This window comes from Dyadobacter sp. AC419, from assembly GCF_979253085.1.
This window is the reverse complement of sequence record NZ_CEEDCD010000027.1, coordinates 517,479-622,405: the sequence shown is the minus strand read 5'-3', so window position 1 is coordinate 622,405 and position 104,927 is coordinate 517,479. Positions and strand designations below refer to the sequence as shown.

General features: G+C 44.2%; 95 protein-coding genes and 10 pseudogenes (1 of these 105 only partly in view). 53 read left to right on the top strand and 52 right to left on the bottom strand.

Features of this window, described 5'->3' with window-relative positions:
• Positions 1-967, bottom strand: a pseudogene (gene pheS, locus AC0IYG_RS27785) (phenylalanine--tRNA ligase subunit alpha); the annotation flags it as partial.
• Positions 968-1,382: 415 nt separating this feature from the next.
• Here pheS and AC0IYG_RS27780 point away from each other — a divergent pair.
• A complete protein-coding gene (locus tag AC0IYG_RS27780) occupies positions 1,383-1,751 on the top strand; it encodes a LytR/AlgR family response regulator transcription factor (RefSeq protein WP_471714338.1) in 369 nt (122 codons plus the stop codon).
• A gap of 262 nt (positions 1,752-2,013) precedes the next feature.
• Here AC0IYG_RS27780 and AC0IYG_RS27775 read toward each other — a convergent pair whose 3' ends face one another.
• Complete coding sequence (locus tag AC0IYG_RS27775) at positions 2,014-2,265, bottom strand: porin family protein (protein ID WP_471714350.1); 252 nt, start codon at positions 2,263-2,265, stop codon at positions 2,014-2,016.
• Positions 2,266-2,727: 462 nt separating this feature from the next.
• On the opposite strand from AC0IYG_RS27775, the gene AC0IYG_RS27770 reads away from it, so the two are divergent.
• From AC0IYG_RS27770 to AC0IYG_RS27755, 4 genes are all read left to right on the top strand, one after another.
• Positions 2,728-3,234: an ATPase domain-containing protein gene (locus AC0IYG_RS27770; protein WP_471714337.1), complete on the top strand. Its 507-nt coding sequence runs from the start codon at positions 2,728-2,730 to the stop codon at positions 3,232-3,234.
• Between the two features lie 20 nt (positions 3,235-3,254).
• A complete protein-coding gene (locus tag AC0IYG_RS27765; protein WP_471714336.1) occupies positions 3,255-3,443 on the top strand; it encodes a hypothetical protein in 189 nt (62 codons plus the stop codon).
• A gap of 79 nt (positions 3,444-3,522) precedes the next feature.
• On the top strand, positions 3,523-3,684 hold the full coding sequence (locus AC0IYG_RS27760; protein ID WP_471714335.1) for a hypothetical protein: 162 nt from the start codon (positions 3,523-3,525) through the stop codon (positions 3,682-3,684).
• Between the two features lie 50 nt (positions 3,685-3,734).
• The gene (locus AC0IYG_RS27755) at positions 3,735-4,109 is read left to right on the top strand and encodes a magnesium chelatase domain-containing protein (protein WP_471714334.1); all 375 of its coding nucleotides are present in this window, start codon (positions 3,735-3,737) and stop codon (positions 4,107-4,109) included.
• Here the strand turns inward: AC0IYG_RS27755 and AC0IYG_RS27750 are convergent.
• A pseudogene (locus AC0IYG_RS27750) lies at positions 4,110-5,031 on the bottom strand (DUF58 domain-containing protein). It abuts the gene before it with no gap.
• 7 nt (positions 5,032-5,038) lie between these two features.
• Positions 5,039-5,497: a septal ring lytic transglycosylase RlpA family protein gene (locus AC0IYG_RS27745; protein WP_471714333.1), complete on the bottom strand. Its 459-nt coding sequence runs from the start codon at positions 5,495-5,497 to the stop codon at positions 5,039-5,041.
• 237 nt (positions 5,498-5,734) lie between these two features.
• Here AC0IYG_RS27745 and AC0IYG_RS27740 point away from each other — a divergent pair, with 237 nt between their 5' ends.
• Positions 5,735-6,082 (top strand): DUF3276 family protein, encoded by a 348-nt coding sequence (locus AC0IYG_RS27740; RefSeq protein ID WP_082213641.1) that lies wholly within the window; start codon positions 5,735-5,737, stop codon positions 6,080-6,082.
• Between the two features lie 161 nt (positions 6,083-6,243).
• Positions 6,244-7,344 (top strand): annotated as a pseudogene (gene ychF / locus AC0IYG_RS27735) (redox-regulated ATPase YchF).
• 25 nt (positions 7,345-7,369) lie between these two features.
• Here ychF and AC0IYG_RS27730 read toward each other — a convergent pair.
• From AC0IYG_RS27730 to AC0IYG_RS27715, 4 genes are all read right to left on the bottom strand, one after another.
• Positions 7,370-7,558, bottom strand: a complete 189-nt coding sequence (locus tag AC0IYG_RS27730; RefSeq protein WP_471714332.1) for a hypothetical protein — start codon at positions 7,556-7,558, stop codon at positions 7,370-7,372.
• 8 nt (positions 7,559-7,566) lie between these two features.
• Complete coding sequence (locus tag AC0IYG_RS27725; RefSeq protein ID WP_471714331.1) at positions 7,567-7,728, bottom strand: hypothetical protein; 162 nt, start codon at positions 7,726-7,728, stop codon at positions 7,567-7,569.
• A 32-nt stretch (positions 7,729-7,760) separates the two neighbouring features.
• A complete protein-coding gene (locus tag AC0IYG_RS27720) occupies positions 7,761-8,006 on the bottom strand; it encodes a hypothetical protein (protein ID WP_471714330.1) in 246 nt (81 codons plus the stop codon).
• A gap of 174 nt (positions 8,007-8,180) precedes the next feature.
• On the bottom strand, positions 8,181-8,687 hold the full coding sequence (locus tag AC0IYG_RS27715; RefSeq protein WP_471714329.1) for a type IX secretion system plug protein: 507 nt from the start codon (positions 8,685-8,687) through the stop codon (positions 8,181-8,183).
• 146 nt (positions 8,688-8,833) lie between these two features.
• On the opposite strand from AC0IYG_RS27715, the gene AC0IYG_RS27710 reads away from it, so the two are divergent.
• Both AC0IYG_RS27710 and AC0IYG_RS27705 read left to right on the top strand, forming a co-directional pair.
• Positions 8,834-9,094 (top strand): Uma2 family endonuclease, encoded by a 261-nt coding sequence (locus AC0IYG_RS27710; protein ID WP_471714328.1) that lies wholly within the window; start codon positions 8,834-8,836, stop codon positions 9,092-9,094.
• 23 nt (positions 9,095-9,117) lie between these two features.
• Positions 9,118-9,339, top strand: a complete 222-nt coding sequence (locus AC0IYG_RS27705) for a Uma2 family endonuclease (RefSeq protein WP_471714327.1) — start codon at positions 9,118-9,120, stop codon at positions 9,337-9,339.
• 96 nt (positions 9,340-9,435) lie between these two features.
• On the opposite strand, the gene AC0IYG_RS27700 is transcribed toward AC0IYG_RS27705, so the two are convergent.
• The gene (locus AC0IYG_RS27700; protein WP_471714326.1) at positions 9,436-11,391 is read right to left on the bottom strand and encodes an ABC-F family ATP-binding cassette domain-containing protein; all 1,956 of its coding nucleotides are present in this window, start codon (positions 11,389-11,391) and stop codon (positions 9,436-9,438) included.
• Between the two features lie 109 nt (positions 11,392-11,500).
• Between AC0IYG_RS27700 and AC0IYG_RS27695 the strand changes: the two genes are divergently transcribed.
• The 5 genes from AC0IYG_RS27695 (at position 11,501) to AC0IYG_RS27675 (ending at position 19,415) form a co-directional block, all read left to right on the top strand.
• Positions 11,501-12,079 (top strand): precorrin-2 dehydrogenase/sirohydrochlorin ferrochelatase family protein, encoded by a 579-nt coding sequence (locus AC0IYG_RS27695; RefSeq protein ID WP_471714325.1) that lies wholly within the window; start codon positions 11,501-11,503, stop codon positions 12,077-12,079.
• A 196-nt stretch (positions 12,080-12,275) separates the two neighbouring features.
• On the top strand, positions 12,276-15,632 hold the full coding sequence (locus tag AC0IYG_RS27690) for a SusC/RagA family TonB-linked outer membrane protein (protein ID WP_471714324.1): 3,357 nt from the start codon (positions 12,276-12,278) through the stop codon (positions 15,630-15,632).
• A gap of 42 nt (positions 15,633-15,674) precedes the next feature.
• Positions 15,675-17,144, top strand: a complete 1,470-nt coding sequence (locus AC0IYG_RS27685; protein WP_471714323.1) for a RagB/SusD family nutrient uptake outer membrane protein — start codon at positions 15,675-15,677, stop codon at positions 17,142-17,144.
• A 19-nt stretch (positions 17,145-17,163) separates the two neighbouring features.
• Complete coding sequence (locus AC0IYG_RS27680; protein ID WP_471714322.1) at positions 17,164-18,090, top strand: zinc-binding metallopeptidase; 927 nt, start codon at positions 17,164-17,166, stop codon at positions 18,088-18,090.
• Positions 18,091-18,113: 23 nt separating this feature from the next.
• Entirely contained in the window at positions 18,114-19,415 is a 1,302-nt protein-coding gene (locus tag AC0IYG_RS27675; RefSeq protein ID WP_471714321.1) for a DUF4302 domain-containing protein, read from the top strand.
• Between the two features lie 79 nt (positions 19,416-19,494).
• Here AC0IYG_RS27675 and AC0IYG_RS27670 read toward each other — a convergent pair whose 3' ends face one another.
• The 9 genes from AC0IYG_RS27670 to AC0IYG_RS27630 form a co-directional block, all read right to left on the bottom strand.
• Positions 19,495-20,868: a RagB/SusD family nutrient uptake outer membrane protein gene (locus tag AC0IYG_RS27670; RefSeq protein WP_471714320.1), complete on the bottom strand. Its 1,374-nt coding sequence runs from the start codon at positions 20,866-20,868 to the stop codon at positions 19,495-19,497.
• Between the two features lie 30 nt (positions 20,869-20,898).
• Positions 20,899-21,918 (bottom strand): hypothetical protein, encoded by a 1,020-nt coding sequence (locus AC0IYG_RS27665; protein WP_471714319.1) that lies wholly within the window; start codon positions 21,916-21,918, stop codon positions 20,899-20,901.
• Positions 21,915-22,100: a hypothetical protein gene (locus tag AC0IYG_RS27660; RefSeq protein ID WP_471714318.1), complete on the bottom strand. Its 186-nt coding sequence runs from the start codon at positions 22,098-22,100 to the stop codon at positions 21,915-21,917. Before AC0IYG_RS27660 ends, AC0IYG_RS27665 begins: the two co-directional genes overlap by 4 nt.
• Positions 22,076-24,004 (bottom strand): SusC/RagA family TonB-linked outer membrane protein, encoded by a 1,929-nt coding sequence (locus AC0IYG_RS27655; protein WP_471714317.1) that lies wholly within the window; start codon positions 24,002-24,004, stop codon positions 22,076-22,078. The genes AC0IYG_RS27660 and AC0IYG_RS27655 overlap by 25 nt, the downstream gene beginning before the upstream one ends.
• A 216-nt stretch (positions 24,005-24,220) precedes the next feature.
• On the bottom strand, positions 24,221-24,865 hold the full coding sequence (locus AC0IYG_RS27650) for a glycosyltransferase (RefSeq protein ID WP_471714316.1): 645 nt from the start codon (positions 24,863-24,865) through the stop codon (positions 24,221-24,223).
• Positions 24,843-24,998, bottom strand: coding sequence for a glycosyltransferase (locus AC0IYG_RS27645; protein ID WP_471714315.1), 156 nt, complete (start codon positions 24,996-24,998; stop codon positions 24,843-24,845). The genes AC0IYG_RS27650 and AC0IYG_RS27645 overlap by 23 nt, the downstream gene beginning before the upstream one ends.
• On the bottom strand, positions 24,991-25,125 hold the full coding sequence (locus AC0IYG_RS27640) for a hypothetical protein (protein WP_471714314.1): 135 nt from the start codon (positions 25,123-25,125) through the stop codon (positions 24,991-24,993). The genes AC0IYG_RS27645 and AC0IYG_RS27640 overlap by 8 nt, the downstream gene beginning before the upstream one ends.
• Positions 25,126-25,198: 73 nt before the next feature.
• Complete coding sequence (locus AC0IYG_RS27635; protein WP_471714313.1) at positions 25,199-25,861, bottom strand: glycosyltransferase; 663 nt, start codon at positions 25,859-25,861, stop codon at positions 25,199-25,201.
• A gap of 228 nt (positions 25,862-26,089) precedes the next feature.
• A complete protein-coding gene (locus AC0IYG_RS27630; RefSeq protein ID WP_471714312.1) occupies positions 26,090-26,251 on the bottom strand; it encodes a hypothetical protein in 162 nt (53 codons plus the stop codon).
• A 128-nt stretch (positions 26,252-26,379) separates the two neighbouring features.
• On the opposite strand from AC0IYG_RS27630, the gene AC0IYG_RS27625 reads away from it, so the two are divergent.
• Together AC0IYG_RS27625 and AC0IYG_RS27620 are read left to right on the top strand one after the other, a co-directional pair.
• Entirely contained in the window at positions 26,380-26,715 is a 336-nt protein-coding gene (locus AC0IYG_RS27625) for a methyltransferase domain-containing protein (RefSeq protein WP_471714311.1), read from the top strand.
• Between the two features lie 11 nt (positions 26,716-26,726).
• Positions 26,727-26,990, top strand: coding sequence for a hypothetical protein (locus AC0IYG_RS27620; RefSeq protein ID WP_471714310.1), 264 nt, complete (start codon positions 26,727-26,729; stop codon positions 26,988-26,990).
• Between the two features lie 225 nt (positions 26,991-27,215).
• Here AC0IYG_RS27620 and AC0IYG_RS27615 read toward each other — a convergent pair whose 3' ends face one another.
• The 8 genes and pseudogenes from AC0IYG_RS27615 to AC0IYG_RS27580 form a co-directional block, all read right to left on the bottom strand.
• Positions 27,216-27,590, bottom strand: coding sequence for a hypothetical protein (locus AC0IYG_RS27615; protein WP_471714309.1), 375 nt, complete (start codon positions 27,588-27,590; stop codon positions 27,216-27,218).
• Positions 27,529-27,800: pseudogene (locus AC0IYG_RS27610) on the bottom strand (ORF6N domain-containing protein). Before AC0IYG_RS27610 ends, AC0IYG_RS27615 begins: the two are co-directional and overlap by 62 nt.
• Positions 27,801-27,957: 157 nt before the next feature.
• Positions 27,958-28,575, bottom strand: a complete 618-nt coding sequence (locus tag AC0IYG_RS27605; RefSeq protein WP_471714308.1) for an FkbM family methyltransferase — start codon at positions 28,573-28,575, stop codon at positions 27,958-27,960.
• A gap of 312 nt (positions 28,576-28,887) precedes the next feature.
• A complete protein-coding gene (locus AC0IYG_RS27600) occupies positions 28,888-29,148 on the bottom strand; it encodes a hypothetical protein (protein WP_471714307.1) in 261 nt (86 codons plus the stop codon).
• On the bottom strand, positions 29,145-29,408 hold the full coding sequence (locus AC0IYG_RS27595) for a hypothetical protein (RefSeq protein ID WP_471714306.1): 264 nt from the start codon (positions 29,406-29,408) through the stop codon (positions 29,145-29,147). Before AC0IYG_RS27595 ends, AC0IYG_RS27600 begins: the two co-directional genes overlap by 4 nt.
• 205 nt (positions 29,409-29,613) lie before the next feature.
• On the bottom strand, positions 29,614-30,306 hold the full coding sequence (locus tag AC0IYG_RS27590; protein ID WP_471714305.1) for a class I SAM-dependent methyltransferase: 693 nt from the start codon (positions 30,304-30,306) through the stop codon (positions 29,614-29,616).
• Between the two features lie 91 nt (positions 30,307-30,397).
• The gene (locus AC0IYG_RS27585; protein WP_471714304.1) at positions 30,398-31,063 is read right to left on the bottom strand and encodes a hypothetical protein; all 666 of its coding nucleotides are present in this window, start codon (positions 31,061-31,063) and stop codon (positions 30,398-30,400) included.
• Entirely contained in the window at positions 31,060-31,863 is an 804-nt protein-coding gene (locus tag AC0IYG_RS27580; protein ID WP_471714303.1) for an MATE family efflux transporter, read from the bottom strand. Before AC0IYG_RS27580 ends, AC0IYG_RS27585 begins: the two co-directional genes overlap by 4 nt.
• 164 nt (positions 31,864-32,027) lie before the next feature.
• Between AC0IYG_RS27580 and wecB the strand changes: the two are divergent.
• A pseudogene (gene wecB, locus AC0IYG_RS27575) lies at positions 32,028-33,155 on the top strand (non-hydrolyzing UDP-N-acetylglucosamine 2-epimerase).
• Positions 33,155-33,799: an FkbM family methyltransferase gene (locus tag AC0IYG_RS27570; RefSeq protein ID WP_471714302.1), complete on the top strand. Its 645-nt coding sequence runs from the start codon at positions 33,155-33,157 to the stop codon at positions 33,797-33,799. The pseudogene wecB and the gene AC0IYG_RS27570 overlap by 1 nt, the downstream one beginning before the upstream one ends.
• On the opposite strand, the gene AC0IYG_RS27565 is transcribed toward AC0IYG_RS27570, so the two are convergent.
• Positions 33,788-34,291 carry a hypothetical protein gene (locus tag AC0IYG_RS27565; RefSeq protein WP_471714301.1) on the bottom strand — a complete coding sequence of 168 codons (504 nt, stop codon included), beginning with the start codon at positions 34,289-34,291 and terminating at the stop codon, positions 33,788-33,790. The two genes, AC0IYG_RS27570 and AC0IYG_RS27565, sit on opposite strands and share 12 nt — an antisense overlap.
• A 708-nt stretch (positions 34,292-34,999) precedes the next feature.
• On the opposite strand from AC0IYG_RS27565, the gene AC0IYG_RS27560 reads away from it, so the two are divergent.
• The 3 genes from AC0IYG_RS27560 to AC0IYG_RS27550 all read left to right on the top strand — a co-directional run bounded on the left by AC0IYG_RS27560 (position 35,000) and on the right by AC0IYG_RS27550 (position 36,767).
• Positions 35,000-35,620 (top strand): response regulator transcription factor, encoded by a 621-nt coding sequence (locus AC0IYG_RS27560; protein WP_471714300.1) that lies wholly within the window; start codon positions 35,000-35,002, stop codon positions 35,618-35,620.
• Positions 35,621-35,672: 52 nt separating this feature from the next.
• A complete protein-coding gene (locus tag AC0IYG_RS27555) occupies positions 35,673-36,203 on the top strand; it encodes an RNA methyltransferase (protein WP_471714299.1) in 531 nt (176 codons plus the stop codon).
• Positions 36,204-36,341: 138 nt separating this feature from the next.
• The gene (locus tag AC0IYG_RS27550; RefSeq protein WP_471714298.1) at positions 36,342-36,767 is read left to right on the top strand and encodes a histone H1/H5 family protein, HCT subfamily; all 426 of its coding nucleotides are present in this window, start codon (positions 36,342-36,344) and stop codon (positions 36,765-36,767) included.
• Between the two features lie 68 nt (positions 36,768-36,835).
• Here the strand turns inward: AC0IYG_RS27550 and AC0IYG_RS27545 are convergent, their stop codons facing one another.
• Positions 36,836-37,177, bottom strand: coding sequence for a laccase domain-containing protein (locus AC0IYG_RS27545; RefSeq protein WP_471714297.1), 342 nt, complete (start codon positions 37,175-37,177; stop codon positions 36,836-36,838).
• A complete protein-coding gene (locus AC0IYG_RS27540; RefSeq protein ID WP_471714296.1) occupies positions 37,134-37,610 on the bottom strand; it encodes a purine nucleoside phosphorylase YfiH/LACC1 family protein in 477 nt (158 codons plus the stop codon). The genes AC0IYG_RS27545 and AC0IYG_RS27540 overlap by 44 nt, the downstream gene beginning before the upstream one ends.
• 204 nt (positions 37,611-37,814) lie before the next feature.
• Here AC0IYG_RS27540 and AC0IYG_RS27535 point away from each other — a divergent pair, with 204 nt between their 5' ends.
• The gene (locus AC0IYG_RS27535; protein ID WP_471714295.1) at positions 37,815-38,708 is read left to right on the top strand and encodes a glycosyltransferase family 2 protein; all 894 of its coding nucleotides are present in this window, start codon (positions 37,815-37,817) and stop codon (positions 38,706-38,708) included.
• Positions 38,709-38,830: 122 nt separating this feature from the next.
• Here AC0IYG_RS27535 and AC0IYG_RS27530 read toward each other — a convergent pair whose 3' ends face one another.
• Entirely contained in the window at positions 38,831-39,346 is a 516-nt protein-coding gene (locus tag AC0IYG_RS27530; protein ID WP_471714294.1) for a DinB family protein, read from the bottom strand.
• A gap of 210 nt (positions 39,347-39,556) precedes the next feature.
• On the opposite strand from AC0IYG_RS27530, the gene AC0IYG_RS27525 reads away from it, so the two are divergent.
• Positions 39,557-40,786, top strand: coding sequence for a metallophosphoesterase family protein (locus AC0IYG_RS27525; protein ID WP_471714293.1), 1,230 nt, complete (start codon positions 39,557-39,559; stop codon positions 40,784-40,786).
• Between the two features lie 32 nt (positions 40,787-40,818).
• Here AC0IYG_RS27525 and AC0IYG_RS27520 read toward each other — a convergent pair whose 3' ends face one another.
• Positions 40,819-41,007, bottom strand: coding sequence for a hypothetical protein (locus AC0IYG_RS27520; protein WP_471714292.1), 189 nt, complete (start codon positions 41,005-41,007; stop codon positions 40,819-40,821).
• 250 nt (positions 41,008-41,257) lie between these two features.
• On the opposite strand from AC0IYG_RS27520, the gene AC0IYG_RS27515 reads away from it, so the two are divergent.
• A complete protein-coding gene (locus AC0IYG_RS27515; protein WP_471714291.1) occupies positions 41,258-42,718 on the top strand; it encodes a gluconokinase in 1,461 nt (486 codons plus the stop codon).
• Between the two features lie 51 nt (positions 42,719-42,769).
• On the opposite strand, the gene AC0IYG_RS27510 is transcribed toward AC0IYG_RS27515, so the two are convergent.
• The 7 genes and pseudogenes from AC0IYG_RS27510 to AC0IYG_RS27480 form a co-directional block, all read right to left on the bottom strand.
• Positions 42,770-43,711: a TonB-dependent siderophore receptor gene (locus tag AC0IYG_RS27510; RefSeq protein WP_471714290.1), complete on the bottom strand. Its 942-nt coding sequence runs from the start codon at positions 43,709-43,711 to the stop codon at positions 42,770-42,772.
• Between the two features lie 43 nt (positions 43,712-43,754).
• On the bottom strand, positions 43,755-44,735 hold the full coding sequence (locus AC0IYG_RS27505; protein ID WP_471714289.1) for a TonB-dependent siderophore receptor: 981 nt from the start codon (positions 44,733-44,735) through the stop codon (positions 43,755-43,757).
• Entirely contained in the window at positions 44,704-45,117 is a 414-nt protein-coding gene (locus AC0IYG_RS27500; RefSeq protein WP_471714288.1) for a carboxypeptidase-like regulatory domain-containing protein, read from the bottom strand. The genes AC0IYG_RS27505 and AC0IYG_RS27500 overlap by 32 nt, the downstream gene beginning before the upstream one ends.
• A gap of 214 nt (positions 45,118-45,331) precedes the next feature.
• Complete coding sequence (locus AC0IYG_RS27495; protein WP_471714287.1) at positions 45,332-45,739, bottom strand: c-type cytochrome; 408 nt, start codon at positions 45,737-45,739, stop codon at positions 45,332-45,334.
• Between the two features lie 22 nt (positions 45,740-45,761).
• Entirely contained in the window at positions 45,762-46,928 is a 1,167-nt protein-coding gene (locus tag AC0IYG_RS27490; protein ID WP_471714286.1) for a PQQ-dependent sugar dehydrogenase, read from the bottom strand.
• 74 nt (positions 46,929-47,002) lie between these two features.
• Positions 47,003-47,998, bottom strand: a complete 996-nt coding sequence (locus AC0IYG_RS27485; protein ID WP_471714285.1) for an aldo/keto reductase — start codon at positions 47,996-47,998, stop codon at positions 47,003-47,005.
• 153 nt (positions 47,999-48,151) lie between these two features.
• Positions 48,152-50,433: pseudogene (locus AC0IYG_RS27480) on the bottom strand (GH92 family glycosyl hydrolase).
• Positions 50,434-50,686: 253 nt separating this feature from the next.
• On the opposite strand from AC0IYG_RS27480, the gene hslU reads away from it, so the two are divergent.
• Positions 50,687-52,081, top strand: coding sequence for an ATP-dependent protease ATPase subunit HslU (hslU, locus tag AC0IYG_RS27475; protein ID WP_471714284.1), 1,395 nt, complete (start codon positions 50,687-50,689; stop codon positions 52,079-52,081).
• Positions 52,082-52,160: 79 nt separating this feature from the next.
• Here hslU and AC0IYG_RS27470 read toward each other — a convergent pair whose 3' ends face one another.
• Genes AC0IYG_RS27470 through fmt form a run of 4 tightly spaced genes read right to left on the bottom strand, consistent with a single transcriptional unit; the run spans position 52,161 to position 54,453 of the window.
• The gene (locus tag AC0IYG_RS27470) at positions 52,161-52,772 is read right to left on the bottom strand and encodes an alpha/beta hydrolase (protein ID WP_471714283.1); all 612 of its coding nucleotides are present in this window, start codon (positions 52,770-52,772) and stop codon (positions 52,161-52,163) included.
• Entirely contained in the window at positions 52,702-52,950 is a 249-nt protein-coding gene (locus tag AC0IYG_RS27465; protein ID WP_471714282.1) for an alpha/beta hydrolase-fold protein, read from the bottom strand. The genes AC0IYG_RS27470 and AC0IYG_RS27465 overlap by 71 nt, the downstream gene beginning before the upstream one ends.
• Before the next feature lie 41 nt (positions 52,951-52,991).
• Complete coding sequence (locus AC0IYG_RS27460; RefSeq protein ID WP_471714281.1) at positions 52,992-53,489, bottom strand: dihydrofolate reductase; 498 nt, start codon at positions 53,487-53,489, stop codon at positions 52,992-52,994.
• A gap of 43 nt (positions 53,490-53,532) precedes the next feature.
• Positions 53,533-54,453 carry a methionyl-tRNA formyltransferase gene (fmt, locus tag AC0IYG_RS27455; protein ID WP_471714280.1) on the bottom strand — a complete coding sequence of 307 codons (921 nt, stop codon included), beginning with the start codon at positions 54,451-54,453 and terminating at the stop codon, positions 53,533-53,535.
• Positions 54,454-54,684: 231 nt separating this feature from the next.
• Here fmt and greA point away from each other — a divergent pair, with 231 nt between their 5' ends.
• The 5 genes and pseudogenes from greA to AC0IYG_RS27430 all read left to right on the top strand — a co-directional run bounded on the left by greA (position 54,685) and on the right by AC0IYG_RS27430 (position 59,184).
• On the top strand, positions 54,685-55,167 hold the full coding sequence (gene greA, locus AC0IYG_RS27450; protein ID WP_026630790.1) for a transcription elongation factor GreA: 483 nt from the start codon (positions 54,685-54,687) through the stop codon (positions 55,165-55,167).
• A gap of 20 nt (positions 55,168-55,187) precedes the next feature.
• Positions 55,188-55,601, top strand: coding sequence for a hypothetical protein (locus AC0IYG_RS27445; protein WP_471714279.1), 414 nt, complete (start codon positions 55,188-55,190; stop codon positions 55,599-55,601).
• Between the two features lie 47 nt (positions 55,602-55,648).
• Positions 55,649-56,720, top strand: a pseudogene (locus tag AC0IYG_RS27440) (M20/M25/M40 family metallo-hydrolase).
• 125 nt (positions 56,721-56,845) lie between these two features.
• Positions 56,846-57,910 carry a PA0069 family radical SAM protein gene (locus tag AC0IYG_RS27435; protein WP_471714278.1) on the top strand — a complete coding sequence of 355 codons (1,065 nt, stop codon included), beginning with the start codon at positions 56,846-56,848 and terminating at the stop codon, positions 57,908-57,910.
• Between the two features lie 5 nt (positions 57,911-57,915).
• Positions 57,916-59,184, top strand: a pseudogene (locus AC0IYG_RS27430) (exo-beta-N-acetylmuramidase NamZ family protein).
• 363 nt (positions 59,185-59,547) lie between these two features.
• Here AC0IYG_RS27430 and AC0IYG_RS27425 read toward each other — a convergent pair.
• From AC0IYG_RS27425 to AC0IYG_RS27415, 3 genes are all read right to left on the bottom strand, one after another.
• Positions 59,548-60,282 (bottom strand): LytR/AlgR family response regulator transcription factor, encoded by a 735-nt coding sequence (locus AC0IYG_RS27425; RefSeq protein WP_471714277.1) that lies wholly within the window; start codon positions 60,280-60,282, stop codon positions 59,548-59,550.
• 227 nt (positions 60,283-60,509) lie between these two features.
• Positions 60,510-61,859 carry an ethanolamine permease gene (eat, locus tag AC0IYG_RS27420; protein WP_471714276.1) on the bottom strand — a complete coding sequence of 450 codons (1,350 nt, stop codon included), beginning with the start codon at positions 61,857-61,859 and terminating at the stop codon, positions 60,510-60,512.
• A 106-nt stretch (positions 61,860-61,965) separates the two neighbouring features.
• Positions 61,966-62,751 (bottom strand): phosphatidylinositol-specific phospholipase C/glycerophosphodiester phosphodiesterase family protein, encoded by a 786-nt coding sequence (locus AC0IYG_RS27415; protein ID WP_471714275.1) that lies wholly within the window; start codon positions 62,749-62,751, stop codon positions 61,966-61,968.
• Between the two features lie 206 nt (positions 62,752-62,957).
• Here AC0IYG_RS27415 and AC0IYG_RS27410 point away from each other — a divergent pair, with 206 nt between their 5' ends.
• Positions 62,958-64,646, top strand: a complete 1,689-nt coding sequence (locus AC0IYG_RS27410) for an amino acid permease (protein WP_471714274.1) — start codon at positions 62,958-62,960, stop codon at positions 64,644-64,646.
• Here AC0IYG_RS27410 and AC0IYG_RS27405 read toward each other — a convergent pair.
• Positions 64,643-65,950: a sensor histidine kinase gene (locus AC0IYG_RS27405; protein ID WP_471714273.1), complete on the bottom strand. Its 1,308-nt coding sequence runs from the start codon at positions 65,948-65,950 to the stop codon at positions 64,643-64,645. The two genes, AC0IYG_RS27410 and AC0IYG_RS27405, sit on opposite strands and share 4 nt — an antisense overlap.
• Before the next feature lie 63 nt (positions 65,951-66,013).
• Positions 66,014-66,685 (bottom strand): hexitol phosphatase HxpB, encoded by a 672-nt coding sequence (gene hxpB / locus AC0IYG_RS27400; RefSeq protein ID WP_471714272.1) that lies wholly within the window; start codon positions 66,683-66,685, stop codon positions 66,014-66,016.
• Positions 66,686-66,765: 80 nt separating this feature from the next.
• On the opposite strand from hxpB, the gene thiD reads away from it, so the two are divergent.
• The 4 genes from thiD (at position 66,766) to AC0IYG_RS27380 (ending at position 71,228) form a co-directional block, all read left to right on the top strand.
• Positions 66,766-67,587 carry a bifunctional hydroxymethylpyrimidine kinase/phosphomethylpyrimidine kinase gene (gene thiD, locus AC0IYG_RS27395; RefSeq protein ID WP_471714271.1) on the top strand — a complete coding sequence of 274 codons (822 nt, stop codon included), beginning with the start codon at positions 66,766-66,768 and terminating at the stop codon, positions 67,585-67,587.
• A gap of 319 nt (positions 67,588-67,906) precedes the next feature.
• Positions 67,907-70,222, top strand: coding sequence for a TonB-dependent receptor (locus tag AC0IYG_RS27390; protein WP_471714270.1), 2,316 nt, complete (start codon positions 67,907-67,909; stop codon positions 70,220-70,222).
• 161 nt (positions 70,223-70,383) lie between these two features.
• On the top strand, positions 70,384-70,659 hold the full coding sequence (locus AC0IYG_RS27385) for a 2TM domain-containing protein (protein ID WP_471714269.1): 276 nt from the start codon (positions 70,384-70,386) through the stop codon (positions 70,657-70,659).
• Positions 70,660-70,727: 68 nt separating this feature from the next.
• On the top strand, positions 70,728-71,228 hold the full coding sequence (locus AC0IYG_RS27380) for a pyridoxamine 5'-phosphate oxidase family protein (RefSeq protein ID WP_471714268.1): 501 nt from the start codon (positions 70,728-70,730) through the stop codon (positions 71,226-71,228).
• 85 nt (positions 71,229-71,313) lie between these two features.
• On the opposite strand, the gene AC0IYG_RS27375 is transcribed toward AC0IYG_RS27380, so the two are convergent.
• The 3 genes from AC0IYG_RS27375 to AC0IYG_RS27365 form a co-directional block, all read right to left on the bottom strand.
• On the bottom strand, positions 71,314-71,853 hold the full coding sequence (locus AC0IYG_RS27375; protein WP_471714267.1) for a YciE/YciF ferroxidase family protein: 540 nt from the start codon (positions 71,851-71,853) through the stop codon (positions 71,314-71,316).
• A 215-nt stretch (positions 71,854-72,068) separates the two neighbouring features.
• On the bottom strand, positions 72,069-74,018 hold the full coding sequence (locus tag AC0IYG_RS27370; RefSeq protein WP_471714266.1) for a glycoside hydrolase family 127 protein: 1,950 nt from the start codon (positions 74,016-74,018) through the stop codon (positions 72,069-72,071).
• Between the two features lie 64 nt (positions 74,019-74,082).
• Positions 74,083-75,450 (bottom strand): sigma-54-dependent transcriptional regulator, encoded by a 1,368-nt coding sequence (locus AC0IYG_RS27365; RefSeq protein ID WP_471714265.1) that lies wholly within the window; start codon positions 75,448-75,450, stop codon positions 74,083-74,085.
• Between the two features lie 360 nt (positions 75,451-75,810).
• On the opposite strand from AC0IYG_RS27365, the pseudogene AC0IYG_RS27360 reads away from it, so the two are divergent.
• From AC0IYG_RS27360 to AC0IYG_RS27305, 12 genes and pseudogenes are all read left to right on the top strand, one after another.
• Positions 75,811-77,060: pseudogene (locus AC0IYG_RS27360) on the top strand (efflux RND transporter periplasmic adaptor subunit).
• Between the two features lie 55 nt (positions 77,061-77,115).
• Positions 77,116-77,793: an ABC transporter ATP-binding protein gene (locus AC0IYG_RS27355; RefSeq protein ID WP_026632278.1), complete on the top strand. Its 678-nt coding sequence runs from the start codon at positions 77,116-77,118 to the stop codon at positions 77,791-77,793.
• A gap of 40 nt (positions 77,794-77,833) precedes the next feature.
• A complete protein-coding gene (locus AC0IYG_RS27350) occupies positions 77,834-78,208 on the top strand; it encodes a hypothetical protein (RefSeq protein ID WP_471714264.1) in 375 nt (124 codons plus the stop codon).
• 10 nt (positions 78,209-78,218) lie between these two features.
• On the top strand, positions 78,219-80,648 hold the full coding sequence (locus AC0IYG_RS27345; RefSeq protein WP_471714263.1) for an ABC transporter permease: 2,430 nt from the start codon (positions 78,219-78,221) through the stop codon (positions 80,646-80,648).
• Positions 80,649-80,688: 40 nt separating this feature from the next.
• Entirely contained in the window at positions 80,689-83,073 is a 2,385-nt protein-coding gene (locus AC0IYG_RS27340; RefSeq protein WP_471714262.1) for an ABC transporter permease, read from the top strand.
• A 136-nt stretch (positions 83,074-83,209) separates the two neighbouring features.
• Positions 83,210-83,395 (top strand): annotated as a pseudogene (locus AC0IYG_RS27335) (DUF433 domain-containing protein); the annotation flags it as partial.
• Entirely contained in the window at positions 83,392-83,760 is a 369-nt protein-coding gene (locus tag AC0IYG_RS27330; protein WP_471714261.1) for a DUF5615 family PIN-like protein, read from the top strand. The pseudogene AC0IYG_RS27335 and the gene AC0IYG_RS27330, both read left to right, overlap by 4 nt.
• Before the next feature lie 231 nt (positions 83,761-83,991).
• Positions 83,992-86,448: an ABC transporter permease gene (locus AC0IYG_RS27325; RefSeq protein WP_471714260.1), complete on the top strand. Its 2,457-nt coding sequence runs from the start codon at positions 83,992-83,994 to the stop codon at positions 86,446-86,448.
• A 29-nt stretch (positions 86,449-86,477) separates the two neighbouring features.
• Complete coding sequence (locus AC0IYG_RS27320; RefSeq protein ID WP_471714259.1) at positions 86,478-88,898, top strand: ABC transporter permease; 2,421 nt, start codon at positions 86,478-86,480, stop codon at positions 88,896-88,898.
• A 34-nt stretch (positions 88,899-88,932) separates the two neighbouring features.
• On the top strand, positions 88,933-91,347 hold the full coding sequence (locus AC0IYG_RS27315; RefSeq protein ID WP_471714258.1) for an ABC transporter permease: 2,415 nt from the start codon (positions 88,933-88,935) through the stop codon (positions 91,345-91,347).
• A gap of 27 nt (positions 91,348-91,374) precedes the next feature.
• Entirely contained in the window at positions 91,375-93,753 is a 2,379-nt protein-coding gene (locus AC0IYG_RS27310; RefSeq protein WP_471714257.1) for an ABC transporter permease, read from the top strand.
• A gap of 145 nt (positions 93,754-93,898) precedes the next feature.
• Positions 93,899-94,273: a hypothetical protein gene (locus AC0IYG_RS27305; protein ID WP_471714256.1), complete on the top strand. Its 375-nt coding sequence runs from the start codon at positions 93,899-93,901 to the stop codon at positions 94,271-94,273.
• A 20-nt stretch (positions 94,274-94,293) separates the two neighbouring features.
• On the opposite strand, the gene AC0IYG_RS27300 is transcribed toward AC0IYG_RS27305, so the two are convergent.
• Both AC0IYG_RS27300 and AC0IYG_RS27295 read right to left on the bottom strand, forming a co-directional pair.
• Entirely contained in the window at positions 94,294-94,785 is a 492-nt protein-coding gene (locus AC0IYG_RS27300; protein WP_471714255.1) for a hypothetical protein, read from the bottom strand.
• Positions 94,786-94,792: 7 nt separating this feature from the next.
• Entirely contained in the window at positions 94,793-95,344 is a 552-nt protein-coding gene (locus tag AC0IYG_RS27295) for an RNA polymerase sigma factor (RefSeq protein ID WP_471714254.1), read from the bottom strand.
• A 158-nt stretch (positions 95,345-95,502) separates the two neighbouring features.
• On the opposite strand from AC0IYG_RS27295, the gene AC0IYG_RS27290 reads away from it, so the two are divergent.
• The 6 genes from AC0IYG_RS27290 to AC0IYG_RS27265 form a co-directional block, all read left to right on the top strand.
• Complete coding sequence (locus AC0IYG_RS27290) at positions 95,503-95,829, top strand: DUF6249 domain-containing protein (protein ID WP_471714253.1); 327 nt, start codon at positions 95,503-95,505, stop codon at positions 95,827-95,829.
• Positions 95,830-96,028: 199 nt separating this feature from the next.
• Positions 96,029-97,363, top strand: a complete 1,335-nt coding sequence (locus AC0IYG_RS27285) for a carboxypeptidase-like regulatory domain-containing protein (protein ID WP_471714252.1) — start codon at positions 96,029-96,031, stop codon at positions 97,361-97,363.
• Positions 97,281-98,459, top strand: a complete 1,179-nt coding sequence (locus AC0IYG_RS27280; protein WP_471714251.1) for an outer membrane beta-barrel family protein — start codon at positions 97,281-97,283, stop codon at positions 98,457-98,459. Before AC0IYG_RS27285 ends, AC0IYG_RS27280 begins: the two co-directional genes overlap by 83 nt.
• Positions 98,460-98,607: 148 nt before the next feature.
• A complete protein-coding gene (locus tag AC0IYG_RS27275; protein ID WP_471714250.1) occupies positions 98,608-101,010 on the top strand; it encodes an ABC transporter permease in 2,403 nt (800 codons plus the stop codon).
• A 90-nt stretch (positions 101,011-101,100) separates the two neighbouring features.
• Positions 101,101-103,512, top strand: a complete 2,412-nt coding sequence (locus tag AC0IYG_RS27270; RefSeq protein WP_471714249.1) for an ABC transporter permease — start codon at positions 101,101-101,103, stop codon at positions 103,510-103,512.
• Between the two features lie 12 nt (positions 103,513-103,524).
• On the top strand, positions 103,525-104,927 hold the 5' portion of the coding sequence (locus AC0IYG_RS27265) for an ABC transporter permease (RefSeq protein ID WP_471714248.1). Its footprint extends 973 nt past the window's final position; the window shows 1,403 of its 2,376 coding nt (coding positions 1-1,403); it begins with the start codon at positions 103,525-103,527; the stop codon falls past the right edge of the window.

Here is a 104,927-nt window from a genome sequence, read left to right as displayed (position 1 = left end):
CAGGCGGAGATCATTGATTCCGTATCGAAGCATTGTAATCCGCTCAATTCCCATCCCGAAGGCAAATCCGGTGTATTCTTCACTGTCAATTCCGCAGTTTGTCAAGACGTTCGGATCAACCATTCCTGAGCCCGCAATTTCAACCCAACCGCTGTATTTGCAAATGTTACAGCCTTTTCCTTTGCAAATGAAGCAGGTAACATCAATTTCAGCACTGGGTTCTGTGAATGGAAAGTCGGAGTGGACGCAGGCGAATTTGTGATTCCTTGCCAAACATTTCCTTTGCAAAATGATACAATGTGTCTTTCAGATCTTTGAAACTCACATTGCGATCCACATATAAACCTTCAACCTGATGAAAAACGCAATGCGCACGTGCTGAAATAGCCTCATTTCTGAAAACGCGCCCCAGGCATAATTGACCGGATAGGCGGCTTCTGGCGTTCCATCAGCCGCACTTGCACATTGGAAGTGTGGGTGCGCAGCAAAACGTCATCCTTAACCTCACCTTCACTTTTTGAGATAAAAAATGTGTCCTGCATTTCGCGCGCAGGGTGGTTATCAGCAAAGTTGAGCGCGCTGAAATTATACCAGTCTTTTTCTATTTCCGGTCCATAGGAAACATTGAAGCCCATTCTTTCGAAAATTTCAATGATGCGCCGTCTCACAATGGTAAGCGGGTGCAAGCTGCCCTGCTGATTAGGAACGACCGGCAAAGTCAGATCAATCAGCATTTCGGGATTAGTGTCTGAAGCACTTTCAATTGCCGCATAGAATTCCTGAAAACGGTTCTGAGCCAGATTTTTAAGGGTGTTCAATTCCTGTCCAACAGCGCGACGATCTTCTTGCGGAATGTCTTGAGGCCTTCGAACAATTCTGTAACAACGCCCTTTTCGCTAATGTATTTGAGGCGGAAAGCTTCCAGTTGGTCTTTGCTGTCAACTGTTATCTGCTCTATTTCCGAGATTAATTCTTTCGACCTTTTCGGTAATCATAAACTACTGCTTTTTATCAATGTCTGGAGGCTGGTATGCACCGGAATTCACATTAAAATCGCTGCAAAGATAATTAAAGTTAGGCCCACTGCTGTGCATTCATCAACGCTAATCGATTCAACAGGCAATTTTTTCACTGAACAGCTGATTTTCGGGAGTAAGTAAAATTACGCATTTTACTGAGTTTACTTACGTCATTTGCTTTCTTATGAATTATTAATAATTTGATTATCAATTCAGTTGCAAGTTCACGGCGTACTTTTACGTATTTCCAGAAATAGCGCGATCTGCTAATTTTGATTCAGGAAAACAAAACATATTAGTCGCTATTACCATGAAAAACTTTTCAAGCTTTACTCGCGCCAACTCTACAGGAAAAATCTTTGAATGGCGGCCGCGCTTCTATCTCCGTGCAATCAATGGGCCGGACCATATCTGCGGCTCCCTGAGGTTATTACATTCCTGGAAGGTGAAGGCAATTACACTTTTATATATACGAACACTGGCAAGAAATATCTGGTTTCTAAAACATTGAAATCGCTTGCTGGTCAGCTTAATCCAAATTTCATGCGTGTTCACAAATCCTATCTTGTTAACTCGGATTATGTAGTTGAGCGCCTTGAAGATGACCGCATGTTGAAATTGTCTTGCGGCAAAGAAGTAGACAGTATCTCGCAGAAAAATAAAGGAAATCACAGGCAGGTTCGATCGCACTGCGCTTCGCATTTCTGCATAAGATTTTTTGGTGGAAATTAAATTAGTGGGTTATTCATAAAAACAGCAGCCATCGCTTAGATCGAAGGCTGCTCGTTTTGTTTTAAGGCAATGTGTATTAGAACAGTTTCAGGCCAAGCGTTACTTGCCATGAGCTGATCTTCTGTTTCACAGAATCATCTCCACCAATTGCTTTTCCGTTTACTTGAAAGAGGCAAGATTGGTAAATGAACCCTCTCTCCGCGCATCCAGACTAAAACTGCCAATATCCAATCCGGCTCCCAGCTGATAACCGAATGTTGCCTCAGACATTGAAGTGTATGAAATCAGTTGTGTAATATTTGAAAGCGTCTCTCAATCGCTGATTATCTCCAATCCGGAATGAAGTAACCGGTCCGGCTAAAATTCTGAGCGGTCCGCCTTTGAACCCGATTAATAAAGGGACATCAATGTTGCTGTATTTAACACTTATCGTTTCCGACACCGGCTGTTCAAGATCGGTTTTGATAATGTCAAATGAACCGCCTTTGGTCGAAACCAGCACTTCCGGCTGTATAAATAATGTGCGTCCGAATCTTGCGTAAATTCCGCCTACTGCACCGGTTCTCGTATTCCAAGCTTTGCTTTAAATTGTCTCATTTACTTCCTTTCCATCGTATCCCAAATGCCGGTTTCCGACCCTTTGCATCGTAACGCGTTGTAAACACATCTCCCGTCGTCAGGCGTGAGATAATACCGCCGCCGCCCCTGGCTCCCCGAACGCCAAAACCTTTTTTCTGAGCTTGCGCTGATGTTAATGCAAAAATGCATAACAGACAGATACAAGCCACTTTCTGTCAGGATGTTCATGGATAATATAATTTTTTAGGTAAAACCGGATAATAACGCCAAAAAATAAAAAACTTATACCCAGCCTACATTTTTTTTGATTTTGTGGCGGAAGCGTTCCAAATATTTGGATAAATATTGGCTAAATCGTGTTTATATCTAAGCATATATAAATATTACTTTTCTACTTATGGCCAAAGCCAAGACAGCTTATTTTTGTCAGGAATGTGGGTATAATTCACCCAAATGGGTGGGCCGCTGCCCCTCGTGCGGAGAATGGAATACTTTCGTTCAGGAAGTTATAGAGAAAGAAGACAAGAAAACCGCGGTTGCCTGGAAAGGCGTGAACCTGGCGAGCCGGCCACGCGCGATTGCCGAGATCGAATATCAGAATGAACCTAGAATAACAACTTTTGACGGAGAGCTTAACCGGGTTTTAGGCGGAGGAATTGTTCAGGGTTCGCTAGTGCTGATTGGTGGCGAGCCTGGAATCGGCAAGTCGACATTGATGCTTCAAATCGCATTGACCCTATCTAATAAAAAGGTTTTGTACGTTTCAGGCGAGGAATCTGAACAGCAAATCAAAATGCGGGCCGAGCGAACTGGACGCAAAAAGCAGACAAATGCTTCATCCTCACCGACACACATACGCAAAGCATTTTCAGGCAGATCGAAGAAGTTCAGCCTGAGATACTGATCATTGACTCGATTCAAACCATGCAGTCGACTTACATTGAGTCGGGTGCCGAAGCGTTTCGCAGGTGCGGGAATGCACTGCCGAGTTTATTGAAATGTGCTAAGGAGATGGGTGTGCCCGTGTTTTTGATTGGTCACATTACAAAAGATGGATCATTAGCAGGACCAAAAAGTGTTGGAACACATGGTGGATACGGTCTTGCAATTTGAGGGTGACCGGCATAACACTTACCGGATCTTGCGGACGGTCAAAAACCGTTTCGGAAGCACTTCTTGGAATTAGGTATTTATGAAATGCATGGTATCTGGCCTGCGTCAGGTGAGTAATCCTTCGGAAATCCTGATTTCTCAGCGTGATGAGCCGGTTAGCGGAATTGCAATCGGTTCTATGATGGAAGGAAATCGCCCGTTGCTCATTGAAATACAATCGCTTGTGAGCGTTAGCAACTGACTGGAACCCCACAGCGGAGCAGCACAGGTTTTGACGGAAAAAGATTGCAAATGTTACTTGCGGTGCTTGAAAAACGCGGTGGTTTCCGTTTAGGCGTTCAGGATGTGTTTTTAAATGTGGCAGGTGGCTTGAAAGTGGAAGATCCAGCGATAGATCTCGCGGTTGTCGCCTCAATTGTTTCTTCTTATGAAGACAAATTCATTCCTGCGTCGGTTGGGTTTGCTGCGGAAGTGGGGCTTGGCGGAGAAGTGAGGGCTGTTAGCCGGATAGAAAACAGGATATTTGAGGCTGAGAAGCTCGGCTTCAAGAAAATCTACATTTCGAAATACAACAGCAAAGGATTGGATATGAAGAAATTCAAGATTGAGGTTATTGCGGTTGCGCATCTGGATGAGCTTTTTATGTCACTCTTCCTGAATACGTAATTATCTCATTTTTGAATGTTTTACCAGGTAAGCCATCAGGATCGGATCAAAGCCTTTTGCAATGTCAGCTTCAATGAAATCGATTTTGTACTGGCCACATTTCAATTTTAATTTTTGGTAAAAATCGCCTACGAATTCTTTATATGAATCCCGAACAACCTTTGATCCTGGTTGAACCTTGATTTTTTCACCGGATTCAAGATCGATGAATTCGTAAGGCCGGTTTTCAAATGCAAGGAATTCTTCGGTTTTGCGGTCCGTAACATGAAAAAGCAGCACTTCATGCAGGTTGTGCCGCAAACGTTGCAACGCAGAAAAGATTTTATCAGCTTCTTCCAGATTGTCAAACATATCACTGAAAATCACAACCAATGAACGTTTGTGAATTTTTTCGGCAATTTGATGAAGGACAGTGGCAACGGAAGTTTTAAGCAGTGGACGTTTGCTTTGCAGCACATTGTCCAGCTCTAAGATAATTTTGTGGACATGTGACGGTGTAGATTTTACAGCAGTCTGTATCTCAATGTTCTCAGAAAACGTGCAAAGACTGACTGCATCTTTCTGTCTTTGAAGCAGATAAGTAAGGCTTGCGGCGGCCATGACACTGAATGTCATTTTGCCATAACTGTCTTCGGGATAATACATGGACGAAGAAGTGTCCAGCAGTAAATGGCAGCGTAGATTGGTTTCTTCCTCGTAACGCTTCACATAAAGCCGGTCGGTTTTAGCATAAACCTTCCAATCAATGTTACGGGTGGTTTCTCCTGTATTATAAAGTTGATGTTCTGCAAACTCGACAGAAAAGCCTGTGAAAGGGAGATTTGTGCAACCCGGTGATAAAGCCTTCGACCAATTGCTTGGCCAAAAATTCGAGGTTACCAAACTCCCTTACTTTTGCTAGATCAAGTTGCCGGCTGCTCATTAGAATTTTACATTATCGATTGCCGCGCATCGCGACCACTTTTCCCGATTTCTGATCTTATTTGTTCGTTATGATCGAGGAGGACCATTCCTTCCATTCCCACGACACGGATCGAAACATTGGCAACGCCTTTTGCAATAATGCCCAGCAATCTGGCGGCCTCATTACTTAGATCGACTAACCTGTTTTTAGCATAAGGCCCCCGATCATTTACTCTTACTATTACTTTTTCATCATTATCCAGATTCGTTACTTCGAGCATCGTATTAAGCGGGTAACTTCTGTGAGCTGCTGACAATTCAGTGCTTTTGTGCACTTCTCCAAAAGAGGTTTTTTTGCCATTGAACCTGGTCGCATAATACGAAGCGTGACCGGTCTCTGTTTTGCCCAGCTTAATTTGTGCGAAAGCTGCTGGTGCGGAAGCGAAAGCTAACAGGATGCGAATCAGAATACGATTATAAGTCATATCTCTGGTTTTAGGTGAAACATAATAAGGCAAAACGCCTTATTTCATACCGTTTATTTGGGAAACTCCGAAAAAACGGAAACCCACGAATTTCAAAGCTAGTAAAATCTTTTTTAAAAAGAACACTTTTGGAAGTAAAAGTGATATGCTGAATGGAAAATGTACTAGTCAATACTAACAAATTGCTAATATGTGCCCGTTTTTTTGTTAGCAGCAATAAACTTTATATTTTAGCGTTTGAAAACCTATTTAAAACTTAACATAGTGGAAGACAGAGAGCAAATCTACTCCAAAAGGGTCAGGGCAGGAAAACGGACTTACTTCTTCGATGTTCGCTCGACGCGATCCAACGATTATTATCTTACCATCACAGAAAGTCGCCGCCATCCGCAGGGAGACGGGTTCACGTATGAAAAACACAAAATGTTTTTATACAAAGAAGACTTCGATAAGTTCGTTGATGCTTTGAAAGATGCCGTGGATCACGTGAAAACAGAGTTGATGCCGGAAGTTGACTTTTCCCAGTTCGAAGCCAAAGCCGATGAGGTGGACGTAGTTGGTGAGTCGGACCTTAAGTGGGATTAAAAAAATTAAGATATTGAAAAAAGCCTTCGCAATCAATTACGAAGGCTTTTGGTTTTTGTACTCGCTAAATGGTAATTTTGCAAAAAATTTCATCTGGCAGACAGGAGTTCTTTGCGCAGTTGCATTGAAAACTACCTGCTTTTAACTGCATAAATTATAACATGAGTCTTCAATGTGGGATCGTGGGATTGCCGAACGTAGGGAAATCCACTCTTTTTAATGCCATTTCAACCGGTAAAGCCGAAGCTGCCAATTATCCTTTTTGCACAATAGAACCGAACGTAGGCGTGGTAACCGTGCCCGACGAACGTTTGGACATTCTGACAAAATTGGTTAATCCGCAAAAGGTTATTCCAACAATCATAGAATTCGTAGACATCGCGGGTCTTGTAAAAGGAGCAAGCCAGGGTGCCGGGTTAGGAAATAAATTTTTGGCTAACATTCGTGAAGTGGATGCCATTGTGCACGTTGTGAGGTGTTTTCAAGACGAGAATGTCGTTCACGTGGAAGGCCGCGTTGATCCTGTTTTTGATAAAGAGATCATTGACATCGAATTACAGATGAAAGATCTTGAATCTGTTGAAAAGAAAATTCAGAAAAACAGAGAAAGGTGCGCGTGCCGGCGATGCGAAAGCAAAAGCAGAACTGGAATGGTTGAAAAAATATAAATCAACACTCGAAGAAGGCAAAAATGCCCGCAGCGTGGTGATTGATGAAGAAACAAAAGAAGCTGTGATCGGTGATCTGCAATTGCTGACAGCGAAACCAGTTCTATATGTTGCTAATGTGGATGAAAATTCTATGCTTACCGGCAACGAATATTCTGAAAAACTGCGTGAAGCAGTAAAACATGAAGGTGCAGACGTAATCGTGCCTTGTGCTGCGATTGAATCACAGATTTCTGAAATCGAAGATCCGGAAGAGCATGAAATGTTCCTGGGAGAACACGGGTTGAAAGAATCTGGTCTCAGCAAGCTCATTAAAGCATCTTATTCATTGCTTAATCTGATCACTTATTTCACGGCTGGTGTAAGGAGGTAAGAGCCTGGACGATTGTTAAAGGCTGGAAAGCGCCCCTAGCTGCTGGCGTAATTCACAGTGATTTTGAAAAAGGCTTTATTCGTGCAGAGGTGATTAAAATTGCTGATTATGAGCAATATAAAACCGAAGCAGGTGTGAAAGAAGTGGGTAAAATGGCCGTTGAAGGAAAAGAATATGTGGTTGCGGATGGTGATATTATGCACTTCCGTTTCAATGTTTAATAAACATTAGTGATTAAGGAGCGGCTCAATGGTCGCTCCTTTTTTTGTGCCTTATCGCCGCCTGTTCCACTCCACAGTCCGGTAACCGATCAATAAATGAGCCCTGTCCGGCTTGTGGACGGTGATAAACCAGAATGTCGTAATCGTTTTCCGTTGCGCCATAATTGCCTTCAATAAAAGCCTCATCCGGCTGTTTTGCTCCGTTTTTGACCATTGCGTAATCTAGTTTATCACACCTTGCTTAATCATAATTTCGACTTCATATGCATTGGTGGCAACATTATAAGTCATCTTGTTGCGCTCGTCGAGCTGCCAGAGATTAAATGCGCCGTTGACATAAAAGGTCGCATTAGGATCTTGCGGCGTGCGTAATGTAAAAAGCACCGGCGTGTAATCGGCTTCAATGCTTCCATTTCCTACTCGCGCTGATCCACAATGTATTGACCATTGAAATCGTCCATTTGCATGTATGCATTTCCAGCGCGGGATTTGTCGGGAAAAAGCATGAGCCGGGTGAATTCATCGGATCGCTCAATCTCGTTGACACCGTAACCTCTGCCAGTCAAACTCCTGCTGTCGAAGTAACGAAATTCGTTTCCGCCAGGGAATGTGTTTTCCAGATCAAAGAATGTGTATTCCAAAATCTGATCAAATGGGCGCACATTGGTTGGTTTGAAACCCGACCTTGTTTCGTTGAACCGAAGATTTTCTTAACACCGACCTTTAGGTCCGTCTGTGGAGCATTAAGGGGATAACCTTTGTAATTAACTGCAAAATCAATTTGCTGATCCGAGTGTATTTGCTGCTGAATGCCTTGTGAAAACCGCGCCTTTGCATCAACGCTGACACAGCGTTTCATAAAGCATAAATCTCCGGCTTAAAACAGGCTTTCTATCACGATCTGAATAAACATCAATCACATAATTGCCTGATAATTTCAACTTCGGGACTTCAAGCCGATAATGAAAATACGGAACCTTCGTGCTGAATGACTGCTGGATGATCATTGATCGGATATTCGTTGAATTCGAATGTGAATTCAATATCATGCAATTCTTCGACTTGGTCCAATCTGCATTACAATGGATGATTTTGGCTCGGTAACCAGTAAACTGACCCGTTAAATCATCGAATTCGAGAACCAGCGGTGCGGTTCCATTCAAAGGCTTAACCGCAGGTGTGAGCAGGCGTGTAGGATTTTCAGGATTTTCGAGTGCCGGGGAAAGCAGGACCGTCTTGATCTTGTCATTATATATGTAGTCTTCCAACCGGATATTCTGCGACTGCGCACTCGCATTTATCCAAATCAGCATTAACCATATAAAAAGCGAAATCGACCTCATGATAATTCTTTGAAATAACAACGTGACTTTTGAATGTAAGTTACGTCTCAATAGGGAAACGTGTTTTGCACGCTAACAACTATTTTTTAACTTACATAAATCTAAATGATCGCACAAGACTATCGAAATGTATCAGAACAAGATATTTGGAGCTGGAAAGGGAAGCCGAGTACAAAAGCGAATATTACCAAGGGGAAATATTCGCGATGGCGGGGGCGAGTCCTAATCACAATCGGATTTTGGGTAATATTTCAGGAGAATGTTACATTGCTCTGAAGGGCAAATCTTGCCAGAGCTTTTCGAGTGATATGCGCCTGCACATTCCGCAAAACGGACTTTACACTTATCCTGATCTCGTTATCGTCTGTGGAAGCCCGAATTTTCTGAAAATGACCAGGACGCATTAATCAACCCATCCGTAATTATTGAAGTGTTGTCCAAGTCGACAAGCGCTTATGACAGAGGTAATAAGTTTCGCCTTTACAGATCAATTCCAACATTGACAGAATACATTCTTGTTGACTCTTTATCAGTGTCTGTCGAGGTTTTTAGCAAAGATGAAAATGGAGTTTGGTACTTAACACTGGAAACCAACAACATTGAAGATCAGATAACTTTGCCTAACCTCAATTTGAAAACTAAGTCTAAGTGATATTTATGCACGAACCATTGAATTGATTTAGCATTGTCTATAAAAGCAGAAAGGGAAATCAAACGATTTCCCTTTCTGCTTTATACATTCAAATTCTTACTTCCCAGCCAGTGAATCCACTTCCAGCATCAGACTTTCCCAGGTTTCCGTGCTCTGATCAAGCTTTTGCTTGATGTCTGCATAAAAACGATTGAGATCAGCTAACGCTTTGGAATCATTGTAAATCTCCGGATTAGCGAGCTTTACTTCCGTTTCCGTCTTCTTGATTTCAAGATTGTTAATCGTCGCTTCAAGCTCTTCAATCTGCTTCTGCGCTTTCTTTATCTTTTGAGAATCTTCGTTGGAAACAGATTTGCCGTTATTCTTTGAAGCATTGCCATTGGAAGTTGATTGTGGAGCTGTTTTTTGCGGCGGCGCACTGCTAACTGCTACATTAGCGCTAACCGCAGACTGCAAACCACGCTCTTCAACCCAAACTTCGTATTCCTGATATGTTCCAGGATATTCCTTAATCTGATGATCTTCAATGTACCAAATCTTGTTTGCAATGTTCTCGACAAAATATCTATCGTGGGAAACCACAATGTAACTGCCTTCATATTGCTGCAAAGCCTGGATCAGAATGTTCACCGACTGCATGTCCAAGTGGTTGGTAGGCTCATCGAGCAGCAGGAAATTCGCTTGCGAAAGCAAAACCTTTGCCAATGCCACCCGTGATTTTTCACCTCCCGAAAGGACTTTGATCTTCTTGAAAACATCATCTCCTGAAAACAGAAAACAGCCCAAAACAGTCCTTAACTCCGTTTCTGTCTTGTTAGGATTGGCATATTTAAGCTCTTCAATCAGGTTATGCTGAACATTTAGCGATTCCAATTGGTGCTGTGCGTAAAACGTGAAAGAAACATTGTGCCCCAATCTTCTTTTTCCTTCAATCGGTTCAGTTCCAGCCACAACGCGAAGCACAGTTGATTTACCACGTCCGTTTGCTCCAATTAAAGCGATCTTATCGCCGCGTTCCATGCTAATGTTAGTGCCATCCAAAATGACTTTATCCCCATAAGCTTTGGAAGCTTCTTCCAATTGAAAAACGTGTCTTCCCGGCTGCGTCGTAAATTGGAAACGGAAATGCACTTTCGCGTTTTCATCAATCACCTGATCCACAACCTCCATTTTGTCCAATGCCTTTACCCGGCTCTGAACCTGACGGGATTTGGTTGCTTTGGCTTTAAAACGCTCAATGAAACGCTCTGTCTGACGAATTTTCGCCTGCTGATTTTCATAAGCGCCACGCTGAATTTCGTTGCGTTCTTCTTTTTCTTCTAAATAATAGGAATAATTACCAGCATAGTAATTCAACTTTCCGCCCGAAACTTCAACCGTCGTGTCAATGGTGTTATCAAGGAATTGCCTGTCGTGAGAAACTACGATCACAGCGCCTTCATAACTCTGCACATATTTCTCAACCCACTGAATAGAAGGTAGGTCCAAGTGGTTGGTAGGCTCATCCAGCATGAGCAATGATGGTTTTTGCAAAAGCAATTTTGCCAACATTACACGCATTCTCCAACCTCCGGAAAACAATCTCAATGGTCTGTGCAGATCATCTGTCACAAAGCCCAACCCTTCCAGAATCGCTTCGGCTTTGGATTGAATCGTGTAACCGTCCAATGCCTCAAATTCTTCCTGAACACGCGCTAGTTTATCCACAAGCGCATCTGTATAATTGTGTTCCATATCATGCAGGATCTTATCCATTTGGATCTGCAAAACATTTTGCCGCTCGAAAGCCTGCATGGCCACCGACAATATGGAATCATCACTTTGGTAAGAAAGCAAATCCTGGTTCAGGAAACCGATTGTGCAGTCTCCCGCTTTGGAGATATTTCCGCCATCCGGCTGGAATTCCCCGTTTATCATTCTAAGCAGTGTAGACTTTCCTGTGCCGTTGAGGCCGATAAGGCCGATTTTTTGTTTCGGCTTAATATGCAGCGAAGCACTGTCGTAAAGTGCCCGGTCGCCAAGAAAGTAACTGAGGTTCGTAATCGCGATCATGCCGCAAGGTACGGCGAAAGAAGGAGATAGAAAAAGTGTAATTGTTGGAATAGTTATAAAAGGAGAGGCATAACCCCGTAATTGTCAGATTTAATGTAAATTTGATATTATGAACAATCTGTTTCCCATTTTCCTGAAACTCGAAAACCTGCATACGCTCATTGTGGGTGGCGGATATGTCGGTCTTGAAAAAATCACCGCCGTGCTCGACAATTCCCCATTGGCAAAAGTGTCGCTCGTTTCGCCCGACATCCGGCAGGAAATCAGGGACATTGCCAGTCAGAATTCACGGATTAATTTAATTGAACGCAAGTTTGAAGACGCCGATCTGGCCGCAAAGGACCTTGTTATAGTCGCTACGAATGATAAGCCAGAAAACGCAAGGATTTCAAGCGTGGCAAGATCCAAAAATATGCTTGTTAATGTGGCCGATACGCCTCCGTTGTGTGATTTTTACTTGTCATCCGTAGTCCGGAAAGGGAACCTGAAAGTGGCTATTTCGACAAATGGCATGTCACCAACTCTGGCCAAACGACTCAAAGAGGTTTTGGGAGAAGCATTACCCGATAATCTCGAAACCGCAATGGAGCAGCTTAAAGCCGTCAGGGATATGTTAAAGGGTGATTTCGCTTATAAAGTAGACGAATTGAACCGCATTACTTCCGTTTTGACAGAGAAAAGAAATTGAGCCAAAAAATAGTCGCAAACGGCTCATTTGGTCACAATAAAATGCAGTGCAAATTGTTTTATTACTTGCAGACCAAAAGTTTAGCGTCGCCCCTCCATATCGTTTCGTATTTCTGCGTATTATTGAGATAATTAATAATTAAAATCCGTCCCAGCGGAAACCCATTAATTTGCGTTAGACTTATACTTAGTTCTATATGAATGTTCTTTATCGGATCAGTGGCCTGACTCGGCTTTCATTCTTGCTTGTTGCCTTATTTTTTCTCTCCATTCGAATCTCCGCTTTTTCCAAATCAACATCTGTTGCAGATATTGAGGTGAAAGGTGTTGTTAAAAGCACAAGTGGCGAAACGCTGATCGGATCGACCGTTCGGGTCAAAGGCACCCAAAAAGGAACGGTTACCAATGAAAAAGGTGAGTTTGTGCTGCAAGGCGTTAACGAAGGAGCCACATTGGTCGTAACCATGATCGGATTTTTGCCAAAAGAAGTCAAGGCTGCAAAAAGCATTTCTATCCAATTAGCTGAGGATGCAGTCGGGTTGCAGGATGTAGTTGTGACTGGTTTTCAGCAAATTGATAAAAATAAATTCACCGGTTCAGCGGTAACATTAAAAACGGATGACGTTAAAATAGACGGTCTGCCAGATGTTAGCCGCATGCTCGAAGGCCGTGCAGCCGGGGTTTCCGTTCAAAACGTTTCCGGAACATTCGGTGCTGCGCCAAAAGTCCGGATCCGCGGGGCAACTTCTTTAAATGGTGATAACAAGCCATTATGGGTTATTGACGGCGTTGTGCAGGAAGACATTGTGAACATTTCCAATGATCAGCTATCCAGCGGTGACCCAACAACATTGCTCGGATCGGCTGTTGCAGGACTTAACCCAAATGATATTGAGACATTTGACATTTTGAAAGATGCCGCTGCGGCTGCATTATATGGTGCGCGCGCAATGAACGGCGTAATCGTCATCACAACCAAAAAAGGAAAAAGCGGCAAGCCGGTTATTACGTATTCCGGGAATTTCAGCACCCAGCTTACGCCAAGTTACAGGAACTTCAACATTATGAATTCCGCGCAACAAATGTCGGTTCTGGGCAACCTTGAACGCAATGGTTATCTCACTTCGAGTGTCCTTTCAAAGCCTGATTACGGTGTTTATGGCAAATATTATAACTCCTTAACCGGTGATGATCAGGGCAATTTTCCTGTTGCCAACACGCCGGAAGCCAAACGTGATTTCTTATTGAGATATGCAAGAACCAACACAGATTGGTTTGACGTGCTTTTTAAACAAAACTTCATTCAGGAGCATTCCGTAAGCGTTTCATTTGGAACGGATAAGTCACAATCTTATGTGTCAACGAGTTATCTGGACGACAATGGCTGGACGATCGCCGACAAAGTGAAACGTTACACATTGAATTTTAAGAACAATTATCAGCTTTCGGACAAAGTTAGCCTTGGTTTGCTCACACTGGCTTCCGTCAGAAGGCAGGAAGCGCCGGGTTCTCTGAGCAGACGAAGCAATCCGGTTGAGGGTAAATTTGACCGCGATTTTGACATTAATCCATTTAGTTATGCGCTGAATACGAGCCGGACTTTGACTGCTTATGATGAAAATGGAGATCTGGAATTTTTCAGAAGAAACTTCGCGCCATTTAACATTGTCTCCGAGCTTGCGAACAACCGCATTAAGCTGAATCTGGCTGATATAAAATTGCAGGGAAATCTGTCCTACAAGATCACGGACCACATTACATACGATTTCCTGGGTGCCTTGCGCTACATTCAAACCGGCCGGGAGCACATTATTACCGAAAACTCCAACATGGCCAATGCTTATCGCGCTGCCGATAACTCGACCATCGCACTCGCGAACAAATATCTTTACACAGATCCCGACGTGCCCAACGCATATCCGGTCGTTGTGCTGCCCAGCGGCGGATTTTATAACCGCAATGAAGATCAGATGTTGTTCTATAATGTCCGGAACAATTTCAGATTTAATCAGACATTCCATGAGCGCCATGCAGTGGATCTGCTTGTTGGTCAAGAGATTAAGTATACCAACAGACAAAACTCCAACAACACAGGTTATGGCTATCAATATGAGCAAGGGGGAACGCCGTTTGTGGATTACCGCATATTAAAGCAGACCATTGAAGCCAACTTTCCGTATTACGGAATGCGCATGGATTACGAGCGTTTCGCGGCATTTTACGGAAGCGCTGGCTACACATTGGATGACAAATACAACTTTACAGGTTATATCCGCTACGACGGTTCCAATGGTTTTGGTAAATCGGCCATTGCACGCTGGCTGCCCACGTATACAGTTGCAGGATCCTGGAATTTTGACCGGGAAGAATTCATTAAGCGCTTCAAATGGTTGAGTATGGGTCGTTTGCGTGCCAGTTATGGGTTGTCCGCGGACACAGGCCCGGCCACCAATTCAGCTGTGCTGTTTCAAAGCATTATTTCAAAACGGCCTATTAATGACGAAAAAGAGTCTGCTATTCAGCTGACTTCCCTCGAAAACACGGAGCTAACCTGGGAAAAACTTTACAGCGGCAATGTGGGTCTCGACCTTGGGTTTTTTGCCAACCGCATTAACCTCAGCGTGGACGGTTACATCAGAAACAGCTTTGATTTGATTGATGAAATTAAGACGTCAGGCATTGGTGGGCAGATCTTCAAAGTGGCCAATTACGCTGATATGCAATCTTATGGAGTTGATTTTTCTCTCGACGGCGTTTTATTTAAAAACAAGGACTGGGATTTCCGCTCGCGTGTAACCGTGGGTTATGCTCAAACCCGAATCACTAATGTTGATAACAATCCGGGAATCTTTGATTTGGTAAAAGCAGAAGGAGCTAACATCAAGGGAAGGCCGGTTCGCAGCTTGTTTTCGATCAAATACAATTCCATTGATCCGCAAACAGGTGTGCCGATTTTCCTTAACGAAACCGGTGAAGTTAGCTCGGATGTGTATTTGCAAGATCAGAACATTGGCTTCTTGAAATATGAAGGTCCGGTTGACCCGCCGATCACAGGAGGTTTCAATAACACATTGACTTACAAAGATCTTTCATTGAACATTTTCCTAACTTATCAGGCAGGCAACAAAATCCGCCTCAATCCGCTGTATAAGGGTTCATTCAGTGACCTAGACGCCATGCCGCGAGAATTTTTGGATCGTTGGGTGATGTCCGGTGACGAGGCGTTAACAAATGTTCCAAGTATCAGCGATCAGCTAGAACTGCAATATCTGACCGGAACATATCCATATAACGTTTACAATTACTCAACTGAACGTGTGGCAAAAGGCGATTTTATCCGACTCAAATCGGTTTCCCTGGCTTACAAAGTGCCGTTGGTGGTTGCTTCCAAATATGGATTCAAAGGTGCGAGCATTCAGTTGTCTTCAATTAATCCCTGGCTGATTTATGCCGACAAAAAATTGAAAGGACAAGATCCGGAGTTCTTTAATTCAGGTGGCGTTGCGCAGCCGATTCAAAAGCAGTTTACAGTGGCTTTGAAGCTGACATTATAATTGGTGAACTTGGAAATTGATATGACGATTTAAGTTTTTGATATGAACACAAAGAATTTATATAAAAAGATCTTCCTTTTCCTGCCGGTCTTGCTGCTGTCGGGTTGTGAGGATTTCCTTTCAACCGAGCCGGACAGCACCCGGGCGTCCATTAACACGCCCAAGCAGGTGTCTCAGTTGCTTGCAACGGCTTATCCCCAAGGTGGTTATGTTGTTTTTGCGGAGTCAATGAGCGACAATGTGGACGACAAAGGGCGCGGAGAAGATGATAAAACAAACCGCGGCTCCTATCTTTTTGAGGAAGTGGAAGCGACGGTCGAAGAACAGGATTCACCTGATCAATATTGGGCGGAATGTTACCGCGCGATTTCGGTGGCAAATCAGGCATTGGACATTATCAGCAAATCAACGAACCCTGCTGACTATGGCGCGCAAAGGGGCGAGGCTTTGCTTGCACGGGCATATGCGCATTTCATGCTGGTAAGTTATTTCAGCAAATTCTACGATCCTGCTCAGCCTAATTCAGATCCCGGCATTCCGTATGTTACAGAGCCCGAGACTGTTGTTTTGAAAAAATACGAAAGAGGAACGGTCGCAAGTGTTTACCAAAAAATTGAAGAAGACTTGCTCGAAGGCTTGCCATTGATTAGTGACGGATCCTACACGGTTCCCAAATATCACTTTAACCGCGCTGCTGCCAATGCATTTGCCTGCCGTTTTTATCTGGTAAAAAGGGATTACGCCAAGGTTTTACAATATGCCAACAATGTTTTTCAGGGCAACATTGCCGATAATCTGCGTCCCTGGAACACGACTTATTCAAGCCTGTCACCTCAGGAATTGTACAATGTATATTCACGGGCCAGCCAGAATGCCAACTTAATGCTCGTTGAAACTGCATCCTGGGTTGGCAGATATGTTGCTCAGTATCGCTTTGGGATGAATTACCGAAAGTGGCGGGAAATTTCATCTTCGGAAGCCATTATCAATGGTTCGGCCAGCTGGGCATATCCGCTTTACTCACAAGGTGACAACAATTATCTCATTCCGAAGTTGAACGAATATTTTGTAAGGGAATCGGTGAATGCGGAAATCGGCGTAGGTTATGTCATGCTGCCGCTTTTTACTGCGGAAGAAGTGTTGTTCAACCGCGCCGAGGCAAATGCTTATCTGGGGAATAATGCTGCTGCATTAGTTGATATTAACCTTTTCGTGAGCAAACGCGTTGATGGTTACAACCCATCCACCCACACCGTTACGAATGCAAGCATGAGAAGGTTTTTCGGCACGAGCAATGTTAGGGACGGCATCATTAACACCATATTGGCATTCAAACGGATCGAATTTGTTCAGGAAGGCATGCGCTGGTTTGATTTGCAGCGTTACGCACTTCCGGTTACGCACGATTTGGCCTCCGGCGGTGCCATAACAGTTCCTGCTACGGATCCGAAACGAATTTTACAGATTCCTCAGTCCGCAACGCTGGCCGGAATAGCACAAAATCCACGTTGAAATCATTAAGTTCAAGAATATGATAACCAAACAACTGCATAAGCTTTTCTTTCTGGCACTCGTGCTGAGCATGGGACTTAGCGCGTGTAAGGAAGAAGAAATTGGCGAGGTGGAAAACATCCCCGGACTCGGCGGCGATGAATGGGACCAGGGGCCGATCGATAAATGGATTGTGGACAGCCTTGTCACGCCCTATAACATTTCGGCAAAATACAAATGGGACCAGTTTGAATTTGGCAACATTACAAAAACGCTCGTGCCGCCTGACGAATCGCAGGTAATTCCGTTGCTAAGCACTATCAGAAGGGCGTGGACCGTGCCTTATGTGGAAGAGGCTGGAAAAGTGTTTTACAATAAATATTCACCCAAGTTCTTCATTCTTTCGGGAAGTAACGAGTATAATGCGGAGGGTTCAATCACATTAGGAACGGCGGAAGGCGGCCGCAAAGTCGTTTTGTTTGGAGTAAATCAGTTTAAGATCAAGGGCATGCCGGGCTATAATGCAGCCCGAGATTCAGCATTTGTAAAAGACTGGTTTCTACACACGATCCACCACGAGTTTGGCCATATTCTGCATCAAACCGTGCTGTATCCGGTTGAGTACAAGAACATTACAAAAGCACTTTATCAGGGCGGAAACTGGATCAACTGGTCGGATAGTGATGCGCGGCGGGACGGTTTTATCACGGCTTACAGCTCATCGAGCTTTGACGAAGACTTTGTTGAAATGATCGCCATGATGCTTACGGAAGGCAAAGTGGGTTTTGATAAACTTGTCAATTCAATTCCGGAGGGAACAAGTCCAAGAGGAACGACTAAGGAGCAGGCCCAATCATTTTTGAGACAAAAAGAAGCCATCGTGGTCGCTTATTATAAGAACACATGGAACATTGATTTTTACAGCCTGCAAAGAAGGGTGCGTGGATCGATGAACAAGTTATTTTAATTGTATTTACAAATTATCACGGGATGAAAAAATCCATTATATATCTGCTTTTTGCAAGTGTTTTCTTTTTGTCATGTGAATCCAATGATGATTCGGTTTTCGAAGAATCAGCGGATGCAAGACTCAATGCGGCGCTTGTATCTTATGAAAAACAGCTTGTAGAAGCTCCTTATGGGTGGAATGCGGTCATTTATCCAGGTGGCGGCGGCTCTTACGGCTTTTATTTTAAATTTGATGACAAAAACCGGGTGACCATGTTCTCCGACTTTTCGGACGAATCTGCGGCTAAGTCCAAAGAAAGCAGTTACCGCCTGAAAGCCGTTCAAACGCCTGTTTTGATCTTCGACACATATTCCTATTTGCACGTCCTGGCTGATCCGGATCGGGAAGTGAATGGCGGAGAGACAGGCTTGGGTTTGTCATCCGATTTTGAGTTCAGCATTTTTCCCGATTCTGTGAAAACGGAGTCCATAACGCTTGTAGGGCGCAAGAACAAAAGCCGGCTGGTGTTAACAAAGGCAACACAGGGACAAGCGGCTGCTTTTACTGCCGGCGATTTAGCGAAAGGCGTGCTGTTCAACAACATTTTAAAATATCAGGCTTATTTCAAGCGCGTTACTTTTGGCAATGTTACCTATGAAATTACGCTTAGCCCAAGGACGCGAACGATCAAATTAACCTGGCTGGATGGAAACACACCGCGAAGTTTCACAACAAATTATTACTTCACGGAAGCCGGTCTGTCATTTACATCGCCGCTTGTCAATGGCTCACAGACGATCAACGGCTTCACCAATGTAACCTGGAATGCTTCCACGGCCCAGGTTGGCGTTACGGCTGCCGGGGTTAAGGCAACAGTTGTAAGCGCCATTAAACCATTATCCGTTGATATTGCAGCATCAAGAAGATGGTGGCAGCAACCGATAGAATCAGGAAGTTACTGGGAGACGTCCGATGGTTTTCATGTTAATGGCGTAGATGATGCATTCAAACTGAATGACTTGAAATTCGGTGAAGCAACCTTTTATTCTTACATCTATCAACCCGGAATAAACAGTGATTACGATCTTTTCGGGCCATTGTTTTATGCAGATCAGGCGGTTAATTTTAAATATGGTCATGCTCCGACGCCTAGGTTTACCAGTGATGGCAGGGTTATATTTACATCAGTAGGAACATTTGGTGAAGTGCCAGCGACTGGTCCCGTTGTTCAGACTGCCAACCTGCTTTTTGAACCAACCGGTTATTATCTCATTCAGACTTCCGAAACAACCTATGATATGGTGAGCGCAAAAGATGCCAAATCATGGATAAGCTGGCAATAAAAAAGAACTTAACATTGTATCTCAACAAAAAAACACTCCCAAAAGGAGTGTTTTTTGCTATAAAACAAACTAATCTATTTTAATTGTAGCCCTCGTTTTGAACCAGCTTCGGGTTCACATCGATTTCACGTTGTGGAATTGGCAGAATGAGTTTTGGCGAATTGTAAGGCAGCGTTCCCACATTTAGCTTATTGCGCTTAATGTCGTGCAGCATATGTCCCTCAAATGCGAGCTCTAAGTGACGTTCTTTCAAAATCGATTGAAGTGTTAAGGCAGTTGCAGGTTTCAAACCTGCGCGAACACGGATTCGGTTGATATCAGCGAGTGGCGTAGCACCAATCGCCGTTCCAAGCCGGAAGTTGGCTTCTGCACGCGTCAGATACATTTCTGCTGCCCTGAATTGTATCACATTGCCGTAGTTATCAAGGTGTTTTTGGGTAAATGTGTTGTTCGTCGTTACAAAGAATTCGCCGCGAACGTCACCCGCTTCATACAGGTTTCTGTGCTTCGTCAAAACCCGGATATCACCCCGACCGGCTGTTCCCGGAATGTCATCAATGGTGGTTCCGAAAAACGTGTTCATATCATTAATCCCGTCCTGTTGCGTAACAACCATGGAGAAAATGTATTCAGCAGGATTCGCTCCGCCATTGTCCAGAAATGTATAATAAAGCGATTCGAAATCAGCAGCCAGCGGAAATTTCCCAGACTGGATCACGGTGTTTGCTTCGTCCCTCGCACCCGCGAAGTTGGATTGCATCAGATAAACACGGGACAATTGCGCAGAAGCCGCATATTTGTTGGCATAAATCGTGTTGGATTCAGGCAAAAGTGCTTTTGCAGAAGTCAAGTCTTCCAATGCTTGTGCATAAACTTCCGCAACAGAATTCCGCGCAATTTTATCCGCATCGGTCACTACGCGCGTTGGCGCCAGCACAATAGGAACGCCTGGGTTTTGTGCATTATCGCCGTCTCCCCAAGCTTTTGCATACAACCTTACGAGATCAAAATAAAGTGAGCCGCGGATAAATTTCGCTTCTCCTTCAACCCGGTCGCGCTTGTCTTCATCCACCAGATCCAGCGCCGACAGTACATTGTTGCAACGGTTAATGGCCACGTAAGAATCACGCCATGTTAACAATGCAGTGGCATTGGCAGTCGTGATTTCCTTATTATACATTTCCAGCAGGTTCTGGAATGTGCCCCCAAACCCAAGCTCATCGCTGTTACCAAGCAACTCTGATGAATATTGGAAACCGCCGCCATAAACATCATTGTCCTGCAATCCGTCATAAGCACCGATTAATGTAACTTCCACATCACGCGAAGTGGTCAATGCAGCTTCTTCGTCTATATCCTGCGTCGGTGCCACATCCAGTTTGCTCGCACAGCCATTCAAGAACAGAAGCCCTGCTGCAAATGCAAGCGAATATATATATGCTTTCTTTTTCATAATTCTGGTCATTAATTAGCAAATGGTCAATTAGAATCCAACATTGATACCCACCAAAACAGTCCGCGGCTGAGGAGCGCTGTAAAAATCATTTCCTACCGCAAACTTCGCATCCCTCGCGCTCAGGTCGTCTGTATTAACTTCCGGGTCCCAGCCTTTGTAATTGGTAATGGTGGCAAGGTTCAATCCTGAAACGTAAACCCGCAAGCGTTCTAGTTTGATTTTGCTGGTGATCGCAGCTGGCAGGTTATAGCCCAATGTCATGGAACGCAAACGCAGATAAGAACCGTCCAGAATGTAGCGCGTCGAAGCCTGATTTCCGTTTCCACGATAAAAACGTGCTTCCGGAACATCTGTATTGCGGTTTTCAGGTGTCCAAGCATTCATCTGATCGGCAGTCTGGTTGTCCTCGTAAATGCCGTTTGCGGACGAATATTGTCCTACACCGTAAAAATTGATCTTGTTGCCCGCAACGCCGTTGAAGAAAACATTTAGGTCAAATCCTGCATAAGAGAATGTGTTCGTAATCCCGCCCACGATTTTCGGATTCGGATTGCCTGCAACAACGCGTTGTGCGCTGTTATAACCGCTGTTTGTAACCGTTGTGCGGTCAATGCTGCCGTCGGTTCCTTTGGTGTTTTTGTAAAACAGTGCATCGCCGTTTGCCTGATCAACACCCGCATATTCGACCGTATAAAACACACCCACAGGCTGGCCTTCCATAACGCGGCTCATACTGCGGATTCCGCCTTCAATAACCTGGCCCTGAATGTCGGTAACCTTGTTTTTATTATTGGCAATATTCAACGAAGTGTTCCATTTGAATTTACCGATCAGGTTTTGCGTGTTAAGGACAAATTCAACGCCTTTGTTTTCAAGCTTTCCAACATTGGCAACCTGGATCGCAAAGCCGGTCGTGGCGGGCACATTCACTTCAAGCAAAAGTCCGTCTGTCTTCTTGACATAATAATCGATTTCACCATTGATCCGGTTGTTGAACAAACCGAAATCCAAACCAAAGTCAGCTTGCTTGGTTGTTTCCCATTTCAAGTTAGGACTCTCAGCTGCGAAGGGCGCTGTCCGGCTGCACCTGCATAACCCGCATCACCCGAAAACAAGCCTAATTGTGGGAAATCGCCGATTTCCGAGTTACCCGTTGATCCATAGCTTCCGCGAAGTTTCAGGAAGCTTAATGTTGTGTTGTTTTTCAGGAAATTCTCTTCCGTAAGCACCCACCCGCAGAAATGGACGGGAAGAATCCGTAACGCGAATTGGCTCCAAAACGGGAAGAACCATCGATCCGCGCACTGGCCGAGACCAGATATTTATCAGAGAACTTGTAGTTGAGACGCAAAAAGTAAGATAGGAAGCGGAAATTGGTTTCCGAAGAACCGCCATTGGACTTGGTCGCTGCGCTTTCTATTTTAGTATAAGCATTGGATGGAAATTGTGTTCCTTCCACAAAGCTCACCTTTGTTTGTGATTGCTGGTAAGACATGCCCAATGTTGCGTCCAATGCGTGCGAACCGATGATTTTATCAAATGACAGGAAGTTATTTGTGTTGTAATTCGTTACAAATGTTCCGTAATTCTCACCGAGACCGCTGCTGGCCGTGCTTACATTTCGCACGTTTTGGCTTTGATAATAGCTTTCTTCATTTTGATTCAAAAGGTCAATTCCCAATTCACTGCGGAACCGCAATCCCGGAACAATGTTGATTTGTGCAAAAGCATTTGTTAAATTCCGGAATGAAGTGGCTACGAAGCTTGAATATTTGATAGAAATCATCGGGTTGAAATAAAGCGGAACGCCCACTTCGCCCGGAGGTGTTCCTGTCGGTAAGCCCGTTGCGGGATCGTCAAATGGTGTCAAAGGCGTCAATGCAGCCATTTGAAGCGGATTCGAGAATGCATTATCTCCCGGCAAACGCTTGTTAACCGTTCTGGATAAACCCATTGAAAGTCCAACCTGCAACCAGTTATAAGCCTGGTGATCCAGGTTCATCCGCGTCGAAAGCCTGTCCAGTTTGTTGCCGATAATGGTCCCTTTTTGATCCAGATATTGACCTGATAAAAAGAATTCCGTTTTCTCGCTTCCTCCATTTAACTGGAAATCAAGCTGCTGCATCGGGCCTTTTTGGAAAGCCTGGTTTTGCCAGAGATATTCTTTTTGATTAGGCGTGTTGTAAGTTCCGAGGCTGTAATAATCCAGGAAACCGCCTTCGCCGAGCATATATTGCGTGTAAGAATCCGGATCGCTGGTTTCCACGCCGTCGATGCGGTCGCGGTTCGCAGTTGCCATGGTGTAGAACTTCACATATTGATCGGCATTAAGGAAGTCAACCCGGCGCGTCGCTTCCGAAGATCCAAGCTGATAGTTAATGCTGACATTGGTTTCACCTGCTTTCCCCCGCTTGGTTGTGATCAAAACAACGCCATTAGCAGCGCGTGAACCATAAATTGCGCCTGCCGAAGCATCTTTCAGGATTTCTATGGATTCAATGTCATTGGAGTTGATATCGGAAAGCGGATTGGAAGCGCCGCCCGCCCGGTTGCTCTGATCGGAAGTCGTAACCGGCATTCCATCCACCACATATAATGGCTGGCTGCTCGCGCTGATCGAAGAATTTCCGCGGATACGCACATTAATGGCCTGACCGAGTTTCCCCGTTCCGCTGTTTACATAAACACCCGCAGCGCGTCCCTGCAAAGCTGCATCAACACTCGCAACAGGCATATTTTGAATTTCTGTTCCTTTCACCTGCGCAATGTTACCCGTAAGGTCACGCTTGATTTGCGATCCAAAACCCGTAACCACCACTTCGCTGAGGCTCCGTGTGTCACTCGCTAATGTAACATTAATGACGCTTTGGCCGCCAACGGTCACTTCCTGCGCCAACATTCCTACGAAACTGAAAACCAGCACAGAATTCGAAGACGGAATATTGATCGTATAGTTTCCTTCCGAATCGGTTTGTGTTCCTGTCACAGATTCTTTTACCTGAACCGAAACGCCCGGAAGTGGAGACGAATCTTCTTGCGTTGTAACTTTTCCGGTGATCCTCACACTCTGTCCTTGTACGGACATCCACGTGCCAAGCAAGCAAAACATTGCTAATAGCAGAAGTTTTTTCATAATAGTTAGATTTGGTTATTCCTATTTGCCTGAAACAAATGTATGGTTTTTGATGGAATACCAAAATATTCACACTGCCGTATAGCGCATTTAATGTAATTTAATATTGCAGTCTTTTGAAGTGATAATGAGGAGAGCCAAGATTATAAGCAATGCTTATATCTGATAACTGCAATTGTAAAAGCAATTTTTTGAGAAAGGTAAAATTGTACTTATTTACCAATAGCGCCCGTGCGTACGTGCAAAGATGAAGCCGCGCAGCATAATTTGAAAATGATTGATAACGGTAGGCAAAAGGCCAAAATGTTTATTCAAAACCTTAAAACGGTCGAGTAGGGAACGGCGGTGATTTTTGACAGATAATCCACCGACCAAATAGCGGCAAAGCACTATATTTAAAAATGTGGTTTGAGCAGAGCGCTTCAAACATTCAATTTCCCAGTCGATATCAGCACTCAGATTGTTAATGTCGTAAGTGGGTGCGATGGTTTTTTTTGCAATAAATGCCTGATGACACACTTTCATGCCCAACGCAAAATCCTGCCATTTCAGATTTTTCGGCAATGTATGCGGGGTAAACTGGCTTCGCAGCCCAACTTCACTTCCATCTTCACGCACCAGCATAGCATCGCTGTAAATGACATCCGCATCGCCGGCAAGTTTTGGAAAAAGGCTGTTCAGCACATTGGAATCAAATATTTCATCACCTGCATTCAAAAACCAGACATATTTTCCTTTTGCCAGCGCAAGCCCTTTGTTCATCGCATCATACAATCCGCGATCAGGTTCCGAAATGATTCTTGAAACAAATGAAAACTGATGCGCGATCTCCAGTGTCTTATCTGTTAGATTTTCCGTCAATGATCAGATATTCCAACTGTTCAGACTGGGCAAGGTTTTGCAGCGCATTGCCTACGCTGCGCAATGTGCGTTCCAGAAATTGCTCCGCATTGTAAGTGATCGTAATGATCGTGAGCAGCGGTGCGTCATTCATGCGTAAGCAGCGATTGGTAAAGTTGTTGATACTGAGCAGTTACAATGCTTTCGGCATAGGTTTCAAGCACTTTTTTGCGTGCATTTTCAGACAGTAATTTCCGATTTTCAGTCAGTTGAGGACCCACAGCATCCCGTCTGTGAGTGACTGCGCGGATCCTTGCAAAGCAATGTAACCATTTACCTGATGATTAAATCATTTCAGGAATTCCACCCGTTGGCGAAACCTATCGCCGGCGTCCCGCAAGCCATTGCCTCCATAATGGTGTTCGGCAGATTATCTTCCAAAGACGGCACGACAAGCATATCAGCCGCATTGTAGACATTCACCATTTCGGACGGATCTGAAATTTTACCCAAATAATGCAAAGGCAAGGGAAAAGAAGCCATTAAATCTGCGTTTGCTTTGCCCAGCACAAGGACTTCCGTATTGTCAGAAAGTGCTCCTAATTTCTCCAATGCCTGCCTGAAATAGGTAAATCCTTTTCTCGGGTCAGCGGTGTTGGCGCCAGCAAAAAGGATTAGTTTTTTAGATTCCGGCAGATTCAGTTTTCGACGAATTGCAGTTTTATCTGATGGCTTAAATAATGTTGTATCAATGCAATTCGGGATGCTCAGAGATTGCAAATCTTGTGTCAATGCAGCGCTTTTAACCAGCTTATCCAGCCATTTGCTAGGTGAAACAAGGGCCATTTTCGTTTTTTTATAAATGTCCTGCTTACGCTCAAATTGTTGAAAAGCAATGTCATACTTATCGGGTTTGGCAAGATATGGACAATACTGGCAATGGCTCAAAAATCGCTCGCAGCCTCTGCTATAATGGCAGCCACCGGTAAAAGTCCACATATCATGGAGTGTCCACACAACCGGTTTTCCTAATGAAAATAGCTTATCGAGCGAATCAATAGATAAAAAAACCAAAATTGATCCAATGCAGATGAATGATGTCGGCTGCCTGCACAAGCGGATGCTGGCTAATGTACCAGCCCCGACTTCGGCAGGAGAAAAAGCAAACCTGACGGAAGCATCTTTTTCTTGCGGATAGAAGTAAAGTCTTTCTCCAACAAAACGTCGCCACGAGCTGCCGGACAGTCATTTTTCAGGTGAAAGTGCGGTTGCATTCACTTCTTCGGTTTGCAGGTTAGGCACCAGCAAGTGAGAATCTGCGCCTGATTTGAGCAGCGCCCGGTGCAATCGCGTGGCAGCAACGCCGGCTCCTCCTTCCAGGTGAAAATTACTGAGGTGAAGCACCATTTACTGCGATCGCTGATTTAAAGTTGTGAAAGGGCATTGAATTCGAAAGGCTAAAATTAAATAGTAATGTGGTTAAATAAATTTTATCCTTAAAAGTATCTGTATCAAAAAATAGTAAACACAATCAAATGTCTACGGAAAAGCAGAGCCATGAGGCGCATTCAGGTTGGTATGAGGTGCAATATGCGACTCAGGAAGCAAAGGACAAGGCCATTGAATTGTGGGAATACGACGAGCGGCACAAGACAATTAACCATTGGATTCACCGCCGTCAGCTTGAATTGACTGCACCATTTACGATTGAAAAGAAGTCCTGGCTCACGGTTGGCGATGGTTATGGTTTTGACGCCAATTACTTTCACCGTCAGGGCCTTGAAACAACGGCTACGGATATTTCCGGCACGTTTTTGCCATTATCACAGGCACGCGGTTTTTTTGATCATTATACCGTTGAGAATGTTTGAAAAGCTAAGTTTTGGTGATGATTCTTACGATTATATTTTTTGCAAAGAAGCTTATCACCATTTTCCGAGAACCTTGTTTGGGCGTTTATGAAATGCTGCGCGTTGCGCGTGAAGCAGTAATCCTCGTCGAGCCGCATGACCCGATTTCTAAAATGCCTTTTCTGTTAGCATTAAGGAACATTCTGGACAGGTTTGACACATCGCTTTTGCAGAAATACTGGAAAAACCGCTATTCATTTGAAGAGGTTGGTAATTACAGTTTTCAAGCTGTCTGAACGGGAAATGGATACACCTGGCCAATGGAATGGGGCTGCCTGCCGTTGCTTTCAAGGGCATTAACAACAATTATTATCACCCGTCATACAGCAAAGACAAAGCCGACGATTCTTCGCCATCCTTCCGCAAGATCAAGCGGAAACTCGCATTTCATGATTTCCTGACAAAGTTTTCGCTCATTGCCCGCGCAAGTCCTATGCGCCGTAATTTTCAAAAAACTGCCTTCACAGCAAGTCATGGAAGCCATGAAAAAAGACGGTTTCCAAATCCACATTTTCCCAAAGAACCCGTACGCGGGGTGATATGCTTATTCGGGTTCTTCCCGGTTGAATCCAATCGAAAGAACGGCGATTTCCTTCCGGGCTCATTAAATAATTGAGTGCGTCATTCACATCGCTGAACTTGACATTCATCTCTTTTTCTAAACTGTTCAGGAGCTCTGAAATGTCCTTATAATCGGTGTGATATTGTCTTATCATTACGAATGTGCGCATGATCATGATGTTCACCTGAACGGCTTTTTCGCTCCTCAGAACGCTAGACAACATCGCGACGCCTTGTTCTGTAAAAGCGAAGGGCAGATATCGATTGCCTCCCAAACTTAAGGTCACAATTTGTGACCTCAAAGTTTTCAAGCTCTTCACTATTTAATTCAAACATGAAGTCTTCCGGAAATCGCTCGATGTTTCTTCTAACTGCTTGCTAAGCATTCTTGTTTCGACCTGATACAATGCCGAGAGGTCATAATCCAACAGCACTCTGTGCCCTCTTACTGTCAAAACCTTACTTTTTATCACTGATAAGTCCATATGTATGCATTAGTTTTTTAGTCATTGCATACATTACGCGAGGTTGTGAGATTGGTCACTGAAATAATTCAAAAAATTTTAGCTGTGACAATTCTTAAAAACTTGAGATCACAAATTGTGATCTCAAGTTTTTAAGAATGTATCATTCATAATTGAATTACTCCCGCCAGCCGAAGATGTTCAGTTGAAGGTCCATTACATCATTTCCGCGATAGCGGTGGTTTGTGAAGGGCCTTAACCGGTGCTGGTTGGTGTCGATGTAATATCGGAAACCGTTTTCTTCGAAGATTTGTATGATGTTCGCGAGCCCCTGGGGATTGCCGATGTAGGAGTGAAATTCTACAAAGAGATTTTTGACATGACCCAATGCGTGCCGGCAGTCGTGCAGGACTTCTATTTCTGCGCCTTCAATGTCTATTTTGAGAAAATCAATGTGGCTTTCGGCTAATAAATAATCCTTTAAGCGAATTGAAGGCACTTTTTTCTTTTCCGCTGTGGAATGTATGGAAGAAGAATCGGCTGATTCGCTGCCGAACCAAATGCCCTGATCATCTGTCCAAACGGCCTTGTCAATGATTTTTACGTCCGTAATATGGTTGTTCGTCAGATTATTTTGAAGCAGCGAAGCAATCTGTGGTTCGGCTTCAAAAGCGGTAATGCGTGCTTTTGGAAAGAGCTTTTTGAAATACAAAACACTCATTCCGACATTGGCGCCGCAATCGAAAATGACCGGGCTCTGATCAGCGGATTCGAAATAGTAAAAATCCGTCCGCAAAAATCTCCTTATGCTGCCAAAGAAACGACATCGTATCGGGCACCGTAAGCTTGAAATTGCCAAATTCAACCTGGCTTAATGTGCTTGCCTGCGGCTATTTCCATATTTGAGCAGCAGCAACGCCATGAATTCACGGTTTGTGGATGTCCGCAATGCCGTAAATGGTTCCTCAAGGATCACGCGCAGCCAGTACATAATGGATTTGGTTCAGATCCCGTATTTGATCCGGTTCTTGATTTTTAATGTAATCGGAAGTTTACTAATCAGTCGCCAAAAGCTTTAATCACCTCATGATCAGGTTGAATGTCCGGGTCAATCAGGATTTTGCCGGCGCTCATTTTCGGAACCGTAATATCCCGTCTTGAATGTAAAGTTCGTGCCGCTGCCGTCTGTTCCAATGTTGCGTATTTTCGAATGTACGGGATAAACGCCATAAGCATTGTTCAAAAATTGGCTGTAAGTCCAGCGGATTGCCCACGAATCGATCACTTTGCGCTGTTGCTTCACCAACATTGGCCAAAGATCTTCACCGCCGGTTGTGAATGTATTACGTTGTTCCTTATTATTTTTCAATTCTGAAAACGCATTAACCTGCCAATCAGCCCTTTGCCATTTATCAAGCCACGTTCCCCAGCCCCAAGAACTTGCACGCGGCGCCAGATGGAGTCATTACTATAATCGGCTGGTAATGAAATCGGTGGACCATAAGCAGTGACTGAAAAAATGTCATTTCTTGATTCGTAAACAGTCAATGCTTCGTTCATGAAAGTCACGAAATCGGGTGCGCTGAGCATATCGTCTTCCAGCACAATCACTTTTTTGAACTCCTGCAAAACCTGCGTTACGCCTTCAATGACCGACGCTGCTAATCCGAGGTTAGTTTCAGATTTTACAACTTTTAGTGTCTTAAAACCCTTAACTGTTGCTAAAAAGCTTCTTAATGTCGCAATTAACGGTTCGTCGGATGCCTTTTTTGGCCCGTCAGAATAAATAATAAGATCACTTTCAGATGCCAGCTCATTTGCTGCAAAGCCTGGATCATTTACCTGCTGCGAAATGTGCCGGACGATTGTAACAAAACAAGAGGATGGGAGCTAAACTGGCGGGCAAACTCATGCGCTTTTTATAAGCATCAATGATCAAAAGAAGTCTAGCCCAGCTTCCGCCTGCATTCCGGCTATCGTGGTCGGCCGAACGTCTGATCATGCCATCTTCCGGGCTCCATGGCGCTTTGTGAAACTGCCCGTTTTCATCAAAATATTCGAGCAATTTTACCGTAAAGCCAACGCTTTCCAGCGACCGGGACATGATTTGATAGTTGTACAACAGCTTGTGATCGTCAGCGCCGTTTCCTGTGCCGCCCGGTTTTACATAATCAATGTATTCTGCACTTGGATTGAAGCCATCGGGCACGGCAACGCGTACAAAACCGCCGGGTTTCAAATATGTGTGGCAATGTTTGAATGCAAGCCTGCCTTCTTCCTCTGTCAAATGTTCCCAAACGTGTTCTGCCAGGATTTTATCAATGGCGTTTTCGTTGAAATATTTTTGCCAATCGCTCTCTTTCAAAAGGTTAAGCGTCTCAATATCAGAATGTATCCAGCCTTTGTAAAGCGAATACATCGACCCAACAACCATATTAACCGGCTTGGCAGGATCATAGGTTGTTAGTTGATACAAACTGAAAGGCTGTTTCAGCACGCCTGCAATAATTTTTTCCTTTAACGACATTGGCAATTGATATAATCGGCAAAACGAATGCAAACGCACGTTTTAATTTTCAAAGATAACGGTCTCTTATTTTATCCTCAGAATACTCGTCTTAATTAATTTCCAGCCGCTGCCGAATCCTGCTGAAATGTCCTCTGACACATTCCAGAGCAAAATTCCCCCACCAAAAATGACTGTAATAATCACCGACCTGCCCAACATAACAAGCATCGTGCCGATCAGATTTTCCGGAGCCGGAAAAGGCGTGTACGACAGTTGCAACCAGAAAAGCCACTGCTCCCAATACAATCACTTTCAAAGTTCCTAATGTAAAAGGCTGTATGCCAAGTTTTTGTCTGATAAAAAACAGCTTAACGAAATTGTAAACGACCGTTGAGAAAAGGGCAGCGGCGGCGGCACCATTGAAACCATAAAGCGGGATCAGGAACTGGCTGCTGAATAATATGAGGATCGTGAAAAATAGCATGAACACGATATCGAAACGGTAAAACTTCGAATTCGTCAAAATTTCAGAGTTCAAGCCCGTCATCATGTCCACAATCCGGGAGATGCCGACCATGAGCACGACCCATTTGCCCTGCGCGTAAATGTCGGATTTAGGAATAATGCCAAAAATGGCATCAATGTTAGCCCAAATGCCCAGAAAGAGAAATGAGCCGATAATAAAGAGGTTAAGGGATGATTTTTTATAGATCGTGTCAATGTGTGCAATGTCATTTTTCGCATAAGCTTCGGAAATGATCGGCGCGCTGATCATGACAATGCTGTTTCTCGGAATAGAGGATCACCAACGCGATCCGGGAAGCAATGTCGAAGATCGCTGTGCTCCCTAATCCGCCTTTTGAATGCTGGAAGCAGCACTTTTTCAATGTGCGGGAGCAATGCAGCGCTCGCGCCGCCGAGCAAAACCCAAAGCCCGTAACGATACATTTCCTTGAAAGCAGGATGTCTCACGAAACCGAAATCGAGGGAAGTGTAAAGTCGCTTTTGGAAATATAAATAAATGAGCATCGCAACAATGGCCAGACCGTAACTCAGCACAGTGAGGTTAACCATGGTGTCAAATGTGATGATTTTATAACCAAACAGGATGACAACCAGGCTATTAAATAATCGTAATCCCACTTCCCGGATAAGCGAAGGCACGGCAATGCGCAGGTTGATCCGTGAGTAAGATTCAAGCGCCAGCAAATAAACCATCCCGACCGTTAGCGGAATAAAAACGTAATAATATTTGACCAGCATCGGAGAATGGTCAAGATAAAAGTCCAGATAAAGCGGTTTGAAAAGCAGATATAGCGCCGCAAAAGCAGCCAATCCGACGAGCGGCGTAATGATGATGAATGTAAAAAGCTGCCTTCTTGATTCATAATCCTGAAACCGGCTATGAAAACGAACTGCAACAGAAGGAACGCCAAGCAAGGCGAACGACATGTAAATCACCGGAAAAGTCAGCAGGGTGGAAGCGTATAAACCTAACTGTTCCTGAGTCAAAAATTGGTTATAGAGTATCAGGATATTGAAAATGCCGATGAGCAACTCCAACGTAAGAAACAATTGAACTCGTTAAAACCCTGACGTACAATAATCCCCATGAAGGTGCAAATGATTAACAAAGCGAAATAAGACAAAAACCATAAGATAGCCTAACCGCGGCGCGCGATTAGTTTTGTCAGGATGATTCTCATAACTTTGCCTTTCTATACTTAACACACTATATCTTGAAGGTTTTAAACATTGCTGGGGCGCGCCCCAATTTTATGAAAATAGCGCCTATACACCGCGCTTTCTGCCAATATGCAGACATTGTTTCCAAAATCGTCCACACCGGACAACACCATGATTTTGAAATGTCGGGCATTTTTTTCGAACAGCTTAATCTTCCCAAACCCGATTATTTTCTTGGCGTAGGCAACGGCTCGCATGCACAGCAAACGGCCCGCATTATGCTCCGTTTTGAGAAAGTGCTATCCATCGAAAAACCTGATCTTGTGCTTGTGGTGGGTGATGTTAATTCAACATTGGCCTGCGCGTTGGTCGCGGTTAAGGAGCACATTCCGGTTGCGCACGTGGAGGCCGGGCTGCGGAGCGGCGATCGGGAAATGCCGGAGGAAATAAACCGCATTATAACTGATGCCATTGCGGATGAGCTCTTTGTGACCGAGCATTCCGCGATTTGTAATTTGATGAAAGAAAACATTGGACTGCATAAAATTCATTTTGCCGGCAATGTGATGATTGATTCGCTGATTTATTGCCAATCTCAAATGCAGCATTGTCCGGAAAGCGAACCTTACATTTTATTGACTCTGCACAGGCCTGCGAATGTCGATGATCCGATGGTTTTGAAAGAGATTTTGGAGATGATCAAAAAGCTGACCTTATTAATGCCGGTTATTTTTCCGATTCATCCGAGGACGCTGAAAAACTTCGCCTCGCACGGACTTGACAAGCAATTGGAAAGCATTCCGAAGAGAGAATTTGAAAACTGCTGAAACCACAAGGTTATCTTGAATTTCTAAATCTAACCAAAAATGCAGCATTGGTTATCACAGATTCAGCGCGGCATTCAGGAAGAGACGACGTTTTTGCAAGTGCCCTGCATTACGCTAAGGAAAAGCACGGAACGGCCCGTGACGGTTGAAGTCGGCACCAACCATTTATTGCCCGACTGGAATGCCGCGTCTGCAATGATGCTCGCCACACACATTCTGGATGGCAACGGCAAAAAAGGGCAAATTCCGGAATTCTGGGACGGAAAAGCTGCCGAACGGATCGTGACAATTTTGAGAGAAAAGTACATTAATTCGTACGTTTGTGCCGGTAAGCGTCAATCGTTTGATTTGTAATGATTAAAAAAATAAAAAATAACACCTGGGATCTGCTGAATGGAGTCGGTTTGGGTGGAAGTGTGCAGCTTTTTCTGGATGGCGCTTTGAAGCAATATGGCTGGTTCAGAAGTTTTCATACCAAACAATCCGTTGACGCAAATGGCGATCCGCTTCCGTGGTATACTTACCCGTTTATCTTGTTTCTGAAACCACGTTTGAAGCCTCATTTCACTGTTTTTGAATATGGATCCGGGAATTCCACCCGCTGGTATGCTGCTCGCATAAAAGAAATAACGGCGGTGGAGCACGACGCCGACTGGATCAAACAAATCAAACCCAAGCTGCCGACGAATGCAAAAGTGATTGAAAGACCGCTTGGGGACACTTACATTCAATCTGTTAAGGAATCAGGGTCGCTTTATAACATTATCATTGTCGACGGCCGCAACCGGGTGAAATGCGCGAATTTTGCAGTTAATTATCTGACCGCTGACGGCGTTTTGATCCTGGATAATTCAGAACGGGAATGGTATCAAAAGGCCAAAGATTATTTGAAAAATAAAGGTTTTAGAAGGCTTGATTTTATTGGTATGGCTCCGATTGTAGGCATAGAAACGTGCACAAGCGTTTTTTACAGAGATGGAAACTGTTTAGGAATCTGATCCGGGAAGTCCATTTCGTAGGTTACTTTCAAAACAATCCTGTCCGCCAATGTTTCGCTTGAAGCGGTGCAGAGAAGCTTTGAAATCACCCTGCTGATCAAGTGAAATGCCCAGATCGAGAATTTCGATTTGCTGTTGCTGGCAAAACGTATAGACACATTCAGTAAGGAGCACAACCGGACTGTAAACGCGATATTCGGACAAATCCGCGCAAAGGAAATTATAAAGAACCCGGCTGTTGACCCGGACGGTTAATGTCAATGCGATGACTTTTAACGCGTTCCGGACTGCGAAAATCGAAAAGTGATCCGGAAATGTTGTCCTTAATGTCTCAATCTGGCACAGCGTCAGCGAAACCTGATAACCTTGCTGCGTGCGGCATTGATTGAGAAAGTCGTAAACAAATGTAGAAGAAAGCTCATTGGCCAACTCCGCTGTAAAGCCGGATCGGCGCGCTTTGCACAGCTTTCGCCGTTCGGCAGGTTTGATCAAGTGTTCAAAGTTTCGGCACGACACGGGAATGAAAGTATTTGCTACAGGCCCGAATTTCTTCAAACCCAGTATTAATATAACATTGCGTTAACAAACTGCTTGAATCTGTTTCGTAACAAAATGGAGCGGTTTTGATGATTAGTTTTCTGCCGCCATTTGACACAATAGTGCATTGAATGCAGTCCATTAAAAAGGCAAGCTCGGATGCAGTGCAGTCATCGGCGCATTGAATTCCGCCAAATGGTGCGTTGCAAGGCGAAGTCCAGATGTTGTTGTAATGCGCTTGACAATGGAAAACGGCAACCGGCCTTGTATAATTTTTACGTAAAAGGTAGAATGAAAACGTCCGTTCAGTTGTTTGCGTTAGAACGTGTGCCGGTGTCATATATAGATGTGGTTCGAAAGCAAATGTCTCGAAGCAGGGTGGCTGGGAGTCCGAAAGATGAACCGTAAGGCCGTTCCGAACCCAGTTGCGGATGTTATAATGTGTGATAATGTGCGCTAAATCGTTAATTTTAAGCAACTAAGCGGCAATATGTGCCCTTATTAGTACGTTTTAGACACTTAGTCGCAATAGTTACGTAATTATCCTATACTAATTTTATAATTTTTATGTTTAATACAATGCTGATTGCTATTTTTGTAAATTAACGCCCCATTTTCAACGGCGCCTGCATTTTTCTTACTTAATTGGACTTAAACCCATACATGAAACACATACTTATTGCCGAAGACCACGCCGTGGTAAGAATTGGCACCAAACACCTCCTCAAATCACTTATCCCGGAATCCACAATCTCGGATGTTGACGATTTTGACAAAATTCTTCAAGAATTAGAGGTTAAGGCGTATGATTTGCTGATTCTGGATATTAACATTCCTGGTGGGAACACGACCAAGATGGTAGAAACTATTCGTCAGAAATCTCCGGGGATCAGAATCTTGATGTTTTCCAGCTATGACGAACAACAATACGGCCTCATGTATCTGCAAGCCGGCGCGGATGGTTATCTATCCAAAGACGCACCGGAAGAAGAGTTCAAAACAGCCGTAATGAGTGTTTTGAATAACAAAAAATACATGAGCGAAGATATGCAGCAAATGAATATCAACAGGCTCATCAACCCAAGAGAATTTCTTCCGGATCCGATCGTGAGCTTGTCTCCAAGAGAAACGGATGTAATGAATCTGCTAAAAGAAGGCCTTGGAACTGCTAAGATCGCTGAAAAGCTTAATCTGCAGCTTTCGACAGTCAGCACTTACAAAGCAAGGATTTTTGAAAAGTTGGGTGTGAAAAACATCGTAGAGCTGATTACCAAGATAAAATAAACCACACTTTGATGAAACCCTGCACTTAACGGTGTAGGGTTTTTTTTATGCCATGCGGAAATTGCGTATTGAAGAAATGGGCCGTTTGTCGGTCGAAGAATTTAAGGAATCGGATAAATTCCCTTTTGTAATTATATTGGACAACATTCGCAGCCTGGCTAACGTCGGATCTTTTTTCAGGACGGCAGATGCATTTCGCGCGCAGAAAATTATCTTGTGCGGTTACACGCAAAGTCCCCCGCACCGGGAAATTACAAGAAGCGCAATCGGAGCGGAATTGTCGGTGGAATGGGAGAAGAATGCAGACACGGTTGACGCTGTGAAGCAGCTGAAAGCGGCAGGTTACAATGTGTGGTGCGTAGAACAGGCGGAAGGAAGTGTTTTATTACAGAACTTCGATCCGGAACTGGGCAAGCATTATGCATTTGTATTTGGAAATGAAGTGGAAGGCGTCGCGGATGAGGTTATTGCCGCTTCGGATGGTTGCCTTGAAATCCCGCAGTTTGGCACGAAGCATTCATTCAATGTGTCCGTATCCGCAGGAATCGTATTTTGGGAGTTTGTGCGAAAAAACTTAACATAAATATAACACGATAAATTTGGTGTTTAAAGATTAATAGCGAGTATTTGCAGGTTATTAGTCATGCTGCGTTTATCCTCTTCGTAAGCGACTAGTCCCCGGACCCGGGTGTATCAATTAATTGTATCTTAAAACTAGATTATGAAATCTGCCACTAAACAATTATCGACTGAGATTGCAGAAACCCTGTCCGGCAAAATCGCTGCTGTATCTTCAGGTTCCAAAAAAATAAAGAAATCGATTGAAAAGGCTGCTGCCAAGTTGGCGAAGAAAGTAGCAAAATTTGAAAAAGAGACGCTTAAAAAGAAAGAAAAAGAGGCAAAGAACGAGGCGAAAAAATTGAAGGGAAACGATAAAGGCAAAAAGCAAAGCAAAAAAGACAAGGCTGCAAAAGTGGCTGCACTTGTTGCCGAAGCTTCTTCCAAAGCTGCCATTGCAGCTCCTTCGAAGCCAATCGTAGCAAAAGCACCGGCTCCGGGTAAATCAGCTGCTTCACGTCCAGGCGCGCGTCCGGCTTCTAGCCAGGCTCCTGTTGAAACCTCGGCAGAAACGCAATCGGCAGAATAAGCATTGCCAAATATTTGACATTAAAAAGGTCAGCATCCGCAAGTGCTGACCTTTTTCAGTTTATAATCTCAGCGCACCAGCCCGATTGTTGCCAGCATTCTCCCTGTAATGCCTTTTTCAAAACGATAGGAAAAGTAGTCGTCATTGTTAAGAACCGTTGAATAGGCCGAGATTTCAATGTTGCTTTCCAGTAAGCCGGACCGGATCAGCTGTTCGCGGTTTGCTTTTTTCAGATCAACAAGAAACTTATCCTTTTGAGAATCAAATCGCTTGTAATCATCTGTAAAGTGGTCAGAAACATCGTCACCGACCTCAAATGAGCATTCATCAATGCAGGTTCCGACGTAAGCAATGCAATTTTTAGGATCAGCGCCGAATGTTGTTTGCAGTGATACGAACCGTCTTTGCAACAATCCCCTTAACCGTCCCGCGCCAGCCCGCGTGAATAGCCGCGACACTTTTCGTAACCGGATCAAAGATCAGGATCGGCGTACAATCCGCCACCGTTACCGCAAGTTGAATGTTTGGTAAATTGGTGATCAGCGCGTCATAGCCTTCATATCGTCCAGCTTCAACCACATTCAGGATTTTATCATCATGCACCTGGTGCGATTTCGCAACTGTTGCGTAAGGAATCTGTAATGCGCCAAAGAAACGTTTATTGTTTTCAATCACATTTTCAGGCTTATCCTGCGTAGAACCGCCCAGATTAAGCGATGCATAAGCGCCCTCACTTACGCCTCCATGCCTTGTGCTCTCAGCCGCAACGAGCCCTTCAAACTTGGAAAATATAGCCGGTGATCTGAAAAGAGGCTTTTTAAGGTCGGTTTCGGTGAAAAGCATTGCTGATGTTATTGTTTTGTGAATTTCGTAAAGTAAGAATATCAAATTAATGATCTTTGCGGGGATTTATTTCAACCCGATGCGAGTTTATTCCCTGAAACATGCACCTGCGCGCCATACGGCCCTGAAAGTTGTGCAATTCGGGTAAATGGGAATAAAAGAATTAAATTTGCAGCGCGAAAGCTTTAATATTGATTAGTAAATATGATAAAAGTGAGTGTGTGTGTTGTCACTTACAACCACGAAAAGTTTGTAGCGCAAATGCTGGATTCAATTTTAATGCAGCAGACTACATTTCCTTTTGAAATCGTTGTAGGCGATGATTGCTCGAAAGATAATACGGCTGCCATTTTAAAGGATTATCAACAGCGTTATCCCGACAAGATCAGGCTTTTGCTGCATTCCAAAAATATGGGGCTTAATGGTAAATTCAATGCTTTATCCACATTTGCGGCTGCAAAAGGCGAATACATTGCTCAATTTGATGGTGACGATTATCTGATTTCCCCGCATAAACTGCAAAAGCAGGTTGAAATGCTGGACGCTAATCCACATTATTCTGCTTGTTATCATAATGCAAGAGTGATCTTTGACGACAATGCAGCGCCGCCATATCTGGTAAATACATTATCAAAACCGGAAGTAACCGTTGAGGATCTGGTTGGAGAAGACGAGCTTTGCTTCATTGCAACTTCCAGTTTAATGTTCCGGCGGGAGGATTTTGCCAAACATCCTGATCCTGAATGGACTAACCTGTCAACCAGTGGCGATATTCCGCGTAATATCATGTTTGCAACGCGCGGCCCGATTGGTTACATCGATGAAGTAATGTCGGTTTACCGGAAAAACAGGGGAGGGGCCAGCTTTGCGGACAATCATTATGGCGCTGATTTTCTCTTCAACCGCATTCAGCTTTATTCCAACATTAACAAGGAGCTGAATTACAAGTATGATGATAAGTTGAAGAAAAACATTGCCACATATTATTACAAATTGCTTTTTTCGAGGGAATATGGCCACACTTACTGGCCAAGACTTAAATATGCATTGAAATACTTATCAATGGCGGATCCTTCCCGGAAAGGAAAAAGGAAGTGATCCGGGATTTTGTTATTCCGCCCGCGGCGTTGAAATTATACAGCTTTGTTGCGCTCAATCTTTATAACATCCGTTCAAAAGCAAAAGCATAAAAAAAGGGACCGTCAGGTCCCTTTTCATTATTAAAATAACATTTCGTTTGGCGGCGTCGCGCCTTTCATGCGAATATACGGCGTAGTTTGTCCGCGGTGATGAGTCTGGTGTTCGAATGCTTTCTCAAACGCAACACCCGCTTTCATATCCATTCCAAAAACTTTCACATCTTTGGCAAGATCGGCTTCCGTCATGCCCTTCAATGTGTTGATAACAAAATCGTAGCTTTCCATAACCGCTTTGGAAACAGCCGCTTTGGACTGATCGGTCATTTTTTCTGCTGAACCTTCAAATGGACTTTTCTTGCCTGATGCAGCCGAAACGAAAGCGAAGTTTGCATCAGCGATATGGTCCATCTGCGCAGCGAATGAGCGAATTTCAGGCGTTGGCTTAAAAGCGTAACCAGCATCCGGCATGGCATCCAGATAGGCTTGCGTGTATTTTTTTGCTCTCTCCCAGTCAGCAACTTGCTTGGCAATCATTGTTTGCGCAAATGCAGCGCTGGCTGCGAAAATCAGCATGCAGGTGATCGTAATTTTTTTCATTCGATTTGTTTTTACGGTGGTTAAATTATTTGGTCGAAGTTACTTCTAACCCCAGCGATTGTCAATGATCAGCAACAATAATTAGCCGCGTTCTTCATAATCGGTCACAAGCAGACATCGCTGGCCAGGATTTTTAATGTTAAAATCTTGGCGTTAATAAACTAATCATTTTATTTACCAGCGAACTCCGTTACATCAGCAGACCCCTATATGCCCGAATCATCAGAAGAAAGGACCCAAAAATATCTTGACCTAGGCCACACAGAGGCAGAAAATCATGCAAAAACGCAGCTTGAACTTTATGAGAAACGCGTAAAGCAAACTTCCAGCGTAACCAACCTGATCTCTGGCTTTTTCAAAACCAATCTCCTGGGTTTTGCATGGCATTATCTAAAAAGTCGTTTTGGCCCAAGGCATCCCTATCAGGCTTATCCTAAAAACGGGGACAGCGGCGTTTACAAGCTTACTTCATCCATTCCTTCCCGCGAAGAAATCAGCATTGCACTGCTTTCAGACTGGGCCAGTGATACGGAAGAATCCGATGCTGTTGCAAATCTGGTTGCCCGCTATGCGCCCGATTACAGCATTCATATGGGTGACATTTACTTCGTTGGAGCGCCAAAAGAAGTGGAGGAAAACTTCACTGCGCCGCATGCTTCCTGGTATTATGGAGCCTCAGGCAGTCTGGCGCTGGCCGGAAATCATGAGATGTATTCCAATGGCAATGCATATTTCAAGCATTTGCTGCCCGCCATGTACATTCAGGAAGGAGAGGTGAAGAAGTCGCAGCAGGCAGGATTCTTCTGTATTGAAAACGAGTATTGGCGCATTATAGGCATTGACACGGGCTACACTTCTGTGGGAAGGCCATTTATTGAAATCCTTTCACCACCCGATTGCCATTTGCGGAAGGAGCAAGTGGAATGGTTGCGCGATGTCGTGCAATTGGGGAATCCGGATGATAAGCGCGGGTTGTTATTTTTAAGCCATCATCCTTATATCTCCGCTTTCCGGGAGCAATATGCCAGGCCGGGAGAGCAAATTCGTGAACTGATGGGCGCTGCTGAACGTCAGATCGTGTGGATTTGGGGCCATGATCACCGCTTTGTTGTTTATAATATGGGCACAAATGGCAAAGGTCCGGAGGCATATGGACGCTGCATTGGGCACGGAGGCTTGCCGGTGGAAGTGGAAATGCCGGCTAATGAAGATCTGGAAAAGATCAGTTACTACGATCGGCGCGTGAGAAAAGTGATCAAAAGACACCGCCTGGGCTACAACGGTTTTGCGCACATTCGGTTGAAAGGCAATGTCTTAACTGCTGATTATAGGGATTTGGAAGATAAAAGCGTGTTTGAAGAATGCTGGTCGGTTGACACAACAAACGGCCAGTTGGAATGGAAGATTTTGCAATCCATGCCTGAACTGGCCGTACATTAAGATATTATTTTAAGGCAAAAACCGCGTAACGATCAATGGTGGTCGTCGTGGTGGCTGTTGTCTTTATAAAATGCTGCAAAGGTCACTATCAATCCGATCGTCCCCAAAATGAAGGTAAAAAGATCTGCAAGCACGGCAAGCACCAAAAATAGGATAATGAATGCTGCGACGTAAGCGAAGCTTGAAAGCGAGCCGGATTCGTTATGTGTTGTTTCTGACATGTTCGGATAATTGAAATCGTATGCTTTTAATTTTGCGAAAATAATAAATACATGCCAAGATCCGGGCAACTATTCATTTTTTTTGACACACATCAGGAAATTTATCCTTCGATTCAGGGGTTCTTTAAAAACAGGAAGAATGGTTAGGGCCTTTTAGGCATTATTCCATTGAATCCATACATTTGTTTTGATCAAGATTTGAATGCTGCCGGAGCAAAACCGACAGCTGTTGCTATTAAATTAAAGAGAAATGCCCTACATCATCGGTTGCGATATTGGTACGACAAATGTTAAAGCCGTTGCTTTTGATTCCATTTCAGGCGCCATTATGACCTCGCACAGCGAAAGTTATGAAATGTACCATCCCAAGCCTGACTGGAGTGAGCAGAATCCGGACGAGATATTTGAGGCGGCTTGCAAAACATTAAAAACCGTAACCGATTCTTGTAAAGGTAAAGGTGAGCTGCTCGGCATCAGTTTCAGCGCAGCTATGCACGGTGTGCTTGCGTTGGATAAAAGCGGGAAACAGCTTACGCAGCTTATCATCTGGGCCGACAACCGCAGCTCCGACATTGCATTGAAATTACGCTCGTCAATTGTTGGGAAAAAGATTTACCGCAACAATGGCACACCAGTGCACGCCATGACACCCGTATGTAAACTGCTTTGGCTTCGCAAGAACGAACCTGAAATTTATAAAAAAACATTCCGTTTTGTCGGGATTAAGGAATACGTTATTTATCGCCTGACAGGAAATTTCGTTGTCGATTACTCGATTGCATCTGCCACTGGCATGTTCAATATCAGAGAGTTACAATGGGATGCTTACACGCTGAAGAAGCTCGGATTGAAACCTGATAAGCTGTCAACTGCCGTTTCTCCTTACCACATTGAAAGCCTTTCAGCAGATAATGCGGTCGGCTTGCCGGAAGGAACTAAGCTGATCATGGGCGCAAGTGACGGATGTCTCGCGAACCTCGGCAGCGGAGCCATTCACACGGGGTCAATGGCCGTGACCATCGGCACCAGCGCGGCCGTACGCATCAGTTTTGACAAACCCTATTCGGATCCGCTGATGCAGACTTTCTGCTATGTGCTGGATGAAAAAACATACATTATCGGCGGCCCGTCGAATAACGGCGCGGTGATTTTTGAGTGGTTAATGAACACATTTTATCCGAATGTTGAGTTTGACACGGTTTTCGAAGAGGCCTCCAAATTGGAACCCGGCGCAGACGGATTGCTCTTTTATCCTTACTTACTTGGCGAGCGTGCGCCGTTGTGGAGCTCAACAGTTCGCGGAGGATTCACAGGTCTGGACATTCAGCATACGCGCACCAATTTCGCGCGGGCTGTTATGGAAGGAATATTGCTGAATCTTTTCGGCATTGGCGAAATCCTGATGGAAATGCAGAAAACGGACACAATTTACGCCAACGGAGGTTTTGCCCGCAGCCCGATCTGGGTGCAAATGCTGTCCGATGTTTTTGGCAGAGATGTAAAGTTGAATGAAACCGTGGAAACGGGTGCAGTTGGTGCTGCGATGATGGCTTTAAAAGCGCTCGGATTGTTTAAAGACTATTCCGAAATGAAGGCTTTCACCACAGTAGGGCAGGAATTCGCAGTAAATGGCAAGGTGCATGACGTCTATAAAATCCTGAGCAAGCGCTTCAATAAGGGCTCCCGGCTAATGCTCGAGCATGCAGTTTAGAAAAAACTGGCGGCCTTGCTGATCACGCAAAAACCACCAGTTTCTTCAAGATTAAAACTTGTAAGCCAAGCCTAGACGATAATTCCTAGGCGCTTCCGATTGGGTGTAATAGGCATTCAAATAGCTGTAATAGCCACCGCTGTAAAGATATTTATCCAAAACATTGAACACATTCAGCGTCAGCCTGATCTTGTCTTTTTCCCAAAAAACGCCTCCGTCAAGTTTGAAATAATTAGGAAGGTTTTGGTCGTCGCTTGTCGTGCTCCAGTTTGCAGTTGCGCGGTCAACAAGATAAGTGAACCCGCCTGAAAGTCCGGCTCCTTTCAATGCTCCTTTCTGTATCTTATAGCTCAACCAGCTATTAACCGTGTGTTTTGCAAAGCCAGGAATCACTTCTCCGACTGCAATGCTCGTAACGCCTTCCGTAACTTTTGTCACTTCCGAATTTGTATAAGCATAATTTGCAGTCAGGTTAAGGCCTTTTGCCAATGTTCCGCGAAGGTCAAATTCCGCGCCCTGCGCACGTTTTTGGCCCAAAACAACGCTAATCCCAGAGTTTATCGGCGCATTCGGATCAGCAGTCAGCTCATTATTTTTGACAATGCGGTAAAACGAAACCGTCGTATTCCAGCGTCCGTCTGCCCAATCCCTTTTCACACCCACTTCCCGGTTGCTGCCCGTAATCGGCTTCACATTCCCGGATCTCAATCTTCCCGACTGCGGCAAAAATGCTTCGTCATACAATGCATAAACCGAGGTGTTTTTATCAACGGAAATGCTCAATCCAACACGCGGCGTGAAGTGGTGCGCGCTCATCGGTGCGCCTCCGTACGACGACTGGCTTACATAAGTGTAACGTCCTGCAAGTGTCAGCCTGATTTTGTTCTCAATGAAGCTCAACTCGTCCTGCGCATACAATCCAGTGTATTTCTGATCAATTGTGCCGCCGCCGTTCACCGCTCTCGCTTCCAGATTCAGCATGCGGTCAAACACAGGGTAACCGTTGTTCGGTGTCGAATAAATAGGGTTACGCGGATCAGAAAAGTCCGCCTAATGTGTCCAATGGGTGCGATTGAGACCAGTCGGCAAAGTAATTTTTTGTGCCGATGTCAATGCCTCCCAAAATGCGGTGTCTTACGCTTCCCGTTGCCACGTACCCATTAATAAATGCCTGTGCAAGTGTCATTTCGCTCTTCGCGTCCCAAATTCCGACGCCCCGTATAAGCCTCGCATCCGCACTTACGGAGTCAGGCCACATGCTGGACCCTCGTTGATTATAATTGAGATACGCAACCTGCGCAGTCAGTTTCCAATCGCTGTTGATCTGATGTTGCAGGTTCAGGAACAAGCTTTGGTCTTTGATTTTTGTCGGATCAAGGCCGGGAGGCATTGCTGTGAAATCTCTGGGCAAGGTGGCGTAACCCTCTGTTGTAAACACATAATAGGAGCCTACGTCAGACATTTTTGCGTATTGCATGGTGTATTCAGCCGTCAGTTTCGTTTTGTCATCCAATTGGTAAGAAATCACCGGAGCAATGCTGTAACGGTTGTTGTATTCAAATGGGCGGTGCGAATTTCTGTTCTGTCCGGCCACATTAAGTCTGTAAAGGAATTTGCCGCTTTTATCCAGCTTGCCATCAAGATCCAGCGTTGCGCGGTAAAAATCAAAGCTTCCCATTGTAAGCGAAACTTCTCCTTTCGTTTCGCCCGTAGGTTTTTTGGTAACAACATTATAAAGACCGCTCGGGTCGCCATTGGCAAGCATGAAGCCAGCCGGTCCTTTTACAAATTCAATATGATCGACGAAACTCATGTCCTCCGTTAACGGCCCCCAGTAAGAGCTCACCACATTGAAACCGTTCCGGAAAGCCTGAATTTGTGAGCCCCGCATCGTAATGTTGGCATAAAGATCGCCCCAATGTTCCAGGCGAACAGCGCCGCTCACATTGCGGATCAGTCCGTCACTCATGCTGATCACCTGCTGGTCAGAAAGCGTTTTTGATGTGACAATCTGCACATTCTGAGGAGTTTCCAAAATCGGTGTTAGCAACTTCAAGCTGGAAGAAACCTGATCCGATTTGTAAGGATTGCCGCCTTTTACAATAACTTCCTGCAATTGATTCGCGCTTTCTGTTAAGAGAAAACGAAACGTTAGCAGTTTCACCAGCAATCACTTCTACATCTTTCTGCTGCGTTTCTAACCCTACGAAGCTAACGAGTAATGTATAGGTGCCGGCCTTAACACGGTCGATCGTAAATTTCCCTTCGGAATCAGAAGTTGCACCTTTGGAGCTGCCCTTAATGCCAACTGAAACCTGCTCAACAGGCTGTCCATCAGAGCTTAATATCTGTCCGGCAATTTTGCCATTTTGCGCCAAGGCAACAGTCGTAGCCAGCACGAAAGAGGACTAAAATGTAAATTTTTTGCATTTTATTTAAAATTGATCTAAATAGTATATCTTGGGCAAATATCGTTCGCCGGTTTTTTCTATACAAGCATTATTTAGATTTATTTCAAATAAAAGTAGCGAGTTAAAAATGGGAAAATTGACGTCAATAAAAAAGCAGAACCGTTTGCACAGTTCTGCTTTTTGAAAGTCGATTGGATCAGCGTTACTTCTTTTCCTTAATCTCCTCGACCATTTTTTCAGTGATCATTTTCTTTTCCGAAGAGTTGCCCCACGTGTTCATAATGTAGTTTGTCACATCGGCAATCTCACCATTATCTAGGCCCGGATTAGGCATCATGTTGTCATAATCGACGCCATTAACCTTAATCTTGCCAATGAGGCCAAACTTGATTGCCTTAATGGCATTCTCAGGTGTTTTCATTAAATAGTCCGCTTTCGCAAGTGGTGGAAAAGTCGCTGTTACGCCCTCGCCCGTGCCCATGTGGCAGCTGATGCAGTTTTCGGAATAAATCATTTTTCCGCGTTCAATGCTTTTAGCCAACTCGTCATCCTGCCGAAAAACCGCAGAGCACAAGACCGCGATTGACATCAGTGCAATTATCTCTTTCATTTTTTTATTTTTTTGCGCTAACTCAGGATTTTGGGCTAATGCGGACGACTTTTCCGGAGTTTTCAAGGACTACATAAATGTTGCCGTCCCAAGCCTGACGCACATCACGCACCCGGCCGATTTTGTCAAAAATGATTTCGCGACTTACCACTTTATTGCCTTTTACAACCAGGTGCTGCAAATACATGAACTTCAATGAGCCGACGATCAGATCGCCTTTCCAGTCTTTAAATTTGTCGCTCGTCACAAACGTCATACCGCAAGGAGCGATGGATGGTTTCCAGTAAACAACAGGCTGTTCCAATCCTGCGCGGGCAGTGTCTTTTGAAATAATGCTGTTATCGTAGTCAATTCCAAAGGTGATCAACGGCCAGCCGTAATTTTTCCCTTTCTCGATAATGTTAAGCTCGTCGCCGCCCTGTGGACCGTGCTCGTGTTCCCAGATAACGCCGGTTGTCGGGTGGATAACCATGCCTTGCGGGTTGCGGTGGCCATAAGTCCAGATTTCTGGTCTTGCGCCTTCTGTTTTTACAAAAGGGTTGTCGGTTGGAATTTTTCCATCTTCATGAAGTCTAACCACTTTACCCTGATCTTTTCCAAGGTTTTGTGAGTTTTCCTTTTGTCCGCGCTCGCCTAATGAAAGAAATACATAACCTTTTCCATCAAAAACAATGCGTCCACCATAATGCGGGCTGCTTTTCACATTCGGAATGGCTTTGAACAATGGCTGAATGTCGGTTAATGCGTGGTCTTTCAGTTTTGCGCGGATCAATGCGGTATTTGCACCGCCTTCGTCGCCTTCTTCACCAGCAGCTTTCGGTGAAGAATAACTAATGTATATCCAGCCATTTGTCTTGTAGTCAGGATGTAATGCAATGTCGAGCAAGCCGCCTTGTCCTTTGTAAAGCACTTCTGGAACGCCGGTAATCTCTTGTGGATCCAGTTTGCCGCCTGTTACGAGACGCAACTTTCCGCCGCGCTCAGTGACGAGCATATCGCCATTGGGAAGCAAGGCAGATGCCCACGGCATGGTTAATCCGGTTGCAACGGTGTCTACTTTGAGATTGGCTTCGGAAAGCTTTTCGGGTTCAAAACCGCTGTTGCTCATTAATCCGATAGAGGCAGTTAGCATGAAACCTGCCAGCGCAAGCGGAAGGTATTTTTTTAGCAAGGGAATGTTTTTGTTCATAGGTGAATAAAGGCCAGATTTTCAGGTGGTAAAAACCAATCAAAGATAACGAAAGAAAGCAGCGGCCATCTGCCTTATTTTACCAATTCCAGTTTATTTAGTTGTTCCGTAATGGTTGTGATTTCATCAGGCGTTAGCGAAATATCCATTGCGGCAGCATTTTGAAGTGCCTGAGCAGCATCACGGGCACCAACCAAAGCAATCGTAATTCCCGGCTGTTCCACGGTCCATCTTAGCACGAGCTGTCCGATCGTAGCATTTTTCTGATCTGCGATCGGCTTGATCTGATCCAGGAATTCATTAACCCGGCTCAGGTTTTCATCCTTATAGAAGTGAATCGAAGCGCGGTGATCGTCGGGTGCAAACTGGTGGCCAGGCTTCATTTTTCCGGTCAGTAAGCCGCGTTCGAGCGGACTGTATGCCACAATTGACTTGTTGTTTTCAATGCAATAAGGCACAAGTTCTTGTTCAATGTCCCTTTTAACCATGCTGTAAGGCACTTGGTCTGAGACAAGGTCTATGTATTTAGCAGCCTCGCGCATCAACTCGACATCATAATTGCAGACACCGGCATAACGCACTTTTCCTTGCTTTATCAATTCAGAAACAGCTTCCATTGTCTCTTCAATAGGTGTTGTTTTATCATGCCAATGGATTTGGTAAAGATCAATGTAATCCGTTCCCAAGCGTTTCAGGCTGTCTTCGCACTCCTTTATAATGCTGTCTTTCGCCGCATATTTATAAATGTCGATAGGCTCGCCAGCATTGTTCTTGCTATGCATCGCAAAATCACCTTTTGACAGATCCCATCGCATGCCGTATTTGGTCAAAATCTGCACCCTGTCCCGTGGAAAGTCCTTAATTGCTTCTCCGACAATTTCTTCGCTCAAACCCTGACCGTAAACCGGAGCGGTGTCAATCGAAGTTACACCTACATTATAAGCAGCCTGAATCGCCTTCACGGCCTCGCTGCGCTCTGTGCCTCCCCACATCCATCCGCCCGCAGCCCAGGCGCCAAACGTGATTACTGAAACTTCAAGATCTGAATTTCCTAATGTTCTGTATTGCATTGCTTTATAGATTTAGTTTTTCTGTCGGCAGCATTTTGCTTGCACCACGCATGATTCGTTATAACAATTATTCCACTTCCCGGGCAAATTGGCCCAAAAAAGTGGAATAATGTAATTGATAATGATAATAAGAAGCGTTCGAACCGGATAACCTTATTTTGTCAGTGAAAAAGGCGCTGCTTCCGGCGCAGTTCCCCAGCTTTTTGAAGGCTGGCTGCCCATGTTAAATTGCACAGTTCCGCCTTTTTGAATGTCAGCATGTTCCAGGAAAGTCTTGCCGTAAGGTTTGCCATTCATGGAAGCGCCTTGAATGTACATATTTGCGTCGCTGGTCGTAGGCGCCTGAATTGTGAATTTTTTGCCATCTTCCATTGTCAGCGTTGCCTTCTTGAACAATGGTGAGCCGATCACATATTGCGTTGTGCCGGGAGTTACCGGATAAAATCCGAGTGATGAGAAAACATACCAAGCCGAAGTCTGGCCATTATCTTCATCGCCGCAGTAACCATCCGGTGCAGCCTGATAAAGCTTGCTCATTACCTGCCGCAGCCAATATTGTGCTTTATGCGGAGCGCCAGCATAATTATAAAGATAGATCATGTGCTGAATAGGCTGATTTCCATGCGCGTAATTGCCCATGTTCATGATCTGCATTTCCCGGATCTCGTGAATTGGAAAACCATAATAACTGTCGTCAAAGATCGGAGGCAATGTGAAAACGGTGTCCAGCTTTTGAACGAAAGCCTCTCGGCCGCCCATTAAGCCAATAAGCCCCTTAACATCCTGAAAAACAGACCAGGTGTAATGAATGCTGTTTCCCTCGGTAAATGCGTCGCCCCATTTGAATGGATTAAATGGTTTCTGGAACTGGCCGTCCTTGTTTTTTCCACGCATCCATTTTGTCTCAGGATCAAACACATTGCGGTAATTCTGGCTTCTTTTGAGATAAAGGTCAACTTCATTTTGCGGCTTCTTCAATGCGGTTCCCAGTTGCGCAATGCAAAAATCAGCATATGCATATTCCAGCGTGCGGGCAGCATTTTCATTGACTTTTACATCATAAGGAACAAAACCCAGCTCATTATAATATTCATGACCAAAACGGCCAACGGAACTTACAGGACCAGCATTCTCGGTGTTTTTGATAACTGCTTCGTAAAGCTTGTTAATGTCATAACCACGGATTCCCTTAATGTACGAATCGGCAATTAGCGAGGCTGAATTGGAACCGATCATGCAATCGCGGTGGCCAGGGCTGGCCCATTCAGGAAGGTAACCACTTTCGTCATAAGCATTTGCCAGACCTTCCATAATGTGCGCATTAAGCGTCGGATACATTAATGTAAAGAATGGGAACACTGCCCTGAATGTGTCCCAGAAGCCATTATCGGTAAACATATAGCCAGGTTTAACCTCGCCGCTGTATGGACTGTAATGTACGATTTTGTTGGTTTTATCAAATTCATAAAACTTCCGTGGAAACAGCAATACACGATAAAGGCACGAATAAAAAGTGCGCATCTGATCAATGTTATCGCCTTCAACCTGAATGCGCGACAATTCCTGGTTCCAGGCTTTACGGCCTTTTTCCATGGTTGCATTGAAATTGTCATTCGCTACTTCACGTTGCAGATTCAGTTCCGCTTGCTCAGCACTAATGAATGATGAAGCAACTTTCAGACCAACCTGTTCGCCTTTTTTGTTTTAAAACCAACAACCGCGCCCACATGGCCTGCTTTCAGTTCCAATGTATCTTTGGCCAATGTCTTGCCATGAAAAGCGGAAGAGAATGTAAATGCTTTGTCAAAAACAATTACAAAATAGTTCTTGAAATTAGCAGGAACGCCGCCGCTGTTTTTGGTGGTGTAACCAATGATTTTGCGCTCACCAGGAATGATCTTAATGTAAGAACCTCGGTCAAATGCATCTACAAGCACAAATGAGCTGTCATTCTGAGGGAATGTAAAGCGGAATTGCGCAGCTCTTTCGGTCGGCGCGATTTCGGTGGTTACGTCATGATCGGCCAGGTAAACCTTGTAATAATGTGGCTTTGCAACTTCGGCCTTGTGCGAAAACCAGCTTGCACGGCTTTCTTCGTCAATTTTCATTTTGCCGGTCATCGGCATGATCGAAAACTGACCGTAATCATTGATCCATGGACTTGGCTGATGCGTTTGTTTGAAGCCGCGGATCTTTTCAGCGTCATACATATAAGCCCAGCCGTCACCCATTTTGCCAGTCTGCGGCATCCAGAAATTCATCGCCCAAGGCAATGCGATCGCGGGATAAGTGTTACCAGATGAAAGACTGAATTTTGACTGCGTTCCCATGAGTGGGTTCACGAGATCTACCAGATTATTGTCGGCAGGAGATTGGGCAAAGGCAAGGGGTGAAGTAAAGGTTAAGAAAAAGAGGACTCGGAAGATTTTTTTCATGTTAGGACAATTCTTTTGAGGAAAAACTTGAAGAACAAAAGTAATGGAAGGCCTATAAACATTACGTAAAGCTTTAAAAGTTTTCCTGAACCGCAAAGCATGACATTTTGTACCGGCATAATTCTTTTCAGCCCTATTTTATGCAAGAAATGCATTCATAAAGCAAATAGTACGATTTTGAGCCCTTATGCCCTGATCCTGAATGCCTGCATATAAAAACCAACATTAAGTTATATACCGATATACAATCACAATGACTGAACACTTAAATCGCCTGACCCCACGTCAGATCGTTTTCGAACTGGATCAATACATCATCGGACAAAATGACGCGAAGCGAAATGTTGCTATTGCGCTCAGGAACCGTTGGAGGCGAATGAATAGTCCGGAAGATATTCAAAGGGAAATTATTCCCAATAACATATTAATGATAGGAGCGACCGGCGTCGGTAAAACTGAAATTGCACGCCGTTTGGCAAAGATTGCTGATGCGCCTTTTGTAAAAGTAGAAGCATCGAAATTTACCGAAGTGGGTTATGTGGGCCGCGATGTGGAAAGCATGGTGCGCGATCTGGTTGAACAGGCGGTTGGCATGGTGCGGACGCAGAAAAAGGAAGAGGTGAAAGTGAAAGCGGAGCAGGCCGTTGAGGACATTATCCTGGACGCATTGATCCCGCCGGTTCATGGCGCGAATGCAGTAAGGGTGAAAACGGACGGCAATTCCGATGCCATGCCCGACGACGATGCAGAGCTTAATCAACGCACAAGAGAACGTTTCCGCGAAAAAATCAGAAACGGCGAGCTTGACAGCCGCAAGATCGACATTGAAGTGCAGCAGAACCAAACGCCTAATGTGGGCATGATCGGCGGCGCAATGGACGACGTTTCGATGATGAACATTCAGGAAATGATCGGAAATATGATGCCCCGCCGTGGCAAAAAGCGCAAAGTAACCGTGGAAGAAGCGCGGAAAATCCTTTTGGACGAAGAAGCTTCGAAACTGATCGATATGGACGAGGTGAAGATGGAGGCGATCAAAAAAGCGGAAAACCTGGGTATTATTTTCATTGATGAGATTGATAAAGTTGCATCCAGCCGTTCAGGCGGAGGCGGTGGTCCGGACGTAAGCCGCGAAGGTGTGCAGCGCGACTTGCTTCCGATTGTAGAAGGAAGCGCGGTGAACACGAAACATGGCGTTATTAACACCGATCACATTCTTTTCGTAGCGGCCGGCGCATTCCACGTTGCCAAACCTTCGGATCTGATTCCCGAGTTACAAGGTCGTTTTCCAATCCGCGTGGAACTGAGCAGCCTGACAGAATCTGATTTTTACCAAATCCTTAAAACACCTAAAAATGCCCTTACAAAGCAATATGTGGCCATGATGGAGTCAGAAGGCGTTGAGTTGGAATTTGAAGACGGCGCACTTCGTGAGATTGCAAGAATTGCTTTTGAGGTGAACAGCGAAGTGGAGAATATTGGTGCCCGTCGTTTGCAAACGGTGATGAGCTTGCTGCTTAACGACTTCATGTTCGACATTCCGGACGTTATCGGCGCTGATTCACACATTGTTGTGACGGCTGAGCTTGTTTCTGAGAAGCTGTCTGCATTGGTTAAAAACAGAGATTTGAGCCAATATATTTTGTAGGAGAACATTGCGCATAAAACAGAAAGGGAGAGCTGGCAATCATGCTGCTCTCCCTTTCTATTTGATAACATTATTAATCTTATTCTTCAAAAAACAGCCATTTCAAGGCAACTGGAAACTCCTTGCTCCATTGCTCTTCCTTATGCTCGCCTTCCGGATCGATTGAGCTTTTGATTTTCACTCGTTTATAACCAAAACCCTGGTTTTCAAGAGTTTTATGGAATTTTTCGAAGTTAGGAAGCATATTCGCCCCTTCCTTTCCGCCCGCATATAAATAAATGCGCGTTTCAAATGGCTCGAAAAAGTGAATCGCATCGAAATACACTTTCTGCGAAATCCATAGGGAAGGTGAAAAGATCATCAGCCGTCCGAAAACGTGCGGGAACATTAATGCAGCATAAGCAGTCAATAATCCACCAACCGAACTTCCGCCCATGCCCGTATTAAGCCTGTCCGGCTTTGTGCGATAATTTGCATCGACGTGCTTTTTGAGCGTTTCCACCACAAAACGGAGGAACAAAGAACCGAGTCCCTTGCCGAGCCGCGGGTTATCGTAAGGAGAAAATTCATTGATACGTTCCTCCTCACCGTGATCAATGGCAACAATGATCACATCCGCTTTATGTTCTTCGGCCAGCAGGGCCAGACTTTTTATCGATTTCCCAGTTGCCGTAAGGCGAACCGTCTCCAAACAAATTCTGCGCATCCGTCATATATAGCACAGGATAGCGCTGTTCAGGTTTTTCGTAGTAATCATGTGGCAAAAGCACATGAACGCGGCGCTTTTTGTTCAACTGAGGAATCTCAAAGGTTTCGGAGAGAACCTCAATAATTGGTAAAAGCGCCGTCTTTTCTTCTAAGGCTTGCATTGTACTGATAGTCACTTTGGGTTATACTGCAAAGTTACTTATTAAAATTTTTGTTTAATGTAATTTACAAATTCAAATTTCAAGTTGTGCCGCTCATCGGCTTCATGCACAACCCGTTCTGTCTCCTTCCATTCCTCAGGATTAGCGATTTCAAAATAAGTGTCGCCATCGATTTCCGTTTCAACTTCCGTTACATACAATCGATCGGTAAGTGGCAATGCTTGTTTGTAAATTTCGCCGCCACCGATGATGAATGCTTCCGATTCTTCTAGCTTCCGGGCAGCATCGAGCGCTTCCTCCAATGAATGCGCAATCAAAACGCCTTCGGCAGAAAAATCTTTTTGCCCGGTAATGACAATTGAAGTGCGCCCCGGCAAAGCTTTTCCAATGGATTCAAAAGTCTTGCGTCCCATGATCATCGGGTGCCCGAGGGTCAACTGCTTAAACCGTTTCAAATCATCCGGCAACCGCCAGAGAAGTTGATTATCCTTTCCTATAACGCCATTTTTAGAGACGGCAACGATGATTGATATGAGCATTAGGTGTTATTGAAAGTGGTCTTGAATGACAGCGCAATATTTTTTACAAACGATTCCCTCGCAGAAAATCGCCGATCTCCATTCGTTTTTTTCCTTCCAGTTGCAAAACTTCGATGGAAAGCCAGCCGTCGCTGGTTTTTAAATAGAGATATGATTTACTATCTGTGCGGAACTGTCCCGGGTTGTCATCTTCATCAAATTCCACGAGGCTGGATTTGAAGATTTTGCAAGAAAGACCGTTTATTGTCGTCCATGCGGCGGGGTAAGGCGAAAGTCCGCGGATGAAGTTATGGATTTCAACGGACGGCTTTTGCCAGTTTATTTCACAAGTCTCGCGGAAGATCTTTGGTGCCAGGCGGATTTCTGCTGGCTCTTGCTGCGGTTCCTGCGGATAATTGCCTGCTTCAATTGCCCTTACTGTTTTTACAACGAGCTTAGCGCCTTTTTCCATGAGCCGGTCGTGTAAGGAGCCTGCGTCGTCTTCGGCGTGGATGGGTTCGTGGTCCTGGAAAATGATCTTGCCGGTGTCAATGTCTTTTTCTATAAAGAATGTCGTTACGCCGGTTTCGGTTTCTCCGTTGATAACGGCCCAGTTGATTGGTGCGGCTCCGCGATATTGCGGTAAAAGTGAGCTGTGTAAATTGAATGTTCCTTTCGGCGGCATGTTCCAAACGACTTCCGGCAACATACGGAATGCTACGACCACCTGAAGGTCAGCATTAAACGATCTTAATGCTTCCAGAAACTCGGGGTTTTTTAGTTTTTCGGGCTGCAAAACGGGAATGCCCTGGGCCTCCGCGTACAGCTTTACGGGCGACGCAGTTTGCTTTTGTCCGCGGCCTGTGGGCTTGTCCGGAACAGTTATGACTGCCACTACATTAGAATTGCTTTCGACCAGACTTTTTAAACTTGGAACCGCAAATTCGGGCGTTCCCATGAAAATTATTCGCAATGGTGTTGACATAGACTGTTACCGCTTTTGGATAAAAAATGGTGTAACCATTTACAAATATTGTTATTTTTGTCGTTCTTAACAGAAAATTATGATACAGACGAAATCATATATCAACCGAAAAGATAAGGTTTTCTAGCCTTCTACTACGAGTGTCGTAACTCTTGTAGAGCGGTCTTTGAGCCGTTCTTTTTTTTTATCCAATTTTCAAAAATTTAAAGACTTATAAACTAATTTAAGGTCATGGCTAAAATTTCATACTATACGGAAGAAGGACTAAATAAGCTGAGGAATGAGCTGAATGATATGAAAACAAAAGGCCGCACGGAGATTGCAAAGCAGATTGCAGAAGCGCGGGATAAGGGCGATTTGAGTGAAAATGCAGAATATGATGCGGCGAAAGATGCACAGGGAATGCATGAAATGAAGATTGCGAAACTGGAAGAGATCATGTCAAATGCACGCGTTATTGACGAGTCGTCGATCGACACTTCGCAAGTTGCGGTGCTTTCAAAAGTGAAGATCAAAAACCGTAAGAATGGAATGGAGGTTACTTATACTTTGGTTTCAGAGGAAGAGGCAGATCTGAAAACAGGAAAAATTTCTGTTGGTTCGCCAATTGGAAAAGGTTTGCTTGGCAAGAAAGTGGGTGATACGACTGAGATCAAGGTTCCTGCCGGTTTGATGGAATTTGAAGTGCTGGATATCAGCAGGTTTAGCGAATAGATTTTTAAGACATTATTTAAATGTTGGATTGTAGAATGTTGACCATTCGCAATCCAACATTTTTGTTTAAAATTGGTTTGAATCAGGGCAATGCTATGAAGTTCAAAGGGATTTTGCTGAACGTTTCTTTCCTTTGGGTGGAGGGCATGGCGCTTTTTCCTTTCATACTCGTCCGCCATAAGACTTGCAGCCGCTTCCTTATAAATCACGAGCAAATCCATTTAAGACAACAGCTCGAATTGGGTTTGATTGTCTTTTATATTTGGTATTTTGCCGAATATTTAATCCGTCTGATCCAGTACAAAAAGCATTATCTCGCCTATCTGCACATCTCTTTTGAAAGGGAAGCTTATCAGCATCAGGCTGATTTGAATTATCTTAAAAAAAGGCGTTTATGGGCTTTTTTAGGCTATTTGAAAAACGTCAGGCATTAGGAAAAACAAACTATAACAGCATTTCAAGTAAGTAATTTTAATATCATATGTCAGATCAAAGCAAAGAATTTCTTTATAAATACCTTAACAATGCGTCGCCGACCGGGTTCGAAGCGAGCGGTCAGCAAATATGGCTCGATTACATCAAGCCTTACATTGAAGATACGATTGTGGACGTTTATGGCACGGCAGTCGGTGTGATTGGCGGTGGCCAGGATTACAAAGTTGTGATCGAGGCACATTCGGACGAAATTTCCTGGTTTGTCAATTACATTTCAGACGACGGATACATTCATGTTCGCCGCAATGGCGGTTCTGATGCCATTATCGCGCCTTCGATGCGGGTAAATTTACACACGGCTAAGGGCGTTGTAAAAGGCGTTTTTGGCTGGCCGGCAATCCACGTTCGTGATGTTGCAAAAGACCAGGTTCCCAAAGTGCATGAACTGTTCATCGACGTCGGCGCATCCAAGAAAGATGAAGTGCTGGAAATGGGCATTCACGTAGGAACGGTTGCGACTTTTGCGGACGGTCTGGACGAGCTGAACGACAAATATTATCTCGGACGTGCGCTGGACAACAGAATGGGCGGTTTTATGATCGCCGAAGTTGCGCGGATGCTCCACGAGAACAATGTTCGATTGCCTTTTACATTATATGTGGTGAATGCAGTTCAGGAGGAAATTGGTCTTCGCGGTGCGGAAATGATCTTCTCGCCGTCTGAAACCAAATCTCGCGATTGTAACCGACGTGACGCACGACACGCAATCGCCGATGTACAATAAAAAGGAACAAGGCGATCTTAAAAGTGGCGGCGGACCGGTAATTTGTTACGGACCGGCTGTGCAAAACAATGTGCGCGACTTGCTGATCCGCATTGCAGACGAGAAAAAGATCCCGTTCCAACGCCAGGCGGTAAGCCGCTCAACAGGAACGGACACGGATTCATTTGCCTATTCAACCGAAGGAATCGCTTCTGCATTGATTTCTCTTCCGCTAAAATACATGCATACAACCGTGGAAATGGTTCATAAAGAGGACGTTAAGAACGTAATTCAACTAATGTACGACGTCTTGCTATCCTTGAAAGGAGACGAGGATTTCCGGTATATTAAATAATGATTGAATGAATGAATGACTGAATGATTGAATGAGGATTTTTAATCATTCATTCATTCATTCATTCAAAATTGGCCACACAACATCGTTAGCAACTTCATCAACATGACATTCATCAACAAACAATGGACAACAGGGCTCGGGGCCGTGGGGCGGCTATTAACACCCACAGCAAATTTTTTAACCATGAAATAGAATACACTTCTGAGGATTGGCAGCAATGGGAAGAGCCGGCAGTGAATCCCAAAACACAGTTTATTGAAGAACATTCCAAGACATTGCTAAGCGTCTCGGATAGTCCCGATCTCGGACATTTTCATTCAATTAATCCTTATCGCGGTTGCGAACACGGGTGCATTTACTGTTACGCACGCAACTCCCATGAATATTGGGGTTACTCAGCCGGGCTGGATTTTGAAACAAAGATCATTGTCAAGAAAAATGCTCCCCAGTTACTTGAAAAGCTCTTTAATTCTAAAAAGTGGGAGCCTAAGGTGATTCACTTTTCCGGAAACACGGACTGCTATCAACCCGGAGAAAAGAAATATAGGCTCACGCGGCAAATGCTTGAAATCTGTTTAAAATATCGAAATCCGGTAAGTGTTTTAACTAAAAATGCGCTGGTATTAAGAGATTTAGATATTCTGGAAAAGCTTGCAAAGCTGAATCTTGTACACGGCGCGGTTTCCATCACATCACTGAATGAAGATCTGCGTAGCGCGCTGGAACCCAGGACTGTTACAGGAAATCGGAGATTGCAGGTTGTGAAAGCAATGCATGAGGCTGGCGTCCCGATGGGTGTAATGACTGCGCCGATTATTCCCGGACTTAATGATCAAGAAATTCCTGCTATTGTGCAGGCAGCGGCTGAAAACGGAGCATTATGGGCTAATTACACGATTGTGAGATTGAACGGAGCCATTTCAACATTGTTTGAAGAATGGATAAACCACCATTTCCCGGACCGTGCAACAAAAGTGCTCAACCAGATTGCAGAATGCCATGGCGGAAATCTGAATGATTCGCGTTTTGGTTTGAGAATGGTCGGAGAGGGGATTTTTGCCGAAAATATAAGACAATTGCACGGCCACGCTTGCCGTAAATATTTTAAAGACGTTGAATTGCCAGCACTCGATACATCACAATTTATGCGCGCCGGGCAAATGCGGTCTGTTCTAAAACTATCCTAAATTCAATGAAGCAATTCTTTGTTACGCTAAGTCTGGTGCTATCCATTTGTCTTTTCGGCAACTGCGTTAATTCTTCTTCTCAAAAAAATCCTGCAATAACGGAAGGCGACTCGCTGAACGTTGGCAAAACCATGACTCCTAATGCAAAAGCGCCGGTTACGGGTGCGGATCAGGTTTCGGAATATCTGGATTATTTGAAGGGCAAAAGGATTGGCATTTTGGTTAATCAGACTTCCATTATAGGCAAGACGCCGATCGTTGACAGCCTCGTTTCGTTAGGTGTGAACATTGTCATGATCTTCGGGCCGGAACATGGGTTTCGCGGAACTGCGAGCAATGGCGATAAAGTAAGTGACAGCGTGGACCCGAAAACGGGCATTCCCGCCATTTCACTTTATGGAAAAACAGAAAAAGCCAACGAAGGAGCAAATGGCGGGCATTGATCTGATGATATTTGACATTCAGGATGTTGGAGCGCGTTTTTACACGTATATCAATACATTAGGTCATGTGATGGAGGCTTGCGCTGAAACAAATAAGGAAATGCTTGTTCTCGACAGACCAAACCCAAATGGCTTTCTCGTCGACGGGCCAATCCTGGAAGATCATTTACGTTCCGGCATTGGCATGTATAAAATCCCCATCGCACATGGCTTAACGATTGCCGAATTTGCACAAATGATCAATGGTGAAGGCTGGCTTCCCAATAAGATGCAATGTAAATTGAAGATCATTAAAGTTGCAAATTATGACCATCAAACGCCTTACGTGTTGCCGGTTATGCCATCGCCAAACCTGAATACGCAGCAGTCGGTGATGCTTTATCCGCATATATGCATGTTTGAAGGCACGATTATAAGTCAGGGCCGAGGCACTTACATGCCGTTCACCGTGCTAGGAGCACCATTACTGAAAGGGAAATTCGACTTCGTTTTCACGCCCAAAAGCATCAAGGGCATGAGCGAAACACCATTGCATCAGAACCAGGAATGTTACGGACTGGACTTGCAGAAATATGACATTTCGAAACTCAAAAAATCGGGAAGCTTCATTTGAACTGGATCCTGGATATGTACAAAGTATATCCGGACAAGGAGAAATTCTTTGACATGAGCCAGAGCAAGCAAATGGGCAGCATTGATAAACTGGCAGGCACGGAAAATTTCAAAAAGCAGATCATTGCCGGAGCTTCGGAAGAGGAGATAAGAAAAAGCTGGGAGCCCGGCTTGGGCAATTATAAGGAAACACGTAAGAAATATCTGCTTTATCCTTGATTATCAGCACCTTCCTTCAAACAAAACATCCCAGGGAATATCTCCCGGGGATGTCTAATTATTCTCAACGATATTAAAAAAATACTAATGGAATGATTTAGTTTAGGTTTGAATGCGCTTATGTTTATGTGTGCATAATGCTATAAATTATGCAGAAAAATACATTTCTAGTAGATACGCTTTTCGGGGTCGGATGGATGCCTGGGCTAAAAAATATTTTTATATTATTATTCAGACCCAGACAGCCATCCGTAATTCAAAAAATAGAGATGGGTTTACGTGTTGTAATATTAATTCTAAGGGGAAAAGTTGCCAAATCAATGGGGTGAAATCCGGAATTTGAGGGGTGAACTTCGGTAAAGTTTAGGAGAAAGTTTTCACACGGCTCAGCAGTTCGTTGCGGTTATCATTGGTGATCGGGATCTCGATGTCATTGATCATCACGTGTATATAATTGATCGCTGTGATTGCGTTCAGATTAATGATGAACGATTTGTGCACCCTGAAAAAGTAATTGGGAGGAAGCTGCTGAAGCATATTTTTGAGCGTTTCCCTGATCGTATATTTTTTTACTCTGGTATGTAATTCGAGGTAATTGTCGTCGCTGCGGATGTAGAGAATGTCGGCCAGCAGAATTTTTGTAAACATGTGCTTTTCTTTGATAAAAAGCGCGTCCTTAATCACCGTCGTATCTTCCTTTTCTTCCAGATTTGACTCACCCGCAAGCGCAGCCAGCCGATAGTTTTTTAGCGCGAGCTTCACCGCAGTGTACACCGTGATTTTTTGAAAAGGTTTTTGTAAAAATGCATGCGGGGCTGCCTGCAATGCTGCATTTACAACAGCAATGTCCTCATGACTGGATAGAAATAGAAAGGGAATTTTGAATGTTTCGCGGATGTAATGCGCAAGGTCGATACCGGTTTGATAACCGTTCAAATTAATATCCAGCACGGCAAGGTGAAAAACCTTGCTATTCAGCAGCTCGGTAGCAGTGTTATAATCAGGAGCAACGTCGTTTGCATCATAACCGAAGCCGTTCAAAAGATATTGGAGGTGTTTGGAAATAATAAAATCGTCCTCTACAATTAAGATATTCATTATTGGTTTTAAGTAAGCGATCCCGGCCCACTGATAGATCATAGGGTAGCCGGGACAATGTTAAGATTTTCATAGGGTTAGTATTCCTGATAACGTTGAGTAATTCCAAGATAATGTACGAATTAGTTGACACTTTCGGATCGATTTTTTCAAACTATTTAGTTTACGGTCAGGCCTAATCCTTTTGAAAAGGATCTTTTATATTTATCATCCAAGAAAAAGTTGATTTATAGCTTGTTTAAGTCGTTTATCCCAATTTTCGGAGCTTCGGAATGTTGCGGACTTTTATGCCTGCCGGTTGCCATATAAAGGATTGTAACCAGGCCTAATCCGGCAAAAAACCAGATGCTTAACATGACATTATAATAAACGATGGCAATCAGACAAACGCTGGAGAGCACCAGCGCGATGACGGGAAAGTAAGGATAAGCAGGCACTACGAATGGGCGTTCGAGGTCAGGTTCGCTGCGGCGCAGCGCAAAAAGCGCCATCATGCTGATAATGTACATGACAACTGCGCCCAATGCTGCCAGAATAATCACCTGATCCGTTGTGCCAAGCTTTAACGCAAGACAGCCTGCAATTCCACCCGCAATAAGTGCCCAATGCGGCGTTTGAAACCGGGCATTTACACTGCCCAGAAAGGAGGGAAGCAATCCGTTTCTTGCCAAAGCATATATCTGGCGCGAATAGCCAATGATCGTCCCGTGAAATGATGCGATCAATCCAAAAAGTCCGAGACTTGCAAATAGCTGGGTCAAGCCGCTGTCGCGACCGAGGACTATGCCGAGTGCGGCGGGAAGTGGATAATCAATCTCGCTCAAAAGCCGCCAGTGCGCGACGCCTCCCGTGAAAATCATCACGGCCAATGCAAGCACGACAAGTGTTAATATGCCATAAATGTAACCTCTCGAAATGGTGCGTTTCGGATCTTCCACTTCTTCGGCGACCATTGCGACGCCTTCAATTGCAAGGTAAAACCATATCGCAAAAGGCAGCGCCGCAAAAACGCCGGGCCAGCCAAATGGCATAGGTTCCGTTACAAATGTTTGATATGAAAAATGAGGCGCAACAATGCCAATGTAAACGAGCAACTCAGCTACGGCAAGCAATGTCACCACGAGCGAAAAAAGCGCTGATTCCTTAATGCCAAGCAGGTTAATCAAGATAAAAATGACGTAACAAGCAAAAGCAACATCAAGCACGTCCAATGACGGATAAAGAAAATGCGTATAACTGCCCAGCGCGAATGCAATGGCGGGTGGCGTCACTAAAAATTCAACGAGTGTCGCATAACCGGCAACAAGTCCTCCAAACCAGCCAAAAGCGCGTTGCGAATAAGAAAACGGGCCGCCAGCTTGCGGAATCGAGGTTGTGAGCTCTGTAAAACTGAAAATAAAGGTCACATACATTAATGTCACCAAAAGCGTTGCGATTAGAAATCCGACGGTTCCCGAAACTCCCCAGCCGTAATTCCACCCAAAATATTCACCGGAAATAACCAGTCCTACTGCAATTGCCCAAAGATGAATGGGTTTTAAAACTTTCTTAAGCGTAGCGGTTTGTTCTGACGACATGCGGGACAGGTTTGTTGGTTAACCATACAATATAAACCTATAACGCTTCCAATGCCATTTAATACCATTGGAAATTTAAAATCACCTAATATTTTATTCTGAGATTTTACCGCGGGGCAGTTCGCAGATAATCACCCATTTCACGGACTTTGTCTGTGTTGAGATAATCAACGCCGAGAGTCATCATGATTTTCCAGGAATTAATGTTGTCCGGAGTTGCCCATAGGCGGACTTTTTTGCCAAGATCATGCGTCTGTTTGATCACTTTCTGAATGCTTTTTTTGTCCTTTTCCGGCAGAGGGCCTTCGCCATTCCATTTAGAATATTTTGCAAAAGCCTGACTGATAAGCCCTACATGTTTCAATTGGTCCGGTGTGTACACAATTTCAGGACGGCCGTCGAAAAACAGATATTCAGGATATTTATCAAATGAAGCAGGACTGGGCGTGTTGCCGCTGACGACAATTTTCACAGAGCCTGCCGGCGCAAAAATGTGCTTGTGCGGTTCCAGTTCCTTTACCAATGCAGCCAATGTTTCTTCCGAAGTCGTTTTCAGGTCGACCAACAGTTGCAGCTGAACATCTTTCTGAGGATAAATGCTGCCTCCGTTTATTTCAACCGAAGCAATGATCGGTTGCAGGTAAAGTGCATTGAACGTCCTTTCCGGTTTAATGTCAGCCAGATTGTGAGCGACGAAAAGATTGTCATTTACCAAAAACAAATCTGCCTCAATGGAGCCGAATTGCTGATCATATGCCTCGCTAAAAGCCCCTTTTCGTTCGTAATCGTTATGCGAATGGGCTTGGGCTGTGGTGTAAGCTTTGATATCCTGGGCGCGCAATGTCCCAACGTTGAGCAATGTAAAAAGTAAGAGTGTAATGCGTTTTTTCATGAATGTGGCGGGGATGTAGGGGCGGAAAATTAAGTAAATATATTGTTTTAAACACATGTTTAAACAGTTTGATTCGCGCCGGAGAATTTTCTATGGAAATTTTGTCATTTATTGCACAAAATTTCAATGCGTGGATAGATGCGTTGAGAATATCATTATTTTAGCCAACTTATTACACCTGAGACTTCGTCCAATCAGCTCCATAAATGAAACAAAATTCTTCTCTCTTTCGTAAGAAAACAGTTGATCAAATACTTAGGGACGCTAATTCTGCCGAAAATGGTGGGTTAGCAAAAATTCTCGGCGTCCGGGATCTGGTTTCCCTTGGGATCGCTGCCATTGTGGGAGCTGGTATTTTTAGCACAATTGGCGTGGCCAGTTATAATGGTGGCCCTGCCGTCTCTTTATTATTCGTCTTTACAGCGGTTGCCTGCGTTTTTACAGCATTATCTTACGCACAGTTTGCCAGCACAGTTCCAGTCTCCGGTAGTGCATACACGTACGCATATGTTGCTTTCGGAGAGCTGTTTGCATGGATCATCGGATGGTCGCTGATTCTCGAATATGCCGTTTCAAATATGGTGGTCGCGATATCCTGGTCGGAATATTTCACAGGAATGCTCAAAGGGTTTGGAATCGTGCTGCCCGGTTGGCTTACTGTAAATCATGAAACAGCATCCGAAGCCTTTGCCAAATTGCAAAGCGCAGGCGCTGCCGAAATGAGCACTTATGAACGCTTTGCTGCGGCTGCCTACGAAGCTGCGCCGACCATTGGTGATTTTCACATTATGCTTAATTTGCCCGCTGGTTTGGTAACATTGCTGATTACGGCATTGGTTTACATCGGGATCCGGGAGTCGAGAACGGCCAGTAACATTATGGTTGTGCTCAAAATAGGCGTTGTTCTGCTCGTTATCATTGCGGGCGCTTTTTATGTAAAACCTGAAAACTGGTCGCCATTTGCACCCAACGGAATTAAAGGTGTAATGGGCGGTGTAGCATCTGTTTTCTTCGCATTTATCGGATTCGATTCCATTTCAACAACCGCAGAGGAATGTAAAAATCCGCAGCGAGACATGCCAAAGGCAATGATTTACTGCCTTGTGATCTGCACGGTTTTGTATGTGCTGATTACGCTGGTGCTTACTGGAATGGTCAATTATTCAGAGCTTAAAGTGAGTGATCCGCTTGCCTTTGTTTTTGAAAAAAATGGCCTTGATTTCATGGCCGGTGTCATTTCGGTAAGTTCTGTAATTGCGATTACGAGTGCATTGCTCGTGTATCAGCTCGGGCAGCCACGCATTTGGATGACGATGAGCCGGGACGGTTTGCTATGGAAACGATTTTCTAAAATTCACCCAAAATATCAGACGCCATCATTCGCGACCATTGTCACAGGCTTTGTCGTAGGGATTCCGGCATTGTTTTTCAAAATGGATTTTTTCGTTGATTTGACGAGTGTAGGAACGTTTTTTGCGTTTATTCTGGTTTGCGGCGGCGTGCTTTATCTGGATCATACGGGCATTTCTTCGCAATCCAAGTTCCGGGTTCCTTATCTTAATGGAAAGTATCTGGTGGGTTTGCTTTTGATCGTTGCCATCGCCGGGCTTGCAATTTATGGACAAAGTGTGATTGATGAGTGGAAAAATCTGTCAGCCGCAGAAATTGTTGAACACAAGCTGCTAACCATCATTTTCTGGATCACGTGGTGCATTCTTTCCGTATTGAGCTATAAACACAACTTTTCGGTTTTGCCCGTTGCAGGAATTTTGACAAACCTTTATTTAATGACAGAATTAGGCTCGTCCAACTGGTTGATTTTTGTGATCTGGCTGGCGATCGGCTTGGTAATTTATTTCAGCTACGGTTATCGAAAGAGCAAGTTGGCCAATTAAATGATCAATGTGAAGACGGTGCCTTTTCCGACTTCTGAGGAAACATTGAGCTGACCGTTATGCTGTTGCAAAATCTGGCGAGAAAGGCTTAATCCAATTCCTGATCCCGTTTTTTTGGTTGTGTAAAAAGGGATAAAGATGTTTTCAATGGCTTCCGGCTCAATGCCGTCGCCGTTGTCTGTGACATCAATGATCGTCGTGTTATCCGTCTGGTATGCGGATAATGTAATCAGACGATTTGTTTGCGTAGAGAATGCTTCCGAAGCATTTTTAACCAGATTGATCAGCACCTGCTGAATCTGGCTTGCATCCGCCTTAACCGTCAGCGTGTCTGGTTTTACAGAGATTTTCCAAAGCACGCCCGAGCGTGTCAGATCGGTTTGCAATAATTGAATTACTTCCTGCAAAAGTTCTGCAACGCTCAGATTGGCAAAAACAGGTTTCGGTAATGTAGTGAAATCGCGGTAAGCATTCACAAACTGCATCATTCCCTTGCTTCGTTTTTCGAGCGTGTGCAATGCTTCTTTTAAATCGTTCACTGCTTCCTGATCATTCGTGGATTTTTCAATGTCCTCATTTACAATCAGTCGCATTGTCCCCACCAGTGAAACGATCGGCGTCATGGAGTTCATGATTTCATGACGCAGCACGCGCGTGAGGTTTTGCCACGATTCCACTTCCTGCTGTTGCAGCTCAGTTTGAATATTTTGCAAAACCACAATCCTGACCCACATTCCGCGGAGCTGAATGGCTGCACCTTGTAATGCCAACGGCTGGTCAGAAGGTGTTCGGTAAAGTTCACGAACGCCGCTGTCCAATGTAGAAAGTAATTCGTAAAGCCTTGGATGTTTGTCTTTTAGCTCGCTTAATTGATGCAATCGGTAAATGCCAAGCATGCGTAATGCAGCATTATTGATGAGGTTAACCTGTCCATTGCTGTCAAAAGTGATCAGCCCCGTTCCGATATGCTGGACAATGGTGTTCAGATATTGCAAATTGGCTTCCTTTTCGGCCCTGGCTTGTCTGAAAGCGTGCAGGACTTCATTAAATTGCTGATTAAGCTCCTTAAATGTCCTCCCCATTTTATTGTCCGACCGGAAATTGATCGTAAAATCAGAATAGCGCACCGATTCCAGAAAATAAGTCAGCTTACGGTTCACATTGGTAACATAATTATACAGCAACGACCCCTGAATGAAGATGAAGATTGTTCCCAAAACATAAACCAACATTTCGTTGGTATGCTTATTCGCCAGCCAGGCGATGGCAACAACGCTCACGACAATCACGATTATCCTGATCATTATCACTATACTGAAATGCCGAAGTCCGATCATTAATGAACCAAATAGAGGATTTTGAATTAATTATTCCAATGCGCTTTGCGGCACGCCGGACATTTCGCTCAGGACAAATTTTTCGAGCGAGTTGATTTTATAATGGGCCATATCAAACTTTGTATCTTCAAAAACATCCATTGCAGGCACCGAAATCGTAATCATTCCCGCCGCATGGGCCGACCGCAGGCCAGCGTGTGAATCTTCAAATGCAATGCATTCTTCTGGTTTTAGGCCAAGTTTTGCGGCGGTGGTCAGGTAAACTGCCGGATGCGGTTTTGTAAATTCTTCCAGTTCGCCCGAGTGCCAGGTATCAAAGTAATCAATAATATCCAGCCTTTTGAGCACACCTTCGATCAGGTCCATGTGCGAAGCAGAAGCAACGGCAAGTTTCAGGCCTTTTCCTTTTAATGTTTTTACCAATTCAATTGCGCCAGGCATTGGTTCGGCATGCGCCAGGATATTTTTATGCGCCATTTCCAGGATCATTTCTTCAAGCTCCTCAAAAGACGGCGAGTTCCAGGGTTGAATTTTATGACAATAATCGAGGAAAAGCTTGATGGAAAGGCCAGTCGTCTGATTTTTTAGTGCGTCTGAAATGGTAAAGTTTACTTTTTGCATGACCGTGCGGGCAGCATCTGTCCAGATTGGCTCGGAATCTATCAATAGTCCGTCCATATCAAATATGGCAGCTTTAATCATTATTAGCGGGATTGTTTTTTTTTTAAACTACTCAAAACTACTACTTTCACTGATAAGTATTTACAAATTGCGGACCATTCATGAACCGATATCCAACCATACTTACGATAGCAGGATCAGACAGCGGCGGCGGCGCTGGAATCCAGGCAGATCTTAAAACAATCGGGGCACTGGGCGGTTACGGTGCGTCGGCTATTACTGCGCTCACTGCTCAGAATACAGTTGAAGTCCGCGATATTCATCACATTCCGGCCGATTTTCTGCGGAAGCAGCTCGTCGCAGTTTTGGAAGACATAGCAGTTGACGCCATTAAGATCGGGATGATTGGAAGTGTGGAAAATGGGCTCGTTATTGCCGAAATCATTGAAAGCTTCAAGCCGGCATTCGTTGTTATTGATCCGGTGATGTCCTCAACAAGTGGCACCAAACTGGCAAATGCGGAAATGACAGATGTTTTTTGGAAAAAATTATTTCCGATTGCAAACCTGGTTACACCCAACATTAACGAAGCAAGTCAGTTGCTTTCAACAGAAACAGATTCCCTAGAACAAATGCAGGAAGCAGCCATGCAAATGGTGGAAAAGGGTTGCCGTGCCGTGTTACTGAAAGGCGGGCACATGGTTTCGGATAAGCTTTATGACATCCTAGCACAGCGCGGGGAACAGCCATTGATTTTCGAATCCGCATTTATCGACAGTTCCAATCTTCATGGAACGGGCTGCACATTATCCACAGCCATTGCCACTTTCATAGGGCAGGGCAACTCACTTCCCGAAGCCATTATCTTCGCCAAAGAATACATTTCCGGCGCAATCGAAGCAGGAAAAGACATAAAAACCGGAAACGGCAACGGGCCGTTAAACCACTCCTTTGACCCGGTTCCCATGCGGGTGTTGTTTTAAAAATACGATTTTGGATGCCGTTTCATCCCGCCGGGATTTACAATTTACTCAATTGCGTCTTCCTACCGAGATTACATCCCGCCGGGATTTTTGAACGTTCCGATGATAATTGATGCAGACATAATGGTAACGCGAAACAAAATCCTAGCGGGATAAAATATTGGTAGCCCAAAAAAATACCACAATTTCCCTCAATCCTAGCGGGATGAAACAACATCCGTGATGCGATTAATGCAACACAAAAAAACACCGCCAAAAAAATATCACCAAAAAATTAGGGTAATGCATAGCAAAGTTGTCAGGAATGAAACTGTTAGCTATGAAAAATTTTATCCTGATCGTGATCGCTATGGCGGTCTTTTCTTCGGTGCGTGCGCAGCAACCGACTCAAATTGTTAAAGGGCGCATTATTGATGCGGAATCTCAGCAGCCCGTTATTGGCGCCAACATTGTTATCACTTCTATTAATCCTGTTATGGGTGGCGCCACCAATGTGGACGGGGACTTTCGGATTGAGCAGGTTCCGGTTGGGCGGCATGCATTCAAGATCACCAGCATCGGTTACGACGATGCTTTTTTGCAGGAAATCAATGTTGGTTCCGGGAAGGAAGTGGAGCTGAGTGTCAAACTTCGGGAGTCGTTTAAGGCATTGGACGAAGTCATTGTTAAGGCGCAAAAGGAGCATGGTGCGCCGCTGAATGACATGGTGAGCGTCAGCGGACGTTCTTTTACGGTTGATCAAACCAAGCGTTTTGCCGCATCCGTTAATGATCCGGCCCGGATGGCGCTGTCTTTCGCGGGCGTTGCCACCAATGATGACGGTAGCAATCAAATCATTATTCGCGGAAACAGCCCGAAAGGAATGTTATGGCGCATGGAAGGCGTTGAAATCCCTAATCCCAATCACTTTGGAGAGGAAGGATCGAGTGGGGGCGGCATTAGTGCACTAAGCGCCAATGTGCTGGGCAATTCCGATTTCCTGACGGGCGCTTTCCCTGCTGAATATGGCAATGCGACATCGGGTGTTTTTGATCTGAAACTGAGAAAAGGAAATAACGAAAAGCGCGAATATGCCTTGCAGGCTGGCGTGCTGGGACTTGATTTTGCCGCCGAAGGTCCTATTGGAGCAAAAGGAGGCGCTTCTTATCTGGCCAATTATCGTTATTCGACACTTTCGATTCTCACTAAAATGGGTCTGCAACTGGGCGATGGCACGACAGATTTTCAGGATGGCGCTTTCAAAATACACATTCCGTCGGACGACAAGTCAGTGGTCACGGTTTGGGGAATGGGTGGGATTAGTAAATCAAAAGACGATTCAGACGGCGAGAAAGAGGTTTTTACTTCGAACCGAGGCATGTTAGGGCTCAATTATCTCAGATATGTGAACAAAAAAACCTACATGGAAAGCATTATTTCATACGCAGGCACAAGCGTCAGCGATGACACGGATATCGGTGAAAAACAGATTTCGTATCGGCAAAGCTTTGTTAACCAGACACTTCGCGTTTCGACGCTTATCAATTATAAGCACAACGCCAGAAATACATTCCGTGCCGGTTTTATCATTAATCATCTTGACTTCAATCTTTTTGACAGAAATAATGAAAATGGTTCTTTTCAAACTAATCTGGATCAGAAGGGAAGCACGCAGCTTTATCAGGGTTATGGTCAGTTGAAATCGCGTATATCGCCAACTGTTACGGTTAATGCAGGCCTTCACGGCATGCTGCTCGGACTGAATGGCCAGTTTTCCTTGGAGCCGAGACTTGGTTTGAAATGGGCAATGGCACCAAGATCAACGGTTAGTTTCGGCGCTGGGCTGCATAGCAAAACAGAGTCGATCTCCACTTATTTTGCACAGGTTAATGGTGAAAACGGCAAAACTGCCCCGGTTAATAAAGACCTGAAACTGATGAAGTCTGCGCATTTTGTGGGAGGTTATGAGTTTCGTCCTTCTGCCAGCTGGCGGTTTTTGACGGAAGCTTATTATCAGCATCATTATAACGTGCCGATCAGTTCGCCCAACACAAACAAGCCCTATCTGCTTCACAATTCGCAGATTAATGAAATCAGTGGATTCACAAATGATTCGCTGATGAGTGACGGGAAAGGTCGCAGTTACGGGTTGGAGCTCACCATTGAAAAGTCGCTCACCGGCGGGATTTATATGATGAGTACGACTTCCTTATATGAAGCAAAATATACAGGAAGGGATGGAATTGAACGGGATAGCAGGTTCAACGGACGTTTTGTGCAAAATGTTTTGGCAGGAAAAGAATGGAAAGTTGGTAAAAACAAAACCAATGTATTCACTGCAAACATCAAAATGCTGGCTGCGGGTGGTAACCGCTTTACGCCGATTGACCTTGAAAAATCCAGGCAATCCGGTAAAACCGAACGCGACTGGACAAGGGCTTATTCGGCGCAATTGCCAACCTATTTCCGGTCGGACGTGCGTGTGAGTTACACCAGGAACAAACGGCGCACGGCATCGACCATATCTTTAGATCTGCAAAATGTGACCAATCGATTGAATGCATTTGACCAACATTATGATGCAAAGGATCAGGTTATCCGCACAACCACGCAGACGGGTTTGATCCCGGTCCTCAATTATCGACTTGAATTTTAAGCATTTTGCAAACAGTTCATCTTGATAATCCGTCGCTTCATCTGGCTAATTATCAAATCTGTCTGCATTGGCAAGCGTGACCGTTTAATCTGCATTAGTTTTGTCTAAGTCGCTTGAAAACAGGGCTGCAAAACTAATTTTTAATCTAAACCGAGAGAGATATGGAAACGCCACGCAATGAATTCCTTTGGAGAAAAGCCAAAAAAAGAGCAGCATTTAAAATGCATATGAGCACTTATCTGGTCGTTAATGCGGGTTTGTGGCTGCTGTGGCTTGCCACGTCATTCCCTAATTATGGAGGTCATCAGGTTCCGTGGCCATTATTCCCGATGTTAGGATGGGGAATAGGGCTGGCAACACATGGCATAGGCGCGTATGGAAATATGGATGAAAGAGGGCTTGCAGAAAGGGAATATGAGAAGTTGCTGCGTGGTTAACCGTTGTTTGGAATAGTTGTTTTAGGATATTGTTGAAAACATTTCAGATATCTAAATATAAAACAAACATGGAAAAGGACTTTCAGGACAAGGATGCGATCAAAAAGTTGAAATCACTGGCGGAAGACATCCGGTTTTGCATGTATACGACTTACACAAACGGGAAAATCGAGTCGCGTCCAATGACCACACTCGAAATAGATGATGAGGGAAATGCCTGGTTTTTTACAAAAAAACAAACTGAGATAGGAGATCCCTCAAATCAGGGCGAGCAGGTTACATTGATATATTCGGATCCGAAAAACAACTCGTATATCAGTGTTTCAGGAAATGCTGCGGTTGTGGAAAACGAAGCTAAAAAAGAAGAACTCTGGAATCCAATGTCGAAAGCATGGTTTCCCGAAGGAAAAGAAGATCCGAACCTGGTTGTGCTGAAAGTTACAACGGATGAGGCGGCTTACTGGGATGCAACTTCTTCGCAGATGGTTGTTTTCTTTTCAATGGTAAAAGCAGTCCTTACCGGCACAACGCCAGATGGCGGAGATCATGGAAAATTGAATTTAGCCTAAGAAATAAAATAGTTGGGTAAAAGATAAGGGGTTGATCATTTGATCAACCCCTTATCTTTTTAATCTGAAGATGAAGTGTAATGGCTTATTCTGCGCTTGCTTCTTCGTTTACATAAGTTTCAGCAAGTTCAGTCAATTTATGATCTGTTTCGCCTTCCTGATCCAATGTCATTTGCAGCATATCAGCTACATCTGAATGTCCAAGCGTGCGGGCAATGTTGCGTAATGTTCCATAAGAAGCGATTTCATAGTGCTCCACTTTTTGAGCCGCCATGATCAGTCCACAGTCACGAACCATTGTTCCTTTTTCTGTGCTGCTGATAATTTCATTCGCTTCTTCAATAAGGCCTTCCATAGCAGCGCATTTTTTTGCTTGCGCTTTTTCGCCTATTTGTTCGAAAATTTGTTCCAAACGAGCTGCATGTTCCTCTGTTTCAGTAGTGTGCTGCTCAAATGCCGCTTTCAATTCTTCCGAAGTTGCATTTTTAGACATTTTAACCAATGCTTTCGCCAGATTTTTTTCTGCCCAGTAAATATCTTTTAGTCCGTCAACGAAAAGTTCTTTTAGCTTGTCGCTGTCTGATTCTGTAATTTGATTAACGGGTTTGTTTTTAGTCGCTTTCATGATGTTGATATTTTTTAGATTGTTGGTTGACAGTGAAGGATAATATTATCCTGTTGCCCCGACCATCTTAAAATTCCGTACCAAACTCCCAATGTGCCTTAAAGCGGTTTTTTGTAATATTCGTGAAGACTTAACTACACATATACGTTCCCAAATGTTGTACAGAATAGCCCTGGATAAGATATGCCAGAAATTGAAACAGACCGTAATATGCGCTATTGGGCTTTGTTAAACCAAATCACCATTTCGTTTGGTCCCCGATTTGCCCAGGCATAATAGGGAATGAGGGTTACGTTCCCCGCCTCAGCTTTCAACACATTTACGCCTCCTAACAATGATTGCTGATAACTGGGAGCGAAAGTCTGGCTTTCTGAAATGGGGATATTAAGTGCTTTTCCATTGTTGTCGTGTCCTTCTGCACAATACAAAACAGGCCCGCGCTCAATGGCTATTTTCCCTTTGTTGCTTGCAATGCTGTCATTCGATATAATTTTCCTGACCGGCATATCCAGCGCAAGCTCGATCTGATCGCCTTTTTTCCAGTTTCTTGCGAGCTTAATGTAACCCTTCTCAATTGTTGCTGGCGTATTTTTTCCATTAACTCGCAGCACAACAGCCTTTGCTTCCTTATTTGTATAGGAATACAAGTTTCCAGGAATTGCCTCACCCGTTGCCCATCCCGGAATTCTTACGGAAAGCGTGAAGTTTGCAGGTTTCTCAGGTTCAATCAGCATTTTAATGTTCCCGTCCCAAGGGTAATTTGTCTGCTGCGAAATTTTTACTGCTTGCTTATTAACTGTCAGATTTGCTTCATTATCAGCAAATAAGTTGACGATCAGTTCATTGCCTTTTGTTGCATAAATGTAAGCAGGCATGGATGGTAAAAATCTTGAAACATTCGTGGGGCAGCAAGCCGTCCCAAACCAAGACTGGCGCTCCGCACCGGTTCCTTTGTTAAAATCATTGACACCATTGGAAGCCATCGGATTAACGTAGAAGAATTTGTCGCCGGAAACTGACATTCCTCCCAAAAAGCCATTGTAAAGCACGCGTTCGAAGACGTCCATATATTTGGATTCGCCTGTATAAAGATACATTTTGTGGTTCCAAAGCATGTTTGCAATCGCTGCACAGGTTTCTGCGTAAGCATTATCATTGGGCAAAACATAAGCTTTGTCAAATGCTTCCCCATCTTCCCGGGCGCCTACGCCGCCGGTTACATATTGTTTCCGCTCGGTGGCATCATTCCATATTTCGTGAATTGCATGGCTATGCGCAGGTTCGTCCTCAATTGTGAGCATGTCCGCAACGGCTGTGTATAAATATTGCGCGCGAACCGCATGTCCAACCGCCTCTTTCTGTTTTACAAATGGAACCTGATCCTGAAAATAAGCCGGACCAAGTTTGTGCTCATCCAGATAAAGTGCACGCTTATCGGACCTGCCACGCATGTCGATGAAAAACTTCGAAAGGTCGAGATATTCTTTTTTGCCGGTTGTGCGGTAAAGTCTGATCAATGCGATTTCAATTTCCTGGTGCCCCGGAACCACAACGAGCTGGCCCGGATTCGGGCCGAATGTTTTGACAAGGTGATCCGCGTTTTTAATCGCCACGTCCAGCAAATTCCTTTTTCCGGTCGCTTCGTAATGGGCAATGGCCGCTTCATAAAGGTGCCCCACATTGTAGAGTTCATGGCTGCCGTTTTCAAAACCATATCTATATGGACCAGCGATCCAGTCATAAGAACCGGTTGTATCCTTATTAATCGTGCGGATTGTATATAAATAGCCGTCCGGCTCCTGTGCAGCTGCGAAAAGTGTGATCAGGCTGTCCAGATAATGATCCAGTTTCGGATCATATTGATTTTGCAAAACATATGAAGCGCCTTCCACCACTTTGAAGACGTCAGAGTCGTTGAAACGGACACCTTCAAATTTTCCTTTCTTTAAGCCGCCTGCAACAGCAAAATTATCGATCCGGCCCGATTCCTCGCATTGCTGCAATGCATGCGGAACCGTCACGCTTTCTGCCGTTTCAACGCGGTTATGCCAGAAGCCTTGTTTTGTTTTTACATTTTTAAGCGGAACAGGAGCGATTTTATTTTCCTGTGAAAAAGACAGATTATAGCAAAACAGAAGGGATATGATCGAAAGAAATTTGGTCATTATGAGAATAAATTGATTAAAAAATGAGTCTCTTTATCCAGCTATAACCCAAAAAACATGCCACTTACAGCCCGTATTTCTCCATTCTTCGGTAAAGCGCTGCGCGGCTCAAACCCAGCTCACGGGCAGCATCAGTGATATTTCCGTTGAAGCGCTTCATTGCTTTTACGATCAATGTCTTCTCCATGTCTTCCAGATCGAAGCCCGTCGCCGTTGTAGGCTGTCCGCCAGAGCTTTTCAGGAAAAGATCATCAGGCTGCAATGTTTTTTCCTGCGAAAGGATCACGGCACGTTCGATGGCATGCTGCAATTCGCGGATGTTGCCCGGCCAGTTGTATTGCTGCATTTTCTTGATCAATGCGCTGCTAATGTCGTTAACCGGGCGGTTGTATTTCTTGCCATATTGTTTGAGATAATATTCGGCAAGAGCGCTAATATCTTCGGGACGCTCGCGCAAAGGCGGCAAATCCAGCTCAATAGTGTTGATCCTGTAAAGCAAATCCTGGCGGAATGTTTTCTCAGTTACCATTTTTTCAATGTTCATATTGGTCGCGCAGAGCAAGCGAACGTCTAATGCAATGGGCTTGTTGGATCCGACGCGCGTAACACGCCGCTCTTGAATGACCGTCAGTAACTTGGCTTGCAACGATAATGATAAGTTGCCGATTTCGTCGAGGAAAATCGTTCCGCCTTTGGCTTCCTCAAATCTTCCCGCGCGGTCTTCCTTTGCATCTGTAAATGCGCCCTTAACGTGCCCGAAAAGCTCGCTTTCAAACAAACTTTCGCTTAATGCACCCAGATCCACCACGACGAATGGCTTGTCCGCACGCTTTGAATGTTGGTGGATATGCTTGGCCAGCTGCGTTTTTCCTGTCCCGTTCTCGCCCAGTATCAGCACATTAGCATCTGTGGCTGCAACGCGCTCGGCTGTTGTGAGGACCTGCCTCATGGATTCACTGGAAGCAACAATTGCCTCACCGGCTGCTTTCCCTTTTTTGCCGTCGTCTTTTGACTTTTCTTCGACAATAGCCAGCATTTTCTCGCCGCCGCCTTCCACTGCTCCGCTAATGGTTGCGAGCAATTTATCGTTTTCCCAGGGCTTCAATACAAAGTCTGTCGCACCAGCTTTAATGGCGCGAATGGCCATTTCAATGTCTCCGTAAGCGGTAATCATGATGACCTTTGAAGCTGGCTTAATGTCCAGGATCCGGTCGAGCCAATGAAATCCCTCGCGTCCGCTGTTCACGTCGCGCGTGAAATTCATATCCAGCAGGATCAGGTTGTAATCGCCGTTAGTGACCAGGAAAGGCAGTTTTTGGGGGTTCTTTTCAATGTCAACCGTTTTAGCGTGCCGTTTTAATAATAATTTGGCAGCACTTAGTACGTCGACATCGTCATCGATGATCAGGATTTTAGCTTCAGAGAGTTGCATGGCTGTTTGTGGGGTTCGAAAGGGTAAATCCCTTCAATGGCAATTGTGGCTGTAAGATAGTAGATGCAATTTGAAATTTAATTTTATAACGAGCTAAAAAAGTAACTATTTTACCCTAATAAGCCTCAAAAACGCTTGTCCGCACACGAACAAAGTTGTCCATTATCGGACATTTTAAGCGGTTTTAAATAAGGTTAATGTATTGATATTAAAGCTTTTGAAGGGCATAGTCTTCTTTGGCATAGGGATTGGATAGTAATGATCAAAGTTTAACAGCGAATCCAATCACCAACATATAATGGAAGTCAAAACACCTAACTCATCCAGCACCGGTAACAACGGTTTCACGGGGGCTCGACAATGGACAAAATCAAGCCGAAAAAATTCTGGAACACCCAACGTATCGGCATAATCGCGGGTAGCACGCTGCTAGTGGCATTTTTAGTATATCAATTTTTCTTTGCAGACAAACGCAGCAAGCTTAATGTCGAGCAAGATAAGCTAACGGTTTCAACTGTTAAGCAAGGAAAATTCGACGAATTCATCGTCGTTACTGGCGTTGTTCAGCCGCTGAAAACGATCCAGCTTGATGCAATTGTAGGAGGTTATGTAACAGAAAAATTGATCGAAGGTGGTAACATGGTAAAGCAAGGCGATGTGTTGCTGAAACTGGAAAACCAAAACCTTAAACTGAGCTTCCTGCAATCAGAAACAGAGGCCAGCCGATTGGTTAATGACTTACAAAATACGCGCCAGAGCTTACGCATTGCACGATTTAACCTGCAAAAAACATTAAGTGAACTTGATTTCCAGATCGACCAAGCGAAAGATGCGCATGACCGCAACACCAAGCTTTATAAGGGACAAAGTCATCCCGGATGCAGATTATCTGAAAACAAAAAGAGAATTTGAACGGCTTACCAAGCAGCGTGACATTGAAGTTGAATCTCAGAAATATCAGGAGGAAAACTCTAAAATGCAGATCACGCAACTTGAAGGAACATTGGCCAGCACACAGAAAAACGTAAATCTTTGGAGACAAACACTTGAAAATCTATCAGTTAAGGCGCCTGTTTCCGGTTTGCTTTCTTCTATGAATGTTGAAGTGGGATCGAACATTAACCAAGGTCAGAACATTGGCCAGATCGATGATTTGAATGGTTTCAAAATGCGTGTCAGTGTCGATGAACATTACATTTCAAGGATCTTTGCCGGATTGCAAGGTTCAATGGAGTTCAACGGAAAAGATTACGGTTTGAAGATCATTAAAATATATCCTGAGGTGCTTAGCGGCAGATTTGAAGTGGATATGCAGTTTGACAAAGGCGCTCCCGAATTGATCAAAAGAGGGCAATCGAGCTCCGATCCGCCTGCAACTTGGACAACCTTCTCAGGCAACATTGCTTCCGGTGGGCGGCTTCTTCTCTGAAACTGGCGGAAACTGGGTTTATGTAGTCGGCGAAGACGGCAAGCGTGCAGCAAAACGTAAAATCACCCTGGGCCGTAAAAACCCCGAATATTTCGAAGTGCTTGAAGGTTTGCAGCCAGGTGAAAAAGTAATTACCAGCTCATACGAAAACTTCGGAGACAACGAAGTGCTGGAATTTTAAAATTTAACTCTATCTAGTAAGCAATTAATTAGTCAATCATAGCCAAAGAAACCCAATGATTAAAATTAGCAACCTTCATAAGATTTTTTCTACTGAGGAAGTAGAAACCACTGCCCTGAACGGCATAGACATGGATGTAAAAGATGGTGAGTTTGTCGCGATCATGGGACCATCCGGTTGTGGAAAATCCACCTTATTAAATATCCTGGGGCTGCTGGATAATCCGAGCGAAGGTTCCTACGAATTTTATGGAACAGAAGTGGCGAAAATGTCTGAAAGACAGCGTGCGCAGATCCGCAAAGGAAACATTGGTTTTGTGTTTCAAAGTTTTAACCTGATCGACGAACTTACTGTTTATGAGAATGTTGAACTTCCATTGCTTTATTTGAAAACACCTCCTGCAGAACGGAAAGAAAAAGTAGAAGCAGCACTTACCCGCATGAATATGATGCACCGCCGCAACCACTTTCCACAGCAGCTTTCGGGTGGACAGCAGCAAAGAACTGCCATCGCAAGAGCCGTAGTAGCAACGCCAAAAACAATCCTTGCGGATGAGCCTACGGGTAACCTTGACTCCAAAAATGGAGAAGAAGTGATGAATTTGTTAAGCCAGTTGAATGCAGCAGGAACAACGATTCTGATGGTTACCCACTCACCGTATGACGCCGGTTTTGCGCATCGCATTGTCAATCTTTTTGACGGCAAAATCGTAACAGAAAAAGTGCACGTATAGCATAGGCAGGCTGGTTTCAAACTAAATACCAAATCTGACCATGAAAAAAATTCTTACAATCCTCCTCGCCAGCGTATCCACGCTGGCGATTGCGCAAAAGAAAATAAATTTGAGCCGAAGCATCGACGACGACGGTAAAACGATGTCGATCCGTGTTACCGGCTCCATTGACGGAAAGGTGGTTGATGATGACCATCAGCAGAATGCCACTGTCATTGGAGACAATGGTTATTCCAAACAAGTTAGATTCAATCAGGAATCAGGTGAGCTCTTTCTAAAATATGAATTTGTCAAGCATAATGAAGAGTTTATTTTTGAAAAAACAGTCAACGCGGCTGACAAATCAGAACAAGAACGTCAGCAAATTATTGACGATTTCGAGGTAGAGATAGAGCTTCCCGGGCGGAGCATTTAATAATTCTCACATGCTGCAAAATTACATTAAGATCGCATGGCGAAACCTGCGGAAGCACAAGTTTTACTCGTTTCTCAACATTTTCGGCCTTGCATTGGGTCTCGCAAGTTGCTTGCTCATTACGCTTTATGTTGTAGACGAGCTCAGCTACGATAAGTCTTTTGCGCATGCAGCCCGCATTTACAGGGTGAATGCGGAAATTAGGTTTGGCGGATCAGATATGAACCTCGCCGTTGCGCCAGACCCGATGGCGTTTACACTTCAAAAAGATTATCCGCAGATCGAAGCAGTAGCCAGATTGCGCTCCACCGGCAGTTTTCTCGTCCGCCAGACCGGTTCGCTCAATAATTTAAAAGAAGATCAGGTCGTATATGCGGATTCCACATTCTTTAAAGTTTTCTCTCAACCGCTTATTGCAGGCGATGCCAAAAGTGTGCTTTCGGAGCCAAACACAATGGTTATCTCCGAAAGGGATGCAGTAAAATATTTTGGCAAAGAAAATCCTGTTGGCAAAACACTTTTACTTGACAACACGCAGACATATACGGTGACGGGTGTGATGCAAAATATGCCATCACATTCACATTTTCATACGCTTAACATGCTACTCTCGATGAGTTCTTCGGAAGAAAGCAGGCAGAACAATTGGGGCAGCCATAATTTCAACACTTATCTGCTTTTAAAAGATGGCGTTGATGCGCAGGCTTTTGAAAAGAATTTTGACACGGTTCTTGAAAAATACACGGGCAAATGGGTGCAGCAGATCATGGGCGCTTCTATGGACCAAATGCGTAAATCGGGAAGCTACATTCGATATTCGCTGATGCCGCTCACTGCCATTCACCTGAATTCGGATCGCACGGCCGAAATCAGTGCAAATGGTAACATTCAATATGTTTATATTTTTGCGGTTGTTGCCGTTTTCCTGCTTGTGATTGCCTGCGTCAATTTTATGAACCTCGCCACTGCACGTTCTTCCAACCGGGCGAAGGAAGTGGGTGTACGAAAAGCATTAGGCTCAGAACGCTCGGCGCTGATCAGCCAGTTTTTAACAGAAGCCATTTTATTAAGTTTCCTTTCTCTGGCATTTGCACTCGTAATCGCATACGCAACGCTGCCCCTTTTCAATAACCTGGCCAGCAAAGAAATTGAATTCCCATTTACTAACCCTTTGTTTTGGACGATCGCAATTCTGACTGGCGGCTTGGTGGGCCTCCTGGCTGGTAGTTATCCGGCCTTTTTTCTGTCTGCTTTCAAGCCTCTTAAAGTGCTTAAAAACACCATTGCGCTTGAAGGAAAAGGTGGATATCTGCGCAATTCGCTTGTCGTGTTCCAGTTCATGATTTCCGTGATGCTTATCGTTGGCACCGGGGTGATTTTCAGGCAGCTCAATTATATTCAGACGAAGACATTGGGATTTGACAAAGATCAGGTGCTCATCATTAATGACGCTTATGCGCTTGATAAACAGGCAGAGGCATTTAAAAACGAGGTTTTACAACTTCCTAATGTCGCTGGCGGCACCATTACAAGCTTCCTGCCCACACCTTCGTCCCGGACAGATCATACATTCTTTCCAGCGGGACAATTGCAGCAGGATAAGGGAATAAATATGCAATTCTGGGCTGTGGACGATGATTTTATCAGCACGCTTGATCTGAAAATGAAAAACGGCCGAGCTTTTCGCAATGATTTTCCTTCCGATTCGTCAGGCATTATCATTAATGAAACGGCGGCCAAGATCCTGGGTTACGCTGACCCGGTTGGCAAACGGATTTTTTCTCTGGACCCTAACAATGCAGACGACAAGTCGTATTATACGATCATCGGTGTTGTGAAAAACTTCCACTTCGAATCGCTGCGCAAAAATATCGGCGCGCTTAGCCTTACACTTAAACCGAGTTCGGGAACGGTCGCCGTGCGGCTGAAAGGAAATGATGTGGTCCAGACTGTCAAGCAAATTGAAAGTTTATGGAAGAAAATTGCACCCGGACAACCGTTCAGTTACCGGTTTATGGATGAAGATTTTGATAACGTATATAGGGGAGAGCAACGTGTCGGACAAATTTTTATAACATTTGCTGTAATCTCGATCATTATCGGTTGCCTTGGACTGTTTGGCCTTTCAGCTTACACCGCCGAGCGGAGGACAAAGGAAATTGGTGTGCGGAAAGTGTTGGGAGCTAGCGTATCTAACATTGTGGGACTGCTTTCCAAAGACTTTATCAAACTCGTTCTAATTGCCATCATAATTGGGTGCCCGGTTGCCTGGTACGGCATGAGCAATTGGCTTCAAGGATTTGCTTACCACATTGATCTGTCGTGGTGGATGTTTGCCGGAGCCGGCTTGCTGGCCATCGTAATCGCCTTGCTGACAGTAAGTTTCCAAAGTATCAAAGCCGCTCTGATGAATCCTGTAAAGAGCTTGCGGAGTGAGTGAGAGGACGGCAGACTTCACAATCTAACATACCATTCCAGCCATGATCAAGAACTATTTTAAAATTGCAGTCCGCAATTTGACAAGGAATAAAATTTTCTCATTTATTAACATTGCAGGCTTATCGCTTGGGTTAACCTGCTGCATGTTAATCGTCCTTTACACCAAAGACGAGGTAAGTTTCGACCGCTTTCAGGAAAAAAAGGATCAGCTCTTCCGGATCAAAGTAACGTTGTCGGATAGCCGCGAAACGCGGACCCTGGGCAGCACGAACACGATTCATGGTCCCAGTTTCAAGCAGGAAATTCCTGAAATTAAGGAGATTGTGCGGGCGCAGAGCAATTCATTTGTTACCAGAAAAGGCAATGAGCTGCTAAGCGAAGAAATCCTTTTTGCTGATAATAATTTCTTCACCGTATTTTCAATGCCGCTTATCGCAGGTGATCCTAAAACGGTGCTTTCTAATGTCAATTCCATTGTTTTAACAGAAGAAGTGGCTGAGAAATATTTTAATACAAAAGATGCAGTCGGTAAAACGATGGAGCTGAAAGTCGGTGATAATTTTGAAAAACTGATTGTTTCCGGCATTGCCAAAAAGTGTCCGCAAAACTCATCCATTCAATTCGGTGCGATCATTCCTTTTGAGTTGCAAATTGTAAGAGGCTGGACTGATCAGGATTGGTTGGGCTTTTACATGAACACATTTGTGCTTCTTCATGAAAAAGCGGATCACCGTGCAGTTGTTCCCAAATTGAATCAGGTTTTTAAGACAAAATCAGCGGAAGAAATCAGTAAGATTAAGGGTTTTGACCAAAAGATCAGTTTCAACCTGCAACCATTTCTGGACATTCACCTGGATAGCGAAGTTGGTGATGTCCGAAACGGGCTAGGACGAGGCAGCAGCCCGATTTACTCTTACATTCTTTCCGGAATCGCGATTTTTATCCTGTTGATTGCTTGTATCAATTTCGTAAATCTCACTGTTGCGCGTTCATTGAACCGTGCAAAGGAAATTGGCATTCGGAAAGTTGTCGGAAGTCAGCGTAAGCAGTTGATGTATCAGTTTTTGGGAGAGTCCTTCCTGCTATCTTTCATTGCATTTGCTTTTGCAATCGTGTTGACAATCACAGTTTTGCCTACATTTAATGAGTTGGCTAATAAGCAATTGGCATTGTCTTATCTTTTCGACATTAAGCTTGTTTCCGGATATGTTGCATTGTTTTTGGTAACAGGCATGATCGCAGGTTTTTATCCGGCTTTGGTGCTTTCTGGGTTCAGTCCTGCACAAACATTGTACAACCGCACAAAGCTTACACAAAAGAATTACCTCACAAAAGGTTTGGTTGTGTTTCAATTCGCCCTTTCCGTTTGTCTGGTTATAGGCACGCTCGTCGTTTATTCACAATTCCAATATTTGACAAACAAAGATTTAGGCTATAATGATGAAAATCTGATGAGTTTCAGCTTAGGGCGTGGCATGGCTGGTGAAAAATATCTGGATGTGGTTAAAAACGAGCTCGAAAATATGGCGGGCATCAAAAAAGTTGCGGCTTTTAATGGCAATTATAACGGAACATTAGCTGAGATAGAGTCCGGAAAGATTGGTTTTGGTTATATAGGCGTTGACGAGGATTTCTTGAAAACATTGGAAATCCCGATTGTCAAAGGCCGGAATTTTTCCAAGAGCTTTCCATCTGATCCGGTGCAGTCGGTTGTTGTCAATGAGTCGTTTGTGAAGGAAGCAGGCTGGAAAGATCCGATTGGTAAAGAAGTGAATTTTGAGTGGAAAAATCAGCGGTTCAAGGTTATCGGCGTCATTGCGGATTATCATTATGCTTCGCTTAAAGACACCATTAAGCCGCTGCTGCTTACGCAGGACCCCAATTACGGTTTGAGCACATTGTTTTTGAAATTGAGCAGCGGCAAGACGGTTGAGACAGTCAAAGCCATCGAAAAAGTATTCCGCAAGCATGTCCCTTACATGCCTTTCGATTACCAGTTTGAAGATGTTAAAAATCAAAAACGATACGAATCCGAAGCGAAGTGGAAAGAAATGATTACGCTTGCGGCTATGCTCTCGATATTCGTTTCCTGCATTGGCCTTTTCGGGCTTGCGACATTCAATGCCGAAACCCGTGTAAAGGAAATCGGCATCCGCAAAGTCCTTGGCGCTTCGGTAGCCAGCATTGCCGCGCTGTTATCTTCGGACTTTATCAAACTGGTGCTCATTGCCATTATCGTCGCACTGCCGATTTCTTATTACGCCGTTAATATATGGTTGCAGGATTTCCCATATCGCATCGATATTTCCTGGTGGTATTTCGCGGCATCCGCCCTTTTGGCTATCGTTGTTGCCTTGCTCACAGTCGGATATCAAAGTCTGCGAACGGCCATGCTGGACCCTGTGAAGTCGTTGAGGAGTGAATAGTTATCACCGCGTGAGTTTGAAGTATCATAATCGAGATGACGGTGGGATGGTCATAGAATATTTGTTAATTTTGGGAATACGACAATCTAAAAATTATGATCTTAGACCGAATAACATTTGATCCGAAACTAATGGAGGAAAGCCTTGCATTCGTGGAATGCGGGTTACAGTTGGAACTTTGGTTGGCCTCGTAGCTTCTGGAAGCACCTTTGATGACATCCAAAAAGCTTATCCATATATCGAAATTGAGGACATTAAACAAGCTTTATCTTACGCCGCCTGGCGCTCAGATGAAATAGAAGTCCCATTTCTGGCTGCATGAAAATTTTGATTGATATGAATTTGTCGCCTTTCTGGGCGGAGTTTTTCTTACAGCAAAATATCGAAGCAATACATTGGTCTGCTGTTGGAAAAGCAAGCGATCCCGATGAGGTTATTTTTGAGTATGCAAGAATTAATCAATACGTGGTTTTTACTAATGACTTGGATTTTGGATCAATACTTGCAGCCACAAACCTCAAAGCGCCAAGTGTTTTTCAAATCAGAAGCCAGTGTTTACTGCCACATATAGTCGGGGATGTTGTTGTCGAATGTTTCAGACAATACGCTTCATATCTGGAAGAAGGCAGCCTGGTCACCTTGTATGAGCAAAAATCTAAGGTTCGTATTCTGCCATTAAGGCCATGAATAAAGCATAGTAATCCGACAAGTCCAATACCGAACAAAAGTGTCCGAAACCGGACACTTTTTTGGTTTAAAATCAACCCTATTTTATTGATAATCAGTGAAGTGTAGCTGCGCGGATTCCGTTGGTATAATTATTCAATGCACTGAGCTGTCTATTAGCCATGACATTAAAAGTTCCTCAGAAGAAAGACTGCCTTCCGAAAGGGCGCTGTCGCATTAGCCAAATTAGCCATGATTCAAAATTATTTAAAGATTGCGTGGCGGAACGTGCTTAAAAGTAAGCTGTTTTCCGCCATTAATGTATTCGGCCTGTCCGTTGGGATGACTTGCTGCATGTTGTTGCTTTTGTACATCCTCAGTGAAATTTCTTTCGATCGGCATCATGAGCATGCAGACGACATTTATTTGCTTCGGAGCGAAAATGTCCAAGCCAACGGAGACAAGATGGACAATCCGCGAGGCCCGGCACCTTATGCGCAAACGGTGAAACGAGAATATCCGGAAGTTGTACAGGTGACACGTCTCTGGCAAAATTTCCTAGAAAACAAAACCCTTTTTACCATTAACAAGCCTGGCGAGGGTGAAAAGTCTTTTTACGAAGAAAAGGGAACGCACGTTGATTCGACGTTCTTTGATGTTTTTACTTATGAATTCGTTGAAGGTGACGCGAAAACATCCCTTAATGATCCCAACTCGATTGTCATCTCGGAAGAAATCGCGCAGAAGCTTTTTGGAAAAACATCCGCTTTGAACCAGACTATTCGCATCGGTGGGAAAACTGGCAACAATGAGAATTTCAAGGTAACGGGCGTTTTTAAAGATCAAAGCGCAAAATCACACATTGAGGCGAGCTATTTTGTGCCACTCCGTGCAGGTTGGGTCGGTGATTATTTGCAGCAATCGGACCTGAATTTCACGAGTAACAACATGTTTTACCATTATCTGCGCCTCAGACCAGGAACAAGCGCAGAACAATTCAGTAAAAAACTTCCCGCATTCATCGAAAAATATGCTCGGAAGGATTTGAAAATCGCCGGTTTTGACAAAAAACTTGCCCTGTTACCCGTGAAAGACATTCACCTTTTCAGCAGAATTGAAAGCATTGTTACGCCGACGACGAGCTCCACTTATCTTTATGTGCTCGCGTCTATCGCCATCTTTACATTGCTGATCGCCTGCATTAATTTTATGAATCTCGCCACTGCCCGATCTGCAAAGCGCGCAGCCGAGGTGGGCATGCGAAAGGTTATGGGTGCCGGAAAAGGCGGCTTGATCGGTCAATTTCTGGGCGAATCAATGGTGCTTACATTTCTTGCTTTGGTGATCGCGACCGCTTTGGTTGTGTTGTTTTTGCCTGTTTTCAATCAACTGGCTGACAAGTCGCTGCAACTTAGTGAACTCTTCAAGCCGAACATTATCGCGTCATTCATCTTGCTTGCACTGATCACGGGATTGCTGGCAGGAAGTTACCCTGCATTTTATCTCTCTGTTTTTAATCCGCTGGATGTGATAAAAGGGAAATTTGTTAATTCCGTTTCTGCCACTGCTCTGCGCCGCGGATTGGTTGTGTTTCAGTTTGTGATTTCAATCGGATTGGTTGTCGCGACGATGGTTATTCAGGGACAAATCAAATTCATGCGCGAGCAGCCGCTCGGTTTTAACAAGGATCAGCAGATTGTCATTCCATTCCTGAGCGACGAGTCGCGCAAAGCGTATACTGCTCTCCGTAACGAACTGCTGCAAAATAATCAGATCACCGCAGCTTCGGGAACGAGCTATTATCCGGGCATTCTTAACCCGAGCGATATGCCAGTATTTTTGCCGGGACAAAGCGTTGATCAGGATGGGCTTGTAAAGACCAATTGGGTTGCACCGGATTTTATGCAAACAATGGGCTTTCAAATGGTTGCAGGCCGCATGTTTTCAGCTCAATTTCCTAGCGATACAAACAGCAAAATTGTAGTTAATGAAGCGACATTGCGGAAGTTTGCCATTCCAGTGGAAAAGGCGGTTGGACAGCATCTGGATTTTAATATGGGTGAAAATCAGGTCGGTTCGCTGGAAATTATCGGCGTGGTCAAAGATTTTCACTTTCAGGATCTGCATAAAGTGATTGAGCCATACGCGTTTTTCCTCAAAGAAGACACCAATTATAATTACATCATTGCACACGTCAGTTCCAATGATGTCAGCAATGTGCTTCCGTTCATAGAGTCGAAATGGAAGTCGCTGGTTCCGGGAGAGCCGTTCTCGTTCACTTTTTTAGATGCAGATTTTCAAAGCAACTACGCGTCTGATGCGCGCACGTCACGGATTGTCAATGCGTTCACGATTATTTCAATTCTGATTTCTTGTCTTGGACTGTTTGGACTGGCAACATTTGCTGCCCAGCAGCGCATTAAGGAAATTGGCGTAAGAAAAGTGTTGGGCGCTTCCATAGGCAGCATTGTCGGATTGCTTTCCGGTGACTTTATCAAGCTGGTTGTTATTTCGATTGTCATTGCCACGCCGCTGACCTGGTATGTAATGAATAAATGGTTGCAGGATTTTGCTTACAAGATCAGCATTCAATGGTGGATGTTTGCGGTTGCCGGTGCACTTGCCGTGATAATTGCCATGATTACGGTGAGCTCGCAAGCCATCAAAGCGGCGGTGACAGATCCTGTGAAATCTCTCAAAAGTGAATAAGAACTTTCAACGATTTTTAGCCATACAAAATGTTCAGAAATTATCTCAAAATCGCATTTCGTAACCTTTGGAAAAGCAAGGGTTACGCATTTATCAACATTGCGGGACTTGCCGTTGCGTTTTGCATCAGCGCTTTCCTGTTTTTGACTGCATATTTTCAGTTTTCATTTGATAACTTTCATAAAGAGAAAGACCGAATTTACCAGGTGTATTTCTTTTCAAATGATCCTGAAAGGGCGAATAGCTCGGGCACAATGCCTTTTCCGCTTACGCCTGCCATTAAAGCGGAATTTCCAGAAATCGAAAATGTTACGCGTATGGTGAACGGCAGCGATGTGCTGGAATACAAGGGCAAATATTTCGATAAGCAACTCAAATATATCGATCAGGATTTCCTCAAAATCTTTACATTTCCACTCCTGAAAGGCAGCACTGAAACGGCGCTTCGCGACCTGAGCAGCATTGTAATCAGCGAAAATATGGCCAAAGCGATATTCGGAGCCGAAGATCCAATGGGTAAATCCTTAATGGTTGGGTTGGATCAAAACCGTAAGGAATATGTCGTAACGGGCGTTTTGCAAGATTTCCCTGATAATTCTACAATTAAATATGATGCTTTTGTAAGAACAGAAAATGCTGGCGAATACAATCGGGCAAAAGAACAGTGGGACGCTATGTCGCATGTTGTTTATGTAAAGCTTGCGGCAAATGCGGATCAGGCAGCACTAGAAAACCGTTTAAAACCATTCGCGAAAAAGTATTTTAGCGATAACATTGAAAGCTTGAAAAAGAAAGGTGCTAATCCCGACGAGCGCGGAGACATTTTCGCTGTGCGCCTAAAAAACCTGGCTGACCTGCATTTTGACAAACAAATTTCTGGTGGCGGAGCATCACCCAAAGCGCTGATATTTTCATTGATGGGCATCGGCTTTTTTATCCTGCTGATCGCGTGCATTAACTTTATTAACCTTAATGTGGCCCGTTCATTTATCCGGGCCAGGGAAGTGGGGGTCCGCAAATCACTTGGTGCGCTCAAAAATCAGCTTTTTCTTCAAATCTGGGGTGAAGCTTCGTTCATATGCTTCTTCGGATTTCTGACAGGCGTGATTTTGGCCACATTGTTATTGCCTGCATTTAATGCCACTTTTCAAACAAAACTGAGCTTGGAATACATGTTTGAGCCAGATAAAATTGCTCTGCTTTTTGTGTTATTTGTGGTCGTTACGCTGATCGCAGGCGGCTATCCGGCCTGGCAAATGTCTAAATTCAATGCCGTTGAAGTCTTGAAGGGGAAGGTCACCATGAAAAAGCCGGGCGTCCTTCGCAACTCGCTGATTATCGCTCAGTTTACCCTTTCGAGCTTGCTTATATGCTGCACAATTATCGCGATTCAGCAAGTCGATCATTTGCGTGAGCAACCGCTTGGCTTTCAAAAAGAGGAGGTGATTAGCATTCCGGTTGGCAATAAGATTAATGGTAAAAAAGTGCTGCAACGCATGCGGAACGAATTGGCAGGTGACCCGGGCATTCTCGGCATTACGGGAAGCGGCGTTAATCTCGGCATCGGAGCAGACCGGAGTTCAACAAGAAGTGTTATCGGGTTTACTTTTAAGGAAAAAGAAGTCTCCACCGACTGGCTTTCAGTGGATTATGATTATTTGAAAACATTAAATATCAAATTAATCGCGGGGAGGGAATTCAATCCTGCTTACCCAAGCGATTCTGTTGACCGCGTGATCATTACAGAAAGCATGGCTAAAATGATCTTCGAAACAGATCCGGTTGGTAAGTTTTTCCAAACGGACTCGGCTGGTGTGAAATATCAGATTATCGGCCTGGTTCCTGATTTTAATTTGTATTCATCCAAAAACGAGAAGAAACCGATCACCATGCATTTGGGTGGCTCGGAGTCGGTTAGCTATATTTTTGTTCGGGTAACGCCGCAAAGTTTGAGTGTTGCAATGGATAAAATGAGGACATTGTGGAAGGAAGTTGCACCTGAAACTGAGTTCACCGGCTCATTCCTTGATGAAAACACCGATTCCTGGTATCGCGAAGAAGGCCATTTATCCAAAGTATTTAGTCTTGCTTCGGGCATTGCTATCGTTTTGTCCTGCCTTGGTTTATTTGCGATTGCATTGATCGTTATGGAGCAGCGTACAAAGGAAATTGGCGTCCGTAAAGTGCTCGGGGCCAGCATATCGGGACTCGTGTTTGTCCTCTCCAAAGACTTTGTGAAACTTGTGCTCGTCGCCATCGTGATTGCAACGCCTGTCGCGTGGTTTTTAATGCAAAAATGGCTCGATAACTACGCTTATCGAATTGCAATCAATCCTATGATTTTCGTTTTTGTAGGTCTGGCTGCCGTCTTCGCGGCCGTCGCAACTGTTAGCTTTCAAAGCATTAAAGCCGCACTCATGAATCCGGTAAAGTCCCTGCGGAGTGAGTAATTGACATGATTTCCACTAAAAGCATAACTCAGCCATGATTAAAAATTATCTCATCACATCGCTCAGGAACCTGAGGCGCAATTGGAATTTTACGCTGATCAATGTTGTCGGTCTCACGTTGGGGCTTGCCTGCTGTTTGCTTATTTTCTTTACGGTGCGTTATGAGCTGAGCTTTGATCAGCATCATAAGCATATCGAGCAAGCTTACCGTGTGTTGAAGCATGCCAAAAGAGAAGGAGACAATGGTTATGCAACGGGCATGCCACTTCCGGCATTGTCCGCGCTCCGAAATGATTTCCCTGAATTGAAAAATTACATCAGCTGCACTTACGCGCTGCGCGACGCATTGATCACGATAGGAGAAGGGCCTGCACGGAAAAAGCATTCAGAACCGAGCAATGCTGTCTCATTTATCGATCCGCAATATTTCAATTTGTTTGATTACCAATGGCTGAAAGGCTCACCTGCCACATCCTTAAATAACCCGGGTAGCGTGGTGCTCGCCGAGAGCCAGGCGCGTAAATATTTTGGAAAAGCAGATCCGATGGGTAAAACCATTCTGGTTAATAATCACAAAACATTCATTGTTACCGGAATCGTTAAAGATCCTCCGCCCACCACCAATTTTCCTTTTCACACCATGCTTTCCTTTGCTTCTTTGAAGGATTATGGCGCTTTTACAAATTGGGATGATTGGGCGAGCACTTACGGTGGCGGACAAATCTATCTTAGGTTGCCGGAGTTCGTGACGGAGGAAAAAATGGAGGAACGACTTGTTTCGTTTATCAAAAAATACCGCGAACCGAAAGATGCAGCGGAAGAAGATTACGTTTTGCAGCCTGTTAAGGAAATGCATTTCAGTACTAAAACTTCTAATTATGCCGGCAGGACGATCAGCAAAGGAATGATATGGGCGATGGTTTTAGTGGGATTATTTATACTTATCACGGCTTGTGTAAATTTCATCAACCTCGCCACTGCTCAGGCGCTTCGCCGTGCGAGGGAAGTAGGAGTGAGAAAAGTGCTTGGCAGCACAAGAGGACAATTACTCAGACAGTATTTCGCTGAAACAGCTGTTATAACCCTCATTTCAGTGATATTGGCACTGATTGTAGCCCAAATAACGTTGCCAAGCGTTGCAAATATATTGAATATCAATGCAGAAGGAGTTGTTTTTGTACAAGATATTTCCATTCTGCTTTTCCTGGCGACCCTTACCATTATCACAACAATGCTGGCGGGCGCTTATCCTGCAATGGTTGTTTCGGGTTATCAGCCAATTCTTGCATTAAAGGGAAAAATACGTAATGCAGGGCGTGGACAAACAAGTTTGCGTTCTGGATTGATCGTTTTGCAATTTACCATTTCTCAAATTGTCCTTATCGGAACATTGATCGCTTACAGCCAGATGAAATATTTCCGGACGCTGGATCTTGGCTTTCAGAAAGACGAAATCATCAGTATGCCTATTCCATCGCAAAATCCGGGCGTGTTAGAAGGATTATATGCTAAACTGGAAAATGAGCCGGGGATCAAATCAATGAGTTTCAGTGCGTTTACGCCCATGTCCAGAAGCAATTGGCAGACCGTGTTCAAATATGAGAATGATACGGAATTTCTTGATTTTGAAATCGTAATGCGGCCCGCGGACACGGCTTATGTCAGAACTTACGGACTTTCGATGGCTGCTGGAAGAATGTATCTGCCCGCCGACACAATGCGTGAATATGTGGTGAATGAGGCTTTTGTCAAAAAATTGGGTTTCAAAAATCCGGCTGACATCATTGGCAAGCGACTATCCATTGGGGGTTCAAGTCATAAGTTGCCAATTGTAGGCGTTGTGAAAAACTTCAATACATATAGTCTGCACCGTGAGATCATTCCTTGCGTGCTTACAACCGAACGTAACAACTATGGAACGCTCGGCATCAAACTCGCTGCCAACTCCGATCCTAAACAAATTGAAAGGATCGAAAAAGTATGGTCTGCGACATTTCCCGATTATTTGTTCAAATACACTTTCCTGGATCAGACGCTAAGCAGTTTTTACGAAAAAGAGGAAAAGCTGTTTGACCTGTTCAAAATTCTTACGGGCATTGCAATCTTCATTGGCTGTCTTGGTTTGTATGGCGTTGTCGCTTTCATGGCCGAGTCCCGCACGAAAGAAATGGGCATAAGGAAGGCCGTAGGCGCATCAGCGTTTAATATTTTCAGCTTATTTTCCATCGATTTTGTCAAACTTGTCGTCATCGCATTGGTCATTGCGTCGCCTATCGCCTGGTATGTGATGAATGGATGGTTGCAGGATTTTACTTACAGAGTAGAAGTTAGCGGTTGGCTTTATGTCGTTGCGGGTGTCGGAGCGGTGGTCATTGCATTAATAACAATAAGTTTTCAGAGTATCAAAGCAGCTTTAGTGAACCCGGTGACATCTTTAAGAAGTGAATAGTCATCCAAACGCAAAAAGAGTAAACCCATGATCAGAAACTATCTATTAATTGCACTGCGAAACCTCCTTAAAAACAAGGTTTACTCTTTTATTAACATTGCCGGTCTCGCAGTTGGCATTGCCGTCGCCATGCTCATAGGCCTTTGGGTTTGGGATGAATTGTCTTTCAATAAATATCATAAAAATTACGACCGGCTTACCCAGGCTTACATCAATCAGACCTTCAATGGCCAAACGGGCAGCGGGCGGGCGGTTTCGCTTCCGGCTGTGATGGAAATGGCAAATAAGTATAGCGCCGATTTCAAAAATACGTCCATGTCCTCATGGAATTTCGGGCATTTGCTGGCGAATGGAGATAAGAAAATCAATAAAGCGGGCATGTGGGCGCAACCGGCACTTCCAGAAATGCTTTCACTGAGAATGTTGAAAGGGGATTTGAAAACCGCATTAAAAGAGCCTGGCTCAGTGGTAATCTCAGAATCTGTTGCAACAGCGCTTTTCGGCAAGGAAGATCCTTTGAATAAAACGCTTAAACTGGATATCAAGAAGGACGTGAAAGTGACGGGCGTATATGAAGACATTCCGTTCAATTCAGAGTTCAATGAGCTGAATATGCTTTTGACATGGAACGACTATCTGCTGACCGAAAACTGGGTCAAGGAAGCGCAGACGCAGTGGGGCAACCATTCATTCCAGTTTTACGCCCAGGTTGCGGACAATGCCGACATTGAAAAAGTGTCCCGGAAAATTCGGGATGTCGAACTTCCACATGCATTTTCAAAAACTGATAAGCCGCAATATTTCCTTCATCCGATGAGCAGCTGGCATTTGTATTCCGATTTTAAAGATGGTAAAAATGTGGGCGGCGGCATTCAGTTCGTTTGGCTTTTCAGCATTATCGGCGTTTTTGTGCTGCTGCTTGCTTGCATCAATTTTATGAATTTGAGCACAGCCCGTTCAGAAAAACGCGCCAAAGAAGTAGGAATTCGTAAAGCCATCGGATCGTTGCGCAGCCAGCTCATTTTCCAATTTCTGAGCGAATCGTTTCTCGTTGTTTCTTTTGCATTAGTTCTGGCATTGTTAATTGTGTTGGTGTCATTGCCAGCATTCAATGATCTCTCCGGAAAACACGTGAGTTTCCCATGGCAATATGTGCAGTTCTGGGCAATGCTGCTACTATTCTCCGCATTTACGGGGCTTGTTTCCGGAAGTTATCCGGCATTTTACCTTTCTTCATTCAATCCGCTTTCGGTCCTTAAAGGCACATTTAAGATTGGGAAATGGTCTGCTGTGCCGCGAAAAGTGATGGTGGTGATGCAGTTTACAGTTTCTATCACATTGATTATCGGAACAATCATTGTCTTTCAACAAATTGAACATGCGAAGGACCGGCCGGTGGGTTATGACAGACAAGGGCTGTTGCAGATTAACATTTCAGCAAATTTATACGGCAAATATTATCCGTTGCGAGATGATCTGTTGAAATCCGGCGTGGTCTCAGAAATGAGCGAATCTTCCAGCCCGACGACTGGAATTTATTCCAATCAGATTGGTTTTGAGTGGGAGGGAATGGAAGCCGGATCACTGCCTTTGTTTGGAACAATTGCGGTAACACATGATTTTGGTAAAACGATAGGCTGGAAAATTATTGACGGACGTGACTTTTCGAGGGAGTTTTCAACGGATACAGCTGCTTTTGTGCTAAACGAAGCGGCAGTAAAGTTGACCGGAATAAAAGACATTATTGGCAAAACGATCAGATACAATGGGAAGCCCCGGCAGGTGGTGGGTGTGATCAAAGATATGGTAATGCAGTCGCCTTACGAGCCGGCCGTTCCTACGATTTTTTTAATGGATTACGAATGGGCCAATTTGATCAACGTTAAATTGCTTCCAGGAGCGCCAATTGAGAAATCGTTGAAAAAAGTTGAAGCCATTTTCAGAAAGCACGATCCGGATTCACCATTCGAATTCAAGTTTGCAGACGAAGAATATGAAGCGAAATTCCGGGCAGAAGAACGCATAGGAAAGCTAGCGCGGGTCTTTGCAGTTTTAGCTGTGTTTATTTCTTGCCTTGGATTGTTTGGACTCGCCGCTTACACTGCGGAACAAAGAACGAAGGAAATCGGAATCCGGAAGGCATTGGGCGCAAGCGTGGCGCAGATGTGGGCGCTGTTGTCAAAAGAATTTGTTTATCTCGTAATCCTTTCCTGCGTCATCGCATCGCCTATTGCATTGTATTTCCTAAGCGATTGGCTCAAAAAATATGAATATCACATTGAATTAAGCTGGGTGGTTTTCGCTGTTTCGGCTGCGGCAGCAATTGTGATCACGTTGCTGACCGTCAGCTTTCAAGCCATCAAAGCCGCATTAATGAATCCTGTAAAGTCTCTGAGGAGTGAGTGAGACATTGTAAAAAACCATTCGTCGATGCGGAAACGATGTTAATAGATTAAGTGCGTCAGTTGGTAGATTCGATTTCTGTTGAATTAAACGTTTGTTGAAAAAGGGCCTCTAACCTACATAAACAAACAATTTAATAACAGAAACCATGAAAAAGACCATCTTAGCAATCGCAACAATAGTAACATTGACAGTAGGCAACAGCTTTGCACAACGTTACAACCGTCATGAAGTTCCAGCGGTTAACAACTCCCGCATCGACAATGCCTATGAAGAATTCCGGATCAATAAGCTGGATGAAATCGTGAAGCTGTCACGTAAGCAGGAGAATAAGATCAAGAAAATTGAGAACCACTATGATCAGCTGATGTCAAACAGAAGATACAGCAGTTTTCAAAGCGTTCAAAAACTGGAAAGAGCAAAACAAAAAGACATTATTTCTGTCTTGACGCCAGGTCAACGCCAGCGTTTGGTTGCTTATCAAAATAGATATGACAACGGACGTTATAACCGCAGAGGATAATTTTACGGACTTGCCAAGCCTCAGAACTTGGCAAGTTTTACTTTTTTAGTGCGGATGAAATAATCGAAAAGCATTAAAGTGGCCAATCCCACAATTGAGAGCGAATAAAGCTCAGGAAGCTGATCCATTTTATCCGAGACAATGTAAGTAGCACGCGCCCCCTGATCTACAAGCCCAACAATGCGAGACGCCTGCTCTGGCTGGCCTGTTGGAATAAAAATGCAGGCTATTAATGCAAGAACAATGCTCGCAGCAATCCAGACCCAGGCTCTGCTGGAAATTACAGGCTTATATTGAATGTTGGCAGCTGCCGGTTGTAGTTTCAGCATCAAATCAACTGTGAAAGATTCAGAAGGTCGCTCGGGTTGCATTAGTTGAAGCAAATGTTTAAGCCTCACTTCTTCACTTTCCGCAGCTACTTTTTTCATGATCTGCGCAGTGAAATCAGCACCAGGACTTTCCGGGGACACGGTCTTTAACAGTTGCTTGAATGCTTCTTCATTATTTTCCATGCTTCACTTATAACAAGAATTGCAATTCTTTCCCCAAAACTTTTCGCGCTCTAAACAGCTTCACCTTAATGTTAGAAGCTGACAAGCCCGTGATTTCTTCGATTTCCTCAATCGAATTCTCATTCATATAATACAACGTAATCAGCACCGAATCTATTTTTGGCAATTTTGCGATGGCTGCTTTTACAAACTCTTCTCGCTCAGCATTCTGTAAATGATCCAGTTGTGGCGTTGCAAGGTCGTGACTGTAATTTTCGGTCAGTTCTTCGTCCAGCGATGTAAGCTGAACTTTATGCTTTTGCAATTTAGAAATCGATGTCCGGTAAACAATCGTGTAAAGCCAGGTCGAAAATTTGGCATGGCCCTGAAAGTCATTGATCTGTAAAAATGCCTTTACAAAACTTTCTTGCGCCGCGTCTTCCGCATCCTCCGCATTGCCCAATATCTTGACAGCAATGGTGTAAGCCATGTTTTTATACTTATCCACAAGATATGTGAAGGAAGCCAGGTCTCCTTTTTTAACATTATCTACATAGAACTGGTCTCCCTGATTTTTCATGCATTAAGCTTACTCCCTGCTCATAAGACCATTGAAATCGCTTTTCGGTTACAGTTTGTGGGATGACTTTTTATAAAAAACTTTTTTGAAAAAATCTGTAACCAAATCTGGCATGGCTGAGTCCAATGGGCAACTAAAACATTTAAATCAGCACGGTCATGAACGGAGTCATTATATCACTAGGCGTATTTGCGTCAATCTTCGGAATAATTTACGTCTTTTTCATCACAAGGCACCGCGAACGTCTGGCCCTCATCGAGAAAGGCGTCGACGCATCTATTTTTAGCGGCAAGAGCTTTACCAGCTTTGTTACGCTAAAATTTGGAATGCTTTTCGTCGGCGTCGGATTGGGCATTTTGGTAGGCCATTTGCTCGAAAATCATTACAATTTCAGACAGGGAGTTGCGTATCTCTCAATGGTTTTTCTCTTCGGTGGCATCAGCCTGATTCTGAACTTCATCATTGAAAGAAAAATGGTGGAGTAATGGCTCTAAAAAATTTGACATAGTACCTTGCATCACAAAGTACCTTTGTATACATTTGTAATGTTGCCTTGCTTCATATTATTCAGTTTGCAAGCAGCAGAATTCTAACTCAAAACATCCCGGAAAGTTTAAAAGCGTGAAAACGCTTGCCGGAAAAGCTATGCCTTTTAATCTATTAGCCCATCATAATTTATTAGCCATGAAATCATTATTCCTATTACTCATTTCACTGCTCGTCTCCGGGCTGCTTTGTGCGTATTCGCATGCTCAATTGGCTCCTTCCGGCAGCTCCATTACCGGATCCGTTAGAGATTCTACAAGTCAAAAGTCTCTGGATTTTATCACCATCAATTTAATGGAAGGGAACAAAGCCCTGAAAGCAGATTTTACCAAAGCAGACGGTTCGTTTTCATTTCAAAAGTTAAAATCTTCAAAGTATTCCGTGGTCATCGTGGGGATTGGTTACAAAACAAAAACCATTGCCGTAGATCTTTCCGACAGCACAAAAAACGTTGTTGATTTAGGTGTAATCGACATTAGCTCAATCGTTATCGGATTAAAAGAAGTGACCGTATCTACCATTAAGCCCATTGTAAAACAAGAAACTGACCGGATCACTTACGACATGCAGGCTGATCCTGAAAGTAAGGTTTATAGCGTGCTTGAAATGATGCGAAAAGTGCCCTTTCTGGCCGTGGATGGTGACGAGAACATTTACTTAAAAGGCAATGCGGACTTCAAAATTCTGATTAACGGAAAGCCGTCAAGCATGGTGGAAAGGAGTTATAAGGAAGTTTTGAGAAGCATGCCCGCTTCTTCTATCCTTAGAATTGAAGTCATTACGACGCCTCCCGCCAAATATGACGCCGAAGGACTGGCCGGCATTATCAACATTATCACCAATAAAAATGTCGACAATGGTTATAGCGGGACATTGAATGTCAATGAGCGTTTTCCGGTTGGTGGGCCTGGGTTTGGAGGAACATTTTCGGCCAAACTTGGCAACTTCGGCATGACTGCATTGGCAGGCGGAAGTCAGTATGACACACCATCCACACGCAGCCGCGCAACCCGGATCGCATTGGGGACTGACCCGTCCGAGCTGTTTCAGGAAAGTTATGCTAAATCAGGCAACAAAAATGGCTATATCGGTTACGAGCTTACTTACGAAGTGGATAGCCTTAATCTCCTGAGCGGGCAATTGAACTTCAACGGAAGTAAATCGGACGGTTCAGGAACACAGACTTCGGTGATCAACGCCAATGATGAAATTATCGAAGGTTACAGCGTAAGAAACAACAACATTGGCCACGGTGATGGAATGGATGCGGCGTTAAACTATCAAAAAGGCTTTAAAGCGGATAAAAACAGGCTGCTCACTTTCTCCTATCGTTACTATGGTTTTAATAATAATCAAAAAAGCAATCTGATGATTTCGGACCGGATCAATTATGACACGCCGGATTACAGACAGATTAACGACCAAAGTTTTTCGGAGCAGACTTTTTCAGGTCGATTATGTTTATCCCATTAAAAAGCTCAGCATTGAAGCCGGTTTGAAAGGCATTATGCGTGACAATAAAAGTGACTTCCAATACAGCACTTACGATGCAGAAAGCAACACTTTTGAGATTAATCCAAGCATGAGCAACAAATTCAATAACACACAAAATGTCTTTGGCGCTTACAACACATATCAATACAATTTCAAAAACTGGGGCGTAAAAGCGGGCGCTAGAGTGGAACAAACCATCATTAATGCGGATTTTGTTTCAACAGATTCTAAGGTGAAGCAAAACTACTTTAATGTCATTCCGTCCGTGTCTGTTAACCGGAAATTGAAAGACAATGCAGGCATCAACTTCGGTTACACCCAACGCATTCAACGTCCCGGAATTTATCAACTCAATCCCTTCATTGATCGTACGAATCCGAGCTTTGAAAGGACCGGTAATCCAGGCTTGCGTCCCGCGTTTGTGCACGATCTGCAATTGGTTTATAGCAAGTCCAAGAAAGCGTCGTTAAATTTTGGAGTTGGATTAACGCAGTTCAAAGATCTGATTTTCGCTGTGGCAGTTTACAATCCTGAAACCGAAATTACACGCACATCATTTGGCAACACGGGTCGTGCGCGGCTGATCAACGGAAATGTGAACCTTAATTATCCGATCACCAAAAAGTGGAATTTCAGCATGAACATGCGCATTGCGCACGGAAAAGTGACGGGCATTGTCAATGGTGCTGAAATTACGAACAGCGGTGTAATGTATCAGATCTCCGCATCAACCGGTTATAAACTTGAAAAGGAATGGCGGATCAATGCCAATTTGGTCGCCCTGGGGCCGAGTGTGAATTTACAGGGAACATCCAATTCCATGATCAGCCCTTCGTTCAGCGTCAGTAAGGACGTTATCAAAGACAAACTCTCGTTTTCGGCTGCCGTAAACAATCCATTTACCAAATTCAGAAATTATCACACCGAAACATCCGGTCCGAACTTCAACTATTTCAACGACCGCAGGGATTACTTCCGCTATTTTAACGTCAGCTTAAATTACAAATTCGGACGTTTGAAGGAAGCCATCAAGAAGAACAAACGTAGCATCAGAAACGACGACGTTCAAAACTAATTTGCGAACAACACTGTCCGTTATCGAACGCTATCCATTGGTTTAATATGTTGTTTTTCAATGTATTAAACCAATGGCACAAAATTGTTGCTGTGGGATTTAGCGTCAGCCGACAGCCGATTGCTGATAGCCTAAATCCACAGTAGCCATGTTTCAAAACTATATCAAAATTGCCCTTAGAAATTTGCTGAAACACAAGACGTTCAGCTTCATTAACATTTCAGGCGTCGCCATTGGGCTGTCTTGTTTTCTGCTTTTGTCATTGTATGTCAAAGACGAATTGAGTTATGACAGATTCCATGCCAATGCAGAGCGGGTTTACCGCTTAAACCGAACATTTCTATCAAAAGACGGGTCTGAATCCCTACGTTTGGGACACGCAGCGCCGCCTTTCGGTCCGCTAGTCAAGCAAGATTTTCCCGAAGTAGAGCAAGTAACCCGGCTGCTGGATTTTAGCGGGTTAATCCAATATGGCGATCATGTTTATAATGAGGAAAATGTCTTTGCGGCTGAGGCAAACATATTTAAAGTGTTCTCATTTAATGTAATGCAGGGCAATGCTAATAAGGCTTTGGAAAACCCATTCTCAATAATGTTTTCCAAACCAATGGCCGAGAAGTATTTCGGAAAAGAAGATCCGATTGGTAAGATCGTCAGGATGGAAAACCAGTTTGATTATACTGTAACCGGCGTTTTTGAACCATTGCCATCGCAGTCACACTTTCATCCAGAAGTCCTGATTTCGTTTTCCACACTCAATGATGATCGCGTTTATGGCGCCGAAGGTCTGAGGAGTAACTGGGGTAACAATTCATTTTCAACCTTTTTGCTTTTACCAAAAAACTACGATCCGCAAAAGCTTGTTAAAGCCTTCCCCGCATTTCAAAACCGCCACATTGATCCCAAAGCATCAACTTATTCGAGACTTAATCTCACTAAACTAACAGACATTCATTTGCGCTCGCACCTGGATTCGGAGATAGAGGCGAATGGTGACATTCAGTATGTTTATTTGTTTTCAGCCATCGCTATCTTCATTCTGATCATTGCCTGCATCAATTATATGAACCTGGCAACCGCGCGCTCGGCCACGCGCGCCAAAGAGGTGGGTATGCGCAAAGTGATCGGCGCGGTCAGACATCAGCTTGTTCGGCAATTTTTAAGTGAATCCATTCTGCTGGTGTTTGTTTCGCTGTTTTTCGCGATTGTTTTGGTCGTGTTATGCCTTCCGGTTTTAAACAATTTTACCCAAAAGCAGCTTTCATTCAATGCATTATTGGATCCTGTTTTCCTTTGCATCGTATTAGGGATCACCCTATTTACCGGATTGATTGCCGGAAGTTATCCTGCTTTTTTTATGACTTCTTTTCAGCCGTTAAGCGTGTTCAAAGGCCGCATTGCTTCTGCGCTGAAAAATGGGAAATTGCGCCAAGGGCTCGTCGTGACACAATTCGCGATCGCCGTAGTGCTCATTATTTGCACAGCAGTGGTTTACAGCCAGATGAAATACATTAGAAACTACAAGCTAGGTTATTCCAAAGATCAGGTTGTGCTGCTTCGCGCTGGCAGTGATTCCGCGGTGAATTTCGAAAGCATTAAACAACAGCTCAAAGAAAATGCCAACATTGTCGAAGTAGGCCGCTCGTCGCGCATTCCTTCCGGCCGGTTACTGGATTCTTGGGGTGCGTTTGTGATGCGGGGCGATTCTATGGCCCCGGCAGAGATTGATATTAAATCTTTGTCCGTCGACGAGGACTTTATCACGGCATATCAGATTGAAATGGCGGCAGGGCGTAACTTTTCAAGAGCATTCTCGACAGACAAAACCAATGGTTTTATCCTCAATGAAACCGCCATTAAGCTGTTAGGCTGGAAAAATCCGGCTGACGCCATTGGCAATCGTTTCGGTTACGGCGACATCCGCGGGCAGATCGTTGGCGTTACCAAGGATTATCATTTCGAATCACTGCATCAGAAAGTCGCGCCCATTGTAATGTTTGCGCAGACGGATCGTCTTGGCTGGATGTCTGTTCGCGTTTCGGGCCGAAACATGAAAGACGCGTTGGCGCACATTGAAAATGTCTGGCAAAAACAATTTCCGGAACGGCCATTCACTTACGAATTTCTGGATCAAAAATTCGGCGTATTGTATGCGACGGAACAAACTCAACAACTTCTTTTTACCGTATTTTCAGGCATAGCGATTTTTATTTCCTGCATGGGTTTACTCGGCTTATCTATGTTTATGGCCGAGATCAGAACGAAGGAGATCGGCGTCCGTAAAGTTTTAGGTGCTTCCGTAACCAGTTTAGTCGTGATGCTTTCCAATGATTTTCTCAAATTAGTCATCATTGCCATTGTAATCGCTTCACCCATAGCCTGGTATGCGATGGACACGTGGTTGCAGGATTTCGCTTATCATACCAAAATCAGCTGGGGCGTTTTCGCATTTGCGGCAATCGTCTCTATTGCAATCGCCTTATTTACCATTAGTTTTCAAAGCATTAAAGCAGCATTAATGAATCCCGTGAAGTCACTGAAAAGTGAGTAAGCGTTACTCTCAGCGTTCTATTTTGAAATAAAAATACCATTTAACCAACAGGCTGCTAGCATTTTTGCTCGCAGCCAAATCATCAAAAAAATGTTTCAAAATTATTTCAAGATCGCCGTCCGGAATCTCCGGAAGTACAAAACCAATTCATTTATAAGCATCATCGGCCTTTCATTAGGGATTGGATGCTTTCTTCTGCTAGCGACTTATGTATTGCACGAAGTGCGCTATGACCGTTTTCAGCCAAATGGCGACCACATTGTAAGGGTTAATCTGTTTTATCAGGCAGGCGATAGCGAGCCGGTCAATATTGCAGTCACGCCCACCGCCGTTGCACCCGTATTTTCAAGAGAATTCGGGGAGGTTAAGGAAGCCGTTCGCTTGTATGCGTACGGAGGCGGAAGCTCGGTGGCGGTGAAATATGATGAAAAGTTATTCAATGAAAAGAAGATTCTGTTCGCTGATTCTTCATTTTTTAAGATTTTCCCAGCGCAATTCCTTCAAGGCGATCAGGCCACAGCATTGTCGCAGCCCAATTCTGTTATTATTGATCAGACAACCGCTAAAAAATATTTTGGCGACGCGAGCGCGATAGGCAAAACCGTCACCATGAATGAAAACCTTACGATGCAGGTGACGGGTGTCATTGCAGACGCGCCTTCTTATTCGCACATCAAGTTCAATTGGTTAGGAAGTTATAGCACATTGCCCCGCTCCAAATCCGAGGCTTTCGATTCCGCAAATGACTACACTTATCTGCTGCTTCAACCCGAAGCCAAGGTGGCGGCCTTGCAAGCAAAAATTGACCAGTTTGCAGCTAAAAATCTGAACAATCCGCAAGATCCGTCTTCCAAAGTAAAACTTGAACTCGAACCATTTAACCGCATTCACCTTTATTCTAAGGTTTCTGCTGGTATGGAAGCAAGCGGCAATTATAAATACATTTACATCCTTTCCGGCGTCGCATTACTGATTCTGGTAATTGCCTGTATTAATTTTATCAATCTTGTAACGGCGCGTTCTGCCGTAAGAGCGCGTGAAGTAGGCGTGCGTAAGGTGATGGGCGCGGCGCGTGCGCAGGTTTTCAGACAATATTTATTTGAATGCGGATTAATTACAGTCGTTGCGATCGTCTTCGGCTTGCTCATTTCATTCCTCGGATTTCCTTTAATCAGCAACTTGACCGACAATGATCTGGGTTTCCAGGTTTGGCCAGCCTATTCTGTGGTTTTATTGCTGATTGTGCTTGGCGTGGCGGTTACTTTGTTGTCAGGCGTTTATCCGGCAGCAGTTCTTTCAGGTTTTGAGCCGGTTAAAGTTTTGAAGGGTAAATTATTAACAAGCTCAGGCGGCAGCGGGCTTCGCAGTTCATTGGTTGTTTTCCAATTCACCATTTCCATTCTCTTCATTATCGGGACTATTATTGCAAATCAGCAATTACAATTTATCCAAAACAAAAACCTGGGCATTAATCCTTCGCAAATTATTGTTATGGACGTCAGTTCAGGCATTTCAATGAGCAAGCTGTCTGCAATGAAGGGCGAGTTACTTAACAGTCCGATTGTAAAATCTGTAACGGCTTCCTACGATTCGCCGGTGAATGTGCAGGGCGGTTATACGATTACAGCCAATGATAAGCCGCAGAATTTTCAGCTGAACATTACGGCCATTCCGGTAGAAAAGGATTTTGTGCCAACATTAGGCATGCAACTGATCACCGGACAAAATTTCAATGATACGGACATTCTCAGAGCGACAGCAGATTCCGCTGCATTACGCAAGTTTGCCTTCATTTTGAACGAATCCGCAGTGAAGGCATTGGGCTGGACGCCGGTTACTGCCATTGGAAAAGCTGTCAATATGAACGGAAGAACAGGCGAAGTTAAAGCGGTTGCCAAAGACTTCCATTTCAGATCTTTACATGAGAAAATAGGCCCGATTGCAATCATTCCGGAATACAATTATTTTGGAAAAGTAATGGTGAAAATTGTAGGAGCCAATTCAGCACAGGCGCTGGCACTTTTAGAGAAAAGCTGGAAGGTGAATTTCCCGACTCGTCCATTTGAATATCATTTCCTGGATCAGGAATTCGACACCATGTATAAAGCAGAAAAGCGTGTTTCTTCAATCCTGGGTGTGTTTTCCGGCATAACGATCTTTATTTCCTGCATGGGTTTATTTGCATTGATCGCGTTCATCTCTGAGCAAAGAACAAAAGAAATCGGCGTGAGAAAAGTGCTTGGTGCATCCGTTGCCAGCATTGTGCTGCTGCTATCCAGAGATTTTGTAAAACTAATGCTCATTGCCATCGCCATTGCCACGCCAGCAGCTTGGTATGGCATGAATAAATGGCTCGCAGACTTTGCTTACCAGATTACGATCAGCCCCTGGACATTTGTCGCAGCAGGCATAGCAGCCATTGCTATTGCATTGATGACAGTAAGTTTCCAAAGCATTAAAGCAGCATTGATGAACCCTGTCAAAGCATTGAAAAGCGAATAACCAACCCGATATATGCTGAAAAATTATCTGAAAATCGCCCTCAGAAATCTGGCCAGGAATAAGACTTATTCTTTCATCAACATTTTCGGTTTGGCTTCCGGCATGGCGGTTTCCGTGTTGATCCTGATGTTTGTTGTGCATGAGTTCAGCTATGATCAGTTTCACGCCAATCACAAGCGGATTTACAGGCTCCTGGCCAAAGTGAAAATGGGCGATACGGATATGCAGTTCAATTCATTTTCCGTCAAATTGGGGCCGGCATTGAAAGAATATAATCCGCAAGTAAAGGATTATGTGCGCGTAAACACGGTTGTGGACAAGGTTGTTATCAAAAATCCTGACCGGCCTTCTGAGGCGTTTTACGAGCAAAATTTTATGTTTGCCGATCCTTCCATCTTCAATGTTTTTTCTTTTAACCTGATAAAAGGCAACAAAAAATCTGTTCTCGAAAAGCCTTTTGATTTGGTGATTTCTGAACGGGCAGCAACCAAATATTTTGGCGACTCAGACCCGATCGGTAAAACATTAATCTATCAGGGAACGCACCCGATGCAAATTACCGGTGTCGCCGAAAACCCGCCTTCCAACTCCACATTCAACTTCGATTTCATCGCTTCGTCCGTCACATTTCCTGCGTTAAGCGAACACAATAAAGAAGCTTGGGATCATGCAGGTGCATTTAATCTCTATCTTTTGCTGGATTCGAAAGGATCGGTTGCGGGGGTGGAGAAAAACATTAAACGTGAAGGAAACCGCACAGGCGCATTCGACGCCGAGGCCAATTACACGCTGGAATCATTCACAAGCACACATTTAGGCAACAATTTCAATGACTCTGGAAATTCGAAGCTCATTTCCATTTTTACCGGAGTTGCCATATTGATTCTTTTTCTCGCCTTATTCAATTACATGAGTCTTACCACCGCCCGCGCAACATTGCGGGCAAAGGAAGTGGGCGTAAGGAAAGTGGTTGGCGCAGGCAGGAGCGGACTGGTAAAGCAATTTTACATTGAATCGGTTTTGTTATGCGTGCTGGCCTTTGGGCTGGCATTTTTGTTTGTTCAATTATTAAGGCAGCCATTTTACGATCTGCTCAACCTGCGCATTGACGCTTCATTTCTGATATCACCGTCGTTTTTGGGCTTTCTGATCGTCTTACTGCTCGTTTCTGCATTGGTTGCCGGCAGTTATCCAGCGCTGATATTATCCGGCTTTGCACCGCTTCAAGTGCTTAAAGGACGTTTAGGTGGAAATCGCAGCGGAACCACGGTTAGGAAACTGTTTATGGTGTTTCAATTTACTGTTTCCATAGCGCTTATCATTTCCAGTTTGGTGGTAAAAAGTCAGCTTAGTTACATGCAAAACAAGAAGCTCGGACTTTACAAAGATCAAATTCTGACCATTCCATTGACTTC

Excerpts from the sequence above, each read along its gene's own strand:
- AC0IYG_RS27780 (WP_471714338.1), top strand. The coding sequence starts at position 1,383 with ATGGCGGCCGCGCTTCTATCTCCGTGCAATCAATGGGCCGGACCATAT.
- AC0IYG_RS27770 (WP_471714337.1), top strand. The coding sequence starts at position 2,728 with ATGGCCAAAGCCAAGACAGCTTATTTTTGTCAGGAATGTGGGTATAAT.
- AC0IYG_RS27765 (WP_471714336.1), top strand. The coding sequence starts at position 3,255 with ATGCAGTCGACTTACATTGAGTCGGGTGCCGAAGCGTTTCGCAGGTGC.
- AC0IYG_RS27760 (WP_471714335.1), top strand. The coding sequence starts at position 3,523 with ATGAAATGCATGGTATCTGGCCTGCGTCAGGTGAGTAATCCTTCGGAA.
- AC0IYG_RS27755 (WP_471714334.1), top strand. The coding sequence starts at position 3,735 with ATGTTACTTGCGGTGCTTGAAAAACGCGGTGGTTTCCGTTTAGGCGTT.
- AC0IYG_RS27745 (WP_471714333.1), bottom strand. The coding sequence starts at position 5,497 with ATGACTTATAATCGTATTCTGATTCGCATCCTGTTAGCTTTCGCTTCC.
- AC0IYG_RS27730 (WP_471714332.1), bottom strand. The coding sequence starts at position 7,558 with ATGGTCAAAAACGGAGCAAAACAGCCGGATGAGGCTTTTATTGAAGGC.
- AC0IYG_RS27715 (WP_471714329.1), bottom strand. The coding sequence starts at position 8,687 with ATGAGGTCGATTTCGCTTTTTATATGGTTAATGCTGATTTGGATAAAT.
- AC0IYG_RS27700 (WP_471714326.1), bottom strand. The coding sequence starts at position 11,391 with ATGATCGCGATTACGAACCTCAGTTACTTTCTTGGCGACCGGGCACTT.
- AC0IYG_RS27695 (WP_471714325.1), top strand. The coding sequence starts at position 11,501 with ATGAACAATCTGTTTCCCATTTTCCTGAAACTCGAAAACCTGCATACG.
- AC0IYG_RS27690 (WP_471714324.1), top strand. The coding sequence starts at position 12,276 with ATGAATGTTCTTTATCGGATCAGTGGCCTGACTCGGCTTTCATTCTTG.
- AC0IYG_RS27685 (WP_471714323.1), top strand. The coding sequence starts at position 15,675 with ATGAACACAAAGAATTTATATAAAAAGATCTTCCTTTTCCTGCCGGTC.
- AC0IYG_RS27680 (WP_471714322.1), top strand. The coding sequence starts at position 17,164 with ATGATAACCAAACAACTGCATAAGCTTTTCTTTCTGGCACTCGTGCTG.
- AC0IYG_RS27675 (WP_471714321.1), top strand. The coding sequence starts at position 18,114 with ATGAAAAAATCCATTATATATCTGCTTTTTGCAAGTGTTTTCTTTTTG.
- AC0IYG_RS27670 (WP_471714320.1), bottom strand. The coding sequence starts at position 20,868 with ATGAAAAAGAAAGCATATATATATTCGCTTGCATTTGCAGCAGGGCTT.
- AC0IYG_RS27655 (WP_471714317.1), bottom strand. The coding sequence starts at position 24,004 with ATGAAAAAACTTCTGCTATTAGCAATGTTTTGCTTGCTTGGCACGTGG.
- AC0IYG_RS27645 (WP_471714315.1), bottom strand. The coding sequence starts at position 24,998 with ATGAATGACGCACCGCTGCTCACGATCATTACGATCACTTACAATGCG.
- AC0IYG_RS27630 (WP_471714312.1), bottom strand. The coding sequence starts at position 26,251 with ATGGTGCTTCACCTCAGTAATTTTCACCTGGAAGGAGGAGCCGGCGTT.
- AC0IYG_RS27625 (WP_471714311.1), top strand. The coding sequence starts at position 26,380 with ATGTCTACGGAAAAGCAGAGCCATGAGGCGCATTCAGGTTGGTATGAG.
- AC0IYG_RS27590 (WP_471714305.1), bottom strand. The coding sequence starts at position 30,306 with ATGTCGTTAAAGGAAAAAATTATTGCAGGCGTGCTGAAACAGCCTTTC.
- AC0IYG_RS27585 (WP_471714304.1), bottom strand. The coding sequence starts at position 31,063 with ATGATCAGCGCGCCGATCATTTCCGAAGCTTATGCGAAAAATGACATT.
- AC0IYG_RS27570 (WP_471714302.1), top strand. The coding sequence starts at position 33,155 with ATGATTAAAAAAATAAAAAATAACACCTGGGATCTGCTGAATGGAGTC.
- AC0IYG_RS27560 (WP_471714300.1), top strand. The coding sequence starts at position 35,000 with ATGAAACACATACTTATTGCCGAAGACCACGCCGTGGTAAGAATTGGC.
- AC0IYG_RS27555 (WP_471714299.1), top strand. The coding sequence starts at position 35,673 with ATGCGGAAATTGCGTATTGAAGAAATGGGCCGTTTGTCGGTCGAAGAA.
- AC0IYG_RS27550 (WP_471714298.1), top strand. The coding sequence starts at position 36,342 with ATGAAATCTGCCACTAAACAATTATCGACTGAGATTGCAGAAACCCTG.
- AC0IYG_RS27540 (WP_471714296.1), bottom strand. The coding sequence starts at position 37,610 with ATGCTTTTCACCGAAACCGACCTTAAAAAGCCTCTTTTCAGATCACCG.
- AC0IYG_RS27535 (WP_471714295.1), top strand. The coding sequence starts at position 37,815 with ATGATAAAAGTGAGTGTGTGTGTTGTCACTTACAACCACGAAAAGTTT.
- AC0IYG_RS27530 (WP_471714294.1), bottom strand. The coding sequence starts at position 39,346 with ATGAAAAAAATTACGATCACCTGCATGCTGATTTTCGCAGCCAGCGCT.
- AC0IYG_RS27525 (WP_471714293.1), top strand. The coding sequence starts at position 39,557 with ATGCCCGAATCATCAGAAGAAAGGACCCAAAAATATCTTGACCTAGGC.
- AC0IYG_RS27520 (WP_471714292.1), bottom strand. The coding sequence starts at position 41,007 with ATGTCAGAAACAACACATAACGAATCCGGCTCGCTTTCAAGCTTCGCT.
- AC0IYG_RS27515 (WP_471714291.1), top strand. The coding sequence starts at position 41,258 with ATGCCCTACATCATCGGTTGCGATATTGGTACGACAAATGTTAAAGCC.
- AC0IYG_RS27495 (WP_471714287.1), bottom strand. The coding sequence starts at position 45,739 with ATGAAAGAGATAATTGCACTGATGTCAATCGCGGTCTTGTGCTCTGCG.
- AC0IYG_RS27490 (WP_471714286.1), bottom strand. The coding sequence starts at position 46,928 with ATGAACAAAAACATTCCCTTGCTAAAAAAATACCTTCCGCTTGCGCTG.
- AC0IYG_RS27485 (WP_471714285.1), bottom strand. The coding sequence starts at position 47,998 with ATGCAATACAGAACATTAGGAAATTCAGATCTTGAAGTTTCAGTAATC.
- hslU (WP_471714284.1), top strand. The coding sequence starts at position 50,687 with ATGACTGAACACTTAAATCGCCTGACCCCACGTCAGATCGTTTTCGAA.
- AC0IYG_RS27465 (WP_471714282.1), bottom strand. The coding sequence starts at position 52,950 with ATGCAAGCCTTAGAAGAAAAGACGGCGCTTTTACCAATTATTGAGGTT.
- AC0IYG_RS27460 (WP_471714281.1), bottom strand. The coding sequence starts at position 53,489 with ATGCTCATATCAATCATCGTTGCCGTCTCTAAAAATGGCGTTATAGGA.
- fmt (WP_471714280.1), bottom strand. The coding sequence starts at position 54,453 with ATGTCAACACCATTGCGAATAATTTTCATGGGAACGCCCGAATTTGCG.
- greA (WP_026630790.1), top strand. The coding sequence starts at position 54,685 with ATGGCTAAAATTTCATACTATACGGAAGAAGGACTAAATAAGCTGAGG.
- AC0IYG_RS27445 (WP_471714279.1), top strand. The coding sequence starts at position 55,188 with ATGTTGGATTGTAGAATGTTGACCATTCGCAATCCAACATTTTTGTTT.
- AC0IYG_RS27435 (WP_471714278.1), top strand. The coding sequence starts at position 56,846 with ATGGACAACAGGGCTCGGGGCCGTGGGGCGGCTATTAACACCCACAGC.
- AC0IYG_RS27425 (WP_471714277.1), bottom strand. The coding sequence starts at position 60,282 with ATGAATATCTTAATTGTAGAGGACGATTTTATTATTTCCAAACACCTC.
- eat (WP_471714276.1), bottom strand. The coding sequence starts at position 61,859 with ATGTCGTCAGAACAAACCGCTACGCTTAAGAAAGTTTTAAAACCCATT.
- AC0IYG_RS27415 (WP_471714275.1), bottom strand. The coding sequence starts at position 62,751 with ATGAAAAAACGCATTACACTCTTACTTTTTACATTGCTCAACGTTGGG.
- AC0IYG_RS27410 (WP_471714274.1), top strand. The coding sequence starts at position 62,958 with ATGAAACAAAATTCTTCTCTCTTTCGTAAGAAAACAGTTGATCAAATA.
- AC0IYG_RS27405 (WP_471714273.1), bottom strand. The coding sequence starts at position 65,950 with ATGATCAGGATAATCGTGATTGTCGTGAGCGTTGTTGCCATCGCCTGG.
- hxpB (WP_471714272.1), bottom strand. The coding sequence starts at position 66,685 with ATGATTAAAGCTGCCATATTTGATATGGACGGACTATTGATAGATTCC.
- thiD (WP_471714271.1), top strand. The coding sequence starts at position 66,766 with ATGAACCGATATCCAACCATACTTACGATAGCAGGATCAGACAGCGGC.
- AC0IYG_RS27390 (WP_471714270.1), top strand. The coding sequence starts at position 67,907 with ATGAAAAATTTTATCCTGATCGTGATCGCTATGGCGGTCTTTTCTTCG.
- AC0IYG_RS27385 (WP_471714269.1), top strand. The coding sequence starts at position 70,384 with ATGGAAACGCCACGCAATGAATTCCTTTGGAGAAAAGCCAAAAAAAGA.
- AC0IYG_RS27380 (WP_471714268.1), top strand. The coding sequence starts at position 70,728 with ATGGAAAAGGACTTTCAGGACAAGGATGCGATCAAAAAGTTGAAATCA.
- AC0IYG_RS27375 (WP_471714267.1), bottom strand. The coding sequence starts at position 71,853 with ATGAAAGCGACTAAAAACAAACCCGTTAATCAAATTACAGAATCAGAC.
- AC0IYG_RS27370 (WP_471714266.1), bottom strand. The coding sequence starts at position 74,018 with ATGACCAAATTTCTTTCGATCATATCCCTTCTGTTTTGCTATAATCTG.
- AC0IYG_RS27365 (WP_471714265.1), bottom strand. The coding sequence starts at position 75,450 with ATGCAACTCTCTGAAGCTAAAATCCTGATCATCGATGACGATGTCGAC.
- AC0IYG_RS27355 (WP_026632278.1), top strand. The coding sequence starts at position 77,116 with ATGATTAAAATTAGCAACCTTCATAAGATTTTTTCTACTGAGGAAGTA.
- AC0IYG_RS27350 (WP_471714264.1), top strand. The coding sequence starts at position 77,834 with ATGAAAAAAATTCTTACAATCCTCCTCGCCAGCGTATCCACGCTGGCG.
- AC0IYG_RS27345 (WP_471714263.1), top strand. The coding sequence starts at position 78,219 with ATGCTGCAAAATTACATTAAGATCGCATGGCGAAACCTGCGGAAGCAC.
- AC0IYG_RS27340 (WP_471714262.1), top strand. The coding sequence starts at position 80,689 with ATGATCAAGAACTATTTTAAAATTGCAGTCCGCAATTTGACAAGGAAT.
- AC0IYG_RS27330 (WP_471714261.1), top strand. The coding sequence starts at position 83,392 with ATGAAAATTTTGATTGATATGAATTTGTCGCCTTTCTGGGCGGAGTTT.
- AC0IYG_RS27325 (WP_471714260.1), top strand. The coding sequence starts at position 83,992 with ATGATTCAAAATTATTTAAAGATTGCGTGGCGGAACGTGCTTAAAAGT.
- AC0IYG_RS27320 (WP_471714259.1), top strand. The coding sequence starts at position 86,478 with ATGTTCAGAAATTATCTCAAAATCGCATTTCGTAACCTTTGGAAAAGC.
- AC0IYG_RS27315 (WP_471714258.1), top strand. The coding sequence starts at position 88,933 with ATGATTAAAAATTATCTCATCACATCGCTCAGGAACCTGAGGCGCAAT.
- AC0IYG_RS27310 (WP_471714257.1), top strand. The coding sequence starts at position 91,375 with ATGATCAGAAACTATCTATTAATTGCACTGCGAAACCTCCTTAAAAAC.
- AC0IYG_RS27305 (WP_471714256.1), top strand. The coding sequence starts at position 93,899 with ATGAAAAAGACCATCTTAGCAATCGCAACAATAGTAACATTGACAGTA.
- AC0IYG_RS27300 (WP_471714255.1), bottom strand. The coding sequence starts at position 94,785 with ATGGAAAATAATGAAGAAGCATTCAAGCAACTGTTAAAGACCGTGTCC.
- AC0IYG_RS27295 (WP_471714254.1), bottom strand. The coding sequence starts at position 95,344 with ATGAAAAATCAGGGAGACCAGTTCTATGTAGATAATGTTAAAAAAGGA.
- AC0IYG_RS27290 (WP_471714253.1), top strand. The coding sequence starts at position 95,503 with ATGAACGGAGTCATTATATCACTAGGCGTATTTGCGTCAATCTTCGGA.
- AC0IYG_RS27285 (WP_471714252.1), top strand. The coding sequence starts at position 96,029 with ATGAAATCATTATTCCTATTACTCATTTCACTGCTCGTCTCCGGGCTG.
- AC0IYG_RS27280 (WP_471714251.1), top strand. The coding sequence starts at position 97,281 with ATGACACGCCGGATTACAGACAGATTAACGACCAAAGTTTTTCGGAGC.
- AC0IYG_RS27275 (WP_471714250.1), top strand. The coding sequence starts at position 98,608 with ATGTTTCAAAACTATATCAAAATTGCCCTTAGAAATTTGCTGAAACAC.
- AC0IYG_RS27270 (WP_471714249.1), top strand. The coding sequence starts at position 101,101 with ATGTTTCAAAATTATTTCAAGATCGCCGTCCGGAATCTCCGGAAGTAC.